The sequence below is a fragment of the Vibrio hepatarius genome (genome assembly GCF_011806575.1).
Taxonomy (GTDB): domain Bacteria; phylum Pseudomonadota; class Gammaproteobacteria; order Enterobacterales; family Vibrionaceae; genus Vibrio; species Vibrio hepatarius_A.
The window spans coordinates 1-115,343 of the sequence record NZ_JAATOO010000009.1 but is presented as its reverse complement, the minus strand read 5'-3'; the positions used below and the strand labels follow the sequence as shown (position 1 = coordinate 115,343).

General features: G+C 45.9%; 98 protein-coding genes, 2 pseudogenes and 1 riboswitch (1 of these 101 running past the window's edge). Of the genes and pseudogenes, 48 read left to right on the top strand and 52 right to left on the bottom strand.

What is annotated here, in order from left to right; translation table 11 throughout:
• Positions 1 to 86 carry the end of an ASCH domain-containing protein gene (locus tag HCZ42_RS09310; RefSeq protein ID WP_167420435.1) on the top strand. It extends 385 nt beyond the left edge of the window, so only the last 86 of its 471 coding nucleotides appear in the window; the start codon falls outside the window, past its left edge; it ends in the stop codon at positions 84 to 86.
• A gap of 55 nt (positions 87 to 141) precedes the next feature.
• On the opposite strand, the gene HCZ42_RS09305 is transcribed toward HCZ42_RS09310, so the two are convergent.
• On the bottom strand, positions 142 to 885 hold the full coding sequence (locus tag HCZ42_RS09305; protein ID WP_167420434.1) for a sporulation protein: 744 nt from the start codon (positions 883 to 885) through the stop codon (positions 142 to 144).
• A gap of 192 nt (positions 886 to 1,077) precedes the next feature.
• Here HCZ42_RS09305 and hutC point away from each other — a divergent pair, with 192 nt between their 5' ends.
• The 5 genes from hutC to hutH all read left to right on the top strand — a co-directional run bounded on the left by hutC (position 1,078) and on the right by hutH (position 7,492).
• Positions 1,078 to 1,788 carry a histidine utilization repressor gene (gene hutC, locus HCZ42_RS09300; protein ID WP_167420433.1) on the top strand — a complete coding sequence of 237 codons (711 nt, stop codon included), beginning with the start codon at positions 1,078 to 1,080 and terminating at the stop codon, positions 1,786 to 1,788.
• A 189-nt stretch (positions 1,789 to 1,977) separates the two neighbouring features.
• On the top strand, positions 1,978 to 3,141 hold the full coding sequence (gene hutI, locus HCZ42_RS09295; protein ID WP_217702291.1) for an imidazolonepropionase: 1,164 nt from the start codon (positions 1,978 to 1,980) through the stop codon (positions 3,139 to 3,141).
• Positions 3,134 to 4,147, top strand: a complete 1,014-nt coding sequence (hutG, locus tag HCZ42_RS09290; protein ID WP_167420431.1) for a formimidoylglutamase — start codon at positions 3,134 to 3,136, stop codon at positions 4,145 to 4,147. Before hutI ends, hutG begins: the two co-directional genes overlap by 8 nt.
• Before the next feature lie 88 nt (positions 4,148 to 4,235).
• The gene (hutU, locus tag HCZ42_RS09285) at positions 4,236 to 5,933 is read left to right on the top strand and encodes a urocanate hydratase (protein WP_167420430.1); all 1,698 of its coding nucleotides are present in this window, start codon (positions 4,236 to 4,238) and stop codon (positions 5,931 to 5,933) included.
• Between the two features lie 26 nt (positions 5,934 to 5,959).
• The gene (hutH, locus tag HCZ42_RS09280) at positions 5,960 to 7,492 is read left to right on the top strand and encodes a histidine ammonia-lyase (RefSeq protein WP_167420429.1); all 1,533 of its coding nucleotides are present in this window, start codon (positions 5,960 to 5,962) and stop codon (positions 7,490 to 7,492) included.
• A gap of 47 nt (positions 7,493 to 7,539) precedes the next feature.
• Here the strand turns inward: hutH and HCZ42_RS09275 are convergent, their stop codons facing one another.
• The 3 genes from HCZ42_RS09275 to ydiJ form a co-directional block, all read right to left on the bottom strand.
• A complete protein-coding gene (locus tag HCZ42_RS09275) occupies positions 7,540 to 9,123 on the bottom strand; it encodes a trypsin-like serine protease (RefSeq protein WP_167420428.1) in 1,584 nt (527 codons plus the stop codon).
• 117 nt (positions 9,124 to 9,240) lie between these two features.
• Positions 9,241 to 9,702, bottom strand: coding sequence for a methyltransferase family protein (locus HCZ42_RS09270; RefSeq protein ID WP_167420427.1), 462 nt, complete (start codon positions 9,700 to 9,702; stop codon positions 9,241 to 9,243).
• A 65-nt stretch (positions 9,703 to 9,767) separates the two neighbouring features.
• Complete coding sequence (gene ydiJ / locus HCZ42_RS09265) at positions 9,768 to 12,800, bottom strand: D-2-hydroxyglutarate dehydrogenase YdiJ (RefSeq protein ID WP_167420426.1); 3,033 nt, start codon at positions 12,798 to 12,800, stop codon at positions 9,768 to 9,770.
• Between the two features lie 201 nt (positions 12,801 to 13,001).
• On the opposite strand from ydiJ, the gene HCZ42_RS09260 reads away from it, so the two are divergent.
• The gene (locus HCZ42_RS09260; RefSeq protein WP_167420425.1) at positions 13,002 to 13,685 is read left to right on the top strand and encodes a DUF3334 family protein; all 684 of its coding nucleotides are present in this window, start codon (positions 13,002 to 13,004) and stop codon (positions 13,683 to 13,685) included.
• A 65-nt stretch (positions 13,686 to 13,750) separates the two neighbouring features.
• On the opposite strand, the gene HCZ42_RS09255 is transcribed toward HCZ42_RS09260, so the two are convergent.
• Positions 13,751 to 14,752 (bottom strand): DUF3187 family protein, encoded by a 1,002-nt coding sequence (locus HCZ42_RS09255; protein WP_254868922.1) that lies wholly within the window; start codon positions 14,750 to 14,752, stop codon positions 13,751 to 13,753.
• 413 nt (positions 14,753 to 15,165) lie between these two features.
• On the opposite strand from HCZ42_RS09255, the gene HCZ42_RS09250 reads away from it, so the two are divergent.
• From HCZ42_RS09250 to HCZ42_RS09235, 4 genes are all read left to right on the top strand, one after another.
• Positions 15,166 to 15,849, top strand: a complete 684-nt coding sequence (locus HCZ42_RS09250) for a DUF2786 domain-containing protein (RefSeq protein WP_053410433.1) — start codon at positions 15,166 to 15,168, stop codon at positions 15,847 to 15,849.
• 143 nt (positions 15,850 to 15,992) lie between these two features.
• Positions 15,993 to 16,661 (top strand): OmpA family protein, encoded by a 669-nt coding sequence (locus tag HCZ42_RS09245; RefSeq protein ID WP_167420424.1) that lies wholly within the window; start codon positions 15,993 to 15,995, stop codon positions 16,659 to 16,661.
• A 110-nt stretch (positions 16,662 to 16,771) separates the two neighbouring features.
• Positions 16,772 to 17,797 carry a tetratricopeptide repeat protein gene (locus HCZ42_RS09240; RefSeq protein ID WP_167420423.1) on the top strand — a complete coding sequence of 342 codons (1,026 nt, stop codon included), beginning with the start codon at positions 16,772 to 16,774 and terminating at the stop codon, positions 17,795 to 17,797.
• A gap of 170 nt (positions 17,798 to 17,967) precedes the next feature.
• Complete coding sequence (locus HCZ42_RS09235) at positions 17,968 to 18,144, top strand: hypothetical protein (protein WP_167420422.1); 177 nt, start codon at positions 17,968 to 17,970, stop codon at positions 18,142 to 18,144.
• 81 nt (positions 18,145 to 18,225) lie between these two features.
• Here HCZ42_RS09235 and maiA (HCZ42_RS09230) read toward each other — a convergent pair whose 3' ends face one another.
• The 4 genes from maiA (HCZ42_RS09230) to hppD are packed head-to-tail and all read right to left on the bottom strand — an operon-like array spanning position 18,226 to position 22,098.
• Positions 18,226 to 18,873 (bottom strand): maleylacetoacetate isomerase, encoded by a 648-nt coding sequence (gene maiA / locus HCZ42_RS09230; protein WP_167420421.1) that lies wholly within the window; start codon positions 18,871 to 18,873, stop codon positions 18,226 to 18,228.
• Positions 18,873 to 19,883 carry a fumarylacetoacetate hydrolase family protein gene (locus HCZ42_RS09225; RefSeq protein ID WP_167420420.1) on the bottom strand — a complete coding sequence of 337 codons (1,011 nt, stop codon included), beginning with the start codon at positions 19,881 to 19,883 and terminating at the stop codon, positions 18,873 to 18,875. The genes maiA (HCZ42_RS09230) and HCZ42_RS09225 overlap by 1 nt, the downstream gene beginning before the upstream one ends.
• Positions 19,884 to 19,904: 21 nt before the next feature.
• Positions 19,905 to 21,032 (bottom strand): homogentisate 1,2-dioxygenase, encoded by a 1,128-nt coding sequence (locus tag HCZ42_RS09220; protein ID WP_167420419.1) that lies wholly within the window; start codon positions 21,030 to 21,032, stop codon positions 19,905 to 19,907.
• Positions 21,025 to 22,098 carry a 4-hydroxyphenylpyruvate dioxygenase gene (gene hppD / locus HCZ42_RS09215; protein WP_167420418.1) on the bottom strand — a complete coding sequence of 358 codons (1,074 nt, stop codon included), beginning with the start codon at positions 22,096 to 22,098 and terminating at the stop codon, positions 21,025 to 21,027. Before hppD ends, HCZ42_RS09220 begins: the two co-directional genes overlap by 8 nt.
• A 520-nt stretch (positions 22,099 to 22,618) precedes the next feature.
• Here hppD and HCZ42_RS09210 point away from each other — a divergent pair.
• The 3 genes from HCZ42_RS09210 (at position 22,619) to HCZ42_RS09200 (ending at position 26,149) form a co-directional block, all read left to right on the top strand.
• Positions 22,619 to 23,725: a M20/M25/M40 family metallo-hydrolase gene (locus tag HCZ42_RS09210; RefSeq protein WP_167420417.1), complete on the top strand. Its 1,107-nt coding sequence runs from the start codon at positions 22,619 to 22,621 to the stop codon at positions 23,723 to 23,725.
• Between the two features lie 437 nt (positions 23,726 to 24,162).
• Positions 24,163 to 24,816: an SLATT domain-containing protein gene (locus tag HCZ42_RS09205; RefSeq protein WP_167420416.1), complete on the top strand. Its 654-nt coding sequence runs from the start codon at positions 24,163 to 24,165 to the stop codon at positions 24,814 to 24,816.
• 1 nt (position 24,817) lies between these two features.
• A complete protein-coding gene (locus HCZ42_RS09200; protein ID WP_167420415.1) occupies positions 24,818 to 26,149 on the top strand; it encodes a reverse transcriptase domain-containing protein in 1,332 nt (443 codons plus the stop codon).
• Positions 26,150 to 26,390: 241 nt separating this feature from the next.
• Here HCZ42_RS09200 and HCZ42_RS09195 read toward each other — a convergent pair whose 3' ends face one another.
• Both HCZ42_RS09195 and HCZ42_RS09190 read right to left on the bottom strand, forming a co-directional pair.
• A complete protein-coding gene (locus tag HCZ42_RS09195; protein ID WP_167420414.1) occupies positions 26,391 to 27,128 on the bottom strand; it encodes a chromosome partitioning protein ParA in 738 nt (245 codons plus the stop codon).
• Between the two features lie 14 nt (positions 27,129 to 27,142).
• Entirely contained in the window at positions 27,143 to 27,301 is a 159-nt protein-coding gene (locus tag HCZ42_RS09190; protein ID WP_167420413.1) for a hypothetical protein, read from the bottom strand.
• A 251-nt stretch (positions 27,302 to 27,552) separates the two neighbouring features.
• Here HCZ42_RS09190 and HCZ42_RS09185 point away from each other — a divergent pair, with 251 nt between their 5' ends.
• The 3 genes from HCZ42_RS09185 (at position 27,553) to HCZ42_RS09175 (ending at position 30,938) form a co-directional block, all read left to right on the top strand.
• Positions 27,553 to 27,891 carry a YggL family protein gene (locus HCZ42_RS09185; protein ID WP_167420412.1) on the top strand — a complete coding sequence of 113 codons (339 nt, stop codon included), beginning with the start codon at positions 27,553 to 27,555 and terminating at the stop codon, positions 27,889 to 27,891.
• A gap of 297 nt (positions 27,892 to 28,188) precedes the next feature.
• A riboswitch (glycine riboswitch) is annotated at positions 28,189 to 28,294 on the top strand.
• Between the two features lie 104 nt (positions 28,295 to 28,398).
• Complete coding sequence (locus tag HCZ42_RS09180; RefSeq protein ID WP_167420411.1) at positions 28,399 to 29,769, top strand: alanine/glycine:cation symporter family protein; 1,371 nt, start codon at positions 28,399 to 28,401, stop codon at positions 29,767 to 29,769.
• Between the two features lie 170 nt (positions 29,770 to 29,939).
• The gene (locus HCZ42_RS09175) at positions 29,940 to 30,938 is read left to right on the top strand and encodes an LLM class flavin-dependent oxidoreductase (RefSeq protein WP_167420410.1); all 999 of its coding nucleotides are present in this window, start codon (positions 29,940 to 29,942) and stop codon (positions 30,936 to 30,938) included.
• 55 nt (positions 30,939 to 30,993) lie between these two features.
• Here the strand turns inward: HCZ42_RS09175 and HCZ42_RS09170 are convergent, their stop codons facing one another.
• The 6 genes from HCZ42_RS09170 to maiA (HCZ42_RS09145) form a co-directional block, all read right to left on the bottom strand.
• The gene (locus HCZ42_RS09170) at positions 30,994 to 31,665 is read right to left on the bottom strand and encodes a 3-oxoacid CoA-transferase subunit B (RefSeq protein ID WP_167420519.1); all 672 of its coding nucleotides are present in this window, start codon (positions 31,663 to 31,665) and stop codon (positions 30,994 to 30,996) included.
• On the bottom strand, positions 31,662 to 32,318 hold the full coding sequence (locus HCZ42_RS09165; protein ID WP_167420409.1) for a CoA transferase subunit A: 657 nt from the start codon (positions 32,316 to 32,318) through the stop codon (positions 31,662 to 31,664). The genes HCZ42_RS09170 and HCZ42_RS09165 overlap by 4 nt, the downstream gene beginning before the upstream one ends.
• Positions 32,319 to 32,330: 12 nt before the next feature.
• A complete protein-coding gene (locus HCZ42_RS09160; protein ID WP_167420408.1) occupies positions 32,331 to 33,536 on the bottom strand; it encodes an acetyl-CoA C-acetyltransferase in 1,206 nt (401 codons plus the stop codon).
• 122 nt (positions 33,537 to 33,658) lie between these two features.
• On the bottom strand, positions 33,659 to 34,945 hold the full coding sequence (gene fahA / locus HCZ42_RS09155; RefSeq protein ID WP_217702290.1) for a fumarylacetoacetase: 1,287 nt from the start codon (positions 34,943 to 34,945) through the stop codon (positions 33,659 to 33,661).
• 108 nt (positions 34,946 to 35,053) lie between these two features.
• Positions 35,054 to 35,587, bottom strand: a complete 534-nt coding sequence (locus HCZ42_RS09150; protein WP_167420406.1) for a VOC family protein — start codon at positions 35,585 to 35,587, stop codon at positions 35,054 to 35,056.
• A gap of 72 nt (positions 35,588 to 35,659) precedes the next feature.
• Positions 35,660 to 36,301, bottom strand: coding sequence for a maleylacetoacetate isomerase (gene maiA / locus HCZ42_RS09145; RefSeq protein ID WP_175579449.1), 642 nt, complete (start codon positions 36,299 to 36,301; stop codon positions 35,660 to 35,662).
• A 258-nt stretch (positions 36,302 to 36,559) separates the two neighbouring features.
• Here maiA (HCZ42_RS09145) and HCZ42_RS09140 point away from each other — a divergent pair, with 258 nt between their 5' ends.
• Genes HCZ42_RS09140 through HCZ42_RS09125 form a run of 4 tightly spaced genes read left to right on the top strand, consistent with a single transcriptional unit; the run spans position 36,560 to position 39,867 of the window.
• A complete protein-coding gene (locus tag HCZ42_RS09140; protein WP_167420405.1) occupies positions 36,560 to 37,591 on the top strand; it encodes a TRAP transporter substrate-binding protein in 1,032 nt (343 codons plus the stop codon).
• On the top strand, positions 37,591 to 38,106 hold the full coding sequence (locus tag HCZ42_RS09135; RefSeq protein ID WP_167420404.1) for a TRAP transporter small permease: 516 nt from the start codon (positions 37,591 to 37,593) through the stop codon (positions 38,104 to 38,106). The genes HCZ42_RS09140 and HCZ42_RS09135 overlap by 1 nt, the downstream gene beginning before the upstream one ends.
• The gene (locus HCZ42_RS09130) at positions 38,103 to 39,407 is read left to right on the top strand and encodes a TRAP transporter large permease (protein ID WP_167420403.1); all 1,305 of its coding nucleotides are present in this window, start codon (positions 38,103 to 38,105) and stop codon (positions 39,405 to 39,407) included. Before HCZ42_RS09135 ends, HCZ42_RS09130 begins: the two co-directional genes overlap by 4 nt.
• 10 nt (positions 39,408 to 39,417) lie before the next feature.
• Positions 39,418 to 39,867: a MarR family winged helix-turn-helix transcriptional regulator gene (locus HCZ42_RS09125; protein WP_167420402.1), complete on the top strand. Its 450-nt coding sequence runs from the start codon at positions 39,418 to 39,420 to the stop codon at positions 39,865 to 39,867.
• A 67-nt stretch (positions 39,868 to 39,934) separates the two neighbouring features.
• On the opposite strand, the gene HCZ42_RS09120 is transcribed toward HCZ42_RS09125, so the two are convergent.
• Positions 39,935 to 40,570, bottom strand: a complete 636-nt coding sequence (locus HCZ42_RS09120) for a LysE family translocator (RefSeq protein ID WP_167420401.1) — start codon at positions 40,568 to 40,570, stop codon at positions 39,935 to 39,937.
• A gap of 209 nt (positions 40,571 to 40,779) precedes the next feature.
• On the opposite strand from HCZ42_RS09120, the gene HCZ42_RS09115 reads away from it, so the two are divergent.
• Entirely contained in the window at positions 40,780 to 42,270 is a 1,491-nt protein-coding gene (locus tag HCZ42_RS09115; RefSeq protein WP_167420400.1) for a carboxypeptidase M32, read from the top strand.
• 78 nt (positions 42,271 to 42,348) lie between these two features.
• On the opposite strand, the gene HCZ42_RS09110 is transcribed toward HCZ42_RS09115, so the two are convergent.
• A complete protein-coding gene (locus tag HCZ42_RS09110; RefSeq protein ID WP_368484182.1) occupies positions 42,349 to 43,662 on the bottom strand; it encodes a diguanylate cyclase domain-containing protein in 1,314 nt (437 codons plus the stop codon).
• Positions 43,663 to 44,219: 557 nt separating this feature from the next.
• Here HCZ42_RS09110 and HCZ42_RS09105 point away from each other — a divergent pair.
• The 5 genes and pseudogenes from HCZ42_RS09105 (at position 44,220) to HCZ42_RS09085 (ending at position 47,265) form a co-directional block, all read left to right on the top strand.
• On the top strand, positions 44,220 to 44,468 hold the full coding sequence (locus HCZ42_RS09105) for a hypothetical protein (protein ID WP_167420398.1): 249 nt from the start codon (positions 44,220 to 44,222) through the stop codon (positions 44,466 to 44,468).
• A 293-nt stretch (positions 44,469 to 44,761) separates the two neighbouring features.
• Positions 44,762 to 45,058 (top strand): annotated as a pseudogene (locus HCZ42_RS09100) (carboxypeptidase M32); the annotation flags it as partial.
• Between the two features lie 370 nt (positions 45,059 to 45,428).
• A complete protein-coding gene (locus HCZ42_RS09095; protein WP_167420397.1) occupies positions 45,429 to 46,124 on the top strand; it encodes a glutathione S-transferase family protein in 696 nt (231 codons plus the stop codon).
• 73 nt (positions 46,125 to 46,197) lie between these two features.
• Positions 46,198 to 46,740: an RNA polymerase sigma factor SigZ gene (gene sigZ, locus HCZ42_RS09090; RefSeq protein ID WP_167420396.1), complete on the top strand. Its 543-nt coding sequence runs from the start codon at positions 46,198 to 46,200 to the stop codon at positions 46,738 to 46,740.
• Positions 46,741 to 47,011: 271 nt separating this feature from the next.
• Positions 47,012 to 47,265: pseudogene (locus HCZ42_RS09085) on the top strand (hypothetical protein).
• A 183-nt stretch (positions 47,266 to 47,448) separates the two neighbouring features.
• On the opposite strand, the gene HCZ42_RS09080 reads toward HCZ42_RS09085, so the two are convergent.
• The gene (locus tag HCZ42_RS09080; RefSeq protein ID WP_167420395.1) at positions 47,449 to 47,616 is read right to left on the bottom strand and encodes a hypothetical protein; all 168 of its coding nucleotides are present in this window, start codon (positions 47,614 to 47,616) and stop codon (positions 47,449 to 47,451) included.
• 481 nt (positions 47,617 to 48,097) lie between these two features.
• Between HCZ42_RS09080 and HCZ42_RS09075 the strand changes: the two genes are divergently transcribed.
• The 10 genes from HCZ42_RS09075 (at position 48,098) to HCZ42_RS09030 (ending at position 55,443) form a co-directional block, all read left to right on the top strand.
• Positions 48,098 to 49,072, top strand: a complete 975-nt coding sequence (locus tag HCZ42_RS09075) for a phosphotriesterase family protein (protein ID WP_167420394.1) — start codon at positions 48,098 to 48,100, stop codon at positions 49,070 to 49,072.
• 2 nt (positions 49,073 to 49,074) lie between these two features.
• Complete coding sequence (locus tag HCZ42_RS09070; RefSeq protein ID WP_167420393.1) at positions 49,075 to 49,806, top strand: creatininase family protein; 732 nt, start codon at positions 49,075 to 49,077, stop codon at positions 49,804 to 49,806.
• Positions 49,803 to 50,240 (top strand): PTS sugar transporter subunit IIA, encoded by a 438-nt coding sequence (locus tag HCZ42_RS09065; RefSeq protein ID WP_167420392.1) that lies wholly within the window; start codon positions 49,803 to 49,805, stop codon positions 50,238 to 50,240. The genes HCZ42_RS09070 and HCZ42_RS09065 overlap by 4 nt, the downstream gene beginning before the upstream one ends.
• Positions 50,241 to 50,245: 5 nt before the next feature.
• Positions 50,246 to 50,521, top strand: a complete 276-nt coding sequence (locus HCZ42_RS09060) for a PTS sugar transporter subunit IIB (RefSeq protein ID WP_167420391.1) — start codon at positions 50,246 to 50,248, stop codon at positions 50,519 to 50,521.
• Positions 50,522 to 50,534: 13 nt separating this feature from the next.
• Positions 50,535 to 51,833, top strand: a complete 1,299-nt coding sequence (locus tag HCZ42_RS09055) for a PTS ascorbate transporter subunit IIC (RefSeq protein WP_167420390.1) — start codon at positions 50,535 to 50,537, stop codon at positions 51,831 to 51,833.
• A gap of 54 nt (positions 51,834 to 51,887) precedes the next feature.
• A complete protein-coding gene (locus HCZ42_RS09050) occupies positions 51,888 to 52,616 on the top strand; it encodes a sugar isomerase domain-containing protein (protein WP_254868921.1) in 729 nt (242 codons plus the stop codon).
• A gap of 7 nt (positions 52,617 to 52,623) precedes the next feature.
• Positions 52,624 to 53,382, top strand: a complete 759-nt coding sequence (locus HCZ42_RS09045; protein ID WP_167420389.1) for a GntR family transcriptional regulator — start codon at positions 52,624 to 52,626, stop codon at positions 53,380 to 53,382.
• Between the two features lie 196 nt (positions 53,383 to 53,578).
• Positions 53,579 to 54,202: a bifunctional 4-hydroxy-2-oxoglutarate aldolase/2-dehydro-3-deoxy-phosphogluconate aldolase gene (locus HCZ42_RS09040; protein ID WP_167420388.1), complete on the top strand. Its 624-nt coding sequence runs from the start codon at positions 53,579 to 53,581 to the stop codon at positions 54,200 to 54,202.
• 417 nt (positions 54,203 to 54,619) lie between these two features.
• On the top strand, positions 54,620 to 54,829 hold the full coding sequence (gene cspE / locus HCZ42_RS09035) for a transcription antiterminator/RNA stability regulator CspE (RefSeq protein WP_053410397.1): 210 nt from the start codon (positions 54,620 to 54,622) through the stop codon (positions 54,827 to 54,829).
• Positions 54,830 to 55,299: 470 nt separating this feature from the next.
• Entirely contained in the window at positions 55,300 to 55,443 is a 144-nt protein-coding gene (locus tag HCZ42_RS09030; RefSeq protein WP_167420387.1) for an adenosine deaminase, read from the top strand.
• A gap of 101 nt (positions 55,444 to 55,544) precedes the next feature.
• Here HCZ42_RS09030 and HCZ42_RS09025 read toward each other — a convergent pair whose 3' ends face one another.
• Both HCZ42_RS09025 and HCZ42_RS09020 read right to left on the bottom strand, forming a co-directional pair.
• The gene (locus tag HCZ42_RS09025; RefSeq protein WP_167420386.1) at positions 55,545 to 56,567 is read right to left on the bottom strand and encodes a phospholipase A; all 1,023 of its coding nucleotides are present in this window, start codon (positions 56,565 to 56,567) and stop codon (positions 55,545 to 55,547) included.
• A 120-nt stretch (positions 56,568 to 56,687) separates the two neighbouring features.
• Complete coding sequence (locus HCZ42_RS09020) at positions 56,688 to 57,329, bottom strand: MarC family protein (protein WP_167420385.1); 642 nt, start codon at positions 57,327 to 57,329, stop codon at positions 56,688 to 56,690.
• Between the two features lie 199 nt (positions 57,330 to 57,528).
• Between HCZ42_RS09020 and nfsA the strand changes: the two genes are divergently transcribed.
• Entirely contained in the window at positions 57,529 to 58,251 is a 723-nt protein-coding gene (gene nfsA / locus HCZ42_RS09015) for an oxygen-insensitive NADPH nitroreductase (RefSeq protein ID WP_167420384.1), read from the top strand.
• 70 nt (positions 58,252 to 58,321) lie between these two features.
• On the opposite strand, the gene HCZ42_RS09010 is transcribed toward nfsA, so the two are convergent.
• Positions 58,322 to 59,377 carry an Ig-like domain-containing protein gene (locus HCZ42_RS09010; protein WP_167420383.1) on the bottom strand — a complete coding sequence of 352 codons (1,056 nt, stop codon included), beginning with the start codon at positions 59,375 to 59,377 and terminating at the stop codon, positions 58,322 to 58,324.
• A 376-nt stretch (positions 59,378 to 59,753) separates the two neighbouring features.
• On the opposite strand from HCZ42_RS09010, the gene HCZ42_RS09005 reads away from it, so the two are divergent.
• Positions 59,754 to 60,521 carry a DUF4344 domain-containing metallopeptidase gene (locus HCZ42_RS09005; protein WP_167420382.1) on the top strand — a complete coding sequence of 256 codons (768 nt, stop codon included), beginning with the start codon at positions 59,754 to 59,756 and terminating at the stop codon, positions 60,519 to 60,521.
• A gap of 201 nt (positions 60,522 to 60,722) precedes the next feature.
• On the opposite strand, the gene HCZ42_RS09000 is transcribed toward HCZ42_RS09005, so the two are convergent.
• The 3 genes from HCZ42_RS09000 to HCZ42_RS08990 all read right to left on the bottom strand — a co-directional run bounded on the left by HCZ42_RS09000 (position 60,723) and on the right by HCZ42_RS08990 (position 63,531).
• Positions 60,723 to 61,553, bottom strand: coding sequence for an HDOD domain-containing protein (locus tag HCZ42_RS09000; protein ID WP_167420381.1), 831 nt, complete (start codon positions 61,551 to 61,553; stop codon positions 60,723 to 60,725).
• A gap of 259 nt (positions 61,554 to 61,812) precedes the next feature.
• Positions 61,813 to 62,436 (bottom strand): bifunctional 4-hydroxy-2-oxoglutarate aldolase/2-dehydro-3-deoxy-phosphogluconate aldolase, encoded by a 624-nt coding sequence (locus tag HCZ42_RS08995; RefSeq protein ID WP_167420380.1) that lies wholly within the window; start codon positions 62,434 to 62,436, stop codon positions 61,813 to 61,815.
• Between the two features lie 138 nt (positions 62,437 to 62,574).
• A complete protein-coding gene (locus HCZ42_RS08990) occupies positions 62,575 to 63,531 on the bottom strand; it encodes a LysR family transcriptional regulator (protein ID WP_167420379.1) in 957 nt (318 codons plus the stop codon).
• 105 nt (positions 63,532 to 63,636) lie between these two features.
• Between HCZ42_RS08990 and HCZ42_RS08985 the strand changes: the two genes are divergently transcribed.
• Positions 63,637 to 64,965 carry an MATE family efflux transporter gene (locus HCZ42_RS08985; RefSeq protein ID WP_167420378.1) on the top strand — a complete coding sequence of 443 codons (1,329 nt, stop codon included), beginning with the start codon at positions 63,637 to 63,639 and terminating at the stop codon, positions 64,963 to 64,965.
• Between the two features lie 106 nt (positions 64,966 to 65,071).
• On the opposite strand, the gene HCZ42_RS08980 is transcribed toward HCZ42_RS08985, so the two are convergent.
• Positions 65,072 to 66,043, bottom strand: a complete 972-nt coding sequence (locus HCZ42_RS08980) for a porin (RefSeq protein WP_167420377.1) — start codon at positions 66,041 to 66,043, stop codon at positions 65,072 to 65,074.
• A 641-nt stretch (positions 66,044 to 66,684) separates the two neighbouring features.
• Here HCZ42_RS08980 and HCZ42_RS08975 point away from each other — a divergent pair.
• Both HCZ42_RS08975 and HCZ42_RS08970 read left to right on the top strand, forming a co-directional pair.
• Complete coding sequence (locus HCZ42_RS08975; RefSeq protein WP_167420376.1) at positions 66,685 to 67,137, top strand: hypothetical protein; 453 nt, start codon at positions 66,685 to 66,687, stop codon at positions 67,135 to 67,137.
• A 320-nt stretch (positions 67,138 to 67,457) separates the two neighbouring features.
• Positions 67,458 to 68,879, top strand: a complete 1,422-nt coding sequence (locus HCZ42_RS08970) for an OprD family outer membrane porin (protein ID WP_254868920.1) — start codon at positions 67,458 to 67,460, stop codon at positions 68,877 to 68,879.
• A 226-nt stretch (positions 68,880 to 69,105) separates the two neighbouring features.
• Here HCZ42_RS08970 and kdgR read toward each other — a convergent pair whose 3' ends face one another.
• From kdgR to HCZ42_RS08930, 8 genes are all read right to left on the bottom strand, one after another.
• Positions 69,106 to 69,894 carry a DNA-binding transcriptional regulator KdgR gene (kdgR, locus tag HCZ42_RS08965; RefSeq protein ID WP_167420374.1) on the bottom strand — a complete coding sequence of 263 codons (789 nt, stop codon included), beginning with the start codon at positions 69,892 to 69,894 and terminating at the stop codon, positions 69,106 to 69,108.
• Between the two features lie 321 nt (positions 69,895 to 70,215).
• Positions 70,216 to 72,180, bottom strand: coding sequence for a methyl-accepting chemotaxis protein (locus HCZ42_RS08960; protein ID WP_167420373.1), 1,965 nt, complete (start codon positions 72,178 to 72,180; stop codon positions 70,216 to 70,218).
• 95 nt (positions 72,181 to 72,275) lie between these two features.
• The gene (locus HCZ42_RS08955) at positions 72,276 to 73,976 is read right to left on the bottom strand and encodes a dipeptide ABC transporter ATP-binding protein (RefSeq protein ID WP_167420372.1); all 1,701 of its coding nucleotides are present in this window, start codon (positions 73,974 to 73,976) and stop codon (positions 72,276 to 72,278) included.
• Positions 73,976 to 75,136: an ABC transporter permease gene (locus HCZ42_RS08950; protein ID WP_167420371.1), complete on the bottom strand. Its 1,161-nt coding sequence runs from the start codon at positions 75,134 to 75,136 to the stop codon at positions 73,976 to 73,978. Before HCZ42_RS08950 ends, HCZ42_RS08955 begins: the two co-directional genes overlap by 1 nt.
• Positions 75,137 to 75,139: 3 nt before the next feature.
• On the bottom strand, positions 75,140 to 76,147 hold the full coding sequence (locus HCZ42_RS08945) for an ABC transporter permease (RefSeq protein ID WP_167420370.1): 1,008 nt from the start codon (positions 76,145 to 76,147) through the stop codon (positions 75,140 to 75,142).
• A 494-nt stretch (positions 76,148 to 76,641) separates the two neighbouring features.
• A complete protein-coding gene (locus tag HCZ42_RS08940; RefSeq protein ID WP_167420369.1) occupies positions 76,642 to 78,561 on the bottom strand; it encodes an ABC transporter substrate-binding protein in 1,920 nt (639 codons plus the stop codon).
• 26 nt (positions 78,562 to 78,587) lie between these two features.
• Positions 78,588 to 80,309, bottom strand: a complete 1,722-nt coding sequence (locus HCZ42_RS08935) for a DUF2264 domain-containing protein (protein WP_368484181.1) — start codon at positions 80,307 to 80,309, stop codon at positions 78,588 to 78,590.
• A gap of 490 nt (positions 80,310 to 80,799) precedes the next feature.
• Positions 80,800 to 82,002 carry an anaerobic sulfatase maturase gene (locus tag HCZ42_RS08930; protein WP_167420368.1) on the bottom strand — a complete coding sequence of 401 codons (1,203 nt, stop codon included), beginning with the start codon at positions 82,000 to 82,002 and terminating at the stop codon, positions 80,800 to 80,802.
• 135 nt (positions 82,003 to 82,137) lie between these two features.
• On the opposite strand from HCZ42_RS08930, the gene HCZ42_RS08925 reads away from it, so the two are divergent.
• Positions 82,138 to 83,616, top strand: a complete 1,479-nt coding sequence (locus HCZ42_RS08925) for a sulfatase family protein (protein ID WP_167420367.1) — start codon at positions 82,138 to 82,140, stop codon at positions 83,614 to 83,616.
• Between the two features lie 3 nt (positions 83,617 to 83,619).
• Positions 83,620 to 85,086 carry a sulfatase family protein gene (locus tag HCZ42_RS08920; protein WP_167420366.1) on the top strand — a complete coding sequence of 489 codons (1,467 nt, stop codon included), beginning with the start codon at positions 83,620 to 83,622 and terminating at the stop codon, positions 85,084 to 85,086.
• Positions 85,087 to 85,135: 49 nt separating this feature from the next.
• Here HCZ42_RS08920 and HCZ42_RS08915 read toward each other — a convergent pair whose 3' ends face one another.
• The 10 genes from HCZ42_RS08915 to HCZ42_RS08870 all read right to left on the bottom strand — a co-directional run bounded on the left by HCZ42_RS08915 (position 85,136) and on the right by HCZ42_RS08870 (position 99,882).
• Positions 85,136 to 87,706 carry a polysaccharide lyase family 8 super-sandwich domain-containing protein gene (locus tag HCZ42_RS08915; protein ID WP_167420365.1) on the bottom strand — a complete coding sequence of 857 codons (2,571 nt, stop codon included), beginning with the start codon at positions 87,704 to 87,706 and terminating at the stop codon, positions 85,136 to 85,138.
• Positions 87,707 to 87,979: 273 nt separating this feature from the next.
• On the bottom strand, positions 87,980 to 89,995 hold the full coding sequence (locus HCZ42_RS08910) for a polysaccharide lyase family 8 super-sandwich domain-containing protein (protein ID WP_167420364.1): 2,016 nt from the start codon (positions 89,993 to 89,995) through the stop codon (positions 87,980 to 87,982).
• Positions 89,996 to 90,051: 56 nt separating this feature from the next.
• Entirely contained in the window at positions 90,052 to 92,238 is a 2,187-nt protein-coding gene (gnpA, locus tag HCZ42_RS08905; protein WP_167420363.1) for a 1,3-beta-galactosyl-N-acetylhexosamine phosphorylase, read from the bottom strand.
• Between the two features lie 58 nt (positions 92,239 to 92,296).
• On the bottom strand, positions 92,297 to 93,466 hold the full coding sequence (locus HCZ42_RS08900) for a glycoside hydrolase family 88 protein (RefSeq protein WP_167420362.1): 1,170 nt from the start codon (positions 93,464 to 93,466) through the stop codon (positions 92,297 to 92,299).
• Positions 93,467 to 93,635: 169 nt separating this feature from the next.
• Positions 93,636 to 94,397 carry a 2-dehydro-3-deoxy-D-gluconate 5-dehydrogenase KduD gene (kduD, locus tag HCZ42_RS08895; protein ID WP_167420361.1) on the bottom strand — a complete coding sequence of 254 codons (762 nt, stop codon included), beginning with the start codon at positions 94,395 to 94,397 and terminating at the stop codon, positions 93,636 to 93,638.
• A 130-nt stretch (positions 94,398 to 94,527) separates the two neighbouring features.
• Positions 94,528 to 95,583, bottom strand: coding sequence for a UDP-glucose--hexose-1-phosphate uridylyltransferase (locus HCZ42_RS08890; protein ID WP_175579447.1), 1,056 nt, complete (start codon positions 95,581 to 95,583; stop codon positions 94,528 to 94,530).
• Between the two features lie 14 nt (positions 95,584 to 95,597).
• Positions 95,598 to 96,614, bottom strand: a complete 1,017-nt coding sequence (gene galE / locus HCZ42_RS08885) for a UDP-glucose 4-epimerase GalE (protein WP_167420360.1) — start codon at positions 96,612 to 96,614, stop codon at positions 95,598 to 95,600.
• A gap of 4 nt (positions 96,615 to 96,618) precedes the next feature.
• Entirely contained in the window at positions 96,619 to 98,241 is a 1,623-nt protein-coding gene (locus HCZ42_RS08880; RefSeq protein ID WP_167420359.1) for a SulP family inorganic anion transporter, read from the bottom strand.
• A gap of 18 nt (positions 98,242 to 98,259) precedes the next feature.
• A complete protein-coding gene (locus HCZ42_RS08875; RefSeq protein ID WP_167420358.1) occupies positions 98,260 to 98,895 on the bottom strand; it encodes a bifunctional 4-hydroxy-2-oxoglutarate aldolase/2-dehydro-3-deoxy-phosphogluconate aldolase in 636 nt (211 codons plus the stop codon).
• A 15-nt stretch (positions 98,896 to 98,910) separates the two neighbouring features.
• Positions 98,911 to 99,882 (bottom strand): sugar kinase, encoded by a 972-nt coding sequence (locus HCZ42_RS08870; protein WP_368484180.1) that lies wholly within the window; start codon positions 99,880 to 99,882, stop codon positions 98,911 to 98,913.
• Between the two features lie 195 nt (positions 99,883 to 100,077).
• Here HCZ42_RS08870 and kduI point away from each other — a divergent pair, with 195 nt between their 5' ends.
• Positions 100,078 to 100,914, top strand: a complete 837-nt coding sequence (gene kduI / locus HCZ42_RS08865; RefSeq protein ID WP_167420357.1) for a 5-dehydro-4-deoxy-D-glucuronate isomerase — start codon at positions 100,078 to 100,080, stop codon at positions 100,912 to 100,914.
• A gap of 351 nt (positions 100,915 to 101,265) precedes the next feature.
• Positions 101,266 to 103,002, top strand: a complete 1,737-nt coding sequence (locus tag HCZ42_RS08860) for a methyl-accepting chemotaxis protein (RefSeq protein WP_167420356.1) — start codon at positions 101,266 to 101,268, stop codon at positions 103,000 to 103,002.
• A 94-nt stretch (positions 103,003 to 103,096) separates the two neighbouring features.
• Here HCZ42_RS08860 and pheT read toward each other — a convergent pair whose 3' ends face one another.
• Together pheT and pheS are read right to left on the bottom strand one after the other, a co-directional pair.
• Complete coding sequence (gene pheT, locus HCZ42_RS08855; RefSeq protein WP_167420355.1) at positions 103,097 to 105,484, bottom strand: phenylalanine--tRNA ligase subunit beta; 2,388 nt, start codon at positions 105,482 to 105,484, stop codon at positions 103,097 to 103,099.
• 18 nt (positions 105,485 to 105,502) lie between these two features.
• Positions 105,503 to 106,486, bottom strand: coding sequence for a phenylalanine--tRNA ligase subunit alpha (gene pheS / locus HCZ42_RS08850; protein WP_167420354.1), 984 nt, complete (start codon positions 106,484 to 106,486; stop codon positions 105,503 to 105,505).
• Between the two features lie 264 nt (positions 106,487 to 106,750).
• Here pheS and HCZ42_RS08845 point away from each other — a divergent pair, with 264 nt between their 5' ends.
• A complete protein-coding gene (locus tag HCZ42_RS08845) occupies positions 106,751 to 107,233 on the top strand; it encodes a GNAT family N-acetyltransferase (protein ID WP_167420353.1) in 483 nt (160 codons plus the stop codon).
• Here the strand turns inward: HCZ42_RS08845 and HCZ42_RS08840 are convergent.
• The 5 genes from HCZ42_RS08840 to HCZ42_RS08820 form a co-directional block, all read right to left on the bottom strand.
• Complete coding sequence (locus tag HCZ42_RS08840) at positions 107,220 to 108,329, bottom strand: sensor domain-containing diguanylate cyclase (RefSeq protein ID WP_167420352.1); 1,110 nt, start codon at positions 108,327 to 108,329, stop codon at positions 107,220 to 107,222. The genes HCZ42_RS08845 and HCZ42_RS08840 overlap by 14 nt on opposite strands.
• A gap of 201 nt (positions 108,330 to 108,530) precedes the next feature.
• A complete protein-coding gene (locus tag HCZ42_RS08835; protein WP_439848995.1) occupies positions 108,531 to 109,700 on the bottom strand; it encodes a hypothetical protein in 1,170 nt (389 codons plus the stop codon).
• A gap of 20 nt (positions 109,701 to 109,720) precedes the next feature.
• Positions 109,721 to 110,494, bottom strand: a complete 774-nt coding sequence (locus tag HCZ42_RS08830; RefSeq protein ID WP_439848994.1) for an outer membrane lipoprotein-sorting protein — start codon at positions 110,492 to 110,494, stop codon at positions 109,721 to 109,723.
• Between the two features lie 25 nt (positions 110,495 to 110,519).
• Positions 110,520 to 112,898 carry an efflux RND transporter permease subunit gene (locus HCZ42_RS08825; protein WP_167420349.1) on the bottom strand — a complete coding sequence of 793 codons (2,379 nt, stop codon included), beginning with the start codon at positions 112,896 to 112,898 and terminating at the stop codon, positions 110,520 to 110,522.
• A 176-nt stretch (positions 112,899 to 113,074) separates the two neighbouring features.
• Positions 113,075 to 113,863 carry a TetR/AcrR family transcriptional regulator gene (locus HCZ42_RS08820; protein ID WP_167420348.1) on the bottom strand — a complete coding sequence of 263 codons (789 nt, stop codon included), beginning with the start codon at positions 113,861 to 113,863 and terminating at the stop codon, positions 113,075 to 113,077.
• A gap of 220 nt (positions 113,864 to 114,083) precedes the next feature.
• Between HCZ42_RS08820 and HCZ42_RS08815 the strand changes: the two genes are divergently transcribed.
• A complete protein-coding gene (locus HCZ42_RS08815; protein ID WP_167420347.1) occupies positions 114,084 to 115,163 on the top strand; it encodes a PQQ-dependent sugar dehydrogenase in 1,080 nt (359 codons plus the stop codon).
• Positions 115,164 to 115,343 lie beyond the last annotated feature (180 nt).

Sequence of the window (115,343 nt, the reverse complement as noted above, 5' to 3'; positions counted from 1 at the left end):
AATACGCCAAAGAAATTGGGGCTGAGTTTACGCTCAGTTCAGAGTTGGTGCTAGAGCGCTTTGAAAAAGTCTACCCAATTGATTAAAGGCCAAGAATCAAAGCGCTACCCGACGATGTTCGGGTGGCGCTTTTTCTCACGATTACACCGATAACACACGGCTAACGGCTTGGCTGATGTCACCATCACTTGCGCCTAGCGGCAGAGTAAAGGAAATGTATTGATCGCCACGCAAGCTTAGTGAGCGATCCACTTCAGCCAGACAATGCATCAAGCCACCTTCCAAGATGAATGACAGTTCAATCTCTTTTTTATTGATAAAGCCGTTGTTACGGAACTCAATTTCCTGATAACAACCTGACTTAGATGAGAAGTTTCCACCGCGTAAGTAACCTTTTTCTACGTCTGCTTTAACCATCGCAAAGCCAGCGTTTTCAATCGCAGAAATGACTTTCGCAGCGACTGGCAGAGGTTTCACTTCAAGAAAATCACGGTCTTTAGGATCGATCGCAAAATCAATGTCTAGCGATGTCTCTACCCAAACATGGCACAGGTTCTTGAGAGCATTTAACGCTGTGATCGGTGTTTCATCATCGAGTTTAAGCTCGAAAGGCACTTGTTTATTTTCATTCGGCTGAACCGTAAATGGCTGTACCGCTTGCAGCTTGCCAAGAACAAAACTTTGATAGCTGACACTGTTGTCGCTTTCGACTTTCACTTCTGTACATAGTTTTAAGTTGATCGCGTCAATTTGCTGCTCTACATCACCACCCTGAATATGTACAACCCCTTTTAGCGTGTCTCCTTGAAACATTGACATGCTTTCTAAAACTGTATCGACTTTCGCTGCGCCAATGCCTAATGAAGCCTTTAACTTACCGAACATTCTGTTTCCTTTTGCCTTTCGTTGTTAGCAACATTTGTTTAACGTGCCCTCCGTGAGAGATCAAGCCATTTTCGTCATTCGCCAAGGAAAATGTGGCGCACTCGCAGATTCGACTCAATGCTAAACACCTTGCTTGTAAGTTCCATTTAAATGTATAAACATTTGTATAGTCAAAAAATACAAGAACACAACATGAGCAACGCGCCTTTATACCTGCAGATTAAGCAGTTCATTAACGACAAAATTGAGTCTGGCCAGTGGCCGGTCGGGCATCAAATTACAACCGAAATTGAGCTCACCAAGCAGTTTGACGTCAGCCGTATGACGGTCAACAAAGCGATACGTGATTTGGTCTCTGAGGGTAAACTTCAGCGTAAGCCCCGTTTAGGCACCTTTGTTTGCGCCCCAGAAGAGAAAGCGGAATCCCCGCTGTTAGATATCAGAAACATCGCGGAAGAAGTCACGCAGCGCGGCAAAGCTTATACCAGCAAAGTGATCAAACAAACGGCGATACGAGCGGATGAACGTATTGCAACCAAACTCGGAGTGATGCTCAATACGCCAATTTTCTATAGTGAAATCATACACTTTGAAGATAGCGCGCCGATTCAGTTGGAACTGCGTTGGGTAAATGCTGCTTACGCACCTAACTACCTAGAGCAAGACTTTACCCAAATCACACCCAACCAATACCTGTCGCAGAACTGCCCGCTTAGCGCAATTGAGCACACGGTTGAAGCGATAGTTGCAGACTCTCATGTTCGCGCTTCATTGAACTTGAGCGGCAACGAGCCTTGCTTGCTCTTAAACCGTAGAACATGGAGCCAAGATAAACTGGTGAGTTCAGCATTACTCTACCATCCGGGTTCGAAGTACAAATTAAGCTCTAAAGTTCTACTCTAATCTAGCCAATTATTTTGCTTAACGATCACATTTTCATAACATTAAACTTGATCGTTTGACTAACCCGAATCATTATTTGTATATACATTTAAGCATATGGATATTACTGGCAGAATGGACACTCATAACAATCACCATAATAAAACCCAAAGCAACGACATGACGCTCATCAATGCGCGTATCGTATCGATGACTTCGGGCGCTGCCGGTTATCAGGTGTCGGAACCTACTCACATTCATATCAATGCGGGGAAAATCGTTTCTGTCTCAAGCGATTTACCCGCAATTGGTCACGTTTACAACTGCCAAAACAAGCTCGTTACACCGGGTTTCATCGATTGCCATACCCACCTTATTTACTCCGGTAACCGTGCCAACGAGTTTGAAATGCGCTTGAACGGTGTGCCTTACCAAGAGATTGCTAAACAAGGTGGCGGTATTCTATCGACGGTCAAAGCAACACGTGCAGCTAGCGAAGAACAACTTGTTGAGCTGGCTTTACCTCGGTTGGATGGGCTAATTCGAACAGGCGTCACCTCCGTGGAAGTGAAGTCTGGTTATGGTTTAACCCTCAACGATGAAATCAAGATGCTGCGCGCTGCAAAAGCACTCGAAGATCACCGTCAGATCCGCGTGGAGACCACATTACTCGCTGCGCACGCTCTGCCACCAGAATATGTGAGCAAAGCGAATGACTACATCGACATGGTCTGTCAGGAAATCATCCCACTTGTTGCTGAAGAAAAACTCGCCACCAGCGTCGATGTCTTCTGTGAGTCCATCGGGTTTGACCTAGCGCAGACCGAGAAAGTCTTTATCGCTGCGCAGCAGCATGGCTTAAAAGTTAAAGGGCATACCGAGCAGCTTTCAAACCTTGGCGGCACTGCCTTGACAGCCAAATACTCCGGTTTGTCAGCGGATCATATTGAGTATCTCGACGAGCAAGGCGTTATAGCAATGCGAGATTCTGGCACGGTTGCCACACTCCTGCCGGGCGCATTCTATTTCTTAAAAGAAACCCAACTGCCGCCAATCGAACTTCTACGCAAACATAAAGTTCCGATGGCAATTGCCACTGATCTGAACCCAGGCACGTCACCTTTTGCAGATTTGACTATGATGATGAATATGGGTTGTACCTTGTTTGGACTCACTCCGGAAGAAACACTTAGAGGTGTGACTTGCAATGCAGCTCGAGCTTTGGGTTTTGCAGAAAGTCGAGGTCAAATTCAGACTGGATTTGACGCCGATTTCGCAATTTGGGATATCGAACATCCAGCGGATTTTAGCTACCAGCAAGGCGTATCACGTTTATCCGCTCGTATCATCAACGGGGAACTGAATCATGTCTGATCAAATGACGACTCGCCTACCCAATACAAACCAAGATTTTCATTGGCAAGGCAGACATGACGCGGAAGACGGCAGCTTAGGTAAGCGTGTCCATCATGTAATTAAAAAAATTCCGGTTCAGGAGTTAGAACCGTATCGCAATGCAATCAGTGTACTTGGTTTCGCCTGTGACGCAGGGGTTGCACGTAACAAAGGTCGCGTCGGTGCGCGTAAAGCGCCGGACCTTATTCGTCGTGCACTCGCGAACATGGCTTGGCACAACGAAAGCACGTTGATCGACCTCGGCAATGTGGTATGTGAAGACGATTTACTGGAGCAGTCTCAATCGGACTGCGCGGCTGTGATTGCCCAAGCATTGCGCTCTACCCCCGTTATTACGTTAGGCGGCGGACATGAAGTGGCATGGGCTTCTTTCCAAGGTCTTGCGCGTTATTTTGAATATCTCAGCCCAGCCAAGCCACCAAAAATCGGCATCATTAACTTTGATGCGCACTTTGATTTACGAGCCTTTGAAAGCACACAAGCAGACGTAAAGCCGAGTTCGGGTACGCCGTTTAATCAGATTCAGCACTATTGCCAACAACACGGCTGGCCATTTCATTACGCCTGTTTAGGTGTCAGCCGCGCAAGCAATACTGAAGCACTATTTAAGCGCGCAGATGAGTTAAATGTTTGGTATGTGGAAGACAAAGACCTTGCCCACTTAAACCATATTTATCACCTAACCCAGTTGCAGCACTTTATCGACAATTGCGATTACATCTACCTAACGATCGATTTGGATGTATTCCCCGCGGCAACCGCGCCAGGAGTAAGTGCGCCCGCTGCAAGAGGCGTCAGCATGGAGACGTTGTCGCCGTTTTTGGACCGAATTTTACATTACAAACAAAAGTTGGTTATTGCCGATATCGCCGAGTACAACCCGACCTATGACGTAGACAGTCAGACAGCTCGGTTGGCCGCTCGACTTTGTTGGGATATCGCCAACGCACTTTCAGAACAATAGTAGAAACCAGTGAGCAGTGAAGCTAGGCCTTAACGGGCTTGGCCGCCCTACTGCTACCTGAATTTAGTGAAACACAAGGAGTCTTACCATGACGGAACGCCAAGTAGAAGATAAGCGTCTCGATACAACACGCACAATCCGTGCCCCTCACGGCACAACGTTGAGAGCAAAATCTTGGCTGACGGAAGCACCGCTTCGTATGCTGATGAACAACCTAGATCCTGATGTGGCAGAGCACCCTCATTCACTGGTGGTTTATGGCGGTATTGGCCGTGCAGCCCGCAACTGGGAATGTTACGACAAAATCGTTGAAGTGCTAGAGCGTCTTGAAGATGATCAAACACTTTTGGTTCAGTCTGGTAAGCCTGTTGCGGTCTTCCCTACTCACAAAAATGCTCCTCGTGTTTTGATCGCCAACTCAAACCTAGTGCCACACTGGGCAAACTGGGAACACTTCAACGAGCTAGATAAGCAAGGCTTAATGATGTACGGCCAGATGACAGCGGGTAGCTGGATTTACATCGGCTCTCAAGGCATCGTTCAAGGCACTTACGAAACATTCGTTTCAGTGGCGAAAAAACACTTCGACGGCAATCCAAAAGGTCGCTGGATCCTAACTGGTGGTCTTGGCGGCATGGGTGGCGCTCAACCCCTTGCTGCGACGATGGCGGGTTTCTCGATGATCGCGGTTGAATGCGACGAATCACGTATCGATTACCGTCTACGTACGGGTTATGTGGATAAGAAAGCCACTAACCTTGATGAAGCGCTGGCGATCATTTACGAATCTGATACGCCAGTCTCTGTTGGTCTGCTTGCAAACGCGGCGGATGTATTCCCAGAACTTGTAGAGCGCAACATCACTCCTGACGTGGTCACCGACCAAACATCAGCACACGACCCTCTAAACGGTTACCTACCTCTTGGCTGGTCTATGCAGCACGCGGCGGAAATGCGTTTGAAAGACGAAGCCACAGTCGTCAAAGCAGCGAAAGAGTCAATGGCTGTGCAAGTAAAAGCGATGCTAGAGCTACAAGAGCGCGGCGCAGCAACTCTGGACTACGGTAACAACATTCGCCAAATGGCACTGGAAGAAGGCGTAGAAAACGCGTTCGACTTCCCGGGTTTCGTACCGGCTTACATTCGTCCACTCTTCTGTGAAGGTATCGGTCCTTTCCGCTGGGCAGCGCTGTCTGGTGACCCAGAAGATATCTACAAAACCGACCAAAAAGTGAAGGAACTCATTCCAGATAACCCTCACCTACATAACTGGCTCGACATGGCTCGTGAACGCATTCAGTTCCAAGGTCTGCCTGCTCGTATCTGTTGGGTTGGCCTGAAAGATCGTAAACGCTTAGGCGAAGCGTTCAACGAAATGGTCAGAAATGGCGAGTTAAAAGCACCTATCGTTATCGGTCGTGACCACTTAGATTCAGGTTCGGTTGCAAGTCCAAACCGTGAAACAGAAGGCATGATGGACGGTTCAGACGCTGTATCAGACTGGCCGCTACTTAACGCCCTGCTAAACACCGCGGGCGGCGCAACTTGGGTCTCTCTACACCACGGTGGCGGCGTAGGCATGGGCTTCTCTCAGCACTCAGGCATGGTTATCTGTTGTGATGGTACAGACGATGCAGCAGAGCGTATTGCACGCGTGCTTCACAATGACCCAGGCACAGGTGTTATGCGTCACGCAGATGCGGGCTACGACATCGCCAAGAAATGCGCAGCAGAGCAAGGCCTCGACCTGCCAATGCTCAACGAAGAACTGAAAAAGCTAAAATAAGCAGACCTGAATTAAGGAAAAAGAAAATGTTAAATTTAATGCTAAAGCCGGGAAATCTTAGCTTAAAAGAACTGCGTCAAGTGAGCCGTTCACCTGTGAATCTGTCACTCGATCCAGAAGCATTTCCAGCAATCGAAGAAAGCACTAAGGTTGTTGAACAGGTCATTGCTGACGACCGCACCGTTTACGGCATCAACACGGGTTTTGGTCTACTGGCTAACACGCGTATCGCTCCTGAAGACCTAGAAACGCTGCAAAAAAGTATCGTGCTCTCTCACGCTGCGGGTATTGGCGAGTTTATGTCTGATGAAACCGTACGTTTAATGATGGTGCTCAAGATCAACAGCCTTTCTCGTGGTTTCTCTGGCATTCGTCTAAGTGTTATTCAGGCGTTGATTCAACTGGTGAACTCGCAAGTTTACCCATGTGTGCCGCAAAAAGGCTCTGTCGGTGCATCGGGTGACTTGGCGCCTTTGGCTCACATGAGCACCGTGCTATTAGGTGAAGGCCAAGCTCGCCACAATGGCAAAATCATCTCTGGTTTAGAAGCATTAAAAGTCGCTGGGTTAGACCCAATCACTCTAGCGCCAAAAGAAGGCCTTGCGCTGCTTAACGGCACACAAGCATCAACAGCATTTGCACTAGAAGGTCTGTTTGCTGCAGAAGATTTGTTTGCCTCTGCAACGGTATGCGGCGCAATGTCGGTAGAAGCTGCACTAGGTAGCCGTCGCCCGTTTGACCCACGAATCCACCGTGTACGTGGCCATCGCGGGCAAATGGATGCAGCGCTTGCGTATCGCCATATGCTGGACGTAAGCAGTGAGATTGGTGAGTCACACACTGGCTGTGAAAAAGTACAAGATCCATACTCACTGCGCTGTCAACCTCAAGTGATGGGGGCATGCTTACAGCAAATTCGAAACTCGGCAGAGACACTGGAGATCGAAGCGAACTCGGTATCTGACAACCCATTAGTCTTTGCTGAAGATGGCGACATCATATCGGGTGGTAACTTCCATGCAGAACCTGTTGCGATGGCAGCGGATAACTTAGCACTGGCAATCGCGGAAATCGGTAGCTTGTCTGAGCGTCGTATGGCTCTACTTATCGACAGTGCACTGAGCAAACTGCCACCATTCTTAGTAGATAATGGCGGCGTAAACTCGGGCTTTATGATTGCTCAGGTGACGGCGGCGGCGCTAGCGAGTGAAAACAAAACATTGGCTCACCCAGCGTCAATCGACAGCTTGCCAACGTCTGCAAACCAAGAAGACCACGTATCGATGGCAACATTCGCGGGCCGTCGTCTACGTGACATGGCGGAAAACACACGCGGCATTCTAGCGGTTGAATACTTAGCAGCTGCACAAGGTATCGACTTCCGTGCGCCAAATAAGTCTTCGGCAAAAGTAGAAGAAGCGAAGCAGATTCTGCGTGAAAAAGTACCGTTCTACGATAAAGACCGTTACTTCGCACCGGACATAGAGCAAGCGAACTCGCTGTTAAAACTGGCAGTACACAATCATCTAATGCCAGAAGCCATTCTTCCAAGCTTCTAACATTAAGAGATAAAAATAGCCCCCACTCTTGAGTGGGGGCTTTTTGTTTACTTACGTCGTAATAACGGTAATAGCATTGTCAGCGTTAACCAGCCTAAACTGCCACCACCTCCGCCACTACTACGGCGATCGGATTGCGTTTCAAAATTCGCTTTACGGAAGTTGGAAATGTATGCCGCGTCATCGCCAATATCTATTGAGCCATCTTTTTGGTACTCAAACTTGACGCTATTGGAATAACTAGGTAGGTAAACCCACGGTTTAAGCGTGTACTCACCACCTATCCCATCGACATATTCTCCATTAACGTAGAGATCAACTGTATCTGCAGCTTCAGAAGATACTTTTAGATCAAATTCATAGTAACCTGAAGGAATCCCCTCAAATATCACTGATGATCGTTGAGAATGGGCAATAGGCGCGGAGCGTAAGCCATTTGATGTGATTTGCCAAGGGTACTCATTTGAGTAAACATCAACATTAGAGATAGATAGAGCATCCGCTAGTGCAGAACTACGGGCGATTGCTATCTCATATTGTGCCTCAAGTTCTACGCTATAAGCTGTGCCATTAGCCGTATAGTTAACCGTAATAGCTAATGTCTGTTTTTCATAATTAGGGGAATTAAAACTCACGGTAACTGTACATGCCGAGCCCGATTGAATAGCACCTGTACAGCTATCAGTTAAAATGGCTATGTCATTGGCCGCTACCACACTATCGATAGTTATTGCACTGTCAGAAAAGTTTTTAAGAACAAACTCATGCGTATTGGTGCCAGTCTCTTTGTACGCCCTAGGGCTCATTTCGCTGTAACTCAAACCTGAGGTAATTTGCGCAATCCAGTCAGTGTAAAGGCTAATGTTGGTGTATACACCGTAAGAGTTGACTTCACCGCACTGCTGAGAACCAAAACTGACAATCCCAAGCTGTACACCTGAAGAGTCAATGACTAGTGGGCCACCACTATCACCTCTGCACGAGTCGTAGCCTTCATAAGCATAACCAGCGCAAAAGTTATCTGAGTCTGTTGAGTCTGCAACCGAGGCAAATGTCGCAGCACAGACAGCTTGGTCAACCATAGGCACCGTAACTTCAAGTAGCTCAGCCGAAGTTGTATGGTTGCCGTATTCTGGTGTCGTCGAGCCCCAACCGGCCACCGTCATGTCCGTACCGTCTGGAGTATTTGATCGAGTGTTTGAATCAGCAATATCAACAGGCGTTGCTTCATCTGCCGCTAAAACCCTAGGCAGCTCTATAATAGCGATATCATTTGCTAAATTACTATATGCGGGATGAATGTAGATCTGCTGTGGAGTTAACCTCACCCCTTCGGTTTCTTCATGGTTGAGGTTGTTAATGCCAACGATCACTTCAAAGTCTTGCGTTGTTTGGCCTTCAACGCAGTGAGCGGCGGTTAAAATATAGCGATCACCAATGTAGCTACCGCCGCAGAATTGACCTTCATAAGCTGAGGCTCCACGTTTAACAAGCGCTGTCATGTATGGCCAGTCAACAGAGCTGGCTGCCGTTCCATCGATAATTCGTGGGGAGAAATCTTGAGCAATGCTGGGAGCTGCGATCGCACACGTCGCGGCACCGACTAATGCGGAGAAATGCCAACGTATCATAAGTTCTACTTCCTATAAATTTCACATACATTGACAGGGATAATATATTTGTCTGATAGGGTTAAGAACTAAAACCCTATTTCATAGCGATACTTTACTCTAAAATGCGAGTCATCACTAAATCCAGCGTCTAACCTTTTGTTTATAAACAATATACTCATTACCAAACAATTTCTCTAACGCTCGCTCTTCGGGCAAGATTTGAAATCGGTTCATGTAAGGGATGAATAAAAAGGAGAAAACTAGAGCTAGCAGGTTCTGATGCCAGTACGCAAAGCCGAACAGAAGGACGAATAGTGCTAGGTACATTGGGTTACGTGTATAGGCAAATATTCCAGTTTGTACGACCGTAGAAGCATCTTCAACTTTGACCGGATGAACTGTGGTATTCGCTCGGTGGAACTGATAAACACCAGACACACCAATGACACCAGACAAAACGAAGCAAACCGCCAAAAGTAGCGAATGCAGCGGCAGATCGACAGTAAACGCTGGCAATACGTGAGTGACGCGGTTAATCAAGATAATCAAAATAATGAATACCGCAACGGGTGGGATTTTTCTCTCTAGCTTGTCCATATGTCTCTTAGTACTGTTGTGATACCTAAAAAATAGCCCAGTATCTGAAACTGGGCTACTTAACACTAAACGAGTTGTAATAAAGCTTGGACAGGATGTTTCATCCTCACGCCTTCAAAACGTTTGACCTGACTGCGGCAAGAGTAACCGGTGATCAAGCAACGTTCTTTTGGTAGATCTTGCAAGCTCGGTTTCCAACTTAGCCCGTAAATGTCTTTTGACATTTGCAGCTTATCGACTTCGTGACCAAACGTTCCAGCCATACCACAACATCCCACTGGAACGGTGTTTAGTTGTCCACCAAAATGAGCGAATATCGTCCCCCACTCTTTTTCAGAGTTTGGCATTTTGGTTTTTTCAGTACAGTGAGCAAACAGGTACCAAGGTTGTTGTTCTTGGCCAGACTGCGTTCCGAATTCCGCTAATCGTGGCAATAGCCATTCGTGAGCGGTTAGCACTTGAAAATCACCACGCTTGTCGCCAAGCACTTCTTGGTATTCATCTCGATAACACAGCACCAACGCTGGATCGACGCCAACCAGCGGAATCTCAATATCTGCCACTTGTTGTAAGAACGCGGCAGTGTTCGATGCATTTTTCGCAAACTGCTTGAGGAAGCCTTTGATGTGTTGCGCTTTGCCATTCGGTTTAAATGGCAACAGCACAGGTGTTTTGCCAAGCTTAAGCGCGAGTTTAGCGAAATCTTCCACCACTTCAGCGTCGTAGTAGCTGGTAAATGGGTCTTGCACGATAACCACATGATTCTGCTTATCTTCCTTAGAAAGCGAAGCAAGGTATTGCAGGTCGAACGTTTTGAGCTCTGTTAAGCGCTGTTCCAAAGTTGGCACAGAGAGCAAAGGCGCATCGACATAACCCACCGTTGAAGCCGTCAAGTTCTGTACCCATTTCTGTTTCAACGCACCATTAACCAGTTTTGGTGCTTTCGCCATTGTTGGGAGCATGGTTTCAATATTCGCGACCAAGTAATCTTTCATCGGACGTTGGTAGCGCGAGTAATAAATATTGAGGAAACGAGAACGGAAACTCGGTACGTCCACTTTGATCGGACACTGACTGGCACACGCTTTACACGCAAGACAGCCATTCATCGCTTCATACACTTCGTGAGAGAAGTCGTCTTCATGGCGTTTGTTGAGCGTATTCCTAACGCGGTCAATCATCGTTTTGATGGATGTAGTATTTTCCAGTGTCTGCTTCTCTAAGTCGAGAATATCGACACCTTGCTCGCTCAATTGACGCAACCATTCGCGAACCAAACCTGCGCGGCCTTTTGGCGAATGACGACGATCTGCTGTTACCTTCATCGAAGGGCACATCGGCGAAGACGTATCATAGTTAAAACACAAGCCGTTACCGTTACACTCCATCGCTTGTTTGAAGCTGTCGCGTACTTTGACGTCGATTTGGCGGTCATAAAAGCCGCGTTTGGTATCTGTAACTTTAACAAGCTCAGCGTTGCTGTCTAACGGCGTACAGATCTTACCCGGGTTCATTTTATTGTGCGGATCGAATGCCGCTTTAACTCGACGTAACTCAGTAAACAGCTCTTCGCCAAAAAACTCGGGGCCATACTCAGAGCGGTAGCCTTTACCGTGTTCACCCCACATTAAGCCGCCATATTTCGCAACCAGTTTAACCACTTCGTCTGATACTTCATGCATCAGCGCTTCTTGCTGGGGATCACATAAATCCAACGCAGGACGAACGTGCAGTACACCCGCATCAACGTGACCAAACATACCGTAGTTCAGCTGTTTTGCATCCAACAGTTCACGGAACTCGACAATAAAGTCCGCTAAGTTCTCTGGCGGTACACACGTATCTTCTGCAAATGCGACAGGCTTAGCTCGACCTTTCGCCGCACCAAGCAGACCGACCGCTTTTTTACGCATGTTGTAGATGCGTCCGATGCTCGCCAAGTCGTCACACACTTGGTAACCAATGATGCCGGCTTCACCTTGTTCAAGCATCTCATCCAAACGCGCTGTTAGCGCCGCAACTTGCTGCGTGACTTCTTGTTCGTCTTGGCCTGCGTACTCCACCATATTGATGCCCTGCATATCTTTACCAGGAACATCGGTTAGCAGGTCACTCACCGTATGCCAAACAATGTCTTCTTTGGCGAGGTTAAGTACTTTCGAGTCAACCGTTTCAACAGAGAGCGCCTGGGCTTCGACCATAAATGGCGCATTGCGCAGAGCAGAGTCAAAACTGTCATACTTCACGTTAACCAAGGTTCGCGCTTTAGGAATCGGTGTCAGGTTAAGTTTCGCTTCGGTGACAAATGCCAATGAACCTTCTGCGCCACACAGAACGCGAGTCAGATTAAACTGATCGGTTTCTTCATCTAGCGCATTTTTAAGATCGTAACCGGTCAGAAAGCGGTTTAATGGTGGGAATTTAGCGTTAATCTGTTCACGTTGTTCACGACAGACTTGCTCAGTCACTTTGTAGGCTTGGTGAGCATACTCGCCTTCTTCAGGCAGGCCTTTTGATAAATCAGACTCAAGGACTGAACCGTCGGCAAATACTGCTTGTAGCGATAACACATGATCCGACGTTTTACCGTATTTCAGAGAGCCTTGCCCCGACGCATCGGTGTTTACCATACCGCCCAAGGTTGCGCGGTTACTGGTTGAAAGATCCGGTGAGAAGAAATAGCCATAAGGGCGAACCGCATCATTCAGTTGATCCTTAACTACACCCGTTTGAACACGTACCCAACCTTCGTCTTCGTTGATTTCCAGCACCTTATTCATATGGCGCGACAGGTCAACCACGATCCCTTTCGTCAACGACTGACCGTTCGTACCAGTACCGCCACCGCGGGGAGAAAACGTAATACGCTCATAGTTGGACTTAGTGCTCAGCTTACCGATCAGCACCACGTCTTGTGTCGACTTTGGATGAACTACGGCTTGAGGAAGTTGCTGGTAAACGCTATTGTCAGTAGCAACGGCTAAACGACTTGAATATTGGCTTTCGATGTCTCCGGAAAATCCTGATGCTTTAAGTTCTTCGAGAAAACTGAGGACGACGGGATCCACGTCAGATTGTGAGTGTAATCTTGGTAACATTTGCTTCCTGCCCCTATTACGCTGATCCTGTCAGCATTGGGTTCAATATGATGAGTTATAATCTATGAGTTAGGTCACTTTACAACATTTAAAAGAGTGATCAAAACAGAAATGCAGTGTCAAATTGGAACTTATTACATTTCTTTTCAACTCTTTAAAATCATGGACTTGATTTGAAGAGTCTTTACGAGCAAATCGCCAATGAAAAAAACAAAAATTATTACGACAGACGACATCCTTTTAACGCTTTGCCAGTCTGTATCAGGTGTCCTGACCTCAGCGACCAGTTCAAATATCAGCTACTCAGCGATGGTGCAAAAAATCTCCAAAACCAGTCTAAAACCTGATTTCGGCTGTTTTGTACTATTTGACGGTGGTTTTTCAGGGCTGGTGATCATCAACTTTACCTCCAAAGCCGCACTGGAGGTCTACACCAACTACATGCGTAGCATGGGCATGCCAGAAGAAGAACTCGCTATTCTGCATACTTCAGATGAAGTCGCGGACGTTCTGGGCGAGCTGATGAACCAACTGGTCGGGGATTTCACCAATCAAATCCGCAAAACGTTGCAAACCCACATCACTCAAAACCAGCCTAAAATGCTAGCACTGAACAAGCAGGTGATTTTATCGGTCGATACAAACCTAGATCGCCCACAGGCTCGTCGTGTTACCTTCTCGACTGAGCAAGGCAACATTTTCTACCTAGAACTCGCAATGGATAAAACCGAGTTCATTCAATTGGAAGAATTTGAAGTCGCTGAAGATGAAAGCCCTGATGCGATCTTAGAACAAGCGCGTCAAAAGCCAGCTCCAGCAGAAAAAGACAAAGATAACGCAACGAACATCAACCCCGATGACCTACTCGACGAGCTGGGTATCTAGCTAAGCGCTACGACCTTGTTATCACCTTGGACTGGCTCTCGACTTCACACTAGTGATGTTGAGACTCAGTCCGAGCTAGAGAATTGATGGCGATAACCTAAGCTGAATGCAATATCGGTACTGTTATCCATGTTGAACACATTCTCTATTGCAACCACTTCAATCGCCCCATAGCGGGAGTGATAACGGTAGCCGAGTAGAAATTCAGTCGATGGTTCATCCAAGTCACTGATGTTGTCTGAGTTGCCCTCGTAGAGGTGAAACTCGGCGAGAATACGGTGCTTTGGATGAATCTCATACTGATAACTCACCCCAGAAGAGAAAGAAAACGTCCTATATTTTATATCTGCCAACACCTTATCGTCATGGCGATACGTAACGCCAAGTAAGGTGTAGATATTGTGTTTACCAGTCCGATAGCTGTAGTTTGCCTGTAAACTTTGCTCAAAATGGCTGACTTTGAATGGCCCACTGCTGACATAGTTGTAGTAGAGCGACCCACCAAGAGACAAACCGTGCTTATCGTTTTCTAGCACTTGATAGCCAAGATAGAAATTGAACGCATTACTCAGTGTTTCGCCTCTAAAGTCATGAACTTCAGCACCATACTTGGGTGCAGAAATATCAAATGAGTGATCATCGACCTCATCTCGCCCGTTTTGACTCAATCCAAAAAAATCATGAAAATCCTTGGTTAGACTGTCTAAGCGGTTATCCGCTGCAAAACGCCAAGTGTAGCTTGCATCCAGTGACCAACGTTCATCCAATTGCCACAAGCCGCCGATCACCAGTGTATTTTGATAATAGTCAGCAAGATAGTCGTCTGTCCTAGCCCACACACTCGCAATGCTACCGCTAGTGTAGAGTTCAATCGTATCAGGGCGATAGCTAAAACCGCTTCTCACCAAGGGCGTTAAACCGCTCGATTGCAATGGAGATTGGGCGTAGACTTTTAGCGGGCCAAAGTCGACATCAGAATGTTCTGTAGCTTGTGCATAGATTGTGGACGGTAAAACGAACAAAATTACCCCAAATAGACTGTGACGACTTCGTTTCTGCATATTCATGACATTGCCACCTCTGTAAACTGGCTGGCACCTAAAACTAAACAGCAATCCCATGATTAAGCATGTAGTTTCAATCAATTGCGATGACTACGTTTTTAAATCCAGCACAAGGTTAAGCCTAAGGACGCGCTCAACCCTTTATCCAATGGTTGAATAACTTGAGTATATGAAGAGGCTCAAAGAGTCGTTGTCTTAACTTTGCAATACAACGTCCATTTGATTTGGATAGATGCGGGAAACTCGACGCTTGATCGGACTGGCAACGAGTGTAATTCACTACCAACCCCCTCTAATAAAGTCGATGACGGTTTTTATCTCCTCTCAGCACTCATTCTATCCAACTCGATTTCCGTTTTGTCTGATAACACGTTAAAATGTCCGACTTTTCAAAATTGGTAACACTTAAGCTGTCGATGGATAAACAAAAAGCCCTTAAAAAAATTGCGAAGTGTCTTGAACTTGGTAATTCAGCTAACGTAAACGAAGCTGCTAACGCGATTAAAATGGCGCACCGCTTAATGATGAAATATGGTCTGGACAAAGACGATATTGAGTTCATCAAGATGGGAAAAACTCAATCGACACACCTACTTCCCTCTAATGTCGGCTCACATTTGTTGCGTATCATTCGTGGTATTAATACCAAGTTTGGCGTTGAGGCCGTGCTGCTCAATCACAAAGGTCTGAAACGCGCTGAATTTATTGGTGAAGCAGACCGCGCGATCTTTGCCGCATTCGCCTTCGATATCATCTACCGTGAGATGAATGAGCAAACGGGTAAGTTCCGCAATAGCTTTGCCGGTACTGGTACACCTTCAGGTGAAGTCACCCGACGTGTTGGCTCCTTTTTATCTGGTTGGGTAGAAGGCGCACTCGAGAAGCTGCCTATCATCAGCCCAGATGAAGAGTCCGCGAAAAAAATTGACGACTACATCGATAAAGAGTTTCAAAATATTGACCGTGAGACTTTTAAACAGCAGCTGCGTGAAGCGATGAAAAACCTCACTGACGATTACGAAGTCGGTTTAAAGAAAGGCCGCACTGTCTCCGTCAATCGCCCGATCAACGGCGCACAAGCGCGCAAAATGTTACGCTGACATTCGTTAATCTCCCGTTAAGGATATGTCAAATACACTAGATTTGATTGACTTATATAGACTGTATCTGGATGATTCTGCAGTTCTTAATATAATTATTAATTAATCTTGGAAATGATTCCGGGACACATGGAGATGTACTTGTGAAAAAAATTACACTAGCTCTAGCAGTTGCTATCTCTTTATCTGGCTGTGCAGCAACGCAACGCCAAAACGCAACCACAGGCGAAACTGAAACTAACTCAGCAACGACAGGCGCTATCATCGGTGCAATCGCTGGTGCTGCGGTTGGTGTAGCCACAGGTGATGATGCAAAAGAGCGTCGTCAGCGTGCGCTAATCGGTGCAGCAGGTGGTGCGGCAGTGGGTGGCGGTGTAGGTTACTACTTTGACCGTCAAGAAGCAGCGCTGCGTCAAGAACTTCTAAACTCAGGTGTTCAAGTAGAACGTGTTGGTGAAAACCAATTGCTACTTCGCATGGAAAACGGCATTGGCTTTACGTCTAGCTCATACGACCTAGACCCAAGCATCCACAACACACTACGTGGTGTGGCGCGTATCCTTGTTGAGTACCCAGACACAAGCCTTGTGATCGATGGTCACACAGACAGCACTGGTGGCGACACACTTAACCAAGTCCTTTCAGAGCGCCGTGCTGAAGCAGTACGTAGTTACCTGATTTCTCAAGGTGTGGCATCTGGTCGTGCAATCGCACGTGGTAACGGTGAACGCTACCCACTATGTACCAACAGCACAACCGCTGGACGTGCATGTAACCGCCGCGTAGAGATTCAAATCCTGCCGCTGAAATAACAGCTCGCAGTTTCTTGGTAAATTTAATGGCTTCTTCGGAAGCCATTTTTTATTTGTCGTTTAAATGAATTAAACTCTAATATTAGCATCACCACTTATAAGGGATTGAATTGAAACTGCTCACCTTTGTACTGCTTCTACTCTCGACTTCATCTTGGGCCATGACAGTGGACGAGTTAACCGAAAAAGCACAACACAACGACACTGATGCTCAGTTTCAACTTGCCGAGAGATATCTCGCTGGGGACGGTGTTGAAGCTTCCGATCAAGAAGCTCGTTACTGGCTTGAGCGTGCAGCAACCGCGGGCAATCAAGGCGCGATACAAACGTTAATCACCCTTTCGTTAAAGCAATCGCAAGACAGCAAACACCTTAACCAAGCCATCTATTGGCTGACACAGTTAGCCATCAATGGTGATACGCAAGCACAGGCGAGATTAGGCGAGTTATACGAAAAGCAAAGTGAACCACCCAACGCTCTGGATATGGCGGAGATCTGGTATCGAATCGCAGCAAAGCACGATGAAAATGCACAGCTCGGATATGAAAGAGTCCTAGAGCAGAAGTTCAACGCTCAGCGCGCCAAACAAGTCTCTTCTATCGACCAGTTAGAAGTGGCGTTTGATTCACCTGAGATCGAGCTCAATCCGGTCGAAAAATCAAAAGCCAGCGCAAGTAACTCAGCGCAGCCTTGGATTTATCTGGTTGCCGCCCTCGTAATAGCGATTATGGCGCTGTTAGTTTGGCACAGAAAGACACTAAATGCTCATGCCCAGCAAGAACGCAACACAGATGTAAGAGCTTCACAAGAGACACTAAAACTGCGTGAACAGGTCAAAATACAAGACTCGACACTCAAGCAACAAAAGCGCCAGTTGGATACCTTGTACCGCCAATTTAAAAAGCTACAAGCCAGCAAACAAACGAGTTCTGAGCCAGCCGCCAAAGACAACAAACTCGCCCTCGCCTGCGCGGTATTCGGCTACAAAGCGACCAACATTCCAAGCAGCAAAGAAGTGAAGGTGCGATATAAGCAACTTTGTAAAATCTATCATCCTGATTTACAAGGAAGTGAAGAAGAAATGAAACGTTTAAATGGAGCGCTAAAAATTGTTCTTACCTCTGTTAATAATTAGTTACAAAGGCTAAGTTTTTAACACGAGATTTTTCGACACACTCGATATTAAAGGGCTGCGCAATCGATCACCCTCCCATATCCAATAACAAATGATTAACCTCGACGTATTTCTCGTGCAATAATTCGTCGCGAAAATATCACCTAGTTTGAAAAGGTGTGGAGATCATAATGTTTACTATCGAAGGTATCTGCGACTGGTGTAAAAAGCCAAGCTTGTTAACTAAACACGAATACATTGATGGCAAGTGCCACCACTCGTGCCAAGAGTGCCATGACTTAGCTTCTTTGGACGTGCGTCAATTCAATATCGCTGAACTACAGCAGCGCGAAAGACAACGAGCATAAACTTCAGTTAAGCGGGTTATCCAAACGCACAGGGCCACCATTTAGGTGGCCTTTATGTTTTATGGCTTCTGAAAATAGGCGTTACTCAGCGTCCGGCTGTTGTTCAGGGTCTGCGTTGATAAAAGCAGGATGCAGACGAAGTGACGATGTCACGCGACAGATAGTTGGGAAAGGTTCTAGATTGACGTTAAAACGCTCCGCGTTGTACACCTGAGGAACCAAACATACATCGACTAAGCTAATCTCATCGCCGACACTGTGCGTACCGCTGGTTTGAGCCAGTTTTTTCTCTAACGCGTGAAAGCCTGTTTCAATCCAATGTCGATACCACTCCCCTTTTGCACTCTCAGACAACTGCGCCTGATCGGTCAGATATTGAAGCACGCGCAAGTTGTTGAGCGGATGGATATCGACCGCGATATCTTGTGCTAGAGCTTTTACTAAATAACGTGTTTTCAAATCTCTTGGCGTTAACAACACCTCGGGATACTGCTCATCCAAATAATCGATGATCGCCAAAGATTGGTTTAAGCATACATCGTCATCCATCAGCACCGGGACTAACTCACTCGGATTCAACCGTTGAAACGTGGCGGAGTGTTGCTCACCGCCATGCTTGATTAAGTGCACCGAACGTTGCTCGTAGTCCAAACGCTTAAGATTGAGCGCAATCCTGACCCTATATGCGGCAGAAGAACGCCAGTAACCGTAGAGAATGAGATTGGACATCAGTACTTCACTATTTGCTGGTCGATACTGCCGAAAATCGACTGGCCGTTTTTGTCTAACATCTCCATTTTGATTCGGTCACCAAACTTCATAAAGCGGGTTGATGGTTTGCCATCGCGGATAGTTTCGATCATGCGCACTTCCGCGATACACGAATAACCGACGCCGCCTTCAGAAATCGCGGTACCAAAGTCTGTGCCTTGTTTGTTCGATACCGTACCGGAACCAATAATCGCCCCCGCAGAAAGTGGACGTGTTTTCGCCGCGTGTGCTACCAGCTCGGGAAACTCGAAGGTCATGTCGACACCCGCGTTCGGACAACCAAACGGTTCATTGTTGTAGTGAGACAGTAACGGCAAGTTGACTTTGCCACCGTCCCAGGCATCACCAAGCTCGTCAGGTGTTACTGCCACTGGAGAGAATACCGATGACGGTTTAGATTGGAAAAAACCAAACCCTTTCGCCAACTCATTAGGAATTAAGCCGCGTAGTGACACATCATTAACCAGCATCAATAGCTTAATCGCTGACGCAGCTTGTTCGACAGAGGCGCCCATTGGCACATCATCGGTGATCACCGCAACTTCACCTTCAAAGTCGATACCCCACTCTTCACTGGCGACAGGGATATCATCACGCGGACCGATAAACGCATCAGAGCCACCCTGATACATCAACGGATCAGTCCAAAAGCTTGGCGGCATTTCTGCTCCACGCGCTTTGCGTACCAATTCGACATGATTGACATACGCACTGCCATCCGCCCATTGAAACGCTCTTGGTAATGGTGATTCACACAGCTCTTGGTCGAAGTCCATCTCATTGAGCAACTCGCCTTCATTTAGAGCGATGTAGACTTCGTTCAGTTGCGATTCGACTCGATCCCAATAATCGAGCGCTTGTTGTAAATGTTCTGCAATTTCAGGTACAGCGACGCATTTGGTCAGCTGTTTGTTGACCACCACAAGTAGTCCGTCTCGAGTGTTGTTCTTCAGGGTCGCTAACTTCATTTTCTATCCCTTTTTTTAGCGTTATGCTTTCCAACTGTAGACATATTCTTTGTTTTCGACACTTTCCGCCTCATCACTGAAGTTCAATGCATGACGGGTATCAATCATAACGGCGACTTCATCAGTAAACTTTTTCTTATATTCCTGACCCGCTTTGAACGCTTTTGGGTGTGGCCCGTGTGTAAATCCCGCCGGATGAAACGTCACCATCCCCGCTTCGATATTGTCGCGGCTGAAAAAATCGCCCGCGTGATAAAACAGCACTTCATCATAGTCATCGTTGTTATGGTAAAACGGCACTTTCAATGCTCCCGGGTCACTTTCGATTGGACGCGGCACAAAGGTACAGACGACAAATCCACTGCCGACAAACGTGGTATGTGCCGAAGGCGGTAAGTGATAACGATGTGACATCAAAGGTCTGATATCGCGCCAGTTCACTTTCACCACGGCTAAATCACCATGCCAACCAATTGCGTCAAGTGGGTTAAATGGATATGAAATTACGCTGACTTTTTCGTGGCGTTTGACTTGAACTTGCGTCGGCTGTTCAGAATATTGCGCTTTGAACTGCGCATTGATAGACGGCACTTCCAGTACGGCGGGATCAAACACCGCGTGGTTCCCTACCATCCCTTTGTCAGGTAAGGTGTAGGCCGCATCGGTATTCTCCACCATCAGGATAAACATCGGTTCCGATGGCTCTAATCGCCAATTGGTCGAACGTGGGATCACCACGTAATCACCTTCCGACACTTGAATATGGCCGTAGTCACAAAACAGATCGGCTTTACCTTGGTGAATAAACAGCAACTCATCGCCGTCAGCATTGCGCACCAAGAAATCCATTTTTTCATCCATACGCCAAACTCGGATCTTACAATCCGAGTTGTGCAGCAGATGCGGAACATTCCAAGGCGAAATCTGGCTCGCTTTTTCAACCAAATTGAAGTTAAACGCTCTTGGGCGTAACTCCCCTTCCCACTCAGTCCAACCTGTCGGAGCATGTTGGTGATGAAAGTGCGCCGCCGGGCCAAAGAAACCACTTCGGCCCGCTTCACGTTCATAGATAGCCTCTTCCGGGAAGTCCGCATGTGCTTGTTTTGAGCACACTCCCTCCCGATGAGGGAATGTGATCCATTTATGCATCGCTTAATACTCCACGGCGAATCTGGTCTTCTTCGATCGACTCAAACAGCGCCTTGAAGTTACCTTCACCAAAACCTTCATTACCTTTGCGTTGGATGATTTCGAAGAACACTGGACCAATCACCGTTTGGGTAAAGATTTGCAGTAGGATGCCATCTTTCATCGGCGCACCGTCAATCAGGATTTGCAGATCACGCAGCTTATCAACGTCTTCTTGGTGCCCTTCTACGCGCTCATCGACTTTCTCGTAGTAAGTATCTGGCGTCGGCATAAAGTCCATGCCGCGGTCACGCAGTGTTTGTACCGTTTGGTAGATGTTGTCGGTGGTCAAAGCGATATGTTGAATCCCTTCGCCATTGTATTCGCGAATGAACTCTTCAATCTGTGATTTATCGTCAGACGATTCATTGATAGGAATGCGAATCTTGCCACACGGCGCAGTCATTGCGCGGCTAACAAGACCGGTTAACTTGCCTTCGATGTCAAAGTAACGGATTTCACGGAAGTTACCGATACGCTCGTAGAAACCGGACCAAATATCCATGTGGCCTTGCTTAACGTTATGAGTCAGGTGGTCGATCTCATAGAGGCCCACGTCCATGTTATCTAAACGCTGTTGCGCATCTTCGTAGAACTTAAAATCCACGTCGTAAATGCTTTGCTTACCGTAACGGTCAACAAAATAAAGCAGGCTCTCACCGATACCATAAATGGCCGGAATGCTCAGCTCCATTGGGCCAATTTCGGTTTTGTATTCTTCAGCACCGTTGTTCAACGCATGTTGTAGCGCTTCTGCGGCATTATGAACTCGAAAAGCCATGCCACATACCGACGGACCGTGAACTTTAGCAAAAGCTTCAGCTTGGCTGTGTGGCTGCGCATTGACAATAAAACTGATGTCGCCTTGGCGATATAGCCACGCTTCTTTCGAGCGATGTTTCGCGATTTCAGCAAAACCTAGTGAGCCAAACAAGTCTTTGAGCGCCTGAATGCCTTTTTCATCCGCCGCCGTGTATTCAACAAACTCAAAACCATCGGTGCCTAATGGGTTAAACGCCTCGTTCATTCTTGGTCCCTCTTTTCATGTGTCAGCGTGTCTACCTTTAAGTTTGCTGATTACGCGATTAAAGGGAACCTTTTACCGACAACTTGTGCGTTTACATAAAGTTAACCAAGTCTGTAAACAGAGACTTTACACACAATATCAAGTCAATAAAAACAATAAGATAACGAGAATTCATAGTAACATTTTATTTACATTAACATATCAAATGGCTAACTTTGCGTACGCCTTCTGAGATGTATTTTCTGTTCGACAGAGGCACTGAGATTCGTACCATTCAATCCACACTGTGATCTCGAGCAATTAACTCTGGAGTCTGACGCCAATACACCGAGCTAATACCACCAGCACCACACCATACAGCATAGATATCATTCGTTAGAACGATTCACATATAAAGATAATGGGTCATCGTTAGATATGAATTATTCGCTAGGAGTTATCCATTCATTGATTTAACTCACCCTAGGCAGCAATGAACAAGGATAAGGTATCCGCCTCTGTTCCTATAAGAGGTAGAACAATGACCCTAATTAATCGTGAACGCTTAGTTGAACACTTTATTAAGCTAGTAAAAATCGACAGTGAATCCCGTGATGAGAAACAAATTGGCGAAGCTCTTGCAGAGCAGCTTGGCGAACTCGGATTCACCGTACACAAGCTTCCAGTACCCGAAGAAGTATCGAATGGTTTCAACATTTACGCTCGCCTAGAAGGCAAGTTAGACGACAGCATCGTATTAAGCTGTCATATGGACACGGTTACACCGGGCAAAGGCATTGAGCCTGTCATCGAAGATGGCATTATTCGCTCTAAAGGCAATACGATTCTTGGTGGCGACGACAAATCCGGTATCGCCGCGATCATCGAAGCCGTGCGTTGTATTCAAGCCGAGAACCTTGAGCATAAGACGATTGAAATTGCTTTCACGGTACATGAAGAAGGCGGACTGTTTGGTTCACAACATTTCGATATGAGCTACATCAGCGCAGACAAAGCGATCGTGCTTGATACTGGCGGTCCAATTGGCACTATCGTCAATGCAGCGCCAGGTCAGCAAAAGATCGTTGCGACGATCAAAGGTCGCCCAGCCCATGCTGGCTTAGCACCAGAGCAAGGCATTAGTGCAATTCAAGTTGCGGCTGACGCCATCATGCAAATGAAGCTGCTACGCATCGACGAAGAAACCACGGCAAACATTGGTATCGTCCAAGGTGGTAACGCAACAAACATCGTCATGCCAGAGATCCGAATTGTCGCAGAAGCGCGTTCATTGAATGACAGCAAACTACAAGCGCAAGTCGAACACATGATTTCAACCTTCGAGACAGCAGCCGCCAAACACGGTGCCGAAGTCGAGATCGAATCGACTCGTGCCTACAACGCATTCGTCCTAGACGACAACCATCCGCATATTGCTGCGGTTAAAGCATCTTTCGAAGCGATTGGCACGTCACCTTACACCAAAGGCACTGGTGGCGGCAGCGATGCAAACAACTTCAATGCTAAAGGCTTAACGACGATCAACGTTTCAACCGGCATGGCAAAAGTTCACACCACTGAAGAGTTCATCGCTATCGATGATATGGTTAAAGTGACTGAGTTTGTTAAGCACTACTTAACGCACTAGCTTAGTCTCCATTAACAAAAGAGCCACATCAATGATGTGGCTCTTTTGTTATGTGTAGTAACTCACACTCGCTCGTACGCATCCGCTGGTTAGCCACGACTAGATTATACAGTCGGCCTGATGGTGTCATAACTCACAATTGGACAGAAATGAGTCAGTGATTTTGCTAAATTAGTGATCCTTTAATTACTTAAAGTATGAAAACTAGCTTAACGGTGACAAGAAATTATTGAGCCTCGAACTCCGAAAATGTACCATACACACTGTGTTTCATAGTGGTGACAGTTCTTAGTAGCTGTCCACTCTTAGCAGTAAGAGTGAAACTAATTTCGAAGGGTTCGCCCTTAGTGTATCTCGGATATGCTTACTCCAGTAGGAGTGTTAACTTATTGTAACTAAACTACCTCTATGAAGCACACCCCCAACATTAGGAGAAGATGGTGGCTTTAGCAGACAATATTTGGTGGACAAGAAAAGCACGAATTCAAACTGAAAAACGACTTTTGTCTAACGCCTTTCACTCACAAGTAATACTACTCTGGTATTCATTCTTCTCTGTCGCCGTATCCGTTTATTATCTAAAGAACCCACAAAATGGAATCGAAGCGATCTCTTGGGTTGTATATTCTGTCCTCGTACTTTGCATTTCAGGATTCATCAACGGGCTTTCATTTAAGGAAAGAGCAAACCTAATCAAAGAATGTTATGAAAGTTTGAATAGCATTATGCACCAAGCCTCCAAGCCAAATGCTGATTTGACCAATTTATCAACAACCTACGAATCTAAGCTAAATGCTTGTGAAAACCACACTGACAAAGATTTTGCCATCGCACTATGCCAAGAGTATTGGGCAAGTACCAGCACCGTAAGACAAGTAAGCAAAGATTTCCATTCAGACACCTCGGAAAACAAACAACAACCAAAACAAGCTCTTACTAGAATACCGACATCACATCACTGGTTTTTAGCAGTATCTTATTTTGTTACTAGGTTGTTAACTCTTGTGTTTTTCTATGTCTTGCCAGTACTGATATTGCTTGCATTAAACTCGTCTTTATTCTTATCCACTCCAACTTGTACTGGTGGATAAAATGCGTGTACAAGACCAATTTAATAAAGAGTTTAGGCACGAGAATCTAAAAGAAATCTTTTCCAATCATGTTGTATATTCTGGTGCTACTGGCATAGACAATATGAATCAGTATGCTTTTAGAAAACAGTTAGACCCGCAAGTTGAAATCATTTCTCGTAAAATGATTGAAGGTTCGTATGCGTTTTCCAAGTACAAGTTAAAGTTGCTGACTAAAGGGAGAAATAAAGCCCCTCGTGAAATCTCTATCCCTACAGTGAGAGATAGAATTGCATTACGTGCTATGTGTAACTTTCTACAAGACCGATTTGCAGAATCAGTGACGTTCACGCTTCCTCAAGATGTCATTAAAGATGTCAAGGCTCACGCTTTATCTGGTGACTTTGATAGCTATATTAAGTTAGATGTTTCGAATTTTTACCCATCAATAAGACATAAAAACCTACGCTCTCAATTGAGAAAGCGCATTAGGCAAGATCACATACTAGACATGATCTTTTCGGCTGTCACTGCCCCTTCAGTTCTAGTTTCGAGAAAGGATGATAAGCCAAGTGAAGTCGGCGTACCTCAAGGGTTGGCTGTTTCCAACATCCTTGCAGCCATCTACCTCCAAAACATTGACAAATTTTTATCTGAATTGCCTAACGTAAAATGCTACCGCTACGTTGATGATGTATTAGTTCTTTGTTCTGCTGATCAAGCACACGATCTAGCACAAATCATTATCAAGAAGTTTCGCAATATTGGTTTAAAAATACACTGCCCTGTGAAAGTGCCAGAGAAGTCAAAAATTGACTCACTTGCCAACGGTTTTGATTATCTTGGGTATCAATTCACCAATGAGCATATCTCTGCAAGAAACGGTTCGATTGAAAAGTTAAAGGCTTCTCTTGCTGGGATTTTCACAAGCTATAAGCACTCTAAAAATAAGAGCTTAAAAATTTTAGAATGGCGATTAAACCTACGAATCACTGGCTGTGTGTTTGAGAAGAAATGTAAGGGTTGGCAATTTTTTTTCGCTGAGATCAATGATGAAAAGCTACTCCACAGATTAGATCATTATGTCCTGCGCCTATGTAAGCGTTTTGGGGTAGAAATCAAACCTAAAAAGTTTGTTCGCACTTTCAAAGAAATTAGCCACAACAAATATAACACCAGTTATGTACCAAACTTCGACCAGTATGACATACCTGAGATGAAAGAGGTTTTAGTTCAATATTTTAGTTTTGATTTGACCAATATGGCTGATGAAGAAATTCGTTACCACTTCCATAAAAAAATAGGTTCTCAAGTCAGAGAGCTAGAAGTTGATGTGAAAGACTTTGGTTACTAGGTGAGTGTTCGTTAAACAAGGGGAGATGTTCCCGCGATCCTATAGACGCCTGACAGGCATTAGGAAAAATAGGCCAAATGATGATTCAGAGACGTGAGGCTTAAACGGTAGCTAACTTGCTTTGGGGCAGAACCGATTGAGGGCAACCTGTCAGATTTAGTCACATCGAGATAACGAAACTGACAGATTGCATTCAGACTAATTCATGTTTTGTGTATACGACAGACAATAAGCAGATTTACTACAAACCGAGTTCTTCAGACAGTGCCTTCATCTGCTCTAGATCCATCTTGTAGACGCTGATCATTTGATTAATCTGGCTAAGGCGGGAATTGACTTTGTCTTGGTTGTCACACGCGTCTGATTTTGCATCCCACGATGTGCCTTCAAGGTAAGCATCACAGTCTTTCTTCAATGTTTTGAGTTTCGGCTGCAGTTCTTCTCGCTCTTTTTGTAGCGCTTCCAGTTCCATTTTCACTTTTAGTTCTTTCTGGAACAGCTCACGCGAACGCTCAAACATGGTTGCTTGCATATCCGCTTGACGGTTTAGCTGCGTATTACGCTTGTCGACTTGCGCCATCTGCTCTTTTTGCTGATTAATCTGTTCTTCCAAAGCAAGGTTAACTTTTTCAAGCTCCGAAACTTGAGCCTTTATCGTCGTCAATTGTTCTTCATGCAGTGCTTGTTGCTCCTGCAATTTCAGCTCAAGTTTTTGCGCGACTTCGTCATTGACGTTGGCAACGCGTTGTTCGACTTCAACTGACAACTGTTTCTTTTCATCCACCAGCGCTTGGTATTTATCTTCGATTTCGTTGTAGGTCGACTCCCACTTGCCAGCAGTCCATGCAGAGCCGCCTAAGCCACCCAAGGCTAAACCAAGCACGCCAGCAATCGCGATATAGAGATACGTACGCTTGTCGCGCTCTTCAATCACAACAACGTCATCATTATTGTCTTCTATCTCTGTTTGCTTACTCACGTAACGGCTCCTAACTAGCGTATCAATTCAGAAATCATCAAGGCCGCGGTGTAGATAACAAAGCCAGATAGCAGAGTGACCACGACATACTTTTGCAATTTTTCACTGGTTCGATAACGTACCAGCATAAACGCCAGCACGACCAAAAAGGCAATCGTAATCAATCGAGTCATAGACACTCCTTAGCTAAACTGCTCAACACGCGTTATGCTCCTTAACCCTTTAATTTATACCATCAAATCACGGAAAAGAGTCAGAACTGAGTAGTTTTCTTTAAACTCAAGTCGAGTATTTGTACAATTGTGCGCAAAACCCACCGAATGTGGGTAACGATTAGCCAAACCTATCCACCACTTTAGAATACTGTTTGGTTGATACCAAGAAACAAGGTATAAAGACCCGGTAAACTAACAGAGGCCAAATAATGAAACCATTTAAGTTGGAAAACAAAAAACGCCGCATTCAGAAGAAACTATTCTTAGGCGAATTCGCAATGCTTGGCTTTGATATCAGCTGTGAAACCACGATCAAAGACTTCGATAGCTACGATTCATTTGTTGATGATTTCATCGACTACATCGACAGCATTGGTCTATGTTTCGGTGGTGGCGGCCTAGAAGTATTTGAAGGCTTCTTGTGCGCGCAAGAGCGTTACCAAAACGCGACTGAAGAACAGAAAGCGCAAGTTGTTGCTTGGCTTGAAGCGCGTGCTGAAGTGAAATCTGTAACAGCAAGTGAGCTGGTAGACGCGAACTACTTCTAAGCCTGATTCATCAGTAAAAATCCCCGGCTATATGCTGGGGATTTTTTGTTTCTGCTCACTTTTCAACCTTTCGATGATTTTCCCCAATAAGACTGTTGAAATAGCATAAAAACATGATAGAGTTCACAAGTCATTAGCCACAACACTAATGACCAACTTTTGCTCACTTAGATGAGCAATTGTTCCGATGAAGACTGCAGGAGAGAGGTTATTAACCAATTATTAACAATTGGTCAGCATAACCCGCCGAAGAATTAACTATTTCAGGTGCTGTACTGTACAGCAGGGACTGTAGTTGGAGGAACCTCTGGAGAGAACCGTTAAATCGGTCGCCGAAGGAGCAAGCTTTGCCGCGTATTTGCGGCCAAGTGAAACTCTCAGGCAAAAGGACAGAGGAGTGGAAAGTACTTACCAGCTATAAGCCTTCTGTCTTTTGGCTCTTTGAGATCAATGATCTCTGCTTTTCTCTCTTCTCCTTAGTAACGTTTTATCACTAAAGGGGAAATCATGGATAACCTTCAATCTTTACTGACTACCATTGACCATTTCGTCTGGGGACCACCGCTACTGATCTTGCTAGTAGGAACAGGTGTTTACTTCACTTTTAGCCTTGGCTTAATTCAATTTCGACACCTTCCTTCGGCACTAAAGATGGTCTTTAGTAAAGATGATTCTGCAAAACAAGGCGACGTTTCTAGCTTCGCTGCACTATGTACTGCCCTATCAGCAACCATCGGCACGGGTAACATTGTTGGTGTTGCCACCGCAATCAAACTCGGTGGCCCAGGTGCGCTATTTTGGATGTGGCTTGCCGCATTATTCGGCATGGCAACCAAGTACGCGGAATGTTTACTGGCAGTGAAATACCGCAAAGTCGACGATAAAGGTCAGATGGTCGGCGGACCAATGTACTACCTGCAATACGGTGTTGGCTCAAAAGCGCTGGCGATCATGTTTGCTGTGTTTGCTTTGGGTGTCGCATGCTTTGGTATTGGTACCTTCCCGCAAGTAAATGCTATTTTGGATGCCTCTGAGATTTCATTCGGTGTATCACGAGAAATTTCAGCGAGTGTGCTGACGCTACTGGTCGCATTTGTCACCCTAGGCGGTATTCAGTCGATCGCCAAAGTCGCAGGCAAAGTTGTCCCAACCATGGCGCTGTTTTATGTATTGGCGTGTTTAAGCGTGATTATCATGAACGCAGAACACTTGCTGGATGCGGTAGAGTTGGTACTGGTTTCGGCATTTACTTCAACAGCTGCAACAGGTGGTTTTCTTGGGGCTAGCATCATGCTGGCGATTCAGTCTGGTATCGCGCGTGGGGTATTCTCGAACGAATCTGGCCTAGGTAGTGCTCCGATGGCAGCCGCCGCAGCGAAGACCGACTCTTGTGTTAAACAAGGTCTGATTTCGATGACGGGTACATTCTTCGATACCATCATCATTTGTACCATGACCGGCTTAGCGCTGATTCTGACTGGTGCGTGGCAAAGTGATTTTTCGGGCGCCGCGATGACAACTCATGCGTTTGCTGTCGGCTTAAACGCAGACACTTTTGGCCCGCTGTTGGTGTCGATTGGTTTGATGTTCTTTGCGTTCACGACCATTTTAGGCTGGAACTATTACGGCGAGCGTTGCGTGGTGTTCCTGTTTGGTACTAAAGCCGTACTGCCGTACAAATTCATCTTTGTTGTTTTGGTCGCATCTGGCGCGTTTCTGCAACTGGATATGATTTGGATTCTTGCGGATATCGTCAACGGCTTAATGGCCATTCCAAACTTAATTGGTCTGATCGCTCTACGCCAAGTGGTTCTCGAAGAAACCAAACTGTACTTTGCCAATACCGTCGACAAAGCATCACTGGCCAACGCCAACTAACTGATAACTCGTTATATTGACTTAACTTAATGGGAGCTTTTTGCTCCCATTTATTGTTTAGGCATACACAGGACTTATTAATTGCGTCTGTATTATTGATAAATTCAGGGTTTATTTCGTGCCACACTAACTCCACATAGTGATTAGGAACAACGCAACTCTGAGGTCATATGCAATTTCCACGAATCTCCGTCTTAGACCTGGCCCCTGTCGCAGACGGCTCCAACTATCGGGAAACCTACCAAAAGTCGGTTTCCCTAGCCCAACATGCTGAAAAGTTAGGCTACCACCGTTTTTGGCTTGCAGAGCACCACAACATGCCTGATATCGCCAGTGCGGCGACGGCGGTGTTGATCAGCCATATTGGCGCGCAGACTCAATCGATCCGTTTAGGCTCTGGCGGCGTCATGCTACCTAATCATGCACCTTTGGTGATTGCTGAGCAGTTCGGCACGCTGGAAGCCCTCTACCCTGATCGGATTGACCTTGGATTAGGACGCGCACCCGGTACTGATTACCCAACCATGCACGCACTGCGCCGCGATCCAGAAAGGTTCGACCCAGACTTTTCTGAGCTATTGGAAGAGCTGCAGTTCTTTATGGGCCCGGTGTCTCAAGGGCAACCTGTCAAAGCTTGTCCGGGCGCTGACTCAAATGTTCCGCTTTGGCTGCTGGGTTCAAGCACCTACAGCGCCCAACTTGCAGCACTAAAAGGGTTGCCATTTGCGTTTGCCTCACACTTCGCGCCGGATGCGATGATGCGAGCGCTGGACATTTACCGTTCAAACTTCCAGCCTTCAGAACAACTCGATAAACCCTATGTGATGATAGGTGTGAATGTTGTCGTTGCAGAAACAACGCAAGAAGCGAACTTTTTAGCCACGACGGAAAAACAGAAGTTCTTACAGTTGATTCGTGGCGGACAAGGCAAAATACCCGCGCCGGTTAGTGATATGGACTCACTGTGGCAGCCGCACGAAAAGCAACAGGTGAATAACCAACTGCGAGAATCGATCCACGGTGATAAAGCGCTGGTGCTAGAGAAACTTCAATCTTTAGTCGAGCGAACGCAAGCTGATGAGATCATGGCGCACTCGGTGATATTCGACCACCAGAAGAAGCTACGCTCTTACGAATTGTTGGCTGAACTAAAATGTGAGCAGTCATAGAAAGGCTGTTGTACCGAGAAAGAAAAAGAGCGACTCAAAAGTCGCTCTTTTTCTACTAAACGGTCATGGTTTTCAGACTCGGGGAGCGAATCAACCTTGCGCCCGTCACCGCCTGCACATCATCAAAGGAAAACTCCGGAGCAATTTCTGTCATCACCATGCCTTGCTCCGTGATCTCAAACACCCCCATTTCGGTCACAATTAAGTTTACTTGCTCAACCGCGGTCAAAGGAAACGAGCACTGACTCATCAGCTTTGCTTGCCCTTTCGCTGTGTGTTCCATCGCGACGATGACACGCTTTGAACCGACCACTAAATCCATCGCGCCGCCCATACCCGGCACCATCTTATCCGGTACAATCCAGCTGGCGAGGTTACCTTTTTGGTCAACTTGCAAAGCGCCCAATACCGTCGCGTCAACATGGCCACCACGAATAATGGCAAAGGAATCCGCGCTGTTAAAATAGCTCGCCCCTGTTATAGCTGTTATCGGTTGCCCACCCGCATTGACTAAATCCCAGTCGACTTCTTCACTTTGTGCCAGATGGCCGATACCCAACAGGCCGTTTTCTGCTTGAAACAGCAACTCCACATCCTGACTGATTTCGTTCGCCACCAAGGTTGGTAGACCAATCCCTAGATTGACCACATCACCATCTTTAAGCTCTTGCGCAACGCGTGAGGCGATACGCTTACGAATCGCGTCTTTATCTAACTGACTCATCAGGTGTGCTCCTCCAGATAAATATGGTCAACGTACAAACTCGGGGTATGGATGGTCTCTGGCGCAATGTCACCTACTTCGACTAGTTCGGCTGGCTCAACGATCACTACATCGGCTGCCGTCGCCATTAATGGATTAAAGTTCTGCGTGGTTTTGCTGTAATGAATGTTGCCACGTTTATCGACTACCGAACCGCGAATGATCGCTAAGTCGGCTTTAAGTGGAGTTTCTAATAAAAATGGCTGGCCGTTCACTTCAATGACTGGTTTGTTTTCCGCGACAATCGTGCCTAATCCCGTCGGTGTTAGCACACCACCTAAGCCTGCACCTGCGCTTCGGATCCGCTCTGCCAGTGTTCCTTGCGGGACTAACTCAACCTCTAGGCTACCGTCGCACATCTGTTGTCCGGTTTCCGGATTAGTACCGATATGAGAGGCATAGAGCTTTTTGACCCGTTGCTGCGCGATTAGCTTACTCACTCCTTTACCCGGAGAGCCAGTATCAGTGGTGATCAGCGTGATGTCTTTAATATCATGCTCAATCAATAGGTCGATGAGTTTCTCCGGCGCGCCAATCGCCATAAAACCGCCACTCATAATTGTCATTCCGTCGTGCAACAGCGCTTTAATGCCTTTTGCGTTGATCGCTTTTTTCATACTTGCTCTCCCCTAGCAACGCTTGATGATGAGTGCAGTGCCCATGCCACCACCAATACACAATGATGCCAAGCCGAACGTCAACTGAGTTCGCTCTAACTGGTACACCAAAGTAGTCACAATGCGATTACCAGAGGCGCCGATTGGGTGACCAAGCGCTATCGCGCCACCACTTAAGTTAGCGCGCTGTTCGAGCCAAGACGGTTCAATGTGATGTACGCTTGCTAACTGCTGATTAACGCCGATTGCTTGCGCAGCGAAGGCTTCGTTGAACTCAAATACCTCAATATCGGTCAGTTTCATTCTGGACTTTTCAAGCACATGACCGACGGCCGAAACTGGGCCAAGCCCCATAAATTCGGGATCAACTCCCGCTTGCGCATACTCGACAACTTCCGCTAATGGTGTCAGCCCATACTGCTCAACCGCGCTTTCACAAGCGAGTAGAATGGCCGACGCACCATCATTAATCCCTGATGCGTTCCCCGCCGTGACCGTACCTTGTCTATCAAACGCAGGCCTTAGATTCTGCAAGTCTTCGAGCGTGCAATCGAGCTTAGGGAATTCATCTTGCTCTACTAGCTGGGTTTGCTTGCGGTAGGAGACGGAAACGGGCGCGATCTCTGCGTTGAAATGGCCATCTTTTAACGCAATGGCTGCCTTACGCTGGCTGTTTAACGCAAACTCATCTTGCTGCTCGCGGGAAATATCGAACTTCTTAGCGATGTTTTCTGCAGTGATGCCCATATGGTAACCGTGAAAAGCATCGGTCAACCCATCTTTGATGATTGAGTCTTCCATCACCTGATGCCCCATGCGAACCCCTTGTCGGATATTGCCACTGGCTAAGAACGCAGCATTGGACATACTTTCCATTCCACATGTCATCACAATACGTGCATCGCCAGCTCTGATGTGGCTGACAGCATCCATGATTGCTTTCATGCCACTGCCACAAATCATGTTCAATGTATGAGCAGGAACGTTGTAAGGAATGCCTGCTTTAATCGCGGCTTGCCTTGCGGGTCCCATCCCCGTGCCTGCGCTGAGGACATTACCAGCGATGACTTCGTCAACCAATTGTGGGGCGAGCTTTGACTGCTCTAAACATGCCGCTATCACATGTGCGCCTAATTCCACGCTCGATAGCGCCGATAAGGAGCCGGAAAACGTGCCTATCGGTGTTCGCTTTGCGGCAACAATAAAAATCCGTTTCATAATTTCAATCTCTAGAAATTCACTTAAACAATTGATAGTTATATTTATTATTTTGTTAGCACGAACAAATCCATGAACCTATCCGATGATTCGGATAAGTTCTCGGCGGTATTTGTTAGACGCTAGTTTGATTTGCTCGGTAGTATTTTTCCGACCGCTTGTCCAAAGCCAACTCGATACGCGGCAGCTTGGCTATAGCCAGAAAGAATCAGCGTGTCGTTGTCTTCGATAAATGTGCGTTGAGAGCCGTCGGTTAACGTGATTGGATCGCGGCCGTTCCAGGTCATCTCCAGCATCGAACCACAAGAATCAGGTGTTGGGCCAGAGATGGTTCCCGAGCCAAGTAAGTCACCAGTGCGCATTGCACAACCACTGGACGCGTGGTGTGTGAGTTGCTGCGCACAAGACCAATACATGCATTTGAAGTTGGTGTTGCTGATCACCGTACTCTGCTCAGCACCTTGCGGTAATAGCTCTACCGACAACTCGATATCGAAATTCTGCGCTTGGCTTTGTTGAAGATATTCCAGCGGCTCTGGCTCTTGTGTTGGCCCTGACACCCTAAAAGGCTCGAGCGCTTCCTGAGTCACCACCCAAGGAGAGATGGTGCTGGCGAACGCTTTAGACTGAAACGGTCCTAAAGGCTGGTATTCCCACGCCTGAACGTCTCGCGCCGACCAATCATTCAACAACACATAACCAAAGATCATGTCATTCGCCTGTGATGTAGTAATCGAGCTTCCCATCTCATTTCCTGAACCCACCACTGCACCGATCTCGAGTTCAATATCCAGCTTTCTTGATGGCGCATATATTGGCGCTTTGGCATCTGGGGCTTTGAGCTGACCAACCGGACGATGAATATCAGTACCACTAACCACCACTGTGCTCGCACGGCCGTTATAGCCGATCGGGATATGGAGCCAGTTCGGCATCAGTGCGTTTTCTGGATCGCGGAACATACAGCCGACGTTGGTGGCGTGCTCTCGAGAGGCGTAAAAATCGGTGTATTCCGTCACTTCGAACGGCAGATGCATAGTGGCTTCTGATTGCGCGATTAATACACGACTGCGTAATTGCTCGTCATCACGCAACACGGCGTTGTTGGTATCAAGTAAACGGGAAACATCGCGACGCACACTTGACCAAGCAGTCTTACCTAACGCCATAAACGGATTCAGTTTGCTCTGATCAAAAACCTTATTATCTAGCGATAGCAACCCAGCCTGTTCAACCAACGTTAAGTCGAGGATATAGTCTCCAATCGCGACACCAACGTGCGGTTGTTGAAGATGCTCGATCGAGAATACGCCAAAAGGCAGGTTCTGAATCGGAAAAGGACATTCAGGCGCGTTGGCGCTCTCAACCCATGATTTCAAGTCACTATCGTGTGTTTCGTTTAAGTTCATATGTTGTTCCATCAGGCAGACTTTGTGTAAAAAACCGGGCGCACTTTGTCGTTGGTTAGATTGACGATCCGGCGTATCAGTAAAAAATGAAGTTAAAGTAAAAAGGCATTATTTAAAGCTGCCATCGTGCATCCAGCGCACATGTTCTGGCGCGCGTTTGGTCTTCGCCCACTCGTTCAACATGTCCCATTTGGCTTCATCAATCATCTTGTTCATTTCATCGGTCGCCGTGTTCACCGCAAGCTCTAGGCGATGGCCCGATGGATCGAAGAAATAAATCGACTTAAATATGGTGTGGTCCGTCACGCCAACCACTTCGATGCCATCCGCTTCAAGTTTGGCTTTTACTTCTAACAATTCATCCATCGTTTCCAACTCAAGTGCCAAGTGTTGACACCATTCTGGGGTGTTCTCATCACGCCCCATTTCTGGGCTGTTTGGCAGCTCGAAAAACGCGAGAATATTGCCTGCGCCTGCATCGAGAAATATATGCATGTATGGGTCAGGTTCTTTTGTCGATGGCACTTCATTCTCTGCAATCGCAGCGAGAAAGTTCATGTTGAGATATTTTCCGTACCACTCCACCGTCTCTTTAGCATCAATACAGCGATAAGCAACGTGGTGAATTTTCTTGATGTTCATGGTTAGCCTCTATCATTACTCTGTTTCATTAACTTTACTTGCGCGCAGTGGATACTTTTCCAACGTGCGCCGTTATGCCGATTTGTCTGGGCTTGCATTGGCAAACGCAGCCAACCCTAGGCAGTTCTGCTCAACCTCGACCATTCTTGGGTAAGGGGTTAAATCCAGTTCAAAACGGCGCGCATTGAAAAGCTGTGGGACAAGACAAATGTCAGCCATGGTTGGCTCTGTCCCACAGCAAAACGGGGAATCAGTCTGGGCAAGTTTGCCTTCAATCGCAGCAAATCCTTGTTTTAACCAGTGGTGATACCAAGCCAGCTTTTCTTGCTCGCTGTGGCCGAGTGTCGACGTCAAATGTTTTAACACTCGTAAATTGTTCAGCGGATGAATGTCGCATGCGATGTCCAACGCCAATGCACGGCACTCTGCTCTTTTCATTGGATCGGTAGGCAAAAGAGCGGGTTCTGGATACTGCTCTTCCAAATATTCGATGATCGCTAAAGATTGAGTCATCACACCCTCGCTGGTCTCCAACGAAGGCACTAAGCCCGCCGAATTAACGCTTAGGTATTCCGCACTACGCTGCTCACCGTCTAGCAATGAGACGGATAAAGACTGATACGTCAGTTGTTTTAGATTCAGCGCGATTCTCACTCGATACGCCGCCGTCGAACGCACGTAGTCATACAATTTAATCTCAGCTCTCTCACTCATTCAGGTTACCTTTCGTCATCAATCCGCAGGTCAAAACACACAGCCATTTAGTTTCATTTGTAATTAACTTATACACAAACCAAGATTAATGTGCAAACATTTATACATAGTAGTAACAAAATTATTACATTAATGTTGTTTTTATTCGGTCAATGTGCTTTGCTCTGTTGGGAAAGGCGAAAAAATAAGCCGAAAATCCGAGCGAGAATCGCAAACACTCAAAAAATAAAGTTACAAAAGTAACAGGTGAGGTTAAAAATGAAGAAGTTAGTTTTGACTTTGATTGCTGCCGCTTCAACATGCATTGGAACCACCACTTCAGCTTTCGCAGCTGAAAAAACATTGATCATTAGTTCTTGGGGTTCACCCAACCACGGAATTAATACTTTGGTGTGGCCGACATGGGGAAAATGGGTCAACGAGGCCACGGAAGGAAGAGTCGATATCCGAATTGAGCACAATATGGCGCCACCACCAGCACAAGCGGATATGATCATGGATGGCGTTGCAGACGTCACTTGGTACTTTCATGGTTTTAAACCCGGACGTTTTGAGCTGACGACGCTACCAGAGATCCCAACTTTTTCTAACACTCTCTCATCTGAACAAGCTTCTGCAGCTTACTGGCGCGTATTTGATAAGTATTTGAAAAAAGGCAAAGAACACCGTGGCACCGTAGTCCTTGGGGTTGGGGTTCATGGCCCAGGCACGATCATTACCCGTGAGAAAGTGAACTCATTTGACGATCTCGACGGAAAGAAAATGCGCGTCGCGGGCGAAGTGATGTCTGTGCTTGGCAAGAAAATGGGCGTTGCTCCGGTGGCACTTCCACCAACTAAAGTATACGAAGCCCTATCTCAAGGCGTAGTAGATGGTGCGTTCCTAACTCTTGAAGCGTTGAAAAGCTTCCGTCTGAATGAAGTCGCACCAAATGTCATCACCTTCCCTGGCGGTTTGTACCGCGGCAGCTTCAGCATCTTAATGAACCCAGATACATTGGATAGCTTATCAGCGAAAGACCGCGAAGCAGTATTATCGGTATCTGGCGAAAAGCTGTCTCGTCTATTTGGTCAAATGATGGATCAAGCAGACCAAGCGGGCGTAAAAGATACACTTGCGAGAAACGGCAACATTCAAGAAGCGTCACCAGAGATGATTTCGCAAGCGAAGAGTTTCGCACAAGGCTTAGAAGCAGAGTGGCTGAAAACCGCGAAGAAACGTCGCATCGGCAACCCGGAAGAAGCTTTGGCTTACTACCACGAGCAAGTTGAGCTTCTTGGAGCTGAGTAATGAACTTGACCTTTTCTATTCTCAAGCAATTGCGCCAGATACTGGGCGTAATTGCTTCATTGACCCTCTTTTGCATGCTGGTGCTTACCGTCATCGATGTCGTCGGACGCTACTTCTTTAATAGCCCTTTTCCCGGCGGTGTCGAGCTGGTCGAAATCATGCTAGCAATTGTTGTCTTTTCCGCGTTTTCATTGATTACCTGGAGCGAAGAACACATTTGTGTCGATTTGTTGGATGACTGGTTTCCAGTCTCACTGACCAATCTGCGCCAAGCGTTCATCAACCTATGTAGCGCGTTTGCACTCGGTTTGATCGCTTGGAAAGTATGGGGATTAGGCGCGCGTTCACTCTCTTATGGTGAAACTACTGACGTACTCGAAATTCCTATCGGTTATGTAATGTACTTTGTCTCGTTTATCGGCTGGATCTCGATGGTCATCGCTTTGACATTGGCGTTCCAATACTTGTTTAGCAAAGCGCCCGTTAGCAATTCCACACAGGAGAGTGACTCATGACGGTAACATTAGTGGGATTTGTAGCCCTCCTGACGCTGGTTTTATTGCGTATTCCGTTAGCGTACGCAATGGGGATCGTCGGTTTTGTTGGCTTTGGCGTACTGGTCGACTTCAACTGGTCTGCGACGCTATCGATGGCGGCGCGACGTATCATCGACACCGGGCAAGATTACAGCTTGTCGGTCATTCCATTGTTTGTACTGATGGGCAACTTGGTCAACCGAGCGGGTATTTCACAAGAGCTTTACGCCGCCAGCAACGCGTTTGTTGGCCACCGCAAAGGCGGATTATCCATGGCGACAATCCTCGCGTGCGGCGGGTTCTCGGCGATTTGTGGATCTAGCCTAGCAACGGCAGCAACGATGTCGAAAGTCGCTATGCCACCGATGCGGAAATACGGCTATCAAGACAGCTTGGCTGCCGCATCTATCGCAGCAGGTGGTACATTAGGCATTCTGATTCCACCCAGCGTGATGTTGGTGGTGTACGGGCTATTAACCGAAACCAGTATTCGAGAACTGTTTGCTGCAGGGTTAGTACCGGGCATTTTGGGTGTCGTGTTGTACCTAGTTGCGGTTCGCTGGACTGTATACCGTCAGCCAACGATGGCACCACCGATGGAGCGTGTGCCTTGGCCACAGCGTTTGATTGCGCTAAAAGGTGTGTTATCGACCATTGCGCTATTCATTTTGGTGATGGGCGGTATTTACGCAGGCGCGTTTACCCCAACTGAAGCCGCAGGCATCGGTGCGGCGGGCGCTTTACTTATCGCGATGATGAAGCGCGCGATCACCGTCAAAGTGCTACATGAAATCCTGCTCGACTCGGCCAAAACAACTGGTGTGCTATTCAGTGTGGTGATTTCTGCGTTGATCTTTTCAAACTTTATCAACCGCTCAGGGTTTACCAACCAGTTGCTTGAACTGATTACCAGCATGAACATGGCGCCCTTTATGGTGATCATCGCGATTATCTGTGTCTACATTGTTCTGGGTTGTATCTTTGAAAGTATGTCGATGCTGCTGTTAACTGTGCCGATCTTTTTCCCATTAGTCGAAAGCTTGGGCTACGACTTAGTTTGGTTCGGTATTCTTGTCGTTGTGGTAACGGAGATCAGCTTGATCACTCCTCCTGTCGGAATGAACGTTTTTGTCCTCTCTGGTGTAGTGAAAGATATAAAGACGAAGACCATCTTTAAAGGTATCATCCCATTTTGGACGGTAGACATGCTCAGATTGGCACTGGTTGCACTGATTCCAGCATTGTCATTAGCTTTACCACACTGGTTATACAGCGGTTAATTGAGGGAACATGGGACAATTTGCATTTTCACTAGACAACTTCTTACCTTACAAATTGATACAGACTTCCGAACAGGTATCAGAAAGCCTCGCAACTCTGTACAAAAAAGAATTTGGTATTACCCGCTCAGAGTGGAGAATCATCGCCAACTTAGCAGCGCGTGAAAATGTGATTGCCCGTGACCTATCCGAAATCACTAAGCTCGACAAAGTGAAAGTGTCACGCACGTTAACCATTCTCGAAGACAAAGCGCTCATCAAGCGCACCAAATCAGAAAACGATTTGCGCGCGTCTAAAATTGAGCTAACCGAGAAAGGCTTGAACCTTTACCAGCACATCGTTCCGCGTGCAATGGAGTGGGAATCACAAATCCTTGATGGCTTAACCGCGACGCAATATCGCGACCTTTGCCAAACACTGGACGCGCTGAGAAAGTCAGTGGCAACACTCACCAAGTAATTTCCCATAGATAGTAAAAGAGCGACGTCATCGTCGCTCTTTTGTTAGGTTGGATACCCCAATTTGCTTACTTATCTTCCAGCATCAACTTAACGCCGAGCCCCACCAGCACCACACCGGTTGTGCCTTCCATCCAATGCATGAAACGCGCACTTTTCAGTAAGTTTTTCGCCGAAGTTAATGCGCCCGCTAGACCACATTGCCACACCATCGCGATAACAAAGTGAATCGCCGCCATTAAAGTCGACTGCAAAAACGCGGAGCCTTCCGGATTGATAAACTGCGGTAAGAAAGCAAGATAGAACACCGCCGTTTTTGGGTTTAGGACATTAGACAAAAAACCCTCTCGCATTGAGCGAGAAAAGCTGAACTCATGGCGAGTTACCGAGCCTGTCGAAGCTTGAGGCGCTGTATGGTTGCTCCACAAGCCTCGCAACGTCGTTAAACCCAAGTAAATCAGATACGCCGCACCCACCATCTTAACCAAATGGAACAGTTCTGCCGATTGAGCAAGAATGGCTGAAATACCAATCGCAGAAAAAGTCGCGTGGACAAACAAGCCTAGGCAAATACCCAAGCTGGTGACGGCACCGTCGGTGAATCCACCACGGGAAGAATTACGAATCACCAACGCCGTATCCAACCCTGGAGTTAACGTCAGTATGGTTATCGCGATCAAAAACGCTTCAAAATTGTGTATCACGCTTACATCCACCAAGCAAAAAGATAAAACTGATCCTTTATTGTCATATTTACACAGGCATTTCAATCAAATTTATTTCATCATCCCCTTAAAACCTCGCCTTCTCATGCGCTTTACACTAAGCCGCGACAATTTCTTCGCGAATGACTTGGTAAGCTCATGCAGCGTTGGTAAACTTTTGTTTTCTCTATAGTCATGGAAGGCGACACATGAGCGCATTCGAAAAACTCAAAGCACACTCTCAAAAACTTTCTCATTTTCAACACCTAGCCGCGATTTGTGGCTGGGACCAAGCGGCCGTGATGCCAAGTGGTGGCAGCCAAGCTCGATCAGAGGCGATGGCAGAGTTGTCTGTTCACATGCACAGCTTGCAAACACGGCCACAGTTAGCAGATTGGTTTGCTGAAGCCGAGCAAGAATCACTAAACGCCCAAGACAGCGCGACATTGCGTGAGCTCAAGCGCACTTGGTTGCAAGCGAACGTTCTGCCGGAATCACTCGTGCAGGCAAAGTCATTAGCTGGTTCTAAGTGTGAGCATGCATGGCGCACACAGCGCGGTCAAAACGACTGGCAAGGTTTTGAGAAGAACTGGGCGGAAGTGGTTAAGCTGTCTCAAGAAGAAGCGCAGATTCGTGCAGAAGCCACTGGCCTTTCTGCTTACGACGCAATGCTTGATATCTATGAACCTGGTACGACAACTGCGTCTCTAGACGTACTGTTTAGCGATGTGAAAAGCTGGCTTCCAGAGATGATCGACCAAGCGATCGAAAAACAATCTGCAGAAAAATTCATTGCGCCGCAAGGCCGTTTCCCAAGCGAGACTCAGAAAGCGCTTGGTTTAGACGTAATGAAGCTTTTGCAGTTTGATTTTGAGCACGGCCGACTCGATGAAAGCGTTCACCCATTCTGTGGCGGCGTTCCAAGTGATGTACGCATCACCACGCGTTACGATGAGCAAGAATTTGTACAGTCGTTGATGGGGATCGTACACGAGACAGGTCACGCTCGTTACGAACAAGGTTTACCAAAGTCACTCGCGGGTTTACCATCGGGCGAAGCACGCTCTATGGGTATTCACGAATCACAATCGCTGTTCTTTGAAATGCAGGTTGGTCGACACGATGCTTTTATCGCGCATTTAGCACGTCTTGCAGGTCAACACTTCACTGGCCACGATGCAAAACTGTTCTCACAGGATAACTTTCAAAAGCTCTATACACGCGTGAAGAAAGATTTCATCCGTGTGGATGCTGACGAACTCACCTACCCTGCGCACGTTATCTTGCGTTATGAGATAGAGCGCGATCTGATCAACGGCCAAATCAAGCACACAGATATACCTGAACTGTGGGATCTAAAAATGCAAAGCTATTTGGGTTTGTCGACCAAAGACAACTATAAAAATGGCTGCATGCAGGATATTCACTGGACGGACGGCGCGTTTGGTTACTTCCCGAGTTACACATTAGGCGCGATGTATGCGGCGCAATTTATGGCATCGATGAAGCAAAGCGTGGATGTGGATTCCGCGATCCAATCTGGTGATCTCACCCCTATCTTCACTTGGCTCTCTGACAATATTTGGAGTAAAGGCAGCCTACTCACTACGGATGAGTTGGTGAAGCAAGCAACGGGGGAAACACTCAACGCAACGTATTTCAAAGAGCATTTGAGAAACCGTTACCTAAACAATGCTTAAGCAATCTAGCTAAGTTAGGTGGTTAATTGCCTGATTGACGATGTCTTTCAGGCAATATGAATCCTCTCTTATCTCGCGTCATGCCGCTGGTTCACAAGCGCGCTTTTCTTGATACATACTTTTATCTGCTTTTGACAGAATGTCATTAATTGCTGTTGGGTCTGCTTTGCCGATATAACTATAATAACCAACGCTGATTGATAGCCATATCCTATGCCCGTTCCAACGTAACACATTGTATTCTATAAAAGAGTGAATATTGCGAATAACCTGTTCGACGTCTTCAGGTTTTGTTGTGCGCTGCAAAATTACAACGAACTCATCACCACCCACTCTTGAAACAAAATCAGAAGAGCGTAAACACCGAGTGAGTAATGACGCGGTGTGTTTCAAAACCGCATCGCCCGCTTCATGCCCTAGCGAATCGTTAATTGCCTTAAACTTATTCAAATCAACATTTAAAACGGTAAATTGAACCGAAGAGCCTTTTCTTGACATGATGCGGTCCAACTCATTGAACAAATAACGACGATTAGGCAATTTTGTCAACTCGTCATGTAACGAGAGTTGATGAACATGAAAATAGTTGTTGATTAGAAATAAAACTAAGATATAGATGACGATAAATGTCATCCAACCAAGCGCACTAAAGAGAGTTCGAAACCAGCCTATACTTTCGATTTCATCAAAATCGGTATATTTAGCAAACAGCGTCCAGTTGCCATTGGGCAAATAGATAGGATAAGTAACATCATACTCAGTTAAAACGCTTGCATCTCCTTCGATCAATTGATCATGTTGATTAGCCACGAGAGCAATGTCGACACCTTTCAAAGTGCGAAGGTTTGATTTTTCAATTAGCTTGTCATAGTTCAAGACGACACTGAATACTCCCCAATATTCATTATTATTTGGAATATCAGTGAATATTGGGTACCTAACGATAAGTGCCCTGCCTCCCTGTACGAGTTCTAGTGGTCCGGTGATATGCACTTTCTTGCTTTGTTTAGCTATCTGCACAGCTTTGTACTGGTTAGGGATGGTACGAAAATCTAACCCCACTGCTTTTTCGTTTCCCTCTAAAGGATAAACGTGAGAGATAATGTCATTTGGGGCTATGCCTATATTTCTTACCAAGCTTGATTTGGATAAAAATTGCTCAGACATCACATGCCAGTTTTTGATGGCGAGATCAGGGTTTAGTGCCACAAACGAAGCAAAGCCATCAGCAAGAAATGTATCTCGATAAACATTGGCCTCTATACTGTGTCGAACCAACGCTAGTTCATGCTGCACTTCTTCTCTTACTTGTTGCACTTGCTTATCAACAAATTTATCGCTGACCAAGCTAATGACTGTGTAAGAAAACAAGAAGTACGCTATCGTCAACACAGTGAAATACCAAAGGTTGAATTTGTATGTCCTTAGCAACACAAATATCTTAGCCTTTTCTCGAATTTAGATTCATAACTATATATTAGACATATTTGGCCAAATAACTGAATTTATGGTGATAATTATCTTTAAAGTATGGCGTTTAGTTCACAACCCTCAAATTGCGTAGGTGAAGATGATTGCGACTAAACTGTATGACTTAATGGCAGAAAATAGATGGATTAAGGGCGAAGGTAGTGGCGTGACAGCGAGCGGGAAAGAAAACTCTTGCAGTTAGCTATCACTTAGGAAAAACGAAGCGAAATAAGTGCTGACTATGCTTAGATATCGTGAAGTTGTTGTTACAGATAAAGGCCATCGCGGACTTCATGAAAACTTTCTAATTAACAAGAAAATTCAATATAGGTTAAAGCAGAGATGGCGCGGCTTTCTGTTTCTTTACCACTTTCCTCCCATTTTCGAAACGCAGCATATTCAGGGCTGAACTAGTCATAAACTTGTCACACTCGATAAGTAGGCTCTCTTCGCAATTTGAACAACACTAACAGATTGAAATGGGACAAAAGAATCACCCGAAAGACGAGAAGATCGTTCAGTTACTTCAACAGCAGGGTTTAATAAAAAGTGAAGTAAAAACGCGCTTAAAAAGCGAAGTCTACCGCCTACACGCTGACGAAGTGGTCAAAATCAATAACTACGCCGAGCATTTCGGCTTAAATGCCAAGCAAAAGCTGATCGATGAAATACTCGACCTTCGACGTGAGACGATGCTATCTAGGTTGACTCAAGTCAAAACCTTATAAACTGATGAACGACTCATACAAGCTTTTTACCAAATCAACGTGAGTTATTACATTCACATACCGTACATTGGTTAATTAACGAGCCGAAAGTTGCTAACCTAGTACGTACTCAATTGACTCTATGTTGCCCCACGGTTCAAGCACGATATCTTGCCCGCCGTTACAAAGAATGATCGGTAAAGGATAGGATTTACACAACCTTCAAATGTTTAATCCACTATTAAATCTGTCTGTTTTGCATTGAAAACCAACAAATCTGCGAGCATAACTTGGTGATCATATTTTAGGACATCGGCAACTTTAAGAATGGCTGTATGCAAGATATACACTGGACAGACGGCGCATTTAGTTACTTCCCGAGTTACACGTTAGGTGCGATGCATGCCGCTCAATTTATGGCGTCAATGAAGCAAAGCGTGGATGTAGACTCAGCGATCCAGTCTGGTGATTTACCCCCTATCTTCACTTGGCTTTCTGACAATATCTGTAATCAAGGCAGCCTGCTAACGACTGACGAGTTGGTGAAACTAGCGACTGGTGAAACGCTTAACGCTACGTATTTCAAAGAGCATTTGAGACGTCATTACCTAAACAACGCTCAAGCAGCTTTGATGAATTTGACGTTTTTTTGCCTGATTGCCGATGTCTTTCAGGCAATGCGTCTTTGATTAGGCTAAGTCGTTTTTAGACAGAAGCTCATTAGAGTTAACTAACTTGAATCCCGTTTTCAGATAATTTTTAGTGCTCAAATAGCAAATTGGCACCACTTGGTGAGGTGCCAATTCTGTACGGTTTTGGACATTTTCTTCCATTACATAAGCATTTAGTACGGTGAAGCTGGGCATACAGTTTCTATGTCATTTCTTCAGCTTCATTTCTTTACAAAAATTTTTTCGTCTTTTTTGATATCCCCTCGTCTTACTAGTGTGAGCCTTATAACCTAAGTGAGGAGGCAACATAATGTTAAAAGTCATTAGCTTTGAGATCTGTCCATTTGTACAACGAGTCACTGCCACTCTTGAGGCGAAGCAGATCTCATATGAAATTGAGTACATCAATCTGCAAGACAAACCGCAGTGGTTCCTTGATATATCACCAAATGCCCAAGTACCTATACTGCTGACTGAGAATGGAACGTTTTTATTTGAGTCGGATGCAATTATTGAGTTTATTGAAGATGAATATGGGCCGCTAGAACAGGATGTTTCCAACGAACAGCGTGCATTAGATCGAGCTTGGAGTTACTTGGGGTCAAAAAATTATCTGGCTCAATGCGGAACAATGAGCAGCAGAGACAAGACAACTTTCGAATATCGAATGAAGAAATTCAGAGCCGCATTTGAAAAAGTTGAAAAGAAACTTTCAAGCAATTCGAAGTTCTTTAAGACTGATGTCTTAAGCAAGGTTGATATCGCTTGGCTACCTTTACTGCATCGCGCTGCTATTGTTAAAGAACATACTGGTTACGACTGCCTATATGGTTTGCCCAAATCTCAATCGTGGCAGAAAGCTTTACTTGATACTGGTCTGTCTGATAAATCAGTGTCGCCGTACTTTATAGAGAAGTTTATGGACGTTTACTTGACTAATACCTATCTCGGAGAGGGCAAGGATGTACTGAGTGCAGAATGTAACTCCAGCAAAGGTTGCGCTTAATATTTTAGCCATAGAACTGCCCTGATTGGCACTTCTATTTACCTATGCCCGTAACTGATGAGTGAATGCGATTGTGGATATTGATAAAGTATGGTTGGAATATGAAAGTAGCCTTAAAGGCTTTCTACATAAAAATATCTCTGACCCAAATGACGTAGAAGATGTGCTTCAAGAGGTATTAATCAAGACCTACAAAAGCCTGCCAAAATTACGTGACAACAAGAAGATCAAGCCTTGGTTGTTCCAGATTGCCAGCAATACCATTATTGATTTTTATCGGCGGCGCAAAGTTGACAGTGATATCTCTGAATATGAGTTTTCGTACACAGAGCCAGAACAAAAGGTGTTACAACAACTATCTAAGTGCATTATTCCATTTATCAATGCATTACCCAGACAGGATGCTGATTTGTTAACAGCTATAGAGATAAACGGGTTAACTAAAAAAGAGTTTGCTGAAAAAATAGGAGTTAATTACTCAACACTTAAATCCAGAGTGCAAAAGAGCCGAAAAGCACTGTTTGGTCTGTTTGATGAATGCTGTTCATTTTCCATTGATAGCCAAGGTCAAGTGATGGACTACCACACTAAAAAGAAGACTTGCACGGGTTGTTAAGGTGTATTAGTTATGGCTACTGAATCTGGTTTACTTGGACATGTCACATCAAACCGATATCGCGTGTGGTTATACTTCCCAAGCTACACACAATAGTGTGATATCTATAACTTCTTGCTTCAAGGATGAAACCTTATAAGCAGTATTAGCCCTAGCCTCCAATTTGTTCCAACTCTCCTACCATGTTCAAGAAACGGCCCTTTTGTGTATTAACTTGTCACACTCGACAAGTAGGCTCTCTTCGCAATTTGAACAACGCTAACAGATTGAAATGGGACAAAAGAATCACCCGAAAGACGAGAAGATCGTTCAGTTACTTCAACAGCAGGGTTTAATAAAAAGTGAAGTAAAAACGCGCTTAAAAAGCGAAGTCTACCGCCTACACGCTGACGAAGTGGTCAAAATCAATAACTACGCCGAGCATTCGGCTTAAATGCCAAACAAAAGCTGATCGATGAAATACTCGACCTTCGACGTGAGACGATGCTATCTAGGTTGACGAAAATGCAAATCGCCGTGGTGTAAAAAACGTAATTGTTAAGGTAGAGGGATAAACTCCTTGTCATCACTGGGAATTTTCGCAAAGCAACCTTAAGTCCAATCGGCTTTGGCTTCCTTAATCCGTTCTCTACGACTAGAAACGAAGTTCCGATCAATACAACGTGGCCCAACTTTATCACCACCAAAAAGCGATACGGGAGTCTTGTTTTAATGGATAACTACACCTTGAGGGTTATCCAAGACAACCAGAGAATGCTCTGGCATATCGGTGTCTTTAGCACGTAAACGACCGTGCACCACATATAAGCCCATTTCTTCGCTTGTTGGTAATGAACGGCGAACAGCAAACCCACCTAACTCCCGCTGTAGCACCATTCGAACAGAAGTGCATCTTCACCAAGCTCACAATCAACCGTCAAATCTTTGTTTATGTTACTCATAACGCTGTTCCCAACGGCGGCATTTATTAACGTCGCTCCCGTTACGATTGTTACAAATTGCTTAGCATGCTTGCGACGTTGGAACTGATTGCATTTGTTGACCTTGACGGACGATGAATAGTCACAAATAGGGTGAATAATCGTGGTCTACGCAAAAGCTTGCGTGAGTAAATTGCCAACTTCCTAAGAGCTCTCCTAAACAACTTCTTAAACTTCAGAAATCACCTACACCACAACAACGAAAAAAACGCTTACAACTGTCTGCATTACATTATTTTGCCCCTTTGATCACAATTATCGATCAAAAAATCACCACGAAACTCAAATTGTGCAATGTTTAAATGACTAGTCATATAGTCAACCATACAACAAGACATAAAATCATATGACTTTCACAACAGTACAGGAGAAAAAGCATGGCAAAAGTACGAACACTGCATGGTGATATTGAAGCGACATATCTAGGGGTGACCTCTTCTCACGACCACATTTTTTGTATTCCCCCTTACTGGAAAAGCAAAGGTGAAACAGATTTGCTACTCGATGATCCTGATGCGTCCCTTCAAGAGCTTGTCGACTTCAAAGCGGCTGGCGTTACCACCGTTTACGATGCAACCGCACCGGACTACGGAAGACAAATTGAAACCGTCGCCAAATTGGGTGCGCAAGCTGGCTTACAAATCATCGGCACAACAGGTTTTAACAAAGGGTTCTTGTGGACAAGCCAAAAGCCAGCCACAGCACAAACCTTCCAAGAATATGTCGAGTCAAACTCCATCGCTAAGCTGACAGAAAATGTCATTGCTGAAGTCGAAGAAGGCATTGAGGGCACCACGCACAGAGCTGGCGTGGTGAAATGCGGAACCGGATACAACCAGATCCATCCTCTAGAGCGCAAAACAATGGAAGTGATTGCAAATGCCTCGATGGAAACTGGCGCACCGTTACACAGCCACACGGAAATGGGCACCATGCTGCTGGAGCAAATCGCGATCTTCAAGCAATTAGGTATGGATATGAGCCGAGTCGGTTTTGCTCACCTTGATAGAAACCCAGATCCTTGGCTGTTAAAGCAAGCAGGAAAAAGTGGCGCTTTCCTTGGCTTCGATGGTGCGAACCGAATCAAGTATTTCCCAGAGCACATTCGCTCAGAGGCACTGATCACCTTGGTTAAGGCTGGATTCAAAGAGCAAATCCTAATTGGTGGCGATTTTGCGCGTAAATCAATGTCTGCCCATTACGGCCTTGGCGGTTTGGGCATGGCCAACCTTCTCACTCACTGGGCGCCAAGATTTATTGAAGAAGCGAATGATGCTGGTCTAGATGGTGAGGCGCTAATTCATCAGTTCTTTGTTCTCAACCCGCAACGCTATTTCGCGATGAAGGAGTGAGCATGGAACTTGAAGTATGTAATGAGCAGCAAGCGATCAAGTTGTTAAGTGAAGCAAAAGTCGCGCTTTTGCCACTTGGTGCCACTGAACCACATGGGAACCACTTACCTTTGGCAACAGATACCTTGCTCGCGACTGAATTTGCTAAGCGTATCGACCAACATTTCGGCGAAGAAACCGTACTGTTACCAACGATTCCATTTGGTCAGGTTTGGTCTCTACAGCACTTTGCCGGCGCCATCGATATCGGGACAGAGCTGCTTTCAGAACTGCTGACGAAGATCGCTCGAAATATGCGCGAATATGGCGTTGATACGCTAGCGGTAATCAACACACATTTTGGCAATTTTGATGCGATGAAAACGGCAGCAAGAGCTCTCAAAGCAGAGGGAGTAACGTTGATTTCTATTACTTGGCCAGGTACGCGAAATATCGCGTTACAGCTTCAAGAGTCGGCGTCACCCCACCCTAGTTTTATGCACGCGGATGAGATCGAAACCAGCCTGGCGTGTTATCTCATCCCCGACAGCGTCGATTTGGATTCGGCACAAGCGAACTATCCTGAGTTCCCCCCTCACTTTAGTTCCGTGCCTTTCCATTGGACCGAATTCAGCAACACAGCAGTGCTGGGTGACCCAACCAAAGCGTCAGCCGAGAAAGGGGAAAAATTAGTGCAAGCTTCACTTGAAGCGGCAATCCAAATAATCACTGATTTCAAAGGAATCCGTAAATGATCACTGAAGACGCAATCAATGTTGGTATCAACGTAGACAATGCAGAAGAGGCAATCAAAGCGATAGGCGCGTTGATGGTTAACTCTGGCTTAGTGGAAGAAGCGTACACACAAGGAATGCTGAACGTATTTCGCGAGTTTGGTCCCTACTGGGTGCTAACAGAGGGCCTAGCCATGCCGCACGCTCGACCAGAAGACGGAGCTCTGAAATCAGGGTTCGCCCTGATCGTGTTAGACACGCCGATTTCATTTGGACACGAAGAACATGACCCAGTGTCACTGATCTTCGGTATGTCTGCTGTCGACAAAGATACCCACGTCGAAAACATTCGCAATCTCACTGGCGCTCTATCAACACCAAACATGATGGATCTGCTTCGAGAAGCTCAAACTGCTGAACAAGCATGCCAGCTACTCAATTCAATCAAGGAATAAACGCAATGAAAATATTAACTGTATGTGGTTTAGGTATGGGCACATCATTAATCCTAAGCATGAACGTCGAGTCTGTACTCAAGTCCGAGTTTGGTATTTCAAACTACAAAATTGAACATATGGATGTTTCATCTGCTCGCTCAGTCTCAGCCGATCTTATAATTACGAATTCTGAGTTCATTGATAATTTGTCAGGCTGTGGCTGCCCGGTTATTGAGGTGAATGATTACCTCAATTTAGAAGAAATCAAAACTGCGCTAAACAAAAGCGGGCTGTTTTAATTAAGGAGTGGGTATGATTGATGTAATAAGTTGGATCACCACCAATATATTTGGTGAAGCATCTATCCTCATCGGTATTATCGTCATGATGGGTTTGGTGTTACAGAAAAAATCATTTTCTGACACAGTAGTCGGCACACTAAAAGGAATACTTGGTTTCCTAATTATTGGTGCTGGCGCAGGGATCATTATCGGTGCTCTATTAACGTTCGAGCCAATTTGGACCGAAGTATTTGGCCTAGAAAAAGCGTCGCTCAACGATATTATCGGTCAAGAGTCGTTTATTTCGCTTTATGGTTCATCAGTAACAATGGCGATGGCGATTGGCTTTGTAATTAACCTGATTCTCGCTCGTTTCACGTCGTTTAAGTACGTTTATCTCACAGGTCATATGATGTTTTGGACCACAATGGTATTCGCGGGTATCGCTGTGAATACTGTGCCAGACGTCGCAGGTTGGAAGCTCACTCTGTTTATTGCGGTGATAATGGGCGTTTACTGGACGCTTCAGCCAGCGATCACTCAGCCATTTATGCGCAAAGTGACGGGTAACGACAACGTTGGTCTTGGTCACACGTCGGCTTCTGTTGCGATCCTTTCAGCGATATTCGGCAAAGTCTTCGCAAAAAACAAAATCGACGCGTCGGAAGTGAAAGTTCCTGAAAAATTAGGCTTTCTGCGAGATTCGAACGTCGTTACTGCTCTGACAATGTTGCTGTTGTTCTACATCGGTACGTTCATCATTCAAATCAAAGGCACACCAAAAGCTGCAGAGATACTGTCAAAATCAGGCGACCTTAGCTTCTACATTTACTCTCTCAAACAGTCTTTGTTGTTCACGGGGGGGATTGCCGTAGTACTACTTGGTGTTCGCATGTTCATTGGCGAAATGGTGCCGGCGTTCAAAGGCATTTCAGATAAAGTTGTACCCAATGCCAAACCAGCGCTGGACTGCCCTATCGTATTTCCATGTTCACAGAATGGGGTTGTTCTTGGTTTCGTCGGTAGCTTTGTCGGCGCGATATTCTGGTTAACCATCATTGGTAATACGACAGGTTACGTATTTGTTCCTTCGATGATCGTTTTGTTTTTCCATGCGGGTACCGCGGGCGTGTTTGGCAACAGCACGGGTGGATACAAAGGCGCGTTATTGGCGGGCTTCTTAACCGCAACTGTGGTTTCTTGGGGACAGTTCCTTTGTGTCCGTTACCTAATTAACACCACGATTCCTGATACAGCTTTGTGGGCCGGTGATTCCGATATGTTTATTTTGGCTCCGCTTGTTCACCTTCTGTCCAAAACGTTCCTATAACCTATGGAGACGGGAGGTAGCAATATCGCCCGCTTGCTAAACATGCCCCAAGCAATGAAACAATATATCGACACCGTCAAAATCAAACTGGATCAGCTACAAGAACAGCACGACATTGTGCAGACAGTGGCTGCACTTATCGCCGACAAACTCAGCAAAGGACATTCCACGTTTTCGTTTGGTGCCAGCCACGCTGGGATTATCACTGAGGAGCTCACTTACCGTGCCGGTGGGCTCGCGACGTTTAATCCGATTTTCACCCCAGCACTCGCGTTAGACGTAAAACCTGTCACTTTGACAAGCCGATTCGAACTCGTAGAAGGATTTGGATGCCAGCTCATAGACTCATCGCCCCTTGGCTCAGGTGATGTGATTTTGGTGCACTCTGTATCCGGAAGAAACCCGATTGTTCTAGACGTTGCGCTAACCGCCAAAAAGAAAGGCGCAACCGTCATTGCAATTACCAGTATGGAAACCGCTCGACAAATTACGTCAAAGCATACCAGTGGCAAACTGCTGCATGAGGTAGCCGATTTCGTGATTGATAATGCCGGTGATTATGGTGATGCTTCGGTAAAGATTGAAGGACTCGCACAGAAGGTTGCGCCTACTTCAACCATCATCGGCGCTGCAATTGCAAACAGTATTGTTGTCTCGGTGGCAGAAAAGCTCCTAGAAATGGGAGTAACGCCTCCTGTTTTGGCCAGTGCAAATCTCGACGGAAATGATAGAATCAACTCAAATATCTTTGAGTTATATAAGAGCCAGATCCATTATTTGTAGGAGTAATATGGACCCTGATATTCCACTGTACATCAGAATCAGAAACGAGATTAGGGATCGAGTGATCTCCGCGGTGTATCAAGACAAAATCGAAGGCGAGTTATCGCTCGCCTCTGAATTCGGCGTTGCCCGTGGTACGGTTAAACAGGCTATAGAATCGTTAGTTGAGGATGGTCTACTGTATCGTAGACAAGGAAAAGGCACCTATGTAAATCAGGATGCCGTCTCTGTATGTTTTCAAGATATACCAGATTTTTTCTCTGGTTACCTAGACGAAGATAATATGACATCTGAGATCATTTCTATCGTCCCAACTAACGCTGAACTTGCCGTTTCAGAGGCGATGAACGTCTCTATTGGAACGCCTTTGTTTAAGATCGATCATAAAGTGATTGCGGAAGATGGGCTATTAGGCTTTGTTGAAACCTATATCAACGGCCAAGAATATCCTGACATTTCTGCCCTGCACTTTGACGAACCTCTCTATGCACAGTTAAGGAAGTTCTATGGGATAGCTCCTGTAACCGTTGAGGATCGATTTGACCATTACATTCCAACGAACATCGAATTGGCATTATTCAATTTAGATAAACCAGAAGTATTTGCCAGCATTCAGAGAAAAGCGAAAGACGTAAGCGGCAACGTGTTGGTGTATTCAAACACCCGCTGCCGAGCCACCTCTTTCTCTCTGATCGTTGATGCGAAAAAGCGTATTGATAATGACAGCGATGGGTTGAGTTGCCGGATCTCTTTCCACAAAAACTAACCCGTTAGAATCATTATCTGCTCTGATTAAAACCACTTAACAATCAGTCATACAGCTAAGCCGACAATATCATTTATTGTCGGTCATTTTTCGCATCCGCAGTTTCTATCTCAATGAATTATTGACGAGAAAAGCAATGCAAACTGGATATTAACGCTTCTCAAAACGAATGAAGCTTAGGTAAAAGGATATTATTATGACGGACTTAAATACCCGATTAGAAAAAATTAAAGTTGTACCTGTGATTGCGATTAAGGATGCGGCTAAAGCGGCAACGTTAGCGCAAGTTCTTATCGAAAATGGATTGCCTTGTGCTGAAGTAACGTTTCGTACCGAACAAGCGCCTCAAGCAATCAAAGCGATGCGTCAGGCCTATCCAGACCTACTCATTGGCGCAGGCACTATTTTGACCTGCTCACAAGTTGATCAAGCAATCGAAGCAGGAGCAAATTTCATTGTTAGTCCTGGCTTGAACCCGACAATTGTAAAATACTGCCAACAAAAAGGTATCGACATAGTACCGGGTGTTAATAACCCTAGCCTAGTAGAACAAGCGATGGAAATGGGTTTAAACACACTGAAATTTTTCCCCGCTGAACCATCTGGTGGTTTGGGCATGCTGAAAGCCATGTCTGCGGTATACCCAGTAAAATTCATGCCCACTGGCGGCGTTAATCCACAAAACGTTAAAGACTACCTAGCGGTTCCAAGTGTATTAGTTTGTGGCGGAACCTGGATGGTTCCCGGTAAACTGATTGACGAAGAACGGTGGGAGGAACTCGGCGAGCTCGTCGCGGACGTGGCAAACATCATCAACTAATAATATGTAATTGGCCAAGTGATGGTGCAAACGCTTTTGTTCACGGTGAGTTTGCGTCGGCACTGGTCCACAGTTAATGGGTGACAAATGACAGGGCAAGTTTAGTCAGCGCTAAGCTCAGCCTTGTGTTTGGATCACATAATGTATCAGCCGTGATCCACCAGCCTAACGAGTAAATTGGCAGACCGTCAAAAAAATAAATTTCATAAAAGTAAAAATAACTCTGGTGATTATCGAAACAACGTGTATAGTGTTCGTAGCTCTTACAAACGAGCTATGTATGTAAAACAAGTAAAAGTCTTCTCTCAGTTACCTTTCGATACCTTTCGTTTAGCTCCTGCGATTGCTTCTCTTCATAATTCATAAATAGCTTTTGTTATCAGCTTTATTTTAAATTTTATTTATATAGAGGTATCTATGTCTAAAACAACTGGTTCAGTTAAATGGTTCAACGAAACTAAAGGTTTCGGTTTCATCACTCAAGACAACGGCGGCGCTGACGTGTTTGTACACTTCAACTCTATCGTTTCTGAAGGCTTCAAAACTCTTGCTGAAGGCCAAAAAGTTAGCTTCGACGTTGAGCAGGGCAAAAAAGGCCCACAAGCTGCTAACGTAACTGCGCTTTAAGATATTCTGGTGTGGTGAGCTTTCACCACACCAACTTCCTCCTTCTTCCCTTTCGTTTTACCACCCTTACTTAACTACCCAACACTTTTCATTTAGCCACCTCCTCTCACGGCTGCTTTTACACATCCATAGGAAAATTATGTCCAGAAGAACAACACGCCAACGACATTGGTATCAACTAATGCGCGATAAAGACACACAACAAAAAAAGGAAACAAATGTATAGAATTGATTTCGACTTATCACAGCAAAACACACAATGGTCATCGCAAATAAATCAGCTAAATAGCGATATATTAAAACGCCACATTCACCCCAGAATGACAACAAATTATTCTTCTATCCACTTTAGCTTTTGCGATAAAAGCAACCAAGGTGATATATTGTCTGACGAAGGAACTAAATTAGGAACATTTAAGATTTATTAAGCCTAATATTTATTTTGTTATCCAATCAGAAGGCAGGGAAACATGAGCAAAAAAACTCAAAAAGTGACGGCAAAAAGCCCAAAGAAAAAGGCTCAAGAGCCAAAGGCGCCAACGGCTCATGAGACAAGAAAGAAGATTGAAGATATCTTAGCTCAAAGAGAGTTTGATAAATTATACGAACTCTAATCCGGTAAATAGTTCACCAAACTCAGGGGTTATTAAACTGATTTATGTACGAATTAAAATAATATTTACGCCACCGATATTATTTTAATTATTGCAATAAATTACAGTACACCGTTAATAGCTACACCAATGCCTATACGTTGCTGGTTATGGTTGTAGTCAATTAGGCTCTTTCCGTATCCAGTCGAGTATTGCGCGTACCCTCGAAGTTTTCCCCAGATAGGAAATAATACGCCAACTTCAGCATAACCCTTGTGCGTTTTGAAATTCTCTCGTCCCACAAATGTAAACTCATATTCATCCCATTTGTAAGCACTGGTCAACTCAAAGTGCCCCATGTAGTCTTCAATGTCTGGGTTATCATCACCACTAGGATCGTCTGGTGAGGTTTTGTCATCTTCAGGTATGCGCCACCAAGGTTGTATCGCAATCGCAAAGTTATCCTTTGCGAAGGTCAAGTTGGCATACACTCGGTTCCAACTACGCGATAAGTCTTGTCTCTGACCATTGGATTCATGTTCAATACCAAAACCCAACCAGGTCGAGCCATCAAACGGTTGCCAGTCGGTTGGCGTGTAATAAAAGAACTCCGGACGATAATTAGTCTCGCGGAATGGGCGCGATGCAGCCCCAGTATACACCTGCCAAAACGATTTAAGCGTCATTCCAAAGAACAAGCCATCGCCATCAAACAACAAATCATCATAGTTTAACGGGACTTTAAAGCTGATCTGAAACTCGGCCTCTTCTTTGCGCAGTTCATCGCCATATTTGGTTTCAGCGTAAGCGCGTTTATTGGCACGGTCACTATATGTAAACGGCAAGATGTAGTTGACACGATGCGCCACCAAACTAAAAGGTTCAAATGCGGTTTGCTTTTCTGACTCGAGACGTTTGTCGACTAAGTTTTCCTCTGCCATCTCTGGATTAGCGACGGGGTCGACTGGTTTTATTTGAGTGACCGCTTCCAGCTCACATTGCTGACGGAGCTCTTGGATGGTTTCACTCCCACTACTCTGTTCAATCGCCTTAAGCAAACATAAATCTCTAGCACTTAAATCTTCAGCCATTGTCATCGGAGCCGTTAACAGCCCCAATACTGATATGCTAGACACTTTCCACATACTTAGATCCCTTATCTTCTTCTTGTTATGAACGCTGTGATTTTACTTCAGCTTGTTTATCAAGTTTGCAATTACAATGTTAACATGCCGTTAATTTCATTCACCAAGCATTGTATTTGCCTAGAAAAAACCTGTCTTAATTGCTTCTGCGATACCTTCGAGTAACATTTGCACCCCAATGACGGCAAGAATCAACCCCATCATTTTTGTCACCACGCTCAACGCACTCGGGCCAACAGCTTTAACAATCCTGTCGCCAAATAAGAACAGCAAGTAGGTAACAAAGCAAAGCACACCAAACGAAACAATGGTGACAAGCGTTTCGTTAAACCCACCAGTGGTGGCGAAGTTCATCGCAGTCGCGATTGTCCCAGGCCCTGCTAAGATTGGCATCGCAAGTGGCGAAACCGCGATACTAAGCGCCGCTTTTTGCTGAGCGGGCGACTTAGCTTTCTCTTTCGTCTGCTGGTGACTGGTATCACCAAACAACATATGAAATCCGATCAAAAACACTAAGATCCCACCTGTCACTCGCAAGGCATACAGAGTGATACCAAACAGTGAAAAGATTAGTTTTCCTGAGATAGCAACGATGGCGACGATAATAAAGGCGATGAGCACCGAGCGAAATGCGATAGAACGCACCGTTTCTCTGTCTTCATCAGCGGTCAAGCTCAAGAAAATCGGTGTATTAGCGATCGGATTCATAATGGCAAAGAACCCCATAAACACCGTGACGGTATGAATAATCAGCTCTTTCATATTGTTGCCCACTCGGCTGTTGCTGGTTATTAGAAGTGTATACCTACGAGGAAGACTAAGTGGTGGCTGGCGGCTTATTTACGGCAACTATGCAAGCTAAATTTGACAATTATTGCTTTTGAGATGGTTTACCCTACCTGAAAATGCCGTTATGGTGAGGCGTCACATTAAGATAACAATAAGAAGGATTTTAGTCGTCATGAACAGCACGATCCAAACCATGTTAGGTCACCGTTCCATTCGCAAATTTACCGCTCAACCTATCGACAAAGAACAGTTAGATACTATTTTGCAGGCAGGCCTTGCCGCATCGTCATCCAGCATGCTGCAAGTCGTGTCGGTCATTCGAGTCACCGACAAAGAGAAGCGTCAACAACTTGCCAAGTATGCGGGCAACCAGGCGTATGTTGATTCTGCTGCTGAGTTCTTGGTGTTTTGCATCGACTATCAGCGCCACGCGACCATCAATCCACAGGTACAAGCCGACTTCACTGAGCTGACACTCATAGGCGCAGTTGACTCCGGCATTATGGCGCAAAACTGCCTGCTCGCTGCGGAATCTATGGGCTTAGGCGGAGTATACATTGGTGGGTTACGCAACAACGCGCAGCACGTCGACGAACTACTAGGATTACCACAAAACACCGCGGTTTTGTTCGGTATGTGTCTGGGTCACCCAGATCAAGACCCGGAAGTTAAGCCCCGCTTACCAGCGCACGTGGTTGTGCATGAAAACCAATACCAACAGCTCGATCTAGACGATATCAAGCGATACGACCAGACCATGCACGATTACTACTCAAACCGTTCAAGCAATCAAAAGCAAAGCACTTGGTCTCAGGAAGTGACAACAAAATTGGCGGGAGAGTCGCGCCCACATATTCTGCCTTACTTAAACAGCAAAGGGCTGTTGAAACGTTAGTAGCAAGATTTACTCAGTACCCAATTAGAGTCAGCCCGGTAGACGTCGGGCTGATTCATTTAAAGCACATTTATTCAGCTATCGACACACAAGACGCGTAAACACTGCGTGTTGGGAAGTCCGAGATGCTAAAACCATCATTAAGCGCAACATTGTAATACATAGAGCCATCTGCAGTATTGGACCAATAAACACGGCTAGCAGGCCATCCTTCAGCTGAATACATGCTGCCATATTCACCATACAACTCTTGCAATAGTTCATTTCGCGATGCTAGGCGCCAATTACTTCTGTTTTCATATTGCTGTGACGCAAGGAATCTACACCACGCTACGGCATTCTCATGAGTAAAAGTTGCAAACTCACCATCGGGTCCGTCTACACCCGTTTCGGTGATAGTACCGTCATATTGGCTATAGCCCAAAGAGGTCATCAAAGGTTCACTAGGAGAAGAGCTAAAACGCTTCCCTTCCTGATCGAGCACACTTATGCATTCATCTTTTAGTTGGCACACTTTGACCGTTGTCGGCGTGCTTACAATACCGTCCACACTTACATTGATTAACGCTAAACCTTCGGATAATGCCGTCAACAGACCAGACTCACTCACGGTCGCGGTAGCTTCATTATCATTTTGCCACTCAGCGGACGCGCTGATATCAGCCGTTGTCCCATCATCGTATAGACCAAGCGCACTCAGCTGGCGCTGCTTACCTTGGATAAGAGATAAATATGACGGCAAGATTTGGATTTCACTTAGCTGCGCTGGCAAAACCGTTAAGGAAATTTCATTGCTAACAATCCCATTTATTGATGCAGTGATTGTCGCAGATCCTGTTTGTAGACCTGAAGCCACACCATTATCATCAATACTGATTGAATCTGGATCAGTACTAAGCCATTCAACTTCTCCTGTAAGCTCCACCACTTGCCCACTACCACTGCCCCCCTTTGCAGCTAATTGTACATTTTCACTTTTCTTTATATTAGTTATAGGTGCGGTAATTTCGATTGTGGTGATATCTACAACAGATAGCGGCGGATCATTTGGATTATCTGAATGACATGCGGATATAAACAACGTGGTTGCAGCTACAACCACTGATTTGTACAACGACTGTTTCATGACTAAATATGCCTTTTAAAGGACGGGTGACTGACTAGTTATTACTTTTTTGTTTAATAGAGCGGCCACACTATGAACACTACCACTTAGAGCAAAAACAATATATTAGGCACAATCAATAAACCGAATGCCCCAATAAAAGGAAGGTACTCTCGGTTAAATAAAGAATTGATAGCATGACGGCTAATAGTTTAGCGAGGTGGCGAACTAGCAAATACAACACAAGTTAACCTTAAAAATATGAATGACATTCCGTAAAGAATGAAGAGACAATCATTAACAAAAGTGGATGAAGTCTATGCTTTACTTACAGGACATATAGAGAAAAAATAGCAACTAGCATCAATAAATAGTAAGAATCCGTGACGAGGAAAAAATGAAAAAAATAACTACGCTATTTATCTTTTTCGCATGTTCGGGGCAGGTCTTTGCCAAAGGTGGTATAACAATAGAAATGCAAAAACCGCAAACCGCACAAGAGCAGCAGACTGCGTCAATCATCAAAGCAAGCGAAATAAATCAGACTTTTACTAAACTATCGAGCCAGTACTTCCCTTTTAATCGGAGGTTACGTGTTCAGTATGGTAGTTCTGAGGGTCCGTATTATGACCCAGAGAATCACTCTATCCACATTCCTTATAGTTTCTATCTCGAATCCCATGACTACTTTTCGAAACACGGCTATGAAGAGAAATACGGTAAGTCCGCAGAAGATGGCGCAACGGATGCTTTACTGCATACATTGCTGCACGAAGCAGGCCACGCTTATATAGAAGATCAACGCATTCCAGTGCTAGGTAAAGAAGAGGATGCGGTAGATAACTTCGCGACCATTATTCTATTGAACTATATCGAAAACGGCGATGACGTGGCGATCAGCGCTGCCGACATGTTTGCTTTTGAGTCTCAGTCTGAAGAGCGACCAAATTACTACGAGATGGGTGACTACGCCGACGAGCATAGCTTTGATCTACAACGTTATTTTTCCACGCTCTGCTTAGTCTACGGTAGTAATCCTAAAAAATATCAGTATTTATTGGATGAAGTTGAAGATCATTATTTAGGGGATAGAAAAGATTTTTGCGTGAGCAACTTTGAAATAATCAATGAAAATTGGCATCAATACCTGTCGGTCAAGAAGTAACACTCATAGCATGAGAGGCAATATGATGACCAGAGTTTTGGGTAAACTCAATGGGCAAGAAAAGAGAGTTCCCCATTTTTATTACTAATTCAATATCTTTAATAAAAATAGGGAGTTCTCTTTTTTATAAACTGTAAGACAGATGTTGTCTAAACTAATAGAATTTTTAATAATACACATTATCGCTCTAATTTAAGCAACTTACACAGCAACCATCTGAGAAGCAAGTTCACGCCCATTGCCACGGAATTTATCAATCACCTCGGAAAATTGAGCGGAAATATGCAAAAGTCGCGAGTCTGGATGTTCAGCCAAATAGTTAGCTTTCATCAACTCAGTGTCTAAACGATCCCAGTCTTGGTGGATCGCACGTGCAAAGTGCAACGTGGATGCCAATGTCGGTGAAACATCCGCTTCTCGTGGTTCATGGTAATGCTCAATAGCATCAACCATGTCATCTGGAAACTTCCAAGAGCGAGCCAATTTAGCGCCAAGAGATGGTGCTGAAATGTCTAAAATCTCTTCTTGCACGGCAATAGGGTCTGCACCCTGCTCCACTCGCCGAGCAATTTCCAATGCCTCTTCTGGCACTAAAGTATGAATCATCAATTCGCCAATATTATGGAGCATTCCCGCGGTGAACACCTCGTTGGCATCAAGTCCACTCGCGGCACCAAGTTTACTCGAAATAACCGATATTTCGAAAGTATCTTCCCAATATTGGTTTAGATCTAGAGTTTTGACGTTTGGAAAAGCGCTCGATAGTACTGATGCGATAACCAAGGTTTTTACTGGCCCAGTGCCCACCCTTAGCAGTGCATCATTTACCGAAGAAATGGTTTTGTTACCACCAAAATAGGCGGAATTGGCCATTCTCAGTAAGCGTGCACTTAAGACTTGATCCATTGAAATTTTCTTTGATAACTGCTCAAAATCCACTTCCTCTTGATTAACCATATCGAGCAGTTCTTGTAAAATTTTTTGTATGCGTGGTAGTTCATTAAGACGCGATAATAATGAGACTTGACTCATATGGAAATCTCCTTTCTTATACCAAACAGTACTTTAGTTGATGCCAGCCCGTTTTCTCTTTCCCATGTAGTTCAAGGTTTAGAGGTTAATCTCAAGGGCGGTGAATTAACTATAGTTCAGAACTATTAGTAATAGAAAAGTTTAGTTAGAAGTTAATCTTACTTGATAAATACAGGAGCAGTCTTTGTCTCTTTCCACTATGCTATTTACTCGCAAATAAAGCATTTTTTCTTATCGGTATTGCTATAAGTTAAGCGCTCTACGCAATCACACCTGCGACTTCTCGGACTAGTTTTGCTAGTTCATCCCATTGCTCATTATCAATCAACTCACTCGGAACCATCCAAGTACCGCCACACGCAATAACAGCAGAAACCGACAAGTAATCTTTTACGTTGCTTGGTGATACACCGCCTGTTGGCATGAATTTCACAGGGTAAACTGCGGTTAGGGCTTTGAGCATTGCGACTCCACCCGATGGCTCTGCTGGAAAGAACTTTAACGTGGATAGTCCCAACTCCATTGCTTGTTCTACAAGACTTGGGTTGTTCACACCGGGGATGATTGGAACATGTCTTTGCTGACAGTACTTTACGGTTGTAGGATTCAAACCTGGACTGACGACAAAATCAACACCTGCGTATATCGCTTGGTCAACTTGCTCGGTTGTGAGCACCGTGCCTGCGCCGATAAGCATATCCGGGAATGCATCTCGAATATTCTTTATCGACTGCAATGCCGCGTCGGTACGAAAGGTAATCTCTGCACATGGTAGACCATTGTCAATCAGCACTTGCGCCAGCTTCACCGCTTTGTTGGCATCCTTAATCGCGATAACAGGGACGACTTGAATTTCGGATAGCAATTTATCTAGGTCTTTCATTTTTATTCCTTTTTATAGAGCGCTGTTCTTTGTTCGCTTATTGGAAACGTTAACAGAACAAGTGGTAAGGCTCAAAGTTGCCAGCAGTTTACTAACGCTCATTCGCTGATATAAGGCGAATGACTTACGTTAACTGCGTTAACGCAGCGTCACTCCCTGGTGGCTCCAGTCAAACTTATTACATAAGCGTTCTAGCTCATGCAACTCAGCTTCTGTCTGACTCATTAGCCAAGCAAGCAACTCATCGGTAATGGCAGAGCGTCGTTTTTGATAGCAATAATACTGCCACTCACTGTGCTGCAGTGCTGTATTGTTTGGGCACTTAAGGAACTGCCGCTTAATTTCAGGCAGAACCAATAATAGATCCGTTACTGTGACACCCTGCCCTGCCAAACACGCACTTAACGCCATATCCAGACTATAAAAAACCGTATCACGACCTTTCTTTACCCCTTTTATACCCGAGGTTTTTAGCCACAACTTCCAATCTTGATGATCCAGCGTCGCGTGTAAATGTGGCAAGTTGAGGACATCTTGCAATTGAATATCACGACTTGAAAGTAGCTCAGAATACACCGGAGCCATGTACTCATGTCGTAGAAACGTTACTCCCGGTTTGCCTGCATATCGCTCTCCTTGACTGGTATTGATGATCAGCAAATCACAATCTTCAGATTCCAAAACAGGGTCTTCTTCAATGGAAGGAATAATAACAATCTCATGCTCGGGGTATTTTTCATTCAGCCAAAGCACCTTGGGTAACAGTACACGCGTGGCGTAACTCAGTGCACTTTTTATCACTATGCGACTCTTGTTAGGTGTATGCCACTGAGCCACTAGCGCCTCGAGGTTAGTGTAATTTTTCCTAAGCACCTCATAGAGATCTTTGCCTCTTTCCGTAAGCTCAATTGCTCTATGTTTTCGCATAACCAGAGGTGAACCAAGCTCATCCTCTAGCTGTTTTATCTGTCGGCTGACAGCACTCTGTGTCACGTGTAGTTCTTGTGATGCTTTAGTAAAGCTCATAAGGCGTGCAACACATTCAAATACTTTTAACGCATTGTGTGAATAAGGCAAATGAGGATAAGGAGACATAGTTAATTACACATGATTTAAACTCATGTTAGATTGGCATAAATGTTATTTGAACACCAGACGGTTAGCCTTTACCTTTATGTGATAACGATCACGAGGCTAACAATGAAGAAAATTCTCGCTCTGGCATTTCCACTCATCATTTCACAACTCATCGCGATGGCATTAGTGCTGACTGATGTCTGGATGATGTCGCGACTAAGTGTATCTGCGATTGCTGCCGGTGGATTGGGTGCATCGGTCTTTTCATTTATCTTTATTATTGCCAGCAGCACCGTAAGCTGCGTGGCTAATTTGATCGCAATTGCTTATGGTCAGCGCGTCGCTAGGCCAGAATTTGGGAACCAACAAATTCGCTTAGCGGTAAAAGGTGCTGTCATGTTGTCGGTATTCTTGAGCGTGATTCTGACGTTCAGCTTCGCTTTTGTACCAGAGCTATTTACGCTCGCAGGCCAACCGCCTGAGTTGGCCGCCCCAGCAATGCAATACGTCGACACATTAAAGTGGGCTATGCTGCCTTCATTATTGCTACTTGTATTGCGTGGATTAACCAGTGCGTTTGGCAATGTTCGTTCGATCATGGTGATGTCTTTAATGACGGTCATGCTTAACGTTCCGATTAGTTACGGACTCGCATTCGAACTGGATCTTGGGTTAGCGGGGTTAGGCGCAGGTACATCTCTGGCGGCATTGATTGTAATGCTAGGTTATGGTGCATGGGTGTTTAAGCGCCCACAGTATATGTCTTTTGCCCCATGGCTAAACATAGAGGAATACACTCTTAAACTGATGAATCCTCTACTGGCAATGGGCTTACCGATCGCACTAGCGGCCTTGTTAGAGCACGGGTTGATTTACGGTGGCACTTTAATGGCGGGGACAATTGGTGTCGCGGCACTCGCATTACATCAGATCCTTTTGCAATGCCTGAGCTTTACTTGGAACATCAACTTCGGCTTTGCTCAAGCTGCCGCCATCCTTGTCGGACAAGACTTTGGAGCAAATAACTACGAAGGTATCAAGCGCACATCGATTAACAGCTTTACATTGACTTCCGCCTTGAGCATTGTACTGGCGGGCGGATTTATGATTTGGCCTGAATTGATCGCGGGTATGTTTAACCTCGACGCTGAGTTGACCAAATTGCTTGTCGCGGTTCTTTGGGTTGTCGCGTTGTCATTTATTGTTGATGCTTGGCAACTACTCGCAATCAACCTATTGCGCGGTATGAAAATTGTCGTGGCACCAACCATCATCACAGCCATAGGCTACTGGTTGTTTGGTTTGCCTGCTGCTTGGTTGCTCATGCAAAAATTTGGTTTAGGTGGTATCTGGGCGGGCATCGGTATCGGGCTAGGCGTCACAGGTATTCTGCTGCTTGGCCAATTGCTTTCCTCACTTAACCGTTCAGCGCAAGTTCGCTTAGCGCATTAACATTCCTATACCTGGTTCATTAAACGCAAAAAAACCCGCATTCAATCCGGAATGCGGGTGGCTTTAGAAATAAAGTAAAGCAGTGGATTAATGATAGAACCAGAAATTAGAACGAGTACTTCGCTACAAACTTAACGCCGTAGCCGTCTTCCTTGTCACCATCCTGTTCTACAGAACCTGTTTGAAGTACTAAGTCTGTTTTGAATGCATCTGTTACATCGTAACCAAGACCTAGGTATGCAGTTTGCGCTTCTACAGCTGTACCTTGTAGGTCACCGTCTGCGTATTGCAATGAACCGTAAACTTTGAAAGATTCAAATTTGTATGCAGCTGCTACAGAGTAAGTTTCACCGTCGTTTGGCTTACCAAGCGTAAGTTCAACACTGTCGCTTGCTTTCAAGCTCGCCGCGTTTTCGAAAGAAATGAATGCTGCACCAAATGTGAAATCGCCCAGCGTTACGTCACCCGCTAAGCCAAGAGAATTCGCGTCATCACCGTCAGAACCATAAGCAACCGCCGCTGAGAACTCTTCTGCTTTGTAGTTTAGAGATGCTGCATAGTTTGCATCATTGTTTGTGTCACTATCAGTTTCGTAGTTAGCAGAAAACTCAAGATCGTTGATTGTTTTCTTGTAACGGATACCTTGGCCATCTACGCCACCTTGACCGATGATGTATAGGTTAGAACCTTCGCCTTGCTTCGCTTTTTCAATTGCACCAAATGAATTACCAGTATCACCGAAAGAGAAATTACCGTACTCAACGTGGTCAAATTCTAATTTGATATCATCAAAATATGCGTTTTTATCATCTTTCGAAACACTAGTACCAGTGTTGATAGCAAAAGAACCAATTAGTTTCGCTTCTTCAGATAATTCATGCGTACCTTTAACTTTAAGGTGTGCATCTGTAAATACGTGTGGTTCTTTATCACCAGCATCGGCATCAACGTATAATGCGACAGCTTTTGCCCAACCTGATAATTCAACTGTATTTTCTTCTGATTTGTAAATTTCGCCTGCTGCTGCTGCACCAGTGAATAGAACAGAGATTGCAATAGCTAAAGGTTTGATGTTCATATCGTACTCCATGTGTTGCATTGAAAAAGAGTTAACGCAACTAATTGTATTTAAAGTATTTTTAGATTAAGAAATTGCATTCATATTAAAAATGCGCTCCGGAGATAATATTATCGAAATAAATACAATTTAAAATTGAAATATTATTTTAATATTAATAAACAAGATCGAGATCATAATTAAACCCATATTTGCAAAGTCACGATATGCAGTTTGATGCTTTAAAAATAATATTTATAGATAGGTAAGTTTGATCAAGGTCAAATATTTAAACTTATATTGCACGCGTGGAGAATATATAACCTTCAACGTAATTAAAAATCAAAAAATGATAAATGATAAAATCATGAAAACGTAAAAATAAAAGTTTGATATGACTCGCAATTGCATTTTTGCAAAATTAATTAGTACTAGAAAAATGATAGGCAAATATATTTGGGTATAAAAATGTAGGAATTAAAAACGGATGCATATTAATAAGAAAAATTAGAACAATACTTGATCATACATTCCCTGTTTAATTGTCCAGTATGACAATAGACCAATAGAAATCGCCGACATATGTTTACGTCCGAGGTTGTTCTTGCATTGCAATACCCTGAAGTTCTATCATTTGCACCCTATTCCGATATGGGTTCGTTATGACCGATCTAGAACTTGAGTTTGAACACATTTATATAGAAGTGAGAGCGGAACGCTGGCCTTTGATTGAGCGTTTCTTATTTAGCTACTTTTGCATGCGAGAAGGTTATCTCAGCAAACAAGGTAAGCCCGATTGGGAGTTGGCGCGCAAAAATTCGCTACGTTCGACGTCGGTCACCCACCTTAAACACTCAGAGCTAGAACCCATTGTTCCACTCGCGGTTATTATTGGGGAAATAAAGCGATATCAGCGAGATGGTGAACTTACACCAAGCGTGTTGCAGCGAATATTAAACAGTCTGCTCCACTATGCGGTAATCAGCAAAGACGAAAAGTCTGCCCTTCGCACTGTCGGACTATTAAATACGATGCCTGCGGATTGGTATCAAAGTGAAACCAAAGACTTGTACGCTCGCTTTCTTAAGTTAAATATTCAACTTCTGCCAAGTTGAGTCCTCTACTCTCGCATCTATCACACTTTAAGAAATAGGCTATCTCATTGATAGGTAGCCATAGCTTTTACACGTCGACCTGTCACAAATACCGTACAACGCCCTCTATTTATATGAGATTTGCAATCGGTTTCTCATAACACACTTTGTATTCATATTGTTTAGTCTTTCCACATCACACTAATGTATCAAAATGTTATTTTAACATTGATGAAGATCTGGTTTTTAATTTTTAAAACAGCGTTTCTGTTTAAAAAATATTCTTTCTGTATATTATTAGAACAACGAATCAAAACAGTAAATACAACTAAATGGAAAGCATGGATATGAAACATAGAACCAATCTCTCTCTGGTTAGTGCCTCTATTATTGCGGCGCTAGTTTCTGGCTCGGTATTAGCAAATGATACGGACCCGACGGACGTACTTAATGAGAGTGCAGCAGCGGTTGATTTAGCAGCACAAGCGAAACAAGCGTTTTACGATAGTTCAACATCTACTATTCACTCCTTCTTATACATTCGTGATCGTGAAGAAAAAAATGCAGATGGCCACTGGGTACCAAACATCGAAAACCAAACTCTGCAACTGGCGTGGGATTACAAATCAGGGTACTTCAAAGATACGATTGGTCTCGATTTGTGGGCTAACACCAACCTGAAACTGGGTGATACCACAGGTATGTCGGAGATCCTTTACTTTGATCATGAATGTGAAGGTAACTCTTCGTATGACGGCAACGCTTGTGAAAAGTCGTATGCGGCTCTTACCATCGCTGCACTGAAAGCAAAATTTGGTGATGAAGATGTCGGTCTTGCTGTTCGCGGCGGCTACACACGTATCAACATTGGTACCATCCGTTCAAGCTGGGGACTTAACCCACATGCTTACCGTGGTATTGAAGCAAAAGCACACTTTGGTAACCTGGTTGTAGGTTACGCGATTGCCGACGAATTCAAGAACGACTGGCAAAAAGAGTTCCTACCGATGACCACTAAGTGGCACCAAAACCAAAAGCCAGGTTCTGACTCTACTAATACGATTATCGATCATATCCAAACGGTAGGTGCGATCTACAAATTCGGTGACGGTCAAATCGACCTTGGCTACGGTGTCGGTAAAGATTACCGCACAAACTGGCAAGCACTGGGTAAGTACAGTTTTGATTTAGGCGGTGCAAACTTAGGTCTAACCGCCTTCTACCACGGCTCGATTGCAGAAGAGAGCGACCTGAATCCGAAAGTTGACGATCCAAAAGCACAAAGTTACTACGGCTTGGGCGCAAACCTTAAACACGGTGGCTTCACTTGGATCGCAGGTTTGAGTGACACCGATACGCGCGGCCAAGAGCTGACTTACAACTTCCGTTTAACCCCTTGGGCGAACTCAGACAACCGCAACTTCATGCAAGCAACATCACAGCTGGAAGACTACAACGTAGATGGCGCGCGTGCGGCGAAACTGGCAGTGAACTACAACTTTGCGGATTGGGGTCTACCTGAACTAACCGCAAGTGTTGGCGGTAACTACGCAACAAACGTTCGCTCTAGCAAGGACGCGGAAGAATACGATGGTTCAATGACTTCATTCGACTGGCACGTGGGCTACAAATTCCTAGACGGTGCGCTAGAAGGTTTGAACATTCGTACTTACCGCGCTCGCTTCCGTGGCGACGACATTGTGCATAAGAACGATCGTAACGATCTGAAAGTTCTTATCTCATATAGTGTGAAGCTTAAGTAACGCTTCAACCTGCCTTTACTCTTCGCCCGGCCTTGAGCCGGGCTTTTTTGTTTATCGAGTTCTATCCTTTGACCGTTTTCGACCACCGTCGCTAACCTCTTAATTAGCGGGCTGAATTATCTTGGTATAAAATCCAAGCTAATGATGCGCATTCAAGTGCACACAGGTCATCAAAGGTAACAAAAAAGCCCGCTTTGATAGCGGGCTTGTAGAAGCTTGTGTGCTCTTATTTACCGTGAGGGTACTCTTTACAACCTAGCTTGTGAGAAATACGCGCTGCGGCTGCGTGAAGCTCAGCAATGTACTCAGCCTTCTTCTCTTCAGTAAAACGGATCGTTGGTAATGAGACACTCATACCAGCGACAACATTGTTGAAACGATCGTATACAGGCACCGCTAAACAGCGTAGCCCCACTTCTTGCTCTTCGTTATCTTCACCAAAGCCAACTTCACGGACTGTGTATAGCTCGTCAATCAGTGACTCAATCGTCTCGTGCGTACGTTCTGTCGATTTAGTGAACTCTACGTCGCTTAGAATGCGTTTTACATCGTCTTCTTCACGCTCTGCAAGCAGGACTTTACCGATAGCAGTTGAGTAAAGAGGATTACGACGGCCCACGCGCGATTGCATGCGCAGGTTGTACTTGGAGTCAATCTTGTGGATGTAGATGATGCTATCACCATCTAGCGCGCCCAAGTGAAGCGCTTCTAGCGTAAGATCAGAGATACGACGCATCTCAATATCCGCTAGATCAACCAAATCAACGTATTCCAATGCTGTAGACCCCAGCTCAAACAACTTCAAAGTCAGTGAGTAGTTTTCACTCTCACCCTCTTGCGATACGTAACCCATTGTTTTCATTGTTTGCAGAAAGCGGTAAACCGTGCTTTTTGACATCATTAGGCGCTGAGCCAATTCACTGATGCCGATGTCTTTTTGAGTGCTCAGGGCTTGTAAAATACCGAATGTTTTTAGTACAGAAGAAACTGATTCAGGTTGTTTCCCATTAGTCATTATTATTACCTATCTCGTTATCCAGCACACTTCATTGAAGTTCAATGCATCATGCAAAACTTCATTGCTTTTCCAGTGATGCCTATTATTTAATTTTTTAGGCTATGCTGACAAATTTATTTCATACAATTTTTCATACAATTTAAAATAATGTTCTACAAAAAAAAAGAGCCATTACTCTGTTTTTGTATAGGCGGTCTCATATCTACCAGCCCATACACCTCTAAGCTATTGAAACGCTAAACTTTTGACCTTAAAGGTTTTTGAAGCAACATCACACTAATCAATATATCATTCGATTGTGTGATGGCTTTTTGTTAATTAATTTTCCTCGCAAATAAAGAATTGCGTAACGATATTATTTTGTTTCTCGGATGTTAATTTTAGCTGCGTACCTAATTGGGCTAAATTCTTAACTTTTTTGTGGTTATTTTGTGAGTGTTTTTCAACCACAGCTAATTGTTCAACAATATAATTAGCTAATTGTCGCTGTTTTATTGTCGCGGTCGAAATACTCTGAGCAATTCGATTAGTTTGCTCCAAACAAATCTTAACTTTAGTAACGGATTCAAATGTATTGGTAGCACTTTCCATTGAGACCTTCATATCGTGACTACAGGATTCGATCTCACAAACCGCTTTGTCAACGTCAAGATTTAGCGCCTCCACAACACCGTGGATTTCGTCCACGGTTTTTGAGGTCCGTTCGGCTAAGCTTCTTACCTCATCCGACACTACGGCAAAACCGCGTCCGTGTTCGCCGGCTCTGGCAGACTCAATAGCTGCATTTAGGGCGAGTAAATTGGTTTGCTGGGCAACCTCTTCGATAAAGGTCATCGCTTTGGTAATTTGCAGGGCGCGCTGCTGTAAGCGATGAATCACTTCCACTGCCAATCGCAGCTTTTCGTCCAGTTCCTTGTGCCTAACGATGTTTTGACTCACGTTCTGGTCGCTCTTAAGCACTTCTTCTGTCGCGACGTCAGACTGTTGCGCACCGGATTCACTCTGCATGGCGATATTCTCAATCAAGCATTGCAGTTCATTGGTATGCTTTACTACTAGCGCCGACTTCTCTGCTTGTACAGCCATAGAATCCGTGATTGAAGAGGTATACTCGGAATTCTTCGTAGTGGTTTCTCCCATCTCCTTTGCGCTAAGTTGCAGCGTATCAACGATGCTGAGTTGTGAAAGGCGCAAAATTTCTAGGTGCTCGGCCAGTTGGGCAAACTCACCGGTCAGTTTTTTATCTACAGAAAACGTGAGTTGTTTATTCGCCATTTTTTCAATTGCACTGATTAGGCTCTTAAGACTGTGCTTGAGCTCTCGTGACAACGTCACGATAAATACAATACCAACAGCGCCCATAATAGAAACAAACAAGACTAACTGCAGTTGATGCTGACTCTGCTTTTCTTGTGAAACCGCTACCTGCATGTTGACCTGTTCGAGCAGTTGTTGTTTTGCTAACTCAAGGTTGGTTTCGAGCAAGTGCAGTTTTTCGGAAATCATTTGCGCTTTTACATGAATCGCTCGCTGATTCTCTAACGCGACAAGGTGCTTGTTGACTACCCCTTGTTCGTCAATGGCGCTATAAAGAACTTTCTCGACTAACGCTAGGTCGCGTTTAGAAAACTGTCGACTACGTTCGTCTAACTGACTCCCTTGCTGCCGAATAGATGCCGCGAGCGATCGGTTTTTGCCAATCAACTGCTCTACAACAGTGATGTCATTGCTAAGTAGTGCTCGGTCAATATTGAAGGTTAAACTGTCGATTTGGCCGCTGTAGTTTTCGGCAACCATCGAGGTGTTCATATCATCGGTCGTAGCGGCCAAGGTATAGATGGTTCGCTTTAATCGATTGATTGCTGATTGATATCGGTGCTGATCTTTTTCCAGTTCCTCGCTACGCGCCAAGCTTTTATCCATATTGGCAAACAACTGATTCAAGTCTTCACTCAAACCGCTTCCAATATAGCCAGTACTTTGGGTTTGAGCCGCCGCTTCACGAAGCATTTGTATACTGCTTTCCAGATCTTGTTTGAGCTCAACCAACTGTTGTTCATCCGAACCAGGTATCGACAACACGTTATTTTTAATATCACTAACTAGGCTTAAGCTGCTTGCATTGGTTTGCATGTCAGCCATCTGATAAGCCGAAATCTGCTCGAGTTGCGCGATGAGGTGTCTTCCCTGCCAGATCGACATGGCGCAAACGGTCAATAATAACGCGGTGACAAACGTGATCATCAGATAGACACGTTTAACAATCGACAAGTTTTTCAACATTCTTTGTTCCCTCAAAGGTTTGAATTGCACCGATAAAAAAGCCCCCAGTTGGACAGGAGGCTTTTCGCAGGCTTCACCCCATAGAATCTATGAGGTTATGCGCTCTTTTTTATCGCCACCTCTGGCGGTAACTCCGCGACTGGAACTGCAGAGATAAGCTCTTTGGTGTACTCTTCTTGAGGGTTGAAAATCACTTGTTCCACGTCGCCCTGCTCAACGATTTTTCCGTGTTGCAATACCAATACGCGGTCGCAGAAGTACTTCACAGTTGCGATATCGTGCGTGATCAGAATAAACGCCGTACCGTAAGTATTCTGGAACTCAATCAGTAGGTCTAAAACCTGAGAGCGCAAAGATACGTCCAGTGCCGCGGTGGCTTCATCGGCGATTACCACTTTCGGAATCGTCACTAGTGCGCGAGCGATAACGATACGCTGGCGCTGACCACCAGAGAATGCGTGCGGGTAACGGCTTGAAAACTCTGGTGGCAACCCGACCCACTTCATGATGTTACGCACGCGTTCTTCACGCGCTTTTTTGTTCATCTCTGTGCGCAGTTTGATTAGCGGCTCTTCAATGATATCGAATACCGTCATACGCGGGTTAAGCGAAGACCACGGGTCTTGGAAGATCAAACGCAGATCCGCAAAAAGTGGGTCGCGTTTTTGGCGTTTGTAGTCTGAAAGCTCAATATCTGTCTTAGTTTTCAAATCGACATATTGGATGCTACCGGAACTTGCCGGTGACATGCCCAGAATCGCGCGTCCCAAGGTACTTTTACCTGAACCAGACTCACCCACGATACCCAACGACTCCCCCGGATAAAGAATCAGGTTTGCGTCGTCTACCGCAGTCATAAACTGCTTTTTCTGGAACATCTTCGCTGGCTTCTCGAACACTTTCGATACGCTTTGAAGGTTAAGAATCGGGCTAGCGACTCCTTGCGCGGATAAATCAAACGGGACTTTCACCGCAGAAGGTTTTTCTAGCGCGCGAGTCGCTTCCATCAGTTTACAAGTGTATGGGTGTTGTGGGTTTTCGAAGATCTGTCTGACCTCGCCACACTCTACCAATACGCCTTTCTCCATTACCGCAACACGGTCGGATATTTGCGCAACCACACCTAAGTCGTGAGTAATGAACAGAATCGCCATACCAAACTGACGTTGTAAATCCGCAAACAGGTCAAGAATTTCTGCCTGCGTGGTAACGTCAAGCGCCGTTGTTGGTTCATCGGCAATCAAGATGTCTGGGTTCGACGCCACGGCCATCGCGATGACCACACGCTGGCGCTGGCCGCCTGACAACTCAAACGAGTATTTGTTGATCAGCGTTTCCGGCTCGGGCATCTGCACTTGATGAAGTAGCTCTAGTGCACGAGCGTGAGCACCTTCTTTCGTGATGTTTGGGTCAACCAAGCAAAGCACTTCTTTAATCTGGTCACCAACAGTGTGAACCGGGCTCAGCGCCGCCATTGGCTCTTGCGATACCAAAGAGATATTAAAGCAGCGCATGTAACGCATTTCTTTGCTGCGTGGATCAATCTGAGCAATATCGATGATCTGTCCAGACTCGTCTTCGTAGAGGATCTCACCTGAATCGATACGGCCCGGCTTATCCAGTAGCTGCATGATGGCAGACGACGTGACCGATTTACCTGAACCCGATTCACCAATCACAGATAGAGTCTCACCACGGAACAGTTCAAAGCTCACGCCTTTGACTGCGTGAAAATGTTCCGTGCTGGTCGGGAAGCTCACGTTAAGATCTTTAACCTGTAAAATACGTTTTTTCATTATTTCGCTCCTTGGTCATGGTATGGGTCGCAAGCATCACGCAAACCATCACCAACAAAGTTCATTGCTAAGATAACCACAACTACCGCTACTGCAGGGATAAGTAACCAAGACGCTTCCGCTAGTGCGCGGATGTTTTGCGCTTCTTGCAGTAGTACACCCCAGCTTACCATTGGCGCTTGTAAACCAAGGCCTAGGAAACTTAGCGCTGTTTCACCCAAGATCATTGCCGGAATCGCTAATGTTACCACCGCGATGATGTGACTAAGGAAGTTAGGCACCATGTAACGGCGGATGATTTCAAACGGTGTATTACCATCTAGCCACGCTGCGGCAACGTATTCTTCGCTGCGTAATGACATAAAGCGGCTTCGTACAACACGCGCCATATCTGGCCAGGAAACCAAACCAAGAATAATGGTGATCAGGAAGTATTTCGTCAGCGAACTCCACTCCGCCGGCAAGGACGCAGACAATGCCATCCATAGCGGTAGGGTTGGAATCGACTTCATGAATTCGATACTACGCTGAATGAAGTTATCGATCGCACCACCAAAGTAACCTGAGATACCACCGATCACGATACCAAGCACGAACGTGGTGAATACCCCCATCAAACCAACGGAAAGCGAGATTCGAGCGCCGTAAATTAGACGCGAGAGCATGTCTCGACCCATACGGTCAGAACCAAGGATAAAGAACGGCTGCTTTGGATTATCCGGTGTGATGAACTTGCGGTTCATTGGGATAAAGCCAAGTAATTGGTAAGTCTCTGTCTTGCCAAAGAACGAGAAGTACACTTTCTTGCTTTCATCCAACGTGTAATGACGTTTTAACGTACGTGGGTCCGTCTTGCTCTTGTAAAAGTCCAAGTGTGGTGCCCAACGCCAGCCGTCATCCGTTGATTCGATAAAGCTGACCGCCTGAGGTGGCGCATATGTGTAACGACGCCAGTTGTCACTTGGGTCAAACGGTGCGAAGAACTCAGCAAAGATGGCGACAAAGTAGATGAGCGCCAAGAACCACATGCTGTACCAAGCCAGTTTATGCTGGCGCATCTTAAGACCGATCAATTGCCACTGGGTTGCAGTGCTCAGATCCAGTTGTTTTTTCTTGCGGCCGAATACTCGACCAAATAAATTCAATGTTGAAGCGGTCATGACTTAAAACTCCTTCGCTACGCCTACTCGAACTCGTGGGTCAACCCAGTAGAGCAGCAGGTCTGAAATCAACGTACCGATGATGGTGAGAATGGACATAATCAGCAGAACATCGCCCGCTACATACATGTCTTGTGCGCGCAGTGCTGATAGCATCAGTGGACCAAGTGTAGGAATGTTCATTACTTGGCTAACAATGATGTCTGCTCCAAGCAGAGCTGGAAGCATCCAACCGATCGTCGAGACGATTGGCAAGATAGCGATACGCACTGGGTACTTCATGATAAGTTTTGCTTCAGTCTGACCTTTCGCGCGGGCTGTCTTAACGTAGGGCTTTTTCAGCTCATCAAGTAAGTTAGCGCGCATGATACGAATAATGCCAGCCAGACCTGCCGTACCCACCACTACAATGTAAATCCAGCTACGAGATGCGGCGTCAAGGAACTTCGCCCAAGACATTGGCTGGTCAAGAAACTCTTCTGAATACAGACCAGAGACAACAGTATCGAAGCTGTAGTAACCGATAAGTAGCGCCAAGATTGCGATAACGAAGTTAGGTGTCGCCATACCAATAAAGCCAAAAATCGTTGCAACGTAGTCACCCCAAGAGTACTGACGTAGCGCAGAATACATGCCGATCGGAATTGCGATAAGGAATTGGAATAGGAATACAGCGCCTGCTAATGCAACGGTAGGCCAGATACGTGGTTCGATGGTTTCCCATACTGGTTGGTTGTTGGTAAGAGAGATGCCTAGGTCGCCTGTCATTAGGCCTAACATCCAATCAGCGTAACGAACTAATAGTGGCTTATCTAAGCCGTACATTTCACGCAAGGTATAGATCATCTGAGGGTCAACGGTTTGTCCCATTGATTGAAGCTCAGCAATTTTCGATGAAGCGAAGTCACCGGGCGGTAAATCTATCACCGCAAAAATAACAATAGATACGGCGAAAACTGTCACCAAAATGGATAACAACCGCTTACCTATAAACAGAAAAAAACTGCTCATGTTTGTTCCTTAATTCCAGTCCTGTTGAGGAATAGTCAATCATAGAAATTTGAGAGCGTGAGTACGGAACTCTGCTAGCGCTCATCTGTAATGAAACAGATTTAATAACCACGCTCCCTATTCATTATTATTAGAACGCACCATTATTTATTTTTAAAACGCTTTTTCATTTTTGTGTGTACACGATCGTTTAGAAAGATACAATTCGTGATCAAGCCCATACTATTTGTACTAGATATTCACAAATTACATGTTTAAGCCAAGGTAAAATTGAGCTGGGAAAGCAGGGAATGAGAACCGATGTTCATGTGCCTAGAGTTGTACATATTAAGGCAGAGTCGAAAGCCGAATAATCCACTTACACCCTATCGATTTTAAGTAAGCAACGATGTTTCAACCGGTATCTAAGGACGATATTTCAATAGAATATGGAAGATTTTAATGACAAAAAAAAGCCCCGCTGAATCAGCGGGGCTTAGTCTTAAAGAATCAGATTATTGTTGTTTCCACAACTGGCCCATACGCATTGGTCCCGGTGTTGGGAACGTCCACGACTGTGGCATGTTCTCAGGCACGTTCTGTAGCTTGTCGTTCACGACGACGCCGACAGGCAGTGACTCAACCGTACCGATGACATAGAAGTTCTCTTTGGCGATATCCATGATCTCTTCCATGTACTTGTACTGTGCTTCTTGTGAAGACGTCGCTTCTAGCTTTTTCCACAAATCAAGCTGCTTCTTAACGTGTGCTGGCGGCTCAACGGCGAACTCACTGTCTGGCTTACTTGCCCATAGGTAGTAACCTAAGCCCCATGTGGATTCTGGACTAAATGGCATGTAGTGACGCGCTTCATCAATGATACCCACACCACCATCACCCACGATTGGAATCATGTCGAAGTCGTTAGTCAAACGCAGGTTCACCACGTGGTTGATTTCTAGGATACGGATATCCAGCATCACACCCACGTCTTTCCATTGGTTTTTAACCAGCTCGAGAGAGTCCGCCAGAACGCCTTTGTCGTTCACTTTAGACATCGCTTCGATACGCAGACGCTCACCGTTTTTCATTAGACGGTAGCCTTCTTTGTCACGCTTATCCAAACCTAGAGAGTCTAAGATCTTGTTCGCTTTGTCTAGGTCGAACTCAGTGTACTGCATTGCCATCTCTTCATCGTAGAATGGCGAGATTTCTAGTGGTGCAGCTTGGTATGGACCTACCGCACCAGAGAATACCGTTTCGCTGATTTCTTCACGGTCAATCGCGTGTGAAAGTGCAATACGGAAATCTTTGTTTTGGAAAAGCTCACGCTTAACTGGATCTTTTGCCGTTTGGTTTAGTGCAATTGCCAGCTCTGTACTACGAGTGCTTGGACGGAACTCGTAAGTGTAGCCGCTCTTCTTCTCGTTTTCGATCAGTAGTGAACGGTAGTTTGGCTTACCGATATGACGATGTTGGTAATCTGCCTCACCGTTCGCCGCGCGAAGTACCATTTCTTCTTGGTCTTCGCTGTAACGCCAGCGAACAGAATCTAGGTAAGGAAGCTGATTACCTTCTGTATCAACCTGCCAGTAGTAAGGGTTGCGCTCAAACTCAGCAAAACTTGCGTTTGGACCCGGTGGTGTTTTCACTTTCCATGCCGTCATGACAGGGCGATCAACGTTGCTGTAGTGCTCCATAAAGTAATGAGCTTCACACTTCGTTGACGCGTATTGACGCCAAGAATCAAAACCTGCTTCTTTCGCGTTCGCTTCTGCTTTGTCATTAAACTTAGGAATAAACTGAGAGCAGTAGTGTTTCGGGAATGCCGTAAAGCTTTCGCTATCTACCGTCGCAAGGCTACGAATAAACAAGCCATTTGGTTTTGTCAGCGTGATTTTCACCGTGTAAGGGTCAAGCACTTCCGCTTTCGCTGCATCGTGCGTTGGTAGCGCCAGTGGGCGGTTACCTGAGTGCTCTGGGTCGCCGATTACATCATTGATGTAAAACGCGATATCTTCAGCGGTAAACGGCGCACCATCAGACCATTTCACTCCTTTACGCAGTGTAATAGTGAACTCTTTGTTGTCTGGGCTAGCGGTGAAGCCTGTTGCTAGGTTAGGCAATACTTTTGAGTAGTTTACGTCAAAGCTGAACAAGTTGTCGTAAGCGATGGTACGAATACGATGACCGTTATCAACCACTTTGCCGACTAGGTTTAGCGTACCACCGTATTGGCCTACAGATTCAAACGGTTGTACTACCAATGGGTTTTCTGGTAAACGCTCAACCACAGGTGGTAGCTGGCCTGCGTTAACCATGTCTTTAAGCTGAGGCGCTTCATTGTAGGTATCTGCCCAAGCAGATACAGAAACCGAAGCAGCTACTGCAACTGCGACTTTACCGAGTAGAGGTAAGTTATTTTTATAGTTCATCAGTCACTCCCTGATGTGATTCATTATTAAAGGGGATTCTTTTTCCCAGCACACACTTCAACTAACAGATTTGATGTTCCTTGCAGAAACTGCCCTGTTATCACTGGCACGCTGGCATGTGGATAAAGTAAGTTAGTGTTCGGCGCACACGGATAAACGCGTGTTTCTCCAGGTCCGCTGATCAAAATAAGTTCGCTGTATAGATTGTCTGACTCCACTTTCGACTCACGTGGTTCATTATGGCTAAACCATTGATTCCACGTATCAACCGCATATCCTGTCATGACAAAATCCAGTGGTTGGTTGGTGGTAACCTGATTAAGTCGCACCTCTTTGCCGTGGGAAAACCTTTGAGTGGTTTTCACTTCGCATCCAGGAAATGGGCTCCAGACAGAAACCAAGGAATCACCGTGTACGTGAGCTTCTAGATTGCGCGAACGGCTTATCCATTGCTTGGTTTCAGGGTGGCGAAAAGCAAGAATGTTGTCGCCTGCCCAGCCCTGATCGATCCACTGGCTACTTTCAACACATAGACCATGATCCGAGCTGTAAGCAAACTTTGCGTACTTATCATTACAATGGCGTAATTCGGCAGAGCCTTTGCCGTTGGTCAACATGTACACCCCACCACGTCGTATTAACAAATGATTAGCGACTTTGACGGGTTGTTCCATATCAAGTAACGGGGTTAACGACGCCTGCCAAAACGGATGATCATCAGAAAGAGCCAGCGCATTAAAGGCTTTAAGCGCTAACATCGGCGAGGCATACGAAGTATAAAATTCGCTGCTTAACAAATTCGGATAGGCAAAGCCTGGGAGTAGTTGGGCATTGTTGTCCCAAATTGGTTGCTCGCTCCACCAGCCCATAGTTAGTTGCCAGCAGGTTCTGGCGAGTTGAACATCGACATCCGGATGACCAGAACGCGCCAACTCAACCCAAAACGCAGCACCAGCAAAGCGGTAATTTAGCGAGCGCCCATAGCAAAGTGGTTTGCCATCTTGGCTAAACCAGTATTGGTAGCTATTGGAAAACTCAATCGCACGGCGAAGCAGAATCTGACTGAATTCGCTCTGTGAGTTATCCCATCGCGCATAAACCAAAGCATAAAGTTGGAAAGCAAACGGATTGTAATAATCCACTACTCCTGTGAGACCATCTTGGTACAACCCGTTTGCTAAATACATTTCATCAATAAACGCGAGATCCTGTTCAAGCACTTGTTGCTTAATCTCAACGCCTAATAACGATAGCGCTTTCAATATAAGGACTCGAAACCAGCGCCAGTTGTTTGGTGGCAGCTCTAAATCGGTAACCGAATTTAACCAAGCCGCAAGATTGGCGCGCTGCTCGTGACCCAGTGGTTGCCAATAAAGCTCGTTGGCATCAATTAGCGCAACAGCAATCGAAGACATCTCCACCACGCGTTGATCATAGTTGCGCGGAAACTGCCAAAAGTCTGGGTGCGATGGGTTAGTACCGTTGACGATTAATCGGCGTAGCTCATCGTGCTCACTACTGAGTTCATTTCCAGCGGGTACTGCGCCCCACATTAAACGACAAATATGCTCGATACCCGCAACGCTTGCCGTGTAGTGTGCCGCGCTATTAAAGTTTGGCAGGTCTTGCGCTGTTCCACGAACAACCACCATCTGACGCTCTACAATCACTTTTAGCATTTGCAGCGTTTCAGAACGGCTTATGCATCCTTGCACCGTATTTGCCAAACAATTCAAACTTCTTGCCACGGGTTACTCGCTTAACAACAAAACCATCAATGAGGTGAATTAAAACCCATCGAATTTAATTATTGAAACGCTTTTTTATATTTATGATATGAAGATCAAAACTATGTTTCATTTTTTTAGATCAACAGCTACTCAGCTCACAAATTTGAAATCACAACACCAATATAATTAAAACAACGTTTCAATTAAATTTTTTAGAGAATGTCTGAGTCTTGCACTGTTGATCATAGACCAAACTCGTTCAGTTCTGCTGGGTTGTTATGATCGCGTGGTCGCAAGAATGCCAACTGTGGATAAGCTCGCCACTGATACTATACGTTTGACAATGTTTATTGTGCGTCTTCTGTTTGTACGCTCTCGAGAGCTTCGCTGTTTAACGGCAAGATGCCCTCTCACCACGGTGTAATGTGTAGTTCATAGAAAGAGAGCGACAAACGCGACGTTGTGTGGGAAAACGTTAATCTAAAGTCTGAATTGTTAAAGCAACGACTTAGTTTTGGCGCATAAATCGCGCGTAATAAAGCGGTGGTAGTCCACGCTGCAAGCATCGCCCCATTGCTTCAAGATAAGGGCGTAGGTGTGAAAACAACTGATAGTACCCTTCGCACAGGTAGTGCTTGGCTGAGATCGATAGCTCGCCGTTTTCGTCGATTCGCTGCGCAGGACAAGCGCCATGACAAAGCGAACGTTGATCGCATTGCAGACAATGGGTTTGGCTACCAATTGGCTTACGAGTAGAAAACTGTTGTTGGACAGGCGTTTCAATCAAATCCGGATAATCCCGCTGGTTGATATTGCCCACTTTGAATTCTGGATAGACGAAATGGTCGCAGCTATATACATCGCCATTGTGCTCGATGACTAAATTCTCACCGCATTGAGGCGCATGAACACAAATAGATGATGGCATCCCTAAATGCATACCGAGCGCATTATCAAAGTGGCTGACGTACACCTTGCCAATGTCCCCTTTGCGCCATTCCTCAAACACATCAACCATAAACTGACCAAACTGCGCTGGTGATACACTGCGCTCAGAAACACCTTTACCTTTTTCTGGCTCAACAATCGGGATGAACTGAATGAACTTCACCCCGAGTTGTTTCAAGTGTCGATATACCCGCTTGCCATGGTCGCCGTTATGGTTCTGAATCACGGTCAGCACGTTAGTATCAACCTGGTGCTTTTGCAGCATCTGTAGACCTTGAACTACCTGACGATAAGAACCTTTACCGCTACGGGTTTTGCGATAGTGGTCATGCAGTTCTTCATCACCATCAATACTGATGCCAACCAAAAACTTGTGCTGTTTAAGAAATGCCGCCCAATTGTCGTTAATCAACACTCCGTTGGTTTGCAACGTATTGATGATTTCCATTCCCGGACGCGCGTACTTCTGTTGTAGTGCAACGGCTTGGCGAAAAAAGTCCAACCCTCTAAGTGTTGGTTCCCCACCTTGCCAGCCAAACGTCACTTCACGGCAACCAACCGGTTGACTCTCGATGTAGTTTTTTACGTGTGCCTCAAGCGTGGTGTTACCCATGTCAAACTGCTTGGTTTCAGGGTAATAGTCGGTTTTGTCGAGATAGAAACAATACTCACAGTCGAGATTACACAAGGGCCCTATCGGTTTAGATAGAATATGAAACGGACGCTTTGCTTTCACCTTACTGGTGGGAATGATGACTGACACTTTAGAGACGCCTTTTGCTTGATTGACGTATTATTTTAAAACGCCATTTTAATTTATTATCAATCCGTGATCACAAACAACAATTTTAAAACGACGTTTCAATATAATAATATAAATTTTTTACTATTGTGAATCATGAAAAAGCCCAATCTACTCTATGTCTTCCCCGATCAGTTTCGACTGATGTCGTTGGGTATCTGGCAAGATCCTGACTATCGCGACTTTATTCCTGGTGTGGGTGACCCTGTTTACACACCGAACCTTGATGCTTTTATCAAACAATCGACTCTACTCAACAACGCTGTGAGCAACTGCCCAGTTTGTAGCCCACATCGAGGCAGTCTGATGACCGGACAATTCCCGTCTCGCAGTGGCGTACCATTAAACTGCAACTCAGACCGCGTGAACTCCGAGTTACCAGAAACCGCGATTTGCTTTACGGATGCACTTTCCATGGCTGGTTATCACGTTGGTTACATCGGGAAGTGGCATTTGGATGTGCCCACGCCAAACGATCCAGCTAAGCCTGGTCACTATGTAGACCCAAATGTTCCCGCGTGGGATTCGTATACTGAACCACAGCGCCGTCATGGCATCGATTATTGGTATGGTTACGGTACGTTTGATGAGCACAACAATCCGCACTACTACGATACCAACGGTCGTCGTCACGAGCCCAAGGTGTGGTCGGCTGAACATGAAACCGACAAGGCGATTGAGTACCTAAAAAATGAACATGGCGAGCGCGACGAAGACAAACCATTTGCGCTGTTTATCTCGATGAACCCACCGCACAGCCCCTACGACAGCCTTGATGATTGTCGCTTAGAAGATTGGCTGCGTTATAAAGACACACCAGTGGATGAGCTTTTGCAGCGTGACAACGCAGATACAAATCTCGAGAAGGCACATAGCGCGCCTTATTACTTTGCCAATGTGACGGGCACAGACAGTGAGTTTGGGCGTCTAGTCGAGACACTTAAAGCCATCGGCGAATGGGACAATACCGTGGTTGTGTTTACCAGCGATCACGGCGAAACCTTATGTAGCCAAGGCGTAAACGATGCCAAGAACTGCATCTACAACGAAGCATTCTCGGTACCTTTTATCGTCAAAACGACTCAGAACAATCAAGCTAAACAAAACCCAGCGTTCCTTAGCAGCGCCGACATTATGCCAACTATTTTAGGCACGATGGGACTGGATTCACTCTGTCCAAGAGGGATTCACGGTCGAAACTTGGCCTCGGCCTTCCAAACTGATATTGGCATTGAGTTACCGAAAAGTGCCCTGTACATCAAGAACATTGATGGGAAACGCGACCAAGATAATAAAGTCGCAGACTACTTCCCTGTCAGTCGTGGAATTAAAACCAAACGCTACTCATTGGCATTAGAAATCGACGATAACGCCAACCTAAGCTGCATATTGTTTTTCGACAATAGCCACGATCCGTATCAACTACACAATCTTTCATTCACCCCAAGCGCACCGTTAGAGCGCAGTTTATTGGCCGCTTTAGCAGAAGAGCTGGTGCGGACCAATGACCCGTGGGCGACAGAGCAAGTGCTTGCGGAGCTATTGCCGTACCAACTATTTACCAATCAAGGATAACGAATGAGTGACACTAAGCACCCAAATATCATCATCATCTACGCTGACGACTTAGGTTTTGGCGACGTTAGCTGCTATGGCGCCAACGACATTCCAACACCAAACCTAGACAAACTGGCGGAAGAAGGCCTTAAATTCAACCAAGGTTATGCGACGGCGGCGACGTGTACGCCTTCGCGTTATAGTCTGTTGACTGGCTCTTACCCGTGGCGCAACCCAGACGCAGCGGTACTGCCGGGCGACGCCCCTCAGATCATTGGTATTCGCGACAGCACCATGCCCAAAATGCTGCAAAAAGTGGGCTACCGAACGGGTATTGTGGGTAAATGGCACCTGGGTCTTGGGGACGGTGAACTCGATTTCAATCGAGAAATTCAAGGCACACCTAACGATGTCGGCTTCGACGACTCGTACATCATGGCGGCGACCAATGATCGCGTACCTTGTGTTTACATCGACAATCGCCATGTTGATAACCTTGATCCTTCAGACCCGATTGAAGTGACTTACGATTGGGACAAAGCGTTTGCTGACGTACCAACAGGTCGCCACAATCCAGAACTTTTGGATGTGATGTACGATCATGGTCACGACGGCACCATCATCAATGGCGTCAGCCGTATCGGTCATATGCGCGGTGGTCAGTCTGCGATCTGGGATGATGAAACGATGGGTGAAGTCTTTGCTGACAAAGCGATTGAGTTTATCGAGCGGAATCAAGACGAGCCATTTTTCCTATATTACGCTCTACACCAACCCCATGTACCACGCATCCCAAACCCTCGATTTAGAGGAGCGACCCCTCATGGTGTGCGCGGTGATGTGATCGTCGAGATGGACTGGTGTATCGGTAAGGTACTAGACAGATTGGAATCCTTAGGCCTGAAAGACAACACCTTAGTGATTTTCTCCAGTGACAACGGTCCGGTCTTGAACGACGGTTATAAAGATCAAGCGGTTGAGTTCAACGGTGATCACCGCATGGCTGGACCTCTGCGTGGCGGTAAATACAGCTTGTTTGAAGGCGGAACCCGAGTACCATTTATTGTCCGCTGGCCTGCACAAATCCAACCGGGCGAAACGGACGCATTATTTAATCAAGTCGACTTGTATCATTCGTTCGCGCAAATGGTGAATCAACCACTTGAGTCAGCAGAAGCGCCAGATAGCCAAGCGTTGATTGATACTTTGACTGGCCGAGATCAGGTTGGTAGAGACTCAATGGTGCTAGAAGGGATGCAGTACAAAAAAGTCTTCCGTGACCAGCGCTACGCTTACATTCCACCACACGATGACGATTTTGTTTGCCAATACACGGGCAATGAGAAAGGCAACTTGTCTAAACCGCAACTGTTCGATTTGTATGATGATGTTGGTCAGGTAGTGAACTTAGCAGAGCAAATGCCAGAGAAAGTGGCTGAGCTAGAAGAGAAGCTGCAAGATGTGATTAAGAGCAAGCAAACTCGCTAATCTGGATTCAGAACTAAAAAAAGCCCAGCGATATCGCTGGGCTTTGTTTTTATGGTGTCACGATCAACTCCGGACCATTGCCGCTTTCTCGACTAGAAAAACTGACATCTGACTTACCACTTGCTGGGCCATTGTTTTCAAGTAGCAGTGAAACCGTGCCGGCTTGAATCAACTCGCTAACATCCACTTCCAACCATGAACCAATCTGACTTGGCGTAATCGCCACTGTCGCACCAACTTGATCAACCATCGGCATGGTATTCCATGTGAGGTTACTCTCTTGCCAGTTCGAGCTCGACAAACGAGAAATGGTGATATCTCGGCTTGGGTCCGCGTTCACGTTGCGGATGTGTAAGCGCAATATCGCCGTTGAAGCGCTGCCAATATCCAAACCCGTTAGGTCAAATTGCAGTGCAGTTTTACGGCTATAACCGACACCATCACTTTTCACCACGAGGTAACTGTTACTACCAAAACTTTGCGAAGCATACTGCCCGTCACGCACGAACACATCAGATTTTGTCACGACAGTTTCGTTTTGTGGTGGTAAAACTGGCGCACTGAAGTCCACTACCACGCTTTTACCCATCAAACGTTTTTCTGCAGACGTCACCACCGTTGTCGCTTGAACTTGGCCATTGTCTGTCAAAGTAACATTGACTTGCGTACCCTTACCCGGTGTAGAAATGGTCACTTCAGGTTCGGCTTTAGATTCGTTTACTAATACCACGCTTGGCTTGTCTACCGTGATCTCTTTACCACTGCTCAGCACAAGGCTACCTGCTTGGTGGAAAACGATTCCCGTGATCTTAAGTTGGCTATGGGTGACCGCTTGTAGAATATCGGTATTGCTCAGAACAGTGATTGGCTGGTTAGCTGCGTATGCCTGAGTATCCGTCGCCGTACTTTCAGGCAAAATGATGTATTGGTAAGACGCATTGGTTGGCTGCCAACTATGGCCAATTCTCAGCATAAACACGTCATCCGATACAACTTGATCCGGTTGGCCGTTGTTGATCGTGCGCCAGTTACCTTGCTTAGTATCGTTTTCCATCTGACCGTACCAGAAATCTGGGAATACGTAACCAACGCCATCGTGATGAACCCAAGAGGAACCTACAAGTTGGCGACTGCCTTTTTGGTAAACCTGTCCATCAACGGTCACAGGACCATTCAAACGGGTTTGGTTAACAGTCGTATTGACGTATTCAGAGCGCGTCGATTTGATCCCAGCCCCCAAGGCAACCAGTTCATCTTTAAAGCTAAACCATGCTTTCTTCGCTTGAGTAGAGTACGCGTCCATATCCATGATCGAAACGCCGTATGTACCATCAGAGACACCACCGATGAATGAGGTTTGCATCTCAATGCGGCCCCAGTCTGCTGGTTTGGTCGCGAATTGCGGTGAGGTCACGCCAGGTACTAGAGCCCAGTTCCACACTGGGAATAAATTGTGGTACTCATCCCCTCGCTGCATGATAAAAGTGCTACCAAATCCCAACCAATTGCCCAGTAAGTTTTCACCGTTGCCCGCTTCTGTCGGCTCAATACGGTTAGAGTTCATCTTGATACCGATAAAATGGTCAGAGCCAACTTTGGTGGCGTAATCAGAACGCCAGAACTGTTTGTAACCGCTAAGCCCTGAGTTCATGCCTTGCAAATGCTGTTTGAACGCAAGAGCTTCAGACTGACGACTTGGCATAAGCGCGGCAATATAATCGCTTTGTTTGACGAGTGTGGTTGGGTCCGAGGTAGCCACGCGACTGATGCCACGGCCACGTGAGTTGTAATCTAATGTACCGTGGCTGTTTGCCCAACGAACGCCTTCAAGAAAATAGTTTACCAACACATCGACTTTGTCTGCGGCAAACTTCCACTGTAAGTCACGAACTTGATAAGCCCAGTAAGATGCCGCGCCAAAGAACACTTCGCCGTAACCACCAATGTATAACTGAGGACCATGCTGCTGGAATGAGTAATCCGCTTGCACCCCTTCGTCTTCAGTGACGACGATGGTTTCTTCGATACCATCTAGACCTTTTTGAACTTGTAACGGGTCGTTATTTAACAGTCCGCCGAATATTACGCCTTTAGAAATATCGGTTCGGTTGGCACCGGTTTTATATGGCGCTAGCGGCATATCTGCAGCAATAAGAGTATTCAAGTCGGTTGGGAGGTGGTCGCCTAACATAAGTGCAGCTGGGCCTAACCTAAGTTGTTTCCCGATCTCATTCCACCACCAGTTACTATTGGTTCGGTCAGCAGAATACCAGTAGTAAAGTGCCGAAATAGCCGCTTGCGCTGCGTTGGCATCATTATTCAGGAACGCAACAGAAGAGAGAATTTCAATTCGCTCAAGATGAGCGCGAATCGGCGCTTCTTGTGTCGGAATTAGACTGTAATCAATATCCGTCCAGCTGCCATCTGCTTGCTGTGAAGCGATATATTGTGCAGCTAACTGTTCAACGTTCCCTCCTTTATTCTGCACTTTGCTTGACGTTGAGTCGGCAAAGTCCGGTGCAACACGTTGCGATAATGTCGCTAATTCATTCGCCAACGCAGGCTGGCAGATTAAGAGTGCGGGGAGCACCCATTGTTTGGGAGTGAGTTTAAATGTCATCTTATTGTTCTCGCGTAAGGTGTTTATTAAATTGGGTAGATGTGTTCTTTTCGTCGACTTTAAACACTCATATAACCTTACAACCAAGAAAATGAAATTATATTTTATTTTTGCAAAAATATGGTTTTGATCTTACTTTAAACAATCTGATTCATTCGTTGCTAACAAACTATTGCCACAGATCTTAGCTCGCTCCTTTTGATACAAAATAAGGTGCGTAAGCACCTTAATACATAAAATAACCAGAGAAATTTAGCGCTAGCGAACATTCGTTCATGCGCAATATTTGATATTTTTTGCGATATGGCTAAGAACACTTTCACCCATTCTGGCTGCGTCTGAATGGGTGCTCACTTGCGTTCGGTACTCGCGACCGTGTTCGACAATTACAATGTTCACCGTAGCAAAACGCCCTGGGGTTGCCACAGAAAGGCTATAGCAATGTGCTTCGTCCTCGCACGCAATCACGCACGGTTGATCAACTTGGATCGACAATCCACTTTCTAGGCTCAACGTCGATGCTTGATAAAACACACAGCCGATGCGTTTATCGACGAGCACCGCTTGAGTTTGCTTGCTATTCGCTACAACTAACGCTTTGGGAGCGTTAGCGTATTGCCGTGTTTGCTCAACGCTTGCGCCCGGTAAGAGCGTATATTGATAACTCGCATCATTTGGGCGAACACCATGGTTAATTGTCAGCTCAAACACTTCTGCGTCTAGGCGGTGGTCACTCAAATGTTGGTTAATCAACTGCCAAGAAGCGGAGCGCGTTTCGCACTTCAGATCAGCACTGGCATTGTGCAACACATAACCCACGTTGCCATGATGAAGCCAATGCTGCGCGTGAGCATTGAGCTCGCCAGATTCAACGATATCGTCTCGCCATAACTGATTCTCATAATGGCACTGGTTGACGGTCGTGACGACTGGCTGCGGATGAGTGGAGTGGATGCCCGCCCCCAACGCAACGACAATATCTCCAAAGAAGAACCAAGATTTCAGCGCTTGGGTCTGCTGTGCGTCCAGCTCAAACGTAAAAATTCCCCAACGGCTATTTGATACTCCGCCCGTCCAATGGGTTTGCTGCTCAACTCTGCCCCACTCATATGCGGGCATCGCGACTTGCGGGTTGGTCACACCTGGGATCCGCCGCCAATCCCACATCGGGAAGATGTCGCGGTATTCCAACCCATTCACCCCAATATTCATGCTGCCAAAACCTAACCAATAGCCAAGTAAGTTTTCTTGGTTACCGGTTTCGATTGGTTTAGTCCTCGATGAGTTGGCTTTCACCGTCACGGAGTAACGGTCTGAAACCGAGACTGCGTAATCAGAACGCCAAAAATGCTTGTAGCCAACGAAGGGATAACTATCACCATTCAAGTGCGCGATATAGCTATCAAATAAACAAGCATCTTGAGGAAAGACCGCTTTCAGCATCCGAGCTTGAGTGCTAAGAGTCTCGCTACTATAAGGCTTTTCCAGATCTGGTTTGGCGATCGCTCTACCACATACATTGTAATCCCATTGGCCATTTCTGGTCATCCAGACGCTACCGAGCAAGAAGTATTCACCCAGTATCCACTGAAGATGTCTTGGAAATGCAAATGGCGTGTTGTGCGTGGCGTAACACCAAGGCAGCGCCACGTTGTAAAACGACTCACCGTAGCCACCATTTTGCAATTGCGGGCCGTGTTGCTGGTAAGAATAATCGGCCTGAATGCCTTCATTTTCGGTCACACAAATCGTGTCGCAAATGCTTTCCATTGCCGCTTTGAAGCGTGTTTCATCGCTGCTTAGCAGCGCGCCGAAAGCCATAGCGTGGGCAAGGTCAGCTTTGTTCGCGCCCGTCATCGTCGTGCAGGTTGGGAAATCAGCACTCAATTGCGCTTTTAATGCGGGGGATAATTCTGGTGACAATAACAAAGCTATCGGTCCCAACAAGCGTTGCTTTCCGATCTGATTCCACCACCAGTTCCAGTTTTGTGGATTAACTCGATACCAATATTGCAGTGCCTGTATTACCAGCTCTGCGGCCACTGAGCTTTGGCTGCTATGATACTCGCACGCCAGCAACAGCACTCGCTGTAGATAAGTACGCATCACTTCGCCATCTTGCTCGGCGCCCTGCAAATCAATATCGTACCAACCGCTCTCATCACAGAAGCTTTGCTGCCAATTAGGTAAGTGCTTATACCAACGGCTTTTAGGGTATACCTTATACTGTTGGCGGATGATTTCATCGGTCACCACAGATTGAATGTTCATCAAATGCTGAGAAATCATTGGAGCTTCGACCTCTACATAAAAAAGAAGGCGCTCACGCGCCTTCTGTATTCAGATTAATTGTCCAGCCATATCCATTGATAAGGCTCTAAGCTGATTTCAATGGCGCGACCTTCGGTATTGCACACCGTCGCGGTCTGCGCTTGGTCGCTAAAGTTCACCGCCGCCGCTTTGTTGGTGTGCGGATAAAACGCAACATCAACGTTCGGATTCGCCGACAACCAGCTAAAGGAGGTGCTTTCTTGCTGCGCCAACCAGATCAACACATATTGCAGTAAACGCGCGTTGTCCATGGTGAACGGCAGGTTACCTAGGTAAACCGCACGGCCTTGACCATAATTACGCGCCGTAAACGCTAAATGCTGACCTTGAGCCGCGATCACGGTTAGATCCTGCGCTTGCGGGTACACGTAGCTTGCGTTACCGAAATCTTCGTTGCCGGTGATAAACTGGCTTAGGTAATGGTCTTGTGCAATTTCAAGCGGCATCGCCACTCGGCCCATCGTCAAAGAAGTCTCTTTCTCTAGGCCAAATACATCACCCAACTGGAAGTAACGACCGTTTTTCTGATACGCCGAAGGGTCGGATACGCCCAGTAGACCACCACCTAGAGCCACAAACTCACGCAACTTAACGATGATGTCCGCGTCATCCCAGCACTCGCCACCACTCCATGCAGAGTTTGCGTCGCCAGTATTGATAATAACTTTGACTTCAGGGTCGATACCGTTTTGTTTGATGTCATCAAAGCTGATGAATTCGACATCAAACGGTAGACCAGACAGACACTCAAGCAGGTTGTTACCCACCAGTTCCATCACGTCCGGACGAGGCGGCACGTAAAAACGCTGGTCACGAGCTTGGTTCTGTAACCAGCTACGCGCTTCACCCCAGGCACTGAGTACAGCCACTTTACCCGGCAGTTTTTGTGATTCCGTACGCTGAGTATTATCGAGATACTCACCAAACTGCTGAGAAATATCAGTAACGTGATCAATAAAGTGCGGGAACTTGTTCGCCAGAGATAAATAACCACCGTAACCAATACGATCAAGCGGCTTCTGTAGCATCGCACGGCGGATCTTGGTCCAGTTCGACATAGACTCTACCACTGGGTCGTTGCCTTCACTGAACACATCTGGGAAGAAGTACGGGTAGAATCGTGCTTCGCGGATTTGGTCACCGCCAGAATCCGTCAAACGGCGCAGCGCAACACCGTCTTCCACTGCACCAACATTAATGTCGATACCGATTTTCTGGTAGCTTGCTAAGAATGGTTCGGTTCCGATCCAGTGGTCACCTTGGAACATCGCAGTACGCTTACCCGCGTCGTGCGCCATTTTGACCAACTCTGCAGCGAACTCGACCACAAACTCTTGCACGAATGTCATCCAGTCACGGTATTGCTGTGATGGCACTTTATAGGTGCCGTTGTAGTAACCAGCATCGACAAAATCTTCTGGTGATAGCTTGTAGCCAAAGCGTTTTTCAAAATCCTGCAACGCACGTGGGCTGACTGTTTCACCGTAACCAGTCCAGTCACGGTAAATGTCTTGGTTCTGCTCACCGGTATCGATCACAAACAGGAATGCGAACGTGGTAAAGCGGACTACCGTGGTATTCGGGTGCGTCTCGAGCCAGTGTTGGAAATGCTTAAGCAGATGTGCGCGACACTCTGGGTGGTAAGGATCAAGGCTCTTGATTCTTGGGCCGTCCCAGTCATTGGTCAGCGCATTGTACATCGACACGCTGTCCCAAACTTGGCGAGCCATAAATGTCACTGTGTACTCGTGGTAGCGGTTAACATTGGTGACTTCAACGCTCTGCGTCTGCGCGTCAAACGACCAGTTGTCAACTGAGATCACTTCGCCAGTGGTGCGGTTACGAACTTCCCACCACTGTTTAGGCTCGCTGTCGTCGTCTAGCTCATACTTGTCTTTGCTGTAACCATCCAATGGTTGAATAGTCACGCTGTCACTCATTGCGGTCACAGGGAAAGACATCAAATATTTGCGGTGAAGGTATTCAGGGTGCTGATTGGCGTAATCTTGGTCTGCGCGCACAAGACACATCACTGAGTAGATGTCGCTGTCTTGCTCTGCCAATGAATCTGGCATGCTGGTTCCGTCACTGTCACGCAACGCATCCGCTTGCCAACGCTGGTAAAGATCCAGTACAACGTCTTCCTGACCGACTTCTACAGGCAGGGTCATATGACCTTTACGAGAGGCAATCTTGGTCATGATATGCTCCAAAAATGTGGGTAAAACGGGGGTGACTCCCCCGTAAGAAATCGAATAATTACCAGAAGAAGTTCTGGTAGCCATTGGCGCGCATCAGCGCTTCTAAGTAGTAGTAATCACCGTATGGCAACATGTTGTCGCACAGGCCAACTTTGACGAACGATGCGCCGTGAGCCAATAGCCCAAGAGCATTCTCATCACCCGTCAGGTCACACGTATCTATCAGACCTTGCAGAAGGTATAAGCCCCAATCACGGTACTGTTTGGCTTCTTCTGCGTCTTCGATGCATTGTGCAATCAGCAATAGACCTGCCGCCGTAATCGCCCCAGCAGAACTGTCTTTGTATTGGATCTCATCCGCTGGTAGCGAGTAATCCCAAACTGGCACACCATCATCGGTAATCTGTTCCACCGCATAACGAGCGAGCTTTTTCGCTAGTGTTAAGAACTTTTCTTCACCTGTATATAGGTAAGTTTGCGCAAAACCATGCACCGCCCAAGATTGACCACGCGCCCAGCAAGAGTCATCGGCATAGCCTTGGAAGGTTTCGCCTTTGATCGGCTGTTGAGTCACAGGATCAAAATTGAACGAGTGGTAGGTTGAGAAATCGTCACGGACAATGTGTTTTGCCAGTGTCTCGCTGTGAGTTTTCGCTGCATGAGCATAAACTGAAGAGCCAGTTACCTTAGCCGCCCAGAACAGCAGGGCCGTATTCTGTAGCGAGTCGATAATCGATTTACCCTGAGTAATTTCAGGACCCAATGGGTGGGTATCGTTCCACGCGACAATGTATCCACCAATTTTTCTGAAGCGGTGAATCAGATGGTCAGCCGCACGGATCGCCATCATTTTTGATTCTTCATCGCCCGTCAGGTTGTAGTCTGCAACGCAGCTCAAGCTGTACTGAAAACCTAGGTCGTGGTCTAGCCAAAATGGGTCCAACAACATGTCGGCAAAGTAGCGCTTACGTAGTTTTGCACTGTTTTTGAACTGTTGGTCAGCGGTCATCTGGTAGCAAAGCCACAACTCGCCTGTCCAGAATGAAGATACCCAGTCGAACTGGCCACAGTAATCCCATTGGTTATTTTCAGTACCAATCTTAGGGTTACGCTCGCCAATCTTAGGAATGTTTCGCTTAATCGATTCCACTACCGTTGGTAAATGGTTAATAACTCTCTGCTCATCCAATGCTTTTGGCAACGGACGTAAGGTAATAGCTTCGGTCATAAAAAATCTCTCAACACCTTTGCAACGCAAAGAAAAGGGTTCATGAATGTTATGGCTCTAGTGTATCGACTTATCAAAAATCAAACACAACCATTGCTCACATTTTTTAAAACACCTTTTCACTTTTAAATTTAAGTTCAAAAAAAGGCTGCAATGCAGCCTAAATTGTTTATCGTGCCAGCCAACCGCCATCGACCGCCACGGTGTAACCGTTGACATAATCGGAGGCAGGTGATGCCAAAAAGACCACCGGGCCAGCTAAGTCACTTGGTAAACCCCATCGTTGAGCAGGAATACGTTCTAAAATGGCTTGGTTACGTTCTTCATCTGCACGTAGTGCTGCAGTGTTATTAGTTGCCATGTAACCAGGCGCAATCGCGTTAATGTTAACGCCTTGCGCTGCCCATTCGTTAGCAAGCAAACGAGTAATACCCATAACGGCGCTCTTAGATGCGGTGTAAGAAGGCACGCGAATACCACCCTGGAAGGAAAGCATCGAAGCGATGTTGATGATCTTGCCGCCAGTATTTTGTGCTTTGAACTGTCTTGCGACCGCTTGGCTTAAGAAAAACACCGTCTTAACGTTCAGATCCATCACGTCATCCCAGTCTTTCTCGCTGAAATCGATCGCATCTTCACGGCGGATAATACCGGCATTATTGACCAAAACGTCAACACGACCTGCAAGGCTAACCGCCTGCTCGATCACAGAAGGAATCACCGAGTGATCGCTGAGATCAGCCGTGATTGGGTGGAATTTTCTACCCGTCGCTTCAACTAAGCTTGGCGTGTCTTCCGCGTCTGAATAGTTCACGCCAACAATGTCACAACCCGCTTGAGCAAGTGCAACAGCCATGCCTTGCCCTAGCCCGGTATTACAACCCGTTACCAACGCAACTTTACCTTCTAGATTAAAAGCATCTAATACCATTTTTATTTTACCTTTTTTGTTGCTTGCCCCTTCTCAAAAAAGAAAACGCAAATTCCATTATATTGAAACATCGTTTCACTAAAAAATAAAGACAAAAAAAATTTTGACTCTATGTAATGTGACTTGCTTCTTATTCACTCGGTGCAGATTTGAAATGCACATCGCTTACGTTACGCAGACGCTCTGCAGCTTGCTCTGGCGTAAGGTCACGCTGGCTCTCCGCCAACATTTCGTAGCCCACCATAAACTTACGTACCGTCGCACTACGCAATAGAGGTGGATAAAAACAGGCATGCACTTGCCAATACTCGCTTGGATTCCCTTCAGTAAACGGTGCGCCGTGCCAGCCCATTGAATATGGGAAAGAACAATTAAACAGGTTATCGTAACGTGTTGTTAGCTGTTTCAGCGCGAGAGAAAGGTCTTGTTGCTGTTCCAATGACAGTTCCGTCAAACGGCCCGCTTTCTCTTTCGGTAGTAGCAAGGTTTCAAATGGCCATGCCGCCCAGTATGGGACTAACGCAACCCAATGCTCCGTCTCAACTACGATTCGTTCACCAGATTCCAGTTCACGTTGAACATAATCCAACAAAAGTGGAGTGCCATGCTCGGCAAAGTAACGCTGCTGATGCTGTTCTTTTTTCTCGACCAGCGTAGGTACAAAGCTGTTTGCCCAGATCTGCCCGTGTGGGTGAGGCTGTGAGCAACCCATCGTCTCACCCTTGTTTTCAAACACTTGAACCCAAGGATATGATTGACTCAGTTCGTCGGTTTGCTGGATCCAGGTCGACACCACTTGATCCAACTCATCAAGTTCGAGCTCTGGTAAGGTACGGCTATGATCAGGAGAGAAACAGATCACGCGGCTCTCACCAGTTGCACTGTGGATCTGAAACAACGGATCATCACTTGAAGGTGATTCAGGCGTCTCTGTCGTTAGCGCGGCAAAGTCGTTTTTGAACACAAACGTGCCTTTGTAGTCAGGGTTTACATCACCGCTGACGCGTGTGTTACTCGGGCATAAAAAACAATCCGGCTCGTAGGTCGACAACTGCTCGACGCTCGGTGTTTCTTGCTGTCCGTGCCAAGGGCGTTTTGCCCGATGAGGTGACACAAGCACCCATTCACCGCTCAACGGGTTGTATCGACGGTGTGGATGCTCAGAGACATCAAATGTTTCCAACATGGGAGTTCCTTAATTTAAGATTGGTATCCGTTCGGGTTCGCTTGTTGCCAGTTCCAGCTATGTTCAACCATGTCTGTTAAGCTGTACTTCGCTTTCCAACCCAATTCTTGTTCAGCTTTCGCCGGGTTGGCGAAACACTCTGCAATATCGCCCGCGCGTCGCGCTTCCATTCGAACCGGAAGCTCTCGACCTAATACCCCGTTCATTGCATTCACCATTTGCAATACACTGATGCCATTACCCGTCCCTAGGTTGTAGACATGCAGACCAGCAACCTCACCACGTTTTTCCAGTGCCGCCACATGACCGTCGACTAGGTCTTCGACGTGGATGTAATCTCGTACTCCGGTTCCGTCTTCGGTTGGGTAGTCATTGCCAAAAATCGATAGTGCTTCTCGACGACCAATCGCTACCTGCGTAATAAATGGCATCAGGTTGTTTGGAATGCCGCTTGGGTCTTCACCGATGCGGCCGCTCGGATGCGCACCAATAGGATTGAAGTAGCGCAGTAACGTGATGCTCCAGTGCGGATTTGCGTCGGCAAAATCCGAGAGACAGCGTTCAACCACATGTTTACTGGTGCCATATGGGTTAGTCGTTCCGCCAGTTTGGCTTTGCTCATCAATCGGAACCACCGCAGGGTCGCCGTAAACTGTTGCTGAAGAGCTAAAGATCAGTTTGCTAACTTGCGCTTCACGCATTGCGGCTAACAAGTTCAACGTGCCAGTGACATTGTTGTCGTAATATTCCAGAGGCTTGGCAACAGACTCGCCTACCGCTTTCAAGCCAGCGAAGTGCATCACTGCGGAAATATCATGCTCAGAAAAAATACTCGCCAGAGCTTCGCTGTCTCGAATATCACCTTGATAAACCGTCAGCGGCGACCCCGTGAGTTCTTCAATTCGTTCGACCACACTTGGGTGGCTGTTCGAGTAGTTATCCAATACGATTGGTGTATGCCCAGCATGGTGTAACGCGACACACGCGTGACTGCCGATGTAACCGCATCCACCAGTAACAAGTACGTTCATAGTGCTACTTCCTAGAAGTCAAAGTTAATAAAGGGGTTAAGCGCTCGGAAAAGTTCTCTTCTTGAACGTGTTTAGAGCCGCTGAGTAACGCCTCTTTCGCCTTCGCTTTAAATCGGCAGAAATAGACCTGACGACCGCTACTCGCGATATAGTCATCGAGCATTTGTACACCGAGGTGGTCAATAAAATTGATCCCGCGACCAAGAATAATCACGCGGTTTGCTGTGATGCTTTGCAGCTCTTGGTTAAGGTACTGAATACAACCAAAGAAGATCGAACCGTTGATACGAATGACTTCAACGTCTCTATCTTCTAGATTGACTAATTCTGAAGTCAGCGACTCAATCACAGGTTGCGACGTCCGGCGCAAATAGAAAAACAGTGACGCTGCGACGCCAACATAGATGGCCCACTCCAAATGCAACACTAGTGCGGCGACAAAGGTCATCACCAACACCACCGTTTCCTTGATATCTTGTTCAACCAGCGTTCTAATGTGGTGAAAATCCACCAAGTTCCACGCAACCACTAGCAACAAACCGCCCATACCCGCAATTGGAATGTATGCCGCATACTGGACAAACAGCGCCATGATGATTAACAGAATCAAACCCGCAAATACGGCGGCTAACGGTGTTTTAGCACCGCTGCTGTAATTCACACCACTACGGGTAAATGAGCCAGAAGAGACATAACAAGAGAAAAACGAACCCACGACATTCGATAACCCCTGACCAATGAACTCTTGATTGCTATCAAGTTGCTGTCGAGATTTGAGCGCCACTGAGCGGCCAATCGAAATCGCCTCCACTAAACCCAACATAGCCACTGCGATGATGCCACCTAACATTGGTTCTAAGTGACCAAAACCGCTAAACGGTGATGACAGACTTAAGTAAGCGCTGCCCACTTCACCGACTAAGGCCACATCGTTACCAGAGAAATTCATCAGGTATGCCGTACCCATTGCTACCAAAGTGGCTAACAGCATATGGGGCGCTTTGGGTGCAGCTTTCTTGACCAATACACACGTTGCAATGGTGACCAAGCCGATGATCATCTCATTAATGTCGAGTTCACCTAAGTGAGAAAACAGCAGATTAATGTTCTCAATTGCCGTCTCTCCGGACGCGTAGCTTAACCCCAATACATGCTTGAGTTGGCTGACGGCTATGATGACTGCTGCACCCGCGGTAAACCCTAGCACGACCGAATGAGAGACAAAATTCACTACTGCGCCAAAGCGGAGCAATCCAAACAGCAGTTGCACGATTCCGGCGCACAGCGTCAGCGTGAAGCAAAGCTGGATATAAAGTGACGTACCTGGCTCAGCAAACTGGCTGACGGTGGTAAACACGATCACAGAAAGTGCGGCGGTTGGTCCGGAAATCAAATGGTGAGAAGAACCAAATAATGCAGCAAGAATGGCAGGTATGATCGCGGTGTACAAACCGTATTCAGGTGGTAAACCTGCGATCATTGCATACGCCACACCTTGTGGCAGAACGATAATTGCGCCGGTTAATCCCGCCCAAAAGTCCGCCTTAAGCGTGTGTGAGGTTACTTGGGGTAACCAGTTCAAAAACGGAAAATACAAGGCAAGCTTACTACTGCTTTTCGCCATCATGAGGGCTACCCCTATGCTCTATTGCTCAGCCAAAGCGGAAACCACTTCTTCCACCAGCGTGCCAATTGTCGCCCAGTCTTGTGCGTCAATTAGGTCACTCGGAACCATCCAAGTACCACCGCAGGCAAGAACACTAGGGATATCGAGGTAAGAGTCGATATTGGCTGCAGAGACGCCGCCAGTTGGCATAAATTTCACAGGATATACTGCGCTAAGCGCTTTTAGCATTGCAGTGCCACCTGATGCACTTGCAGGGAAGAATTTCAGTGTTTTTAGACCCATTTCCATCGCTTGCTCTACCAAACTTGGGTTGTTCACGCCTGGGACAATGACTGCACCGCGTTGCTGCGCATACTTAACTACTGTTGGGTTAAAACCTGGGCTAACAATAAAGTCGACACCAGCTTCAATCGCTTGATCCACTTGTTGGGTTGTAAGTACGGTACCCGCACCAATCAACATGTCTGGATAAGCTTCACGCATCAGACGAATTGACTCTTGACCCGCTTCAGTACGAAACGTCACTTCTGCACACGGCAGACCGTTGTCAACTAAGGTTTTTGCAAGTGGCACTGCCAGTGCTGCATCTTTGATAGCAATAACAGGTACAACTTTGACATTACGTAGCTGTTGCTCAAGCGATAAATTACTCATTTTCCTCTCCAAGAATTAATTAGAAATCAAAGGCATGTGCTGGAAATCAATCACCGCGCCTTTATGCTGTATAACGGTGCCCGCTAAGGTATGTCCGGCACGCGCTGCTTTGATGCAATCTCGAGTCACCAGCCATTGATAGAGATACCCAGCGTTAAACGAATCTCCTGCTGCTGTGGTATCAACCACGTGTGGCACTTTTTCCGTTGTCACCCACTGTTCTGCTTCGTCGGTGACGACCAGGCAACCATCCGCGCCAGACTTAATCACCAATTGCGAGATATTAAATTCACGTAAACGTTCAAGCGTGGCTTGGGTCGACTCATCACCGAACAGCAATTGTTCGTCTTCAAAGGTCAGCAACGCGATATCACTTAACTGATAAAGCTGAGTGAATCTTTGTTGCGCTTGAGCTTTCGTAAGCCATAAATTCGGTCGATAGTTGGTATCAAAAGCGATTAGGCAACCTTGGTCTTTTAATCGTTTAAGAAGGTCGATAAGCAAGCTACTTTGCGTAGCAGTTAGAATTGCAAGCGTGATGCCGCTAAGATAAATCACATCGTAGTGCTTTAGACTTTGAAACAGATGCTCTGGGTCTTCACGGCTTAGCCATTGCCTAACCGCGGCATCGTTGCGCCAGTAGAAGAAATCACGTTCACCACACGGGCGGTTTTCGATCATATATAGACCGGGCAACTTGTCGGCATAACGGCTCACCTGGCTGACATCGATTCCTTCGCTTTGCCACGCAGACACCATCCCGTCACTCAGTTTGTCTTCACCTAGCGCGGTAAAGTAGCTGACCTCAAAATCTCGCTGGTTTTGCTTGGCTAAACGAGATATGTACAGCGCAGTGTTCAACGTATCACCGCCAAATGCCTTCTCAATGCCATCTTCTGTTTTGCGTAGCTCCACCATACATTCACCGATGATCGCTACTTTCTTGTCGTGCATGATCCACACCAAATCTTTATCAATTGCTGTCACTATACTGAACGCCAACATTTCATTCAATGTTTTTAAAACGCCTTTTCATTTTAATTAAATTACTAATTTCAATTGTGTGATCCAAATAGTAAAACAGCATTTCAAATTGGAAATAGTGGTCATCAAAGTGCTAGGATTCGTTCATACAATTTATGGTTCCCGATCATTCGGACAAAAAATAAAGAGAGAAGTAGAATGCAAATTCGTCAAGCTATTCACAGTGAGCATGCAAAACAGCTAGATACTGAAGAACTGCGTAATGAGTTTCTTGTAGAAGATATCTTTGTCGCAGACCAGTTGACCATGACTTACAGCCATATTGACCGAATCGTATTTGGTGGCGTTAAGCCAGTGAATACTCAGGTTGAACTTGATGCAGATTTGGGTAAGAAGATCGGCGTAGAGTACTTCCTGCAGCGTCGTGAGCTTGGTGTAATCAACGTAGGTGGTGACGGTGTTATCACTGTTGATGGCGAAACATACACTGTGAATGCTCAAGAAGCACTTTACATCGGTATGGGCGCACGTGAAGTTTCTTTCAGCAGTAACAATGCGGATGCGCCAGCTAAGTTCTACTACAACTGCGCACCAGCACACACGAATTACCCAAATAAGCGCATTACGCTTGAAGAAGCATCACCTGTGACACTTGGCGATAGCGAAACAAGCAACAAGCGTACGATTTACAAGTACATCGTTCCTGATGTACTACCAACGTGTCAGCTACTTATGGGGCTAACCAAGCTTGAGCAAGGCTCGCTTTGGAACACTATGCCTTGTCACACTCATGATCGTCGTATGGAAGTGTACTTCTACTTTGGCATGCAAGAAGACAGCGCGGTTTTCCACTTTATGGGCGAACCTCAGCAAACACGTCATCTTATTGTTCGTAATGAGCAAGCCGTTATTTCACCAAGTTGGTCAATCCACTCAGGTGTAGGTACGCAAGCGTACACTTTCATTTGGGGTATGGTGGGTGAAAACCAAGTATTCACTGACATGGACCACATTGCCATTCAAGATCTACGATAACTCCGCTGGCTTACTTTAAACATTGGCCCTACGTATGTAGTTGTTTGAAGTAAGTAGGATATAGCTGGTTAATTAAGATATTGTTTGCAATTCAAGCGCCCAAAATGGGCGCTTTTTCACGAATTCAAACACTGCTCCTCCTTACACATCATTTCATCTTTAATTTTCTAAACGAAAGTACTAAACATTTACTAGTATTATTACTAGGATTGCTAAACATAAATATTACAGCGGCAGTCTTCTAATACATTTTCTAGAATTTAACATTTTGCTGGAAAACTATCGGCTTAAGGGAAACACGTTACCAACTGTTTCGTCTAGTTTGACCCGCACTTATAGGGATTTAGTGCTATGACAATTAACAACACGATGAAAGTAGTGTTTGGTGTAATTGGTTTGGGAATAATCATTAGTGTAGTCACCATCTTTCAGCTCAGCAGCCTTTTGCAAGAACTGGATGATATGGCGGCGGTTCGCTATCAATCCTATCAAGCTGCAGACGAATTACGCCAAAGCTCAGATGATTTAACTCGCTTAGGAAGAACATACGTAGTTACAGGGAACGAAGACTACGAAAAGATGTACATGGACATCTTGGCCATCCGCAATGGGGACATCCCTCGTCCAGAAAACTATCACACCATCTATTGGGATCTAGTACTTAATTACGGTCAAAAACCAAAACCCGATGGTGAGCGCATCTCGCTCCATACCATGATGGAGAACTTAGGGTTTACCGAGACCGAATTCAAATTGCTCGAGGAAGCACAAAATAACTCCGACGCACTCGTCAACATGGAAGTTAAAGCGATGAATGCCGTCAAAGGGCTTTTCCCTGACGCCAGCGGTAACTATACGGTACGTGGAACGCCAGACAATCAGATGGCAGTGGAGTTGCTTCATTCCAAACAATACCATCAAGAGAAAGCCAAAATCATGGCACCTATTGATGAGTTTTTCAACGAGCTAGAAACACGTACGTCTGCTCAGTTTGAAGCTCAAGCTCAACAAGTTAAAACAGTGGTGTTAATTGGTAATATCTCGTTAATCGCCGTGTTCGCGATTGCGATTCTTGGTTACGTAATGGTCAACCGCAAAGTGGTGAAGCCGATCGATACTATGGCGAACATTCTGCAAAAAGTGGACGATGATTCAGACCTCACGCTGAGGACCGATGACACCCGTAAAGACGAGCTGGGAATCATTGGCACAACCATCAATAAAGTATTGGCAAGTTACGCAAATACAGTGAACAAAATTGACCAAGTGAACCGAACCATTTCTAATATTTCAGAAACAATGCAAGACATTACCCGACAGAATATTGATTTGGCAGGTCAACAGAGCCAAGAGATGGAGCTAGCCGCCACCGCGATGGAGGAAATGACCACTGCCCTTTCTAATGTTTCAGAGAATACCAACCTAGCCGAAGAGTATGCGGGAAGCGCTGAAAAAGAAGCGATGACCAGTAAAGAAGTGTTTGAAACGACAACGTCTGACTTTAGCCGCTTGGAATCAGAGTTTACGATTACCTCAGAGATCATTGAACATTTAGCTGAAGAATCCAATAACGTCGGTAATGTCCTTGATGTCATCAAAGGTATTGCTGAACAGACCAACTTGCTTGCTCTTAATGCCGCAATAGAAGCCGCTCGAGCGGGTGAACAAGGACGAGGTTTTGCAGTTGTAGCAGATGAAGTTCGCTCGTTAGCCCAAAGAACTCAGGATTCAACAGGCGAAATTGAAACCATTATCGTATCTCTGCAAGACAAGGCTAAACAATCGACACAAACGATCCACAATAGTGCCGAGCAAATGCAGTTGACCAGAAGCAATATGGGTATTGCCAATGACGCTCTGACGACAATCAGGGACTCTGCGTCAGAGATTCATAATCTAAACACATCGATCGCCGCAGCGACCGAAGAACAACTAACCGTCAGTGATGAGATATCGGGCAACTTGGCTAACATCAAGAATCTGTCTTCCGATATGAGTGAAGCCATTAACCAAGTTGAGCCAATCGTACTTGACTTGCAGAACAACGTTAATGAGCTGAACCAAGTAGTTATGCATATAAAACGATAGCTACGCCAAACTTGCAGCTCCTTCCCTGGAAGTACTTGGCACAAAAAAAACCTGCTAATAATTAGCAGGTTTTTTCATATCGCTTATTTACGATTTAGTCACGCAATGTTGCACCGAACTTCTCAGATACGTGCGCTACGATTGCTTCTACCGCACCAGCGATGTCCGCATCTTCAAGCGTACGCTCAACAGATTGTAGTGTCAGTGCGATCGCAAGGCTCTTCTTGCCTTCCTCAACACCTTTACCTACGTAAACGTCGAACAGTTTCGCGTCTTTCAAGAACTCACCGCCTTGCTCAAGACATGCAGCAACGATGTCACCAGAAGCAACGGCTTCGTCAACAACAACTGCGATATCACGACGGTTTGATGGGAACTTAGACAGCTGAACCGCTTCTGGGATCACTTTTGTGTTGATCGCAGACCATTCAATTTCGAATACGATAGTGCGACCATTCAGACCAAACTTGCGTTCTAACTCTGGGTGAACCGTACCGATCACACCGACTTCTTTACCATCCACGATGATTGCTGCCGATTGACCTGGGTGAAGTGCTGGATGCTTAGCAGCCGCAAACGAGTATGCTTTTTCGTTTGCAGAAAGCTCAAGGACTGCTTCTAAATCGCCTTTCAGATCAAAGAAATCAACGGTGTTGGTCTCAATATCCCAGTGCTCTTCACCGCGAGTGCCTGCAATCACACCTGCTAGCATTGGCTCTTGGCGCATGCCGTTTTCTGCCGATTCACAAGGAATGAAACGTAGACCGTATTCGAATAGACGAACGCGTGGCTGCTGACGTTTTTGGTTGTGAACCACAGTATTTAACAGACCTTGGATAAGACCTAGGCGCATCGCTGACATGTCCGCAGAGATTGGGAAAGGCAGAATCAAAGGCTCTACATCTGGAACGATCAGTTTTTGCTGCTCTGGTTCAACAAAGCTGTAAGTGATCGCTTCTTGGTAACCACGGTCAACCAGTAGATTGCGTACACGTTTAAGAGGAAGATCCGCTTCTACGTGGTTGTGCATCTTAAGCGCAGCAACTGGGTGCTGGTTAGGAATGTTGTCGTAACCGTAGATACGGCCCACTTCTTCGATCAAGTCTTGCTCAATCGCGATGTCAAAGCGCCATGTTGGTGCTGTCGCGATCCAACCTGATTCTGTTGCTTCAACAGTTAGGCCAAGACGCTCTAGAATCTCTACTACGTCTGCATCAGGGATGTGGTGACCGAGTAGGTTATCTAATTTAGTGCGGCGCAGTGCCACTGTATTCGCTGTTGGTAGATCCGATTCAGATTCTACCGCGACAACAGGTGCAACTTCACCGCCACAGATTTCAACGAGAAGTTCAGTAGCACGCTCCATTGCGCTTGTTTGTAGTGCAAAGTCGACACCACGCTCAAAACGCATTGAAGAATCAGTGTGCAGACCGTAGCTACGAGCGCGGCCACGGATGTGGTCAGGTGCAAAGAATGCACACTCAAGTAGCACATCTTTTGTTTCAGACGTTACGCCTGATTCTTCACCACCGAAGATACCGGCGATCGCAAGCGCTTTGCCGTGATCTGCAACCACTAGTGTGTCTGCGTTTAGCTCAGCTTCTGTGCCGTCTAGAAGAGTCAGTTTTTCGCCTTGCTCTGCCATACGTACCACGATGCCACCTTCGATCTTAGCCAGATCAAATGCGTGCATTGGTTGGCCTTGTTCTAGCAGAACGTAGTTTGTGATATCAACCACTGGGTCGATTGAGCGAATGCCACAACGGCGCAGTTTTTCTTGCATCCATAGTGGAGTTTCAGCTTGAACGTTTACGTTTTTAACAATACGGCCAAGGTAACGAGGACACGCCGCTGACGCTTTTACTTCGATAGACACAGTGTCATCGATCGCTGGCGCAACTGGGTTAACCGCCGGCTCAGTAACGTCTGCGCGGTTTAGTACGCCCACTTCACGAGCAAGACCACGAATGCTGAAACAGTCAGCGCGGTTTGCCGTTAAGTCTACGTCTACGGTTACATCATTCAGGCCTAGGAATTTGCGGAAATCGGTACCGATAACTGCGTCTTCCGCCAATTCCATGATGCCGTCAGACTCTACGTCGATACCAAGTTCAGTGAATGAACAAAGCATGCCGTGAGAAGGTTGGCCACGTAGTTTTGCTTTCTTGATTTTGAAATCGCCCGGAAGAACCGCACCGACTGTTGCAACTGCAACTTTAAGGCCTTGGCGACAGTTTGGCGCGCCACATACGATGTCTAGCAATTCTTCTTCACCTACGTCGACTTTAGTTACACGTAGTTTGTCTGCGTCAGGGTGCTGACCACATTCAACAACGTGACCAACTTTAACGCCAGTGAATGAACCGGCTACAGGTAGAACGTCGTCTACCTCTAGACCCGCCATTGTAATTTGGTGAGTAAGCTCGTCAGTCGATACCGCAGGGTTTACCCACTCACGAAGCCATGATTCGCTGAATTTCATAGTGATAAATCCCCTGGATTACTTGAACTGTTTTAGGAAACGAAGATCGTTCTCGAAGAACGCACGTAGGTCGTTTACGCCATAACGAAGCATAGTCAGACGCTCAACACCCATACCAAATGCGAAACCAGAGTACTTCTCAGGGTCGATGCCAACTGCGCGAAGAACGTTCGGGTGAACCATGCCACAGCCTAGAACTTCAAGCCACTTGCCGTTTTTACCTTTCACATCTACTTCTGCTGAAGGCTCTGTGAACGGGAAGTATGAAGGACGGAAACGAACCTCAACTTCTTCTTCAAAGAAGTTACATAGGAAGTCGTGCAGAATGCCTTTTAGCTGTGCAAAGTTAACGTTCTCATCAACCAGCATACCTTCCACTTGGTGGAACATTGGTGTGTGCGTTTGGTCGTAGTCGTTACGGTATACGCGGCCCGGAGCGATGAAGCGGAACGGTGGTTTGCCGTTTTCCATCGTACGGATCTGTACGCCAGACGTGTGAGTACGCAACATCAAATCTGGGTTAAAGAAGAAGGTGTCGTGGTCAGTACGAGCTGGGTGATCTTCTGCAATGTTCAGCGCATCAAAGTTGTGGAATGCGTCTTCAATTTCAGGACCAGACTCAGTATTAAAGCCTAACTCACCAAAGAACTGTTCAATACGCTCAACTGTACGAGTCACAGGGTGTAGACCACCGTTCTCGATACGACGACCCGGTAGAGTAACGTCGATAGTTTCTGCGGCTAGCTTCGCTTCTAGCTCTGCACGTTGCAGTGCGTCTTTACGAGCAGCGATAGCTTGCTGAACAACGCCTTTCGCTTTGTTGATCTCTTGACCAGCTTCACGGCGCTCTTCTGGTGGTAGTTTACCTAGGCTTTGAAGTTGAGCCGTTAGCTCACCTTTTTTACCTAGATACTGAACACGCACTTCATCAAGTGCGACTAGCGAATCTGCAGCTTCAATTGCTGCACTCGCGTTAGCAATGATCTCTTCTAGATGTTGCATCGTTTCCTCATCTACCTATGCCCACCTGCAAAGTAATAGGCATAAGTGGTAGTGTCCATTCTGGGTATCGCTTAGCAAAGCTACTAATACCCGACAGGGATTTTTGGTCTATAAATAGCTGTACATAGTAACGAATGACAAGTGCAAATCCAAACTGAAATGCTTTTATTTAACGCCTTTGGATAAAATTTCGTCCCAACGCTTGATAAAAGAGGATTTAACACCAACGTAAATAGCACGGACTCAGCAATCAAGGTGCAATCAATGGAAATCAAAATCACCCCTATTACCCCGTCTCAAGATGATGCAATTTGCAAGATCATCCAATCTGTCGGTGCAGAGTTTGGCGCGATTGGTGAAGGGTTTGGCCCCTCTGATGCCGAAGTTCAGGCGATGAGTAAACACTACACATTGAGTGAAAAAAGTTGTTATTTGGTCGCAAGCGTTGATGGCAAAGTAATGGGGGGTTGTGGGATTGCACCGTTCAATCAATCCGAGCAGCTTTGTGAGCTTAAAAAGCTCTTTCTGCTTCCGGAAAGTCGCGGCTTAGGGTTAGGCAAAAAGTTGACTGAACACTGTTTGGCATTCGCAAAACAGCAAGGCTTTGAGCAATGCTATCTAGATACTCTGACGAACATGACATCAGCCATTAAGCTCTATGAACATCTCGGCTTTGAACATTTAGACAAACCGATGGATGGCACCGAGCATAATGGCTGTGACGTGTGGATGCTTAAATCTCTATAGTGGCAACGCGGTTACGTCCTTGAGATTTAGCCGCGTACACCGCATTGTCTGCTTGCTTGATCAAATCATTATAATCCGCCATGTCAGAACTCTTTTCTGCAACACCGACACTAATGCTACCGTGCCACACACCGACCCCAGTCTGAATCAGCATTTCAGAAACGGTTTGGCGGGTGATTTCTGCGATATGCACGCCTCCTTGCAAATCTGTATTTGGACAGATGACAAAAAACTCATCACCACCAAGGCGACACACCAAGTCATCACTACGGAAGCTGTCGCTTAAGGTTTGCGAAAGCTCGACCAATAGTCGGTCACCCGCGTCGTGCCCTGCGCTGTCGTTCACTTGTTTAAAGTTATCTGCATCAATCATGATGCACACTAACGGCTCAGCGTTTTGCTCTGCTTCATTCCAATAGGCTTTCAGTTTGCGTATTGCGCAGCGACGGTTAGGCAATTGGGTTAAAGAATCTGTAAGCGATAACTCTTCAAGCTTTTTGTTCGCGTTTGAAAGTTGGCGGGTACGCTCTGTCACTTTATCTTCGAGGTTTTGGTTCAGTTCCAGCAGCGCTTTGTTGCGGTCAGATACTTGTTCAAACAGACCTTTCAGCGCTTTAAGCAGTGGCTTGGTTGAGCTGTCTTGTTTTTTCTCTTCCTGTTCATAAGCAAGTTTCGGGTGCACACCCGCTTCAATCTGTTTAACTTGGCGAGACATATTTTGGTCAATACCCAAGATATGGTAGGCAAGCCAGTGGATGAGAAAGTTAAGAAGTTGCTCTGATGCTTGTTTATTTTCTTCGCTGATGAACGCCTGCATACTGACAATGTCAGACATAAATGCACGGTGAATGTTGATGTGCTCTTCGAGATGTTGATGATAGATCCCAGCGTCGCGCATCAACTGCTCTTCTTCTTTGAAATGGAACTCTGAGTAGCGCGATAGCTCAAACAGCGCAATACGAATATCTTGCAAAGAGATATTGTTATCCGCGATGAGCTCACCATAACGGTTGATAATTTCAACCAAATATTGGTGCTGATCATCAACGTCCCTAAGCCCCGTTTCGTAGCAATTGTCCCATTGAAATGAATTCATTCCGTTTCAGCCTTTATAGTCCACACCAAGAGTACGTCATCAAACAAAGTGTGACGCTTTTTATCCTTATTACGCGAGTGGATTTTTACATAGCTTGTGATTGATGCTAAGGCTGGAGAGACAAAAAGCGGAGCTAGATCAGCTCCGATTATTGATATAGATATTAACTGCACATTTCGTCGTCGAATTGGAGTAAAACCACTAGAAATAGTATTCCAACGAAACTTCAATGAAGTCGTCTTTACGGCCAAAGTAGAGCAAGTCATCCGGCGTGTCATTTTCAAACAACCAGCCGTCGATTCGCCAGCTCAGATGATTGGTTAAGCGGCTAGACGCTTCGAGCTTCGCGTTGTAAACATCACTATGATCCAAGTCTTGCGTAACTCCGAACAAGATCTCGGTACTGTCTGCATCATTGAGTGCTAAACGTGTACCAAGGAACAGATCATTTTGACCAATCGTCTGCGCGTTATTACCGCGACTGTCGTAAAGATATTCGGCGATCAACCCAACATCCCACACGCTACCCAATGCTCCGACAATCGTGTACTCAAACCCAGTCACCACACCAGTATGATGGTGTAGGCTATTACGATAAATACTTTCCAGCTTCCACAGCCAGTCTCCGACAATCCCTTGAACATCCAACCCAAGCTGTTTAGCTTGAGCGTAGTACGGCTTGAGTTCACCAGAGTCAAAACGATAATAAGGATCGCGGCCAGTCCCTTGGAAGTAACTGACACCAACATCCCAATCACCGAGCATCTTGGAATAGCGCGCTGCAAAATCCAAATGATTCTGCTCTCGCGATGACTCGTAGAGCGCATCCTCAGAGACTGCCATTGTTGGTCTCAATCGGCCTTCACTCCCAGCAAACGTACGTTCACGAAAATACGGCAACACCATCGCATCTAGCGTGCCCCACTCTTTTATTGAAGTGAGGTGAAGCATCGGCTGACCCAGCTTATCTTCACCATCAACCGCTTCAATCGCATCGGTTTGGTTAACCACATCGACCAAATGCGCCGATTCGGTGACGCCCCAAAACACTTTGCCAATCCCAGCTCGCAATTCATAGTCATCCCAGTAGGTTAAGTACAACGCTTCGCGAATATCACCATGACTACGTTCATCATCTAGGCTATCGAGACGATAGAACGGCGTGAAAGTAAACTGCGATTGCTCGCCGACTTCCCAAAATAGTTCAGGTTGAAGAACCAGCGAGCTTTGTCCTTTATCCTGACCTTGTAACCCATCGGAGAAAAACTGTCGGTGTTCTAAGTTCAACTGTCCAGACAGCTCAACACCGTGACATTGCAGCGCCACCAAAGTCAGTACAGCGCTGCCGGTTAGTCTAGTGGTCACACTCATTGCTTGTTTCATGGGGCTCCTTATTTCACGCGCTTGAGGATATTTTTCTGGAAGTCTTTGTCATCCAGACCCGTTTGGAAGCTGAGTTCACTGGTGGTCAGAAGCGTGCTTTTCCCTGACTGGTGATTGACCATACTCATCGTATGCGCTCGCCAGTATTTATCTAAATACTGTTTGTAATCAGTGAAAGTCAGCGTTTTCAACAGTGCGGCTTTACGGTCGTAAAATTCAATTTTCAGCGGTCGATAATGCTGCTGATCAAGCCATACTAACTGCTTGGTGTAACCCGAGTATTTATCTGTCGGGACTTGTTCAACCAAGTAGGTCGCATAGCCGTCCAACTCCTCATCACCGATATAGTTGAAACGGTACTTTTCCAGCTCAAATGAACTTAAATCTTCATAGGCAAATTCACTGCCCATAAATGGACCCGATTTATTGCGTGAAGAAATACGTTTCACGCGTTTTAGTGCTGGTAAATAGAGCCATTGATCATCTGCTTCTGTGACGTGCGAATGGTTGAGGAAAGCCGTCCCTTTAACATCTCTTGGCTCGTAAAAGATCGTCAGGCCTTTATCACCATCGCCATCCACTTCAAGGGAGTTCAAACGCATTTCGCGCGTACTGCTCTCGCCTTGCGCGTTTTTGAGGATCATTTGCATCGTCGCCATTGAGTCTCCCCAACCTTCATCATGAGTTTTACGCTCCGTGGCGATCTCTAAGCCGCGTTCCGGCGTAGCCAATGTTTGCGCCGAGCAGAGAACCAGCGCAGAAACCGAAATTGCTTTAATCATTGATAGTGTTTTCATCATTCATCCCTTAGTTTTGAATCTGTGGAGTAGCGGTGCGAGCAGGCGTAAGTTCACTGTTTTCGGACTCGGTATAACTCGCGGTATCAAATCGCATCAGTAGAGCTGGCAAGAAGACAAAGTCGACCACCAACGCCAAGAAGATCACCATTGCGCTGAGCTGTCCCATATCCGCATTCAGTCTGAAGCTCGACATGGCTAAGACTAGGAAGCCAGACACCAGTACCACCGTGGTGATCCATAGAGCGCGACCTACGGTGTGGAAGGCATAGCGAACTGCTTCTTCCGCTGATTGACCCATTTTTCGTGCACGCTGATATTTCGACAGGAAGTGCACTGCGTCATCGACAACGATACCCAAGGTCAAAGTCACCACCACCGATAAGCCAAGGTTGATTTCACCTGAAAACAGCGCCCAAACACCAAAGCCGATAACCGCAGGCGCAATGTTGGGTACGATGCTGATCATGCCCAATCGGAATGAACGCAATGCAAATACCATCAAAGCGGAGATTAGGATCAATGTGATTGGCAAGGTTGAGAGCATACTCGCCATATTGGTTTCACCAATGTGGGCAAACATCAGTGATGGACTCGAAGCAACCACCTCATATTGCGATGCCGTTGACGCAAACCAGTTGTAGATTCTGTTTTCCAAATCCACCAGCTCAACACTGCCGAGGTTGTCGGTGGTCAAGACCATCTTGATCGACGATTTGTCAACGTTGACCTGATTATTCAAATCCAAGCCATATGGCAGAGACATTTCATACAGCAGCAAATATTGCGCAGCGAGTTCACGCTCCATTGGCAGACGGTAATAGCTTTCATCGTCGGCATGCATGTTCTTGTTAAGACGTTTGTAGACATCGGACAAGGACGCCACATGGTCTGTTTCCGGTTGATTACGCAGCCAATCGGTAAAATCACTGATGGTTTTCAGAAACTCAGGATCAGCGATACCTTGTGACTCATTGGTTTTCACCGCAATGCTAATGTTCGTCATACCGCTAATATTTGCTTCCATGAAGTCTGCAGCTTGGCGGAACTCACTACTGGTAGCAAAGTACTTCACCGATTCGTCATTCACTCTATTCAACGGGATCAAAGCAGCGGTTGCAGCGATGACTAATACCGAACTGGGTAGTAGCCATTGACGATACTTAACGACCAAATCGCCCAGTTTATCCATCACATCAGACGGTGCTTGCTCCCCTTCTGGTTGAGGCTCGACGCGAATCGGTAACAACTTGAGCATCGCAGGCAGCATAGATACTGAAAGGAAGCAGGCGATCATAACGCCGAGTGCGGCCAAATTTCCGAAGTCACGCAAGATTGGAGAATCAGACATATTCATCATTAAGAAGCCGACCGCGGTAGTGACCGAAGTGATCATGATCGGGACAAAGTTGATGGCGATACTCTGATCGATCGCATATTGCTTGCTATGCCCTTTTTTCATGTACTGACGCATGGTCGAGATCACGTGGACACAGTCGGCTACAGCGAGCGTCATCACTAACGTGGGAATGTTGACCGTTGAGGTACTAAGAAATATACCGACCCAGCCTGAGATACCAAACGTCGCGAGCACCGACATAATAATCACCGCAAGCGTCGCTACGACACTCAACAGTGAACGCAACATAGCGGTGAGGAAGACTAATATCACCAGCAACATGGTCGGGATCAGCGTTATACTGTCCTCCTGCGCTGAGTCCATAAACGCGTAGTTGAGCGCAACAATACCTGCTTTATGAAACTCTACATTTGGATAGAGTTGCTGATACTTAGCAATCAGCTGGTCTGAGCTGTGGTTGATCTCCAGTATTTCCGCTGTCTCATCCAATTGTGGCAATTGCAACGTAATGTTGATCACCGCGACATGACCGTCACGTGACACCAACGAGTCTTTGACCACTGGCTCTGATAGAGCAATTTGCTTAATTTTCGCAATCCGCTCTGACGTGAGTGGGTAATCTTCCAGCAACAAGTCCTCAACGATCAGGTCATCTTGATACGCTTCGGTGTGCTGGTAGTTCGCCAACGAATCAACGCGGTTAGAAAAAGGAATTTGCCACGCGTCTTGGGTAATTTGCTGCAGCAACGTAAGCGTTTCAGGTTCGAAGACCGTACCACTTTCTGGTGCGATTACGATCGCGAGGTTGTCTGACTTAGCAAACGTCGTTTGTATCTCGTCAAAGGCACGCAACTGAACATTGTCATCTTCAAAAAAGATACTGTAGTCACCTCTGAAGTAGAGGTTTTTTGCGCCTATCGAAGCCACGGTAAGCATGAGCATCGTTGCCAATAACACCCACCAACTAAATCGCGTCGGCAACGTTAGCCAATTGGATGCCGCGTCTGGGGTTGAGTTACTCGTCGTCATCACATTCTCCATTTAGTGACGTTTCGTCAAAGTTAGTGATATAAAAACCAGCAAATGCTGGTCATCAAGCAAAATTTCGGACACAGATGTCCGCACGGCTTGCTTTTATCAAAAATTGACGATTCGTCACCAAAGGAGATTTAAAAAGCCCACCTTGGGCTTTTTAAACTGCGATGCTATCTGCCGACCGACTCGAGATACTCCATTTCTTCGTGGAATAGCTCTTGTTCTACACGGCGCCAAGTCTTACGGTAATCCCACTCAGATGAGAGCGGTTTCCAGTTCAGACCATCAAGCAACATATTCGCATTATTCAGTAATGAATAAGGGTCTTGTATACGGTTAATACAACGGCTATTTGACGCATTTTGCGCGAGCGCATTCGAACCAAAGGCAATAGACCAGTTCGCAAACACTATCGCGTCAGAGCTGATACCGGGTGAGAATTTCAAATCCCCTTCTTTCACCGCATCGGTAACCAACAAATCCGCATGGTCTATGACCTGCTCTTCGAGTTTATTCAGTTCATTCACACGTTCAGGTGATGCCTTTTCTAGTACCCAAGGGCTCTTAGCCATAATTGGGCAGGTCGACAACACTGGTTCCATCCGCGCATAGACGCTAAAGCTAACGTGCATAGCGATGATTCGCTCTCGTGTCGAACCTTCAAATGCCGCCGCTCTGGCAAACAGTACACTTTCTCTTTTTAATGAGTGAATGCACAACGCGAGGATAGCGTCCTCTTTGCTCGAAAAATGATTATAGATAGTCCCTTTCGAATAGGCACTCGCAGCGGTCAACTTATCCATTGTTAAGTTGCTCCACCCTTGCTCTCTTACGATAGACTTCGCCAATAGCGTCAGTTCAACTTCCCGATCCGCTATCGCTTGCTGCTTTTTGGTTAAACCCACGCCACAGCCGCCACTATCTTTCTTGTCATTTTTACTACAGCTAAAGCCAAACATGATTAATCCGTCTCTTGAAGCTCCTTACACGTACCGATTGTAACACGAATATTCAGAGGCGTTATAAATTCACTTTATGACGACTCGTCATTTTTGACACTTCGTCATAATAGTTCATTTATCGTTCATTACAAGAGGTTTATGAAAATAATTTATTAACCTAGCTTATCGTTCTCAATGCTAAGATATTTATAAGGGTAATTTCAGCTAGGGATAAGCAATGTCATTTAAACATCGAGTGCTGTGTGCTGGGCTATTACTACCAATGCAAAGTTTGGCAGCGAACTGGGCGGCAGAAGAAGTGGCATCAGGATTGAATGTACCTTGGGGATTGAGCGCAGTTGACGCTGACAACATCATGCTTACTGAGCGAAACGGACGAATCAGCGTGTTAAACCTCAAAACAAAGGCCGTCAAGCCACTGCTACAAGTAGAACGTGTAGCGGCCTATGGGCAAGGAGGTTTACTAGATGTCGCTCACTCGCCTTTTGCACACGATCAATTCTATTTCACTTACTCCCAACGAGTTGATGATGCTATTGAAACCACGCTGGCTGTGGCAACTTATGACGGTAAAACGCTGAACGACTGGCAAGACTTATTAGTTACTTATTCGGGTTCTGATACGGGGCGTCACTTTGGTAGTCGTATCGCCTTTGATGAAAAATTCGTGTACTTCTCGGTGGGAGATCGGGGAGAAAGAGAGAATGGTCAGGACAGAGCGACACATGCAGGCTCTATATTGCGACTCAATCCTGATGGCTCCGTACCGGATGACAACCCTTTTGTTGGTAACGCGAAGATCGAACCGCAAATTTGGAGCTACGGACATCGCAATCCTCAAGGTCTGCATTTCGATCCACAGTCCAATTCACTTTGGTCAATCGAGCACGGCCCGCGCGGCGGCGATGAAATCAATTTGATCACCAAGGGCGCCAATTATGGTTGGCCCGTGACATCACACGGCAAAGAGTATTGGGGTCCGATTTCGGTCGGTGAAGCGCAAGAAAAAGAAGGCATCGTCTCGCCACGCAAAGTTTATATTCCCTCAATCGCGCCTGGTTCATTGGTGCTGTATCGTGGGGAGCGCTACCCTTCCCTAGACGGGAAATTGCTCGCTGGTGCGCTAAAGCTCACTCACATCAACGTAGTCAGCTTAGATCAGTACAACAATGTAGTGAAAGAAGAGCGTATTCTTGAGTCACTTGGAAAGCGAATAAGAGATATCGAGGTGCTACCCAACGGAGAGATTGTCTTTAGCACCGACAGCGGTAAGATCTATCGTTTGGTTGGGCAGTAAGATCACCGAACGTACCTATCGATAAACGGGACGCTCAGATCATTGTGATGATTGATGTACGGCAGATACAAAAAAATCCCAGCATTTCTGCTGGGATTTCTTATTTGGAGCGACACACGAGGTTCGAACTCGTGACCTCAACCTTGGCAAGGTTGCGCTCTACCAACTGAGCTAGTGTCG

Coding starts and splice junctions, on each gene's coding strand:
- HCZ42_RS08945 (WP_167420370.1), bottom strand. CDS start 76,147: ATGAGCAGTTTTTTTCTGTTTATAGGTAAGCGGTTGTTATCCATTTTG.
- HCZ42_RS08900 (WP_167420362.1), bottom strand. CDS start 93,466: ATGACCGAAGCTATTACCTTACGTCCGTTGCCAAAAGCATTGGATGAG.
- HCZ42_RS08820 (WP_167420348.1), bottom strand. CDS start 113,863: ATGTTTGGCTTTAGCTGTAGTAAAAATGACAAGAAAGATAGTGGCGGC.
- HCZ42_RS08975 (WP_167420376.1), top strand. CDS start 66,685: ATGACCGATCTAGAACTTGAGTTTGAACACATTTATATAGAAGTGAGA.
- HCZ42_RS09225 (WP_167420420.1), bottom strand. CDS start 19,883: ATGAAGTTAGCGACCCTGAAGAACAACACTCGAGACGGACTACTTGTG.
- HCZ42_RS09030 (WP_167420387.1), top strand. CDS start 55,300: ATGAGCAAAAAAACTCAAAAAGTGACGGCAAAAAGCCCAAAGAAAAAG.
- HCZ42_RS09150 (WP_167420406.1), bottom strand. CDS start 35,587: ATGAACATCAAGAAAATTCACCACGTTGCTTATCGCTGTATTGATGCT.
- HCZ42_RS09005 (WP_167420382.1), top strand. CDS start 59,754: ATGAAAAAAATAACTACGCTATTTATCTTTTTCGCATGTTCGGGGCAG.
- HCZ42_RS09140 (WP_167420405.1), top strand. CDS start 36,560: ATGAAGAAGTTAGTTTTGACTTTGATTGCTGCCGCTTCAACATGCATT.
- HCZ42_RS09200 (WP_167420415.1), top strand. CDS start 24,818: ATGCGTGTACAAGACCAATTTAATAAAGAGTTTAGGCACGAGAATCTA.
- HCZ42_RS08950 (WP_167420371.1), bottom strand. CDS start 75,136: ATGACCGCTTCAACATTGAATTTATTTGGTCGAGTATTCGGCCGCAAG.
- maiA (WP_175579449.1), bottom strand. CDS start 36,301: ATGAGTGAGAGAGCTGAGATTAAATTGTATGACTACGTGCGTTCGACG.
- HCZ42_RS09020 (WP_167420385.1), bottom strand. CDS start 57,329: ATGAAAGAGCTGATTATTCATACCGTCACGGTGTTTATGGGGTTCTTT.
- HCZ42_RS09060 (WP_167420391.1), top strand. CDS start 50,246: ATGAAAATATTAACTGTATGTGGTTTAGGTATGGGCACATCATTAATC.
- HCZ42_RS08880 (WP_167420359.1), bottom strand. CDS start 98,241: ATGATGGCGAAAAGCAGTAGTAAGCTTGCCTTGTATTTTCCGTTTTTG.
- HCZ42_RS09205 (WP_167420416.1), top strand. CDS start 24,163: ATGGTGGCTTTAGCAGACAATATTTGGTGGACAAGAAAAGCACGAATT.
- HCZ42_RS08860 (WP_167420356.1), top strand. CDS start 101,266: ATGACAATTAACAACACGATGAAAGTAGTGTTTGGTGTAATTGGTTTG.
- nfsA (WP_167420384.1), top strand. CDS start 57,529: ATGAACAGCACGATCCAAACCATGTTAGGTCACCGTTCCATTCGCAAA.
- HCZ42_RS09235 (WP_167420422.1), top strand. CDS start 17,968: ATGTTTACTATCGAAGGTATCTGCGACTGGTGTAAAAAGCCAAGCTTG.
- HCZ42_RS09070 (WP_167420393.1), top strand. CDS start 49,075: ATGGAACTTGAAGTATGTAATGAGCAGCAAGCGATCAAGTTGTTAAGT.
- HCZ42_RS08985 (WP_167420378.1), top strand. CDS start 63,637: ATGAAGAAAATTCTCGCTCTGGCATTTCCACTCATCATTTCACAACTC.
- HCZ42_RS08845 (WP_167420353.1), top strand. CDS start 106,751: ATGGAAATCAAAATCACCCCTATTACCCCGTCTCAAGATGATGCAATT.
- hutI (WP_217702291.1), top strand. CDS start 1,978: ATGACTTCGGGCGCTGCCGGTTATCAGGTGTCGGAACCTACTCACATT.
- HCZ42_RS09255 (WP_254868922.1), bottom strand. CDS start 14,752: ATGAATATGCAGAAACGAAGTCGTCACAGTCTATTTGGGGTAATTTTG.
- HCZ42_RS08990 (WP_167420379.1), bottom strand. CDS start 63,531: ATGTCTCCTTATCCTCATTTGCCTTATTCACACAATGCGTTAAAAGTA.
- HCZ42_RS09025 (WP_167420386.1), bottom strand. CDS start 56,567: ATGTGGAAAGTGTCTAGCATATCAGTATTGGGGCTGTTAACGGCTCCG.
- HCZ42_RS08835 (WP_439848995.1), bottom strand. CDS start 109,700: ATGAGTGTGACCACTAGACTAACCGGCAGCGCTGTACTGACTTTGGTG.
- HCZ42_RS09125 (WP_167420402.1), top strand. CDS start 39,418: ATGGGACAATTTGCATTTTCACTAGACAACTTCTTACCTTACAAATTG.
- HCZ42_RS08915 (WP_167420365.1), bottom strand. CDS start 87,706: ATGACATTTAAACTCACTCCCAAACAATGGGTGCTCCCCGCACTCTTA.
- maiA (WP_167420421.1), bottom strand. CDS start 18,873: ATGTCCAATCTCATTCTCTACGGTTACTGGCGTTCTTCTGCCGCATAT.
- HCZ42_RS08960 (WP_167420373.1), bottom strand. CDS start 72,180: ATGTTGAAAAACTTGTCGATTGTTAAACGTGTCTATCTGATGATCACG.
- hutC (WP_167420433.1), top strand. CDS start 1,078: ATGAGCAACGCGCCTTTATACCTGCAGATTAAGCAGTTCATTAACGAC.
- hutU (WP_167420430.1), top strand. CDS start 4,236: ATGACGGAACGCCAAGTAGAAGATAAGCGTCTCGATACAACACGCACA.
- HCZ42_RS09095 (WP_167420397.1), top strand. CDS start 45,429: ATGTTAAAAGTCATTAGCTTTGAGATCTGTCCATTTGTACAACGAGTC.
- HCZ42_RS09305 (WP_167420434.1), bottom strand. CDS start 885: ATGTTCGGTAAGTTAAAGGCTTCATTAGGCATTGGCGCAGCGAAAGTC.
- HCZ42_RS08840 (WP_167420352.1), bottom strand. CDS start 108,329: ATGAATTCATTTCAATGGGACAATTGCTACGAAACGGGGCTTAGGGAC.
- HCZ42_RS09135 (WP_167420404.1), top strand. CDS start 37,591: ATGAACTTGACCTTTTCTATTCTCAAGCAATTGCGCCAGATACTGGGC.
- HCZ42_RS09160 (WP_167420408.1), bottom strand. CDS start 33,536: ATGAAACGGATTTTTATTGTTGCCGCAAAGCGAACACCGATAGGCACG.
- HCZ42_RS09130 (WP_167420403.1), top strand. CDS start 38,103: ATGACGGTAACATTAGTGGGATTTGTAGCCCTCCTGACGCTGGTTTTA.
- hutG (WP_167420431.1), top strand. CDS start 3,134: ATGTCTGATCAAATGACGACTCGCCTACCCAATACAAACCAAGATTTT.
- kdgR (WP_167420374.1), bottom strand. CDS start 69,894: ATGACTAATGGGAAACAACCTGAATCAGTTTCTTCTGTACTAAAAACA.
- HCZ42_RS08955 (WP_167420372.1), bottom strand. CDS start 73,976: ATGAAAAAACGTATTTTACAGGTTAAAGATCTTAACGTGAGCTTCCCG.
- HCZ42_RS09115 (WP_167420400.1), top strand. CDS start 40,780: ATGAGCGCATTCGAAAAACTCAAAGCACACTCTCAAAAACTTTCTCAT.
- HCZ42_RS08995 (WP_167420380.1), bottom strand. CDS start 62,436: ATGAAAGACCTAGATAAATTGCTATCCGAAATTCAAGTCGTCCCTGTT.
- HCZ42_RS09040 (WP_167420388.1), top strand. CDS start 53,579: ATGACGGACTTAAATACCCGATTAGAAAAAATTAAAGTTGTACCTGTG.
- HCZ42_RS09270 (WP_167420427.1), bottom strand. CDS start 9,702: ATGGACAAGCTAGAGAGAAAAATCCCACCCGTTGCGGTATTCATTATT.
- HCZ42_RS09165 (WP_167420409.1), bottom strand. CDS start 32,318: ATGAAAAAAGCGATCAACGCAAAAGGCATTAAAGCGCTGTTGCACGAC.
- HCZ42_RS09190 (WP_167420413.1), bottom strand. CDS start 27,301: ATGACTCGATTGATTACGATTGCCTTTTTGGTCGTGCTGGCGTTTATG.
- cspE (WP_053410397.1), top strand. CDS start 54,620: ATGTCTAAAACAACTGGTTCAGTTAAATGGTTCAACGAAACTAAAGGT.
- HCZ42_RS09055 (WP_167420390.1), top strand. CDS start 50,535: ATGATTGATGTAATAAGTTGGATCACCACCAATATATTTGGTGAAGCA.
- ydiJ (WP_167420426.1), bottom strand. CDS start 12,800: ATGTTACCAAGATTACACTCACAATCTGACGTGGATCCCGTCGTCCTC.
- kduD (WP_167420361.1), bottom strand. CDS start 94,397: ATGGTATTAGATGCTTTTAATCTAGAAGGTAAAGTTGCGTTGGTAACG.
- fahA (WP_217702290.1), bottom strand. CDS start 34,945: ATGAACTTAAACGAAACACACGATAGTGACTTGAAATCATGGGTTGAG.
- HCZ42_RS09075 (WP_167420394.1), top strand. CDS start 48,098: ATGGCAAAAGTACGAACACTGCATGGTGATATTGAAGCGACATATCTA.
- HCZ42_RS09175 (WP_167420410.1), top strand. CDS start 29,940: ATGCAATTTCCACGAATCTCCGTCTTAGACCTGGCCCCTGTCGCAGAC.
- pheS (WP_167420354.1), bottom strand. CDS start 106,486: ATGCAACATCTAGAAGAGATCATTGCTAACGCGAGTGCAGCAATTGAA.
- HCZ42_RS09185 (WP_167420412.1), top strand. CDS start 27,553: ATGAAACCATTTAAGTTGGAAAACAAAAAACGCCGCATTCAGAAGAAA.
- HCZ42_RS08940 (WP_167420369.1), bottom strand. CDS start 78,561: ATGAACTATAAAAATAACTTACCTCTACTCGGTAAAGTCGCAGTTGCA.
- gnpA (WP_167420363.1), bottom strand. CDS start 92,238: ATGACCAAGATTGCCTCTCGTAAAGGTCATATGACCCTGCCTGTAGAA.
- galE (WP_167420360.1), bottom strand. CDS start 96,614: ATGAACGTACTTGTTACTGGTGGATGCGGTTACATCGGCAGTCACGCG.
- HCZ42_RS09065 (WP_167420392.1), top strand. CDS start 49,803: ATGATCACTGAAGACGCAATCAATGTTGGTATCAACGTAGACAATGCA.
- HCZ42_RS09010 (WP_167420383.1), bottom strand. CDS start 59,377: ATGAAACAGTCGTTGTACAAATCAGTGGTTGTAGCTGCAACCACGTTG.
- HCZ42_RS09260 (WP_167420425.1), top strand. CDS start 13,002: ATGAAAAAAACAAAAATTATTACGACAGACGACATCCTTTTAACGCTT.
- HCZ42_RS08825 (WP_167420349.1), bottom strand. CDS start 112,898: ATGACGACGAGTAACTCAACCCCAGACGCGGCATCCAATTGGCTAACG.
- HCZ42_RS08815 (WP_167420347.1), top strand. CDS start 114,084: ATGTCATTTAAACATCGAGTGCTGTGTGCTGGGCTATTACTACCAATG.
- HCZ42_RS09045 (WP_167420389.1), top strand. CDS start 52,624: ATGGACCCTGATATTCCACTGTACATCAGAATCAGAAACGAGATTAGG.
- HCZ42_RS08910 (WP_167420364.1), bottom strand. CDS start 89,995: ATGATTTCTCAGCATTTGATGAACATTCAATCTGTGGTGACCGATGAA.
- HCZ42_RS09105 (WP_167420398.1), top strand. CDS start 44,220: ATGGGACAAAAGAATCACCCGAAAGACGAGAAGATCGTTCAGTTACTT.
- HCZ42_RS09220 (WP_167420419.1), bottom strand. CDS start 21,032: ATGCATAAATGGATCACATTCCCTCATCGGGAGGGAGTGTGCTCAAAA.
- HCZ42_RS08890 (WP_175579447.1), bottom strand. CDS start 95,583: ATGTTGGAAACATTTGATGTCTCTGAGCATCCACACCGTCGATACAAC.
- HCZ42_RS08925 (WP_167420367.1), top strand. CDS start 82,138: ATGAAAAAGCCCAATCTACTCTATGTCTTCCCCGATCAGTTTCGACTG.
- hppD (WP_167420418.1), bottom strand. CDS start 22,098: ATGAACGAGGCGTTTAACCCATTAGGCACCGATGGTTTTGAGTTTGTT.
- HCZ42_RS09180 (WP_167420411.1), top strand. CDS start 28,399: ATGGATAACCTTCAATCTTTACTGACTACCATTGACCATTTCGTCTGG.
- HCZ42_RS09210 (WP_167420417.1), top strand. CDS start 22,619: ATGACCCTAATTAATCGTGAACGCTTAGTTGAACACTTTATTAAGCTA.
- HCZ42_RS09000 (WP_167420381.1), bottom strand. CDS start 61,553: ATGAGTCAAGTCTCATTATTATCGCGTCTTAATGAACTACCACGCATA.
- HCZ42_RS09250 (WP_053410433.1), top strand. CDS start 15,166: ATGGATAAACAAAAAGCCCTTAAAAAAATTGCGAAGTGTCTTGAACTT.
- HCZ42_RS08970 (WP_254868920.1), top strand. CDS start 67,458: ATGGATATGAAACATAGAACCAATCTCTCTCTGGTTAGTGCCTCTATT.
- pheT (WP_167420355.1), bottom strand. CDS start 105,484: ATGAAATTCAGCGAATCATGGCTTCGTGAGTGGGTAAACCCTGCGGTA.
- HCZ42_RS08980 (WP_167420377.1), bottom strand. CDS start 66,043: ATGAACATCAAACCTTTAGCTATTGCAATCTCTGTTCTATTCACTGGT.
- HCZ42_RS09080 (WP_167420395.1), bottom strand. CDS start 47,616: ATGGTGCTACAGCGGGAGTTAGGTGGGTTTGCTGTTCGCCGTTCATTA.
- HCZ42_RS09275 (WP_167420428.1), bottom strand. CDS start 9,123: ATGATACGTTGGCATTTCTCCGCATTAGTCGGTGCCGCGACGTGTGCG.
- HCZ42_RS08830 (WP_439848994.1), bottom strand. CDS start 110,494: ATGATTAAAGCAATTTCGGTTTCTGCGCTGGTTCTCTGCTCGGCGCAA.
- kduI (WP_167420357.1), top strand. CDS start 100,078: ATGCAAATTCGTCAAGCTATTCACAGTGAGCATGCAAAACAGCTAGAT.
- HCZ42_RS08875 (WP_167420358.1), bottom strand. CDS start 98,895: ATGAGTAATTTATCGCTTGAGCAACAGCTACGTAATGTCAAAGTTGTA.
- hutH (WP_167420429.1), top strand. CDS start 5,960: ATGTTAAATTTAATGCTAAAGCCGGGAAATCTTAGCTTAAAAGAACTG.
- HCZ42_RS09050 (WP_254868921.1), top strand. CDS start 51,888: ATGAAACAATATATCGACACCGTCAAAATCAAACTGGATCAGCTACAA.
- HCZ42_RS08920 (WP_167420366.1), top strand. CDS start 83,620: ATGAGTGACACTAAGCACCCAAATATCATCATCATCTACGCTGACGAC.